Source organism: Allorhizobium pseudoryzae (assembly GCF_011046245.1).
GTDB lineage: Bacteria > Pseudomonadota > Alphaproteobacteria > Rhizobiales > Rhizobiaceae > Neorhizobium > Neorhizobium pseudoryzae.
The window spans coordinates 1804191-1917046 of the sequence record NZ_CP049241.1; the positions used below are offsets into that span (position 1 = coordinate 1804191).

The 112856-nt window shown below is 62.2% G+C and carries 109 protein-coding genes (2 of these 109 cut by a window edge); 68 read left to right on the plus strand and 41 right to left on the minus strand.

The genetic code is table 11. From position 1 onward, the window contains the following. Both G6N78_RS08705 and G6N78_RS08710 read left to right on the plus strand, forming a co-directional pair. Positions 1 to 236, plus strand: partial view of a cytochrome c oxidase assembly protein gene (locus G6N78_RS08705; protein ID WP_165217487.1) — the final stretch only. It extends 400 nt beyond the left edge of the window; only the last 236 of its 636 coding nucleotides appear in the window; its start codon lies off the left edge, out of view; it ends in the stop codon at positions 234 to 236. After that, positions 236 to 1297 carry a c-type cytochrome gene (locus G6N78_RS08710; RefSeq protein ID WP_165217488.1) on the plus strand — a complete coding sequence of 354 codons (1062 nt, stop codon included), beginning with the start codon at positions 236 to 238 and terminating at the stop codon, positions 1295 to 1297. Before G6N78_RS08705 ends, G6N78_RS08710 begins: the two co-directional genes overlap by 1 nt. A gap of 219 nt (positions 1298 to 1516) precedes the next feature. Here the strand turns inward: G6N78_RS08710 and G6N78_RS08715 are convergent, their stop codons facing one another. Then, entirely contained in the window at positions 1517 to 1789 is a 273-nt protein-coding gene (locus tag G6N78_RS08715) for a hypothetical protein (protein WP_165217490.1), read from the minus strand. 119 nt (positions 1790 to 1908) lie between these two features. Here G6N78_RS08715 and G6N78_RS08720 point away from each other — a divergent pair, with 119 nt between their 5' ends. The 3 genes from G6N78_RS08720 to glgX all read left to right on the plus strand — a co-directional run bounded on the left by G6N78_RS08720 (position 1909) and on the right by glgX (position 4568). Then, positions 1909 to 2196: a hypothetical protein gene (locus tag G6N78_RS08720; RefSeq protein ID WP_165217492.1), complete on the plus strand. Its 288-nt coding sequence runs from the start codon at positions 1909 to 1911 to the stop codon at positions 2194 to 2196. Further along, positions 2193 to 2402, plus strand: coding sequence for a hypothetical protein (locus G6N78_RS08725; protein WP_165217493.1), 210 nt, complete (start codon positions 2193 to 2195; stop codon positions 2400 to 2402). The genes G6N78_RS08720 and G6N78_RS08725 overlap by 4 nt, the downstream gene beginning before the upstream one ends. Positions 2403 to 2486: 84 nt before the next feature. After that, positions 2487 to 4568: a glycogen debranching protein GlgX gene (gene glgX, locus G6N78_RS08730; protein ID WP_165217495.1), complete on the plus strand. Its 2082-nt coding sequence runs from the start codon at positions 2487 to 2489 to the stop codon at positions 4566 to 4568. A 162-nt stretch (positions 4569 to 4730) separates the two neighbouring features. On the opposite strand, the gene glgA is transcribed toward glgX, so the two are convergent. Beyond that, a complete protein-coding gene (glgA, locus tag G6N78_RS08735; RefSeq protein ID WP_165217497.1) occupies positions 4731 to 6200 on the minus strand; it encodes a glycogen synthase GlgA in 1470 nt (489 codons plus the stop codon). A gap of 285 nt (positions 6201 to 6485) precedes the next feature. Further along, positions 6486 to 6809 (minus strand): DUF2934 domain-containing protein, encoded by a 324-nt coding sequence (locus G6N78_RS08740; RefSeq protein WP_165217498.1) that lies wholly within the window; start codon positions 6807 to 6809, stop codon positions 6486 to 6488. Between the two features lie 181 nt (positions 6810 to 6990). Here G6N78_RS08740 and G6N78_RS08745 point away from each other — a divergent pair, with 181 nt between their 5' ends. After that, entirely contained in the window at positions 6991 to 7212 is a 222-nt protein-coding gene (locus tag G6N78_RS08745; RefSeq protein ID WP_165217500.1) for a hypothetical protein, read from the plus strand. Positions 7213 to 7349: 137 nt separating this feature from the next. Here G6N78_RS08745 and G6N78_RS08750 read toward each other — a convergent pair whose 3' ends face one another. From G6N78_RS08750 to G6N78_RS08760, 3 genes are all read right to left on the minus strand, one after another. Further along, a complete protein-coding gene (locus tag G6N78_RS08750) occupies positions 7350 to 7850 on the minus strand; it encodes a YciE/YciF ferroxidase family protein (RefSeq protein ID WP_165217502.1) in 501 nt (166 codons plus the stop codon). 81 nt (positions 7851 to 7931) lie between these two features. Continuing rightward, positions 7932 to 8096 carry a hypothetical protein gene (locus tag G6N78_RS08755; RefSeq protein WP_165217504.1) on the minus strand — a complete coding sequence of 55 codons (165 nt, stop codon included), beginning with the start codon at positions 8094 to 8096 and terminating at the stop codon, positions 7932 to 7934. Next, positions 8089 to 8307 carry a hypothetical protein gene (locus G6N78_RS08760; RefSeq protein WP_165217506.1) on the minus strand — a complete coding sequence of 73 codons (219 nt, stop codon included), beginning with the start codon at positions 8305 to 8307 and terminating at the stop codon, positions 8089 to 8091. The genes G6N78_RS08755 and G6N78_RS08760 overlap by 8 nt, the downstream gene beginning before the upstream one ends. A 171-nt stretch (positions 8308 to 8478) precedes the next feature. Between G6N78_RS08760 and G6N78_RS08765 the strand changes: the two genes are divergently transcribed. Continuing rightward, a complete protein-coding gene (locus G6N78_RS08765; RefSeq protein WP_165217507.1) occupies positions 8479 to 8811 on the plus strand; it encodes a hypothetical protein in 333 nt (110 codons plus the stop codon). On the opposite strand, the gene G6N78_RS08770 is transcribed toward G6N78_RS08765, so the two are convergent. Both G6N78_RS08770 and G6N78_RS08775 read right to left on the minus strand, forming a co-directional pair. Next, positions 8812 to 8994 carry a hypothetical protein gene (locus tag G6N78_RS08770; RefSeq protein WP_165214238.1) on the minus strand — a complete coding sequence of 61 codons (183 nt, stop codon included), beginning with the start codon at positions 8992 to 8994 and terminating at the stop codon, positions 8812 to 8814. Between the two features lie 179 nt (positions 8995 to 9173). Continuing rightward, entirely contained in the window at positions 9174 to 9542 is a 369-nt protein-coding gene (locus G6N78_RS08775; protein WP_165217509.1) for a hypothetical protein, read from the minus strand. 129 nt (positions 9543 to 9671) lie between these two features. Between G6N78_RS08775 and ku (G6N78_RS08780) the strand changes: the two genes are divergently transcribed. After that, a complete protein-coding gene (gene ku, locus G6N78_RS08780; protein WP_165217511.1) occupies positions 9672 to 10475 on the plus strand; it encodes a non-homologous end joining protein Ku in 804 nt (267 codons plus the stop codon). Here the strand turns inward: ku (G6N78_RS08780) and ligD are convergent. Next, a complete protein-coding gene (ligD, locus tag G6N78_RS08785) occupies positions 10472 to 13009 on the minus strand; it encodes a DNA ligase D (protein WP_165217513.1) in 2538 nt (845 codons plus the stop codon). The two genes, ku (G6N78_RS08780) and ligD, sit on opposite strands and share 4 nt — an antisense overlap. Before the next feature lie 3 nt (positions 13010 to 13012). Then, positions 13013 to 13894 carry a non-homologous end joining protein Ku gene (gene ku, locus G6N78_RS08790; protein ID WP_165217514.1) on the minus strand — a complete coding sequence of 294 codons (882 nt, stop codon included), beginning with the start codon at positions 13892 to 13894 and terminating at the stop codon, positions 13013 to 13015. Positions 13895 to 14073: 179 nt separating this feature from the next. Here ku (G6N78_RS08790) and G6N78_RS08795 point away from each other — a divergent pair, with 179 nt between their 5' ends. Then, positions 14074 to 14574, plus strand: a complete 501-nt coding sequence (locus G6N78_RS08795) for a sigma-70 family RNA polymerase sigma factor (protein ID WP_234905919.1) — start codon at positions 14074 to 14076, stop codon at positions 14572 to 14574. Positions 14575 to 14784: 210 nt separating this feature from the next. Beyond that, complete coding sequence (locus G6N78_RS08800) at positions 14785 to 17130, plus strand: glucose/quinate/shikimate family membrane-bound PQQ-dependent dehydrogenase (RefSeq protein ID WP_165217518.1); 2346 nt, start codon at positions 14785 to 14787, stop codon at positions 17128 to 17130. An 83-nt stretch (positions 17131 to 17213) separates the two neighbouring features. Here the strand turns inward: G6N78_RS08800 and G6N78_RS08805 are convergent, their stop codons facing one another. Further along, positions 17214 to 17486 carry a BON domain-containing protein gene (locus tag G6N78_RS08805; RefSeq protein ID WP_165217519.1) on the minus strand — a complete coding sequence of 91 codons (273 nt, stop codon included), beginning with the start codon at positions 17484 to 17486 and terminating at the stop codon, positions 17214 to 17216. Positions 17487 to 17656: 170 nt separating this feature from the next. Here G6N78_RS08805 and G6N78_RS08810 point away from each other — a divergent pair, with 170 nt between their 5' ends. The 7 genes from G6N78_RS08810 to G6N78_RS08840 all read left to right on the plus strand — a co-directional run bounded on the left by G6N78_RS08810 (position 17657) and on the right by G6N78_RS08840 (position 26641). Further along, complete coding sequence (locus G6N78_RS08810; protein WP_165217521.1) at positions 17657 to 18262, plus strand: TetR/AcrR family transcriptional regulator; 606 nt, start codon at positions 17657 to 17659, stop codon at positions 18260 to 18262. A 45-nt stretch (positions 18263 to 18307) separates the two neighbouring features. Next, on the plus strand, positions 18308 to 19444 hold the full coding sequence (locus G6N78_RS08815) for an efflux RND transporter periplasmic adaptor subunit (protein WP_165217523.1): 1137 nt from the start codon (positions 18308 to 18310) through the stop codon (positions 19442 to 19444). 31 nt (positions 19445 to 19475) lie between these two features. After that, on the plus strand, positions 19476 to 22646 hold the full coding sequence (locus G6N78_RS08820) for an efflux RND transporter permease subunit (protein ID WP_165217525.1): 3171 nt from the start codon (positions 19476 to 19478) through the stop codon (positions 22644 to 22646). Between the two features lie 200 nt (positions 22647 to 22846). Next, positions 22847 to 23833, plus strand: coding sequence for a thiosulfate ABC transporter substrate-binding protein CysP (gene cysP, locus G6N78_RS08825; protein WP_165217527.1), 987 nt, complete (start codon positions 22847 to 22849; stop codon positions 23831 to 23833). A 75-nt stretch (positions 23834 to 23908) separates the two neighbouring features. After that, complete coding sequence (cysT, locus tag G6N78_RS08830) at positions 23909 to 24730, plus strand: sulfate ABC transporter permease subunit CysT (protein WP_165217529.1); 822 nt, start codon at positions 23909 to 23911, stop codon at positions 24728 to 24730. Positions 24731 to 24734: 4 nt separating this feature from the next. Next, entirely contained in the window at positions 24735 to 25622 is an 888-nt protein-coding gene (gene cysW / locus G6N78_RS08835; protein WP_165217530.1) for a sulfate ABC transporter permease subunit CysW, read from the plus strand. Further along, positions 25619 to 26641, plus strand: coding sequence for a sulfate/molybdate ABC transporter ATP-binding protein (locus tag G6N78_RS08840; RefSeq protein ID WP_165217532.1), 1023 nt, complete (start codon positions 25619 to 25621; stop codon positions 26639 to 26641). The genes cysW and G6N78_RS08840 overlap by 4 nt, the downstream gene beginning before the upstream one ends. A gap of 299 nt (positions 26642 to 26940) precedes the next feature. Here the strand turns inward: G6N78_RS08840 and G6N78_RS08845 are convergent, their stop codons facing one another. Together G6N78_RS08845 and G6N78_RS08850 are read right to left on the minus strand one after the other, a co-directional pair. Further along, positions 26941 to 28377, minus strand: coding sequence for an NAD-dependent succinate-semialdehyde dehydrogenase (locus G6N78_RS08845; protein WP_165217534.1), 1437 nt, complete (start codon positions 28375 to 28377; stop codon positions 26941 to 26943). Positions 28378 to 28567: 190 nt separating this feature from the next. After that, positions 28568 to 29755, minus strand: a complete 1188-nt coding sequence (locus tag G6N78_RS08850; RefSeq protein ID WP_165217535.1) for an acyl-CoA dehydrogenase — start codon at positions 29753 to 29755, stop codon at positions 28568 to 28570. 102 nt (positions 29756 to 29857) lie between these two features. Here G6N78_RS08850 and G6N78_RS08855 point away from each other — a divergent pair, with 102 nt between their 5' ends. The 16 genes from G6N78_RS08855 to G6N78_RS08930 all read left to right on the plus strand — a co-directional run bounded on the left by G6N78_RS08855 (position 29858) and on the right by G6N78_RS08930 (position 45585). Further along, the gene (locus tag G6N78_RS08855) at positions 29858 to 30775 is read left to right on the plus strand and encodes a LysR family transcriptional regulator (RefSeq protein ID WP_165217536.1); all 918 of its coding nucleotides are present in this window, start codon (positions 29858 to 29860) and stop codon (positions 30773 to 30775) included. A 14-nt stretch (positions 30776 to 30789) separates the two neighbouring features. Further along, on the plus strand, positions 30790 to 31479 hold the full coding sequence (locus G6N78_RS08860) for a phosphoribosyltransferase (RefSeq protein ID WP_165217538.1): 690 nt from the start codon (positions 30790 to 30792) through the stop codon (positions 31477 to 31479). A gap of 91 nt (positions 31480 to 31570) precedes the next feature. Further along, positions 31571 to 32626, plus strand: a complete 1056-nt coding sequence (locus tag G6N78_RS08865; RefSeq protein WP_165217540.1) for a dipeptidase — start codon at positions 31571 to 31573, stop codon at positions 32624 to 32626. Between the two features lie 53 nt (positions 32627 to 32679). Further along, positions 32680 to 34320, plus strand: a complete 1641-nt coding sequence (locus tag G6N78_RS08870) for an ABC transporter substrate-binding protein (protein WP_165221532.1) — start codon at positions 32680 to 32682, stop codon at positions 34318 to 34320. Positions 34321 to 34359: 39 nt separating this feature from the next. Next, positions 34360 to 35406 carry an ABC transporter permease gene (locus G6N78_RS08875; protein ID WP_206531642.1) on the plus strand — a complete coding sequence of 349 codons (1047 nt, stop codon included), beginning with the start codon at positions 34360 to 34362 and terminating at the stop codon, positions 35404 to 35406. Continuing rightward, a complete protein-coding gene (locus G6N78_RS08880) occupies positions 35403 to 36332 on the plus strand; it encodes an ABC transporter permease (protein ID WP_165217543.1) in 930 nt (309 codons plus the stop codon). Before G6N78_RS08875 ends, G6N78_RS08880 begins: the two co-directional genes overlap by 4 nt. Continuing rightward, on the plus strand, positions 36329 to 37162 hold the full coding sequence (locus G6N78_RS08885; RefSeq protein ID WP_165217545.1) for an ABC transporter ATP-binding protein: 834 nt from the start codon (positions 36329 to 36331) through the stop codon (positions 37160 to 37162). The genes G6N78_RS08880 and G6N78_RS08885 overlap by 4 nt, the downstream gene beginning before the upstream one ends. Next, the gene (locus G6N78_RS08890; RefSeq protein WP_165217547.1) at positions 37159 to 37911 is read left to right on the plus strand and encodes an ABC transporter ATP-binding protein; all 753 of its coding nucleotides are present in this window, start codon (positions 37159 to 37161) and stop codon (positions 37909 to 37911) included. The genes G6N78_RS08885 and G6N78_RS08890 overlap by 4 nt, the downstream gene beginning before the upstream one ends. A 53-nt stretch (positions 37912 to 37964) precedes the next feature. After that, on the plus strand, positions 37965 to 38894 hold the full coding sequence (locus tag G6N78_RS08895) for a LysR substrate-binding domain-containing protein (RefSeq protein ID WP_165217549.1): 930 nt from the start codon (positions 37965 to 37967) through the stop codon (positions 38892 to 38894). Positions 38895 to 39105: 211 nt separating this feature from the next. Further along, the gene (locus G6N78_RS08900; protein ID WP_234905947.1) at positions 39106 to 40575 is read left to right on the plus strand and encodes an ABC transporter substrate-binding protein; all 1470 of its coding nucleotides are present in this window, start codon (positions 39106 to 39108) and stop codon (positions 40573 to 40575) included. Positions 40576 to 40933: 358 nt separating this feature from the next. Beyond that, positions 40934 to 41884: an ABC transporter permease gene (locus tag G6N78_RS08905; protein ID WP_165217552.1), complete on the plus strand. Its 951-nt coding sequence runs from the start codon at positions 40934 to 40936 to the stop codon at positions 41882 to 41884. Continuing rightward, complete coding sequence (locus G6N78_RS08910) at positions 41884 to 42702, plus strand: ABC transporter permease (RefSeq protein ID WP_165217554.1); 819 nt, start codon at positions 41884 to 41886, stop codon at positions 42700 to 42702. Before G6N78_RS08905 ends, G6N78_RS08910 begins: the two co-directional genes overlap by 1 nt. A 27-nt stretch (positions 42703 to 42729) precedes the next feature. Beyond that, the gene (locus G6N78_RS08915; RefSeq protein WP_165217556.1) at positions 42730 to 44124 is read left to right on the plus strand and encodes an amidase; all 1395 of its coding nucleotides are present in this window, start codon (positions 42730 to 42732) and stop codon (positions 44122 to 44124) included. A 141-nt stretch (positions 44125 to 44265) separates the two neighbouring features. Next, the gene (locus G6N78_RS08920) at positions 44266 to 44592 is read left to right on the plus strand and encodes an ElaB/YgaM/YqjD family protein (RefSeq protein ID WP_165217558.1); all 327 of its coding nucleotides are present in this window, start codon (positions 44266 to 44268) and stop codon (positions 44590 to 44592) included. Position 44593: 1 nt separating this feature from the next. Further along, positions 44594 to 45040 (plus strand): hypothetical protein, encoded by a 447-nt coding sequence (locus tag G6N78_RS08925; protein WP_165217561.1) that lies wholly within the window; start codon positions 44594 to 44596, stop codon positions 45038 to 45040. Positions 45041 to 45072: 32 nt separating this feature from the next. Further along, complete coding sequence (locus G6N78_RS08930) at positions 45073 to 45585, plus strand: Dps family protein (RefSeq protein ID WP_165217563.1); 513 nt, start codon at positions 45073 to 45075, stop codon at positions 45583 to 45585. 39 nt (positions 45586 to 45624) lie between these two features. Here G6N78_RS08930 and G6N78_RS08935 read toward each other — a convergent pair whose 3' ends face one another. From G6N78_RS08935 to G6N78_RS08950, 4 genes are all read right to left on the minus strand, one after another. Further along, a complete protein-coding gene (locus tag G6N78_RS08935; RefSeq protein WP_165217566.1) occupies positions 45625 to 46383 on the minus strand; it encodes a Crp/Fnr family transcriptional regulator in 759 nt (252 codons plus the stop codon). 102 nt (positions 46384 to 46485) lie between these two features. Continuing rightward, positions 46486 to 46749, minus strand: coding sequence for a hypothetical protein (locus tag G6N78_RS08940; RefSeq protein ID WP_165217568.1), 264 nt, complete (start codon positions 46747 to 46749; stop codon positions 46486 to 46488). A 104-nt stretch (positions 46750 to 46853) separates the two neighbouring features. Continuing rightward, complete coding sequence (locus G6N78_RS08945; protein WP_165217570.1) at positions 46854 to 47420, minus strand: RNA polymerase sigma factor; 567 nt, start codon at positions 47418 to 47420, stop codon at positions 46854 to 46856. Continuing rightward, positions 47417 to 47680, minus strand: coding sequence for a NepR family anti-sigma factor (locus tag G6N78_RS08950; protein ID WP_370691388.1), 264 nt, complete (start codon positions 47678 to 47680; stop codon positions 47417 to 47419). Before G6N78_RS08950 ends, G6N78_RS08945 begins: the two co-directional genes overlap by 4 nt. A gap of 86 nt (positions 47681 to 47766) precedes the next feature. On the opposite strand from G6N78_RS08950, the gene G6N78_RS08955 reads away from it, so the two are divergent. Together G6N78_RS08955 and G6N78_RS08960 are read left to right on the plus strand one after the other, a co-directional pair. Then, positions 47767 to 48561: a response regulator gene (locus G6N78_RS08955; protein WP_165217572.1), complete on the plus strand. Its 795-nt coding sequence runs from the start codon at positions 47767 to 47769 to the stop codon at positions 48559 to 48561. Between the two features lie 352 nt (positions 48562 to 48913). Beyond that, positions 48914 to 49864 carry a sensor histidine kinase gene (locus G6N78_RS08960; RefSeq protein ID WP_165217574.1) on the plus strand — a complete coding sequence of 317 codons (951 nt, stop codon included), beginning with the start codon at positions 48914 to 48916 and terminating at the stop codon, positions 49862 to 49864. A 366-nt stretch (positions 49865 to 50230) separates the two neighbouring features. On the opposite strand, the gene G6N78_RS08965 is transcribed toward G6N78_RS08960, so the two are convergent. The 4 genes from G6N78_RS08965 to G6N78_RS08980 all read right to left on the minus strand — a co-directional run bounded on the left by G6N78_RS08965 (position 50231) and on the right by G6N78_RS08980 (position 55961). After that, a complete protein-coding gene (locus tag G6N78_RS08965; RefSeq protein WP_165217576.1) occupies positions 50231 to 51151 on the minus strand; it encodes an ABC transporter permease in 921 nt (306 codons plus the stop codon). Beyond that, positions 51144 to 52154: an ABC transporter permease gene (locus tag G6N78_RS08970; protein ID WP_165217578.1), complete on the minus strand. Its 1011-nt coding sequence runs from the start codon at positions 52152 to 52154 to the stop codon at positions 51144 to 51146. The genes G6N78_RS08965 and G6N78_RS08970 overlap by 8 nt, the downstream gene beginning before the upstream one ends. A gap of 75 nt (positions 52155 to 52229) precedes the next feature. Further along, positions 52230 to 53933, minus strand: a complete 1704-nt coding sequence (locus G6N78_RS08975; RefSeq protein WP_165217580.1) for a peptide ABC transporter substrate-binding protein — start codon at positions 53931 to 53933, stop codon at positions 52230 to 52232. A 321-nt stretch (positions 53934 to 54254) separates the two neighbouring features. Then, on the minus strand, positions 54255 to 55961 hold the full coding sequence (locus G6N78_RS08980) for a peptide ABC transporter substrate-binding protein (protein WP_370691389.1): 1707 nt from the start codon (positions 55959 to 55961) through the stop codon (positions 54255 to 54257). 277 nt (positions 55962 to 56238) lie between these two features. Between G6N78_RS08980 and G6N78_RS08985 the strand changes: the two genes are divergently transcribed. The 3 genes from G6N78_RS08985 (at position 56239) to G6N78_RS08995 (ending at position 60171) form a co-directional block, all read left to right on the plus strand. Next, complete coding sequence (locus tag G6N78_RS08985; RefSeq protein ID WP_165217584.1) at positions 56239 to 57402, plus strand: M20 aminoacylase family protein; 1164 nt, start codon at positions 56239 to 56241, stop codon at positions 57400 to 57402. 29 nt (positions 57403 to 57431) lie between these two features. Beyond that, positions 57432 to 59279, plus strand: a complete 1848-nt coding sequence (locus tag G6N78_RS08990) for an ABC transporter ATP-binding protein (protein WP_165217586.1) — start codon at positions 57432 to 57434, stop codon at positions 59277 to 59279. A gap of 145 nt (positions 59280 to 59424) precedes the next feature. Then, positions 59425 to 60171 carry a sulfate transporter family protein gene (locus G6N78_RS08995; RefSeq protein WP_165217588.1) on the plus strand — a complete coding sequence of 249 codons (747 nt, stop codon included), beginning with the start codon at positions 59425 to 59427 and terminating at the stop codon, positions 60169 to 60171. Here the strand turns inward: G6N78_RS08995 and nth are convergent. Further along, entirely contained in the window at positions 60124 to 60885 is a 762-nt protein-coding gene (gene nth / locus G6N78_RS09000; RefSeq protein ID WP_502710547.1) for an endonuclease III, read from the minus strand. The genes G6N78_RS08995 and nth overlap by 48 nt on opposite strands. 52 nt (positions 60886 to 60937) lie before the next feature. Between nth and G6N78_RS09005 the strand changes: the two genes are divergently transcribed. The 4 genes from G6N78_RS09005 to G6N78_RS09020 all read left to right on the plus strand — a co-directional run bounded on the left by G6N78_RS09005 (position 60938) and on the right by G6N78_RS09020 (position 63190). After that, positions 60938 to 61432: a DUF2244 domain-containing protein gene (locus tag G6N78_RS09005; RefSeq protein ID WP_165217593.1), complete on the plus strand. Its 495-nt coding sequence runs from the start codon at positions 60938 to 60940 to the stop codon at positions 61430 to 61432. Between the two features lie 166 nt (positions 61433 to 61598). After that, a complete protein-coding gene (locus G6N78_RS09010; protein WP_165217595.1) occupies positions 61599 to 62483 on the plus strand; it encodes a methylated-DNA--[protein]-cysteine S-methyltransferase in 885 nt (294 codons plus the stop codon). A gap of 46 nt (positions 62484 to 62529) precedes the next feature. Continuing rightward, on the plus strand, positions 62530 to 62829 hold the full coding sequence (locus tag G6N78_RS09015; protein WP_165217597.1) for a ribbon-helix-helix domain-containing protein: 300 nt from the start codon (positions 62530 to 62532) through the stop codon (positions 62827 to 62829). Beyond that, entirely contained in the window at positions 62822 to 63190 is a 369-nt protein-coding gene (locus G6N78_RS09020) for a type II toxin-antitoxin system RelE/ParE family toxin (RefSeq protein ID WP_165217599.1), read from the plus strand. The genes G6N78_RS09015 and G6N78_RS09020 overlap by 8 nt, the downstream gene beginning before the upstream one ends. Before the next feature lie 5 nt (positions 63191 to 63195). Here the strand turns inward: G6N78_RS09020 and G6N78_RS09025 are convergent, their stop codons facing one another. After that, positions 63196 to 64176 (minus strand): sugar-binding transcriptional regulator, encoded by a 981-nt coding sequence (locus G6N78_RS09025; RefSeq protein WP_165217601.1) that lies wholly within the window; start codon positions 64174 to 64176, stop codon positions 63196 to 63198. Between the two features lie 167 nt (positions 64177 to 64343). Here G6N78_RS09025 and tal point away from each other — a divergent pair, with 167 nt between their 5' ends. Continuing rightward, a complete protein-coding gene (gene tal / locus G6N78_RS09030) occupies positions 64344 to 65303 on the plus strand; it encodes a transaldolase (RefSeq protein WP_165217610.1) in 960 nt (319 codons plus the stop codon). A 56-nt stretch (positions 65304 to 65359) separates the two neighbouring features. Here tal and G6N78_RS09035 read toward each other — a convergent pair whose 3' ends face one another. The 4 genes from G6N78_RS09035 to G6N78_RS09050 are packed head-to-tail and all read right to left on the minus strand — an operon-like array spanning position 65360 to position 68829. Next, complete coding sequence (locus tag G6N78_RS09035; RefSeq protein WP_165217612.1) at positions 65360 to 66202, minus strand: metal ABC transporter permease; 843 nt, start codon at positions 66200 to 66202, stop codon at positions 65360 to 65362. Then, a complete protein-coding gene (locus tag G6N78_RS09040; RefSeq protein WP_165217614.1) occupies positions 66199 to 67059 on the minus strand; it encodes a metal ABC transporter permease in 861 nt (286 codons plus the stop codon). Before G6N78_RS09040 ends, G6N78_RS09035 begins: the two co-directional genes overlap by 4 nt. Continuing rightward, positions 67040 to 67948, minus strand: coding sequence for a manganese/iron ABC transporter ATP-binding protein (locus G6N78_RS09045; protein WP_370691390.1), 909 nt, complete (start codon positions 67946 to 67948; stop codon positions 67040 to 67042). Before G6N78_RS09045 ends, G6N78_RS09040 begins: the two co-directional genes overlap by 20 nt. Next, positions 67945 to 68829: a metal ABC transporter substrate-binding protein gene (locus tag G6N78_RS09050; protein ID WP_165221541.1), complete on the minus strand. Its 885-nt coding sequence runs from the start codon at positions 68827 to 68829 to the stop codon at positions 67945 to 67947. Before G6N78_RS09050 ends, G6N78_RS09045 begins: the two co-directional genes overlap by 4 nt. A gap of 254 nt (positions 68830 to 69083) precedes the next feature. On the opposite strand from G6N78_RS09050, the gene G6N78_RS09055 reads away from it, so the two are divergent. Next, the gene (locus tag G6N78_RS09055; protein ID WP_206531557.1) at positions 69084 to 70244 is read left to right on the plus strand and encodes a hypothetical protein; all 1161 of its coding nucleotides are present in this window, start codon (positions 69084 to 69086) and stop codon (positions 70242 to 70244) included. Positions 70245 to 70326: 82 nt separating this feature from the next. Here G6N78_RS09055 and lysS read toward each other — a convergent pair whose 3' ends face one another. The 5 genes from lysS to G6N78_RS09080 all read right to left on the minus strand — a co-directional run bounded on the left by lysS (position 70327) and on the right by G6N78_RS09080 (position 76995). Continuing rightward, the gene (lysS, locus tag G6N78_RS09060) at positions 70327 to 71823 is read right to left on the minus strand and encodes a lysine--tRNA ligase (RefSeq protein ID WP_165217616.1); all 1497 of its coding nucleotides are present in this window, start codon (positions 71821 to 71823) and stop codon (positions 70327 to 70329) included. Positions 71824 to 71984: 161 nt separating this feature from the next. Further along, positions 71985 to 73442, minus strand: a complete 1458-nt coding sequence (gltX, locus tag G6N78_RS09065) for a glutamate--tRNA ligase (protein ID WP_165217618.1) — start codon at positions 73440 to 73442, stop codon at positions 71985 to 71987. A 114-nt stretch (positions 73443 to 73556) separates the two neighbouring features. Next, positions 73557 to 75329, minus strand: a complete 1773-nt coding sequence (locus tag G6N78_RS09070; RefSeq protein WP_234905763.1) for an SLC13 family permease — start codon at positions 75327 to 75329, stop codon at positions 73557 to 73559. 123 nt (positions 75330 to 75452) lie between these two features. Next, complete coding sequence (locus G6N78_RS09075; protein WP_165217621.1) at positions 75453 to 76220, minus strand: TerC family protein; 768 nt, start codon at positions 76218 to 76220, stop codon at positions 75453 to 75455. 103 nt (positions 76221 to 76323) lie between these two features. Continuing rightward, positions 76324 to 76995, minus strand: a complete 672-nt coding sequence (locus G6N78_RS09080; RefSeq protein WP_165217623.1) for a TetR/AcrR family transcriptional regulator — start codon at positions 76993 to 76995, stop codon at positions 76324 to 76326. A gap of 133 nt (positions 76996 to 77128) precedes the next feature. On the opposite strand from G6N78_RS09080, the gene G6N78_RS09085 reads away from it, so the two are divergent. From G6N78_RS09085 to xylA, 5 genes are all read left to right on the plus strand, one after another. Further along, positions 77129 to 78346, plus strand: coding sequence for an HlyD family secretion protein (locus G6N78_RS09085; protein WP_165217625.1), 1218 nt, complete (start codon positions 77129 to 77131; stop codon positions 78344 to 78346). Between the two features lie 29 nt (positions 78347 to 78375). After that, positions 78376 to 79950: a DHA2 family efflux MFS transporter permease subunit gene (locus G6N78_RS09090; RefSeq protein WP_165217627.1), complete on the plus strand. Its 1575-nt coding sequence runs from the start codon at positions 78376 to 78378 to the stop codon at positions 79948 to 79950. 154 nt (positions 79951 to 80104) lie between these two features. Continuing rightward, entirely contained in the window at positions 80105 to 81130 is a 1026-nt protein-coding gene (locus G6N78_RS09095; RefSeq protein ID WP_165217629.1) for a LacI family DNA-binding transcriptional regulator, read from the plus strand. Positions 81131 to 81156: 26 nt separating this feature from the next. Next, positions 81157 to 82605: a xylulokinase gene (gene xylB, locus G6N78_RS09100; protein ID WP_165217631.1), complete on the plus strand. Its 1449-nt coding sequence runs from the start codon at positions 81157 to 81159 to the stop codon at positions 82603 to 82605. A gap of 173 nt (positions 82606 to 82778) precedes the next feature. Further along, positions 82779 to 84089, plus strand: a complete 1311-nt coding sequence (gene xylA, locus G6N78_RS09105) for a xylose isomerase (protein ID WP_165217633.1) — start codon at positions 82779 to 82781, stop codon at positions 84087 to 84089. Between the two features lie 28 nt (positions 84090 to 84117). Here the strand turns inward: xylA and G6N78_RS09110 are convergent, their stop codons facing one another. Continuing rightward, positions 84118 to 85140 carry a LacI family DNA-binding transcriptional regulator gene (locus G6N78_RS09110; RefSeq protein WP_165217635.1) on the minus strand — a complete coding sequence of 341 codons (1023 nt, stop codon included), beginning with the start codon at positions 85138 to 85140 and terminating at the stop codon, positions 84118 to 84120. A gap of 197 nt (positions 85141 to 85337) precedes the next feature. On the opposite strand from G6N78_RS09110, the gene G6N78_RS09115 reads away from it, so the two are divergent. The 13 genes from G6N78_RS09115 to G6N78_RS09175 all read left to right on the plus strand — a co-directional run bounded on the left by G6N78_RS09115 (position 85338) and on the right by G6N78_RS09175 (position 100525). Then, positions 85338 to 86876, plus strand: a complete 1539-nt coding sequence (locus G6N78_RS09115; RefSeq protein WP_165217637.1) for a sugar ABC transporter ATP-binding protein — start codon at positions 85338 to 85340, stop codon at positions 86874 to 86876. A 225-nt stretch (positions 86877 to 87101) separates the two neighbouring features. Next, positions 87102 to 88112, plus strand: a complete 1011-nt coding sequence (locus G6N78_RS09120; RefSeq protein WP_165221543.1) for an ABC transporter permease — start codon at positions 87102 to 87104, stop codon at positions 88110 to 88112. A gap of 63 nt (positions 88113 to 88175) precedes the next feature. Beyond that, positions 88176 to 89117, plus strand: coding sequence for a substrate-binding domain-containing protein (locus G6N78_RS09125; protein ID WP_165217639.1), 942 nt, complete (start codon positions 88176 to 88178; stop codon positions 89115 to 89117). A gap of 203 nt (positions 89118 to 89320) precedes the next feature. Next, positions 89321 to 90373 carry a sugar phosphate isomerase/epimerase family protein gene (locus tag G6N78_RS09130; RefSeq protein ID WP_165217641.1) on the plus strand — a complete coding sequence of 351 codons (1053 nt, stop codon included), beginning with the start codon at positions 89321 to 89323 and terminating at the stop codon, positions 90371 to 90373. Positions 90374 to 90562: 189 nt separating this feature from the next. Continuing rightward, positions 90563 to 91750, plus strand: a complete 1188-nt coding sequence (locus tag G6N78_RS09135; protein ID WP_165217643.1) for a Gfo/Idh/MocA family protein — start codon at positions 90563 to 90565, stop codon at positions 91748 to 91750. A 96-nt stretch (positions 91751 to 91846) separates the two neighbouring features. After that, a complete protein-coding gene (locus G6N78_RS09140; protein WP_165217644.1) occupies positions 91847 to 92266 on the plus strand; it encodes a hypothetical protein in 420 nt (139 codons plus the stop codon). Between the two features lie 19 nt (positions 92267 to 92285). Continuing rightward, positions 92286 to 93659, plus strand: coding sequence for a GH1 family beta-glucosidase (locus G6N78_RS09145; RefSeq protein WP_165217646.1), 1374 nt, complete (start codon positions 92286 to 92288; stop codon positions 93657 to 93659). A 95-nt stretch (positions 93660 to 93754) separates the two neighbouring features. Next, positions 93755 to 94504 carry an EAL domain-containing protein gene (locus G6N78_RS09150; protein WP_165217647.1) on the plus strand — a complete coding sequence of 250 codons (750 nt, stop codon included), beginning with the start codon at positions 93755 to 93757 and terminating at the stop codon, positions 94502 to 94504. 157 nt (positions 94505 to 94661) lie between these two features. Then, positions 94662 to 95294 carry an NAD(P)H-dependent oxidoreductase gene (locus tag G6N78_RS09155; RefSeq protein ID WP_165217649.1) on the plus strand — a complete coding sequence of 211 codons (633 nt, stop codon included), beginning with the start codon at positions 94662 to 94664 and terminating at the stop codon, positions 95292 to 95294. A 350-nt stretch (positions 95295 to 95644) separates the two neighbouring features. Beyond that, positions 95645 to 96685 carry a methionine ABC transporter ATP-binding protein gene (locus G6N78_RS09160; protein WP_165221546.1) on the plus strand — a complete coding sequence of 347 codons (1041 nt, stop codon included), beginning with the start codon at positions 95645 to 95647 and terminating at the stop codon, positions 96683 to 96685. Then, on the plus strand, positions 96675 to 97343 hold the full coding sequence (locus tag G6N78_RS09165; RefSeq protein ID WP_165217651.1) for a methionine ABC transporter permease: 669 nt from the start codon (positions 96675 to 96677) through the stop codon (positions 97341 to 97343). The genes G6N78_RS09160 and G6N78_RS09165 overlap by 11 nt, the downstream gene beginning before the upstream one ends. Before the next feature lie 52 nt (positions 97344 to 97395). Continuing rightward, a complete protein-coding gene (locus G6N78_RS09170; RefSeq protein ID WP_165217652.1) occupies positions 97396 to 98175 on the plus strand; it encodes a MetQ/NlpA family ABC transporter substrate-binding protein in 780 nt (259 codons plus the stop codon). A gap of 148 nt (positions 98176 to 98323) precedes the next feature. After that, positions 98324 to 100525, plus strand: a complete 2202-nt coding sequence (locus G6N78_RS09175) for a putative bifunctional diguanylate cyclase/phosphodiesterase (RefSeq protein ID WP_165217654.1) — start codon at positions 98324 to 98326, stop codon at positions 100523 to 100525. A 16-nt stretch (positions 100526 to 100541) separates the two neighbouring features. Here the strand turns inward: G6N78_RS09175 and trhO are convergent, their stop codons facing one another. The 5 genes from trhO to G6N78_RS09200 all read right to left on the minus strand — a co-directional run bounded on the left by trhO (position 100542) and on the right by G6N78_RS09200 (position 105817). Continuing rightward, positions 100542 to 101489, minus strand: coding sequence for an oxygen-dependent tRNA uridine(34) hydroxylase TrhO (gene trhO / locus G6N78_RS09180; RefSeq protein WP_165217655.1), 948 nt, complete (start codon positions 101487 to 101489; stop codon positions 100542 to 100544). 159 nt (positions 101490 to 101648) lie between these two features. After that, positions 101649 to 103388, minus strand: a complete 1740-nt coding sequence (locus G6N78_RS09185; RefSeq protein ID WP_165217657.1) for a methyl-accepting chemotaxis protein — start codon at positions 103386 to 103388, stop codon at positions 101649 to 101651. Between the two features lie 51 nt (positions 103389 to 103439). Then, on the minus strand, positions 103440 to 104303 hold the full coding sequence (locus tag G6N78_RS09190; protein WP_165217659.1) for a hypothetical protein: 864 nt from the start codon (positions 104301 to 104303) through the stop codon (positions 103440 to 103442). Between the two features lie 136 nt (positions 104304 to 104439). Then, on the minus strand, positions 104440 to 105345 hold the full coding sequence (locus G6N78_RS09195) for a CHAD domain-containing protein (RefSeq protein ID WP_165217660.1): 906 nt from the start codon (positions 105343 to 105345) through the stop codon (positions 104440 to 104442). Further along, positions 105320 to 105817, minus strand: coding sequence for a CYTH domain-containing protein (locus tag G6N78_RS09200; protein WP_165217662.1), 498 nt, complete (start codon positions 105815 to 105817; stop codon positions 105320 to 105322). Before G6N78_RS09200 ends, G6N78_RS09195 begins: the two co-directional genes overlap by 26 nt. Positions 105818 to 105991: 174 nt before the next feature. Between G6N78_RS09200 and G6N78_RS09205 the strand changes: the two genes are divergently transcribed. The 4 genes from G6N78_RS09205 (at position 105992) to G6N78_RS09220 (ending at position 108418) form a co-directional block, all read left to right on the plus strand. Beyond that, entirely contained in the window at positions 105992 to 106630 is a 639-nt protein-coding gene (locus G6N78_RS09205; RefSeq protein WP_165217664.1) for a 2-dehydro-3-deoxy-phosphogluconate aldolase, read from the plus strand. Positions 106631 to 106693: 63 nt separating this feature from the next. Continuing rightward, a complete protein-coding gene (locus tag G6N78_RS09210) occupies positions 106694 to 107392 on the plus strand; it encodes a tellurite resistance TerB family protein (protein WP_165217665.1) in 699 nt (232 codons plus the stop codon). Between the two features lie 127 nt (positions 107393 to 107519). Then, a complete protein-coding gene (locus G6N78_RS09215; protein ID WP_165217667.1) occupies positions 107520 to 108215 on the plus strand; it encodes a GNAT family N-acetyltransferase in 696 nt (231 codons plus the stop codon). Beyond that, the gene (locus G6N78_RS09220) at positions 108212 to 108418 is read left to right on the plus strand and encodes an intracellular growth attenuator family protein (RefSeq protein WP_165217669.1); all 207 of its coding nucleotides are present in this window, start codon (positions 108212 to 108214) and stop codon (positions 108416 to 108418) included. Before G6N78_RS09215 ends, G6N78_RS09220 begins: the two co-directional genes overlap by 4 nt. Before the next feature lie 2 nt (positions 108419 to 108420). Here the strand turns inward: G6N78_RS09220 and G6N78_RS09225 are convergent, their stop codons facing one another. From G6N78_RS09225 to G6N78_RS09235, 3 genes are all read right to left on the minus strand, one after another. Continuing rightward, entirely contained in the window at positions 108421 to 109470 is a 1050-nt protein-coding gene (locus G6N78_RS09225; protein WP_165217671.1) for a nickel/cobalt transporter, read from the minus strand. Next, the gene (locus tag G6N78_RS09230) at positions 109464 to 110105 is read right to left on the minus strand and encodes a DUF1007 family protein (RefSeq protein WP_165217672.1); all 642 of its coding nucleotides are present in this window, start codon (positions 110103 to 110105) and stop codon (positions 109464 to 109466) included. Before G6N78_RS09230 ends, G6N78_RS09225 begins: the two co-directional genes overlap by 7 nt. A 76-nt stretch (positions 110106 to 110181) precedes the next feature. Next, on the minus strand, positions 110182 to 111090 hold the full coding sequence (locus tag G6N78_RS09235; RefSeq protein ID WP_165217674.1) for a LysR family transcriptional regulator: 909 nt from the start codon (positions 111088 to 111090) through the stop codon (positions 110182 to 110184). Positions 111091 to 111630: 540 nt separating this feature from the next. On the opposite strand from G6N78_RS09235, the gene odc2 reads away from it, so the two are divergent. Together odc2 and G6N78_RS09245 are read left to right on the plus strand one after the other, a co-directional pair. Beyond that, positions 111631 to 112764 (plus strand): ornithine/lysine decarboxylase, encoded by a 1134-nt coding sequence (odc2, locus tag G6N78_RS09240; RefSeq protein WP_165217676.1) that lies wholly within the window; start codon positions 111631 to 111633, stop codon positions 112762 to 112764. A 90-nt stretch (positions 112765 to 112854) separates the two neighbouring features. Further along, positions 112855 to 112856, plus strand: partial view of a GNAT family N-acetyltransferase gene (locus G6N78_RS09245; protein WP_165217678.1) — a 2-nt sliver only. The gene runs 589 nt beyond the window's last position; just 2 of its 591 coding nucleotides fall inside the window; the start codon is cut by the window's right edge — 2 of its three bases fall inside, at positions 112855 to 112856; the stop codon falls past the right edge of the window.

Consider the following 112856-nt stretch of genomic DNA (forward strand, 5'->3'; position numbering starts at 1 on the left):
TGTTCACCTCCATGCACATGACGCTGCTCGGCGCGCTGCTCTCGCTGTCGCCGCGGCCTCTCTACGGCGAAGGGTTCGTGACCTGTTTCGGCGTGCCGCTTTCGGCAGGACAGGATCAGCAGATCGGCGGCGTCGTGATGCTGATGGTGGGTGCCGCCGTTTATCTGGCGGGGGGCGTGACATTGCTCGCCCGCACTCTCAACGCGCCGTTTGCGGCAAAGGCGAGGGAGGGCTGATGATCATCCGCTGGAAATACATCATCGCGGCGGCCGTGGCGGCGCCTCTTCTGGCGCTGCTGGTGGCCTGGTCGGGCCTCATCGGCATCGGCGCGTCGAGCGGCCACTGGGCGGTCACCGACTGGTTCCTGCACTGGGCGATGCGCAGTTCCACCCGCACCGCGGCGATGGGGATCGACGTGCCGCCCTTTGACAATCCCGAAATGCTGCCAATGGCCGCCGGCCATTACGAGCAGGGTTGCTCGATCTGTCACGGCTCTCCGGCGATGGATCGCTCTGCCGTCGTGTTCGGCATGCTGCCGGTTCCGCCGGATCTCAAACCGCGCATCCCGCTTTGGACCGATGCCGAGCTCTTCCAGATCGTCCAGCACGGCGTGCGGTTTACCGGCATGCCCGCCTGGCCAACGCAGGTGCGCAAGGACGAGGTTTGGGCCATGGTCGCGTTCCTGCGGCAATTGCCGGGCATGTCGGCGGAACGCTACAGCGAACTGTCGGGCATTCACGCGGATGAGGGCGGCGCGGATGACACGCTTCTCACCTGCCAATCCTGCCACGACGAGCAGCGCCTGAACGGACGAAGCCTCATTCCCTCGCTTGCCGGTCAGTCCGAGGCCTATCTCAGGGCGAGCCTGATGGCCTATATCCAGCAGGACCGCCACAGCGGCATCATGCAGACCGCCATCCAGGGGCTGGATGCCAATGAAGTTGCGGAGTTTGCCAAATATTATGCGGAGATGGACCGCCTTCCAATCGCAGCGGATGCCGTCAATCCGCGCGGCGCCGATATAGCCGCGGGCCGGCAACTGGCGATGCAGGGGCGGCCGAAGGACCGTATTCCGGCCTGCCTGACCTGCCATGAGAAACCGGATGGCAATCCGCTCTATCCCAGCATCGCCGGCCAGAGTGTTCTCTACCTATCGCGGCAGTTGCATCTCTTCCGCAGCGGAGAACGAGGCGGCACCCGGGCGCATCACCTGATGACGCAGGCCGCCGATCATCTGACGGACGCCGACATCGAAAATCTGGCCGCTTATTTTGCAGGCGGCATGCCCGACACCTGACGCCGGGCCAGTCTACGTATCGTGCCCGTTCAGACGGGAACGATCATCATGTAGCAGGCTGCGATGGTCAGAACGACGGTGGCAGCTTCAACCCATTCTCTGGTCATGTCTCTCTCTCCCGTGGTCTGCGGCAGAAACGGATGAGCCTGCACCCGGTTCCACAGTCTCGCCACACATGTGAAGAATGAGACGCGAATCTGGCGTAGAGATGACGAAGCGTTAAGAATTGCGGGCAGTGGCTCTGGCGCGGGCCCGTGCCGCCTCGAGAATCGCACGGACTTCCGTGGCCGCGGCGGTTTCGATTGCGATGCCTTCGCCCGGAACGGCGCCCGGATCTTCTTCATGGTCCTTGTAGCTGGCATCATCCGCCAGCCGTTTGGTGAAGGCTTTCACGCTTTCCTCCCCGCCCAGCAGGGCGGCGATGAAATCGATCATCAATTCGCGGTGTGCGTTCAGCTTTCCTTCCAGCTGTTCCGGGCTCAGAGCAGTCATCGGCAATCCTCCAGTCGAACAATTCAGACAATGGCGGCGTCAGATAGGGCGCGATCGGGCCGGGGGAACAATGGTGGTGTCGAGAATGTTGTCTTCAGCAAATCGGAAGGAGATGTGAGATGAACCCGATATTCTCCGGAGGACAGAACGGGCCAGGTCGCGACGCCCGTGACCGCCTGATCCTCGCGCTCTATGCGCAGCTGAAGGCCGAACGCGACACCCGCGAAGCACTGGAACATGTGATTCGCAACGGAGCGATTTCTCCGGAAGTCCTGGAAGCGATCGCGTCTGACCCGGTCCCTGTTGCGGCGGAAGCCGATATCGCCGCCGTGGAGCGCGTGGTGGCCTTCGACAGGAGCAAACGCGACCGCCGCGCGGCGATGTCGGTCGAGGAGGCGTCGTCATGAAGCGGGTTGTTCTGGCAGCATGTGTGCTGATCGGCCTCTCGTCCTGCGATTCCGGGCAGGACACCCAGAGCGATCCGATCGACGACACTCAGGAGCAGAACCAGCTGGACGGCAATACAGCGCCGACCACCAGGGACCCCACGCCGCAAACCGGCACCGGTGGGCAGAGCCCCGTCAATTCTCCGTCCGGTACCGTTCGGCAGTAACGGAAAGAGCTGCATCCGCGGCGTCTGAGGGAACGAATCCCGCGCCTGCGCTTTGTCTGCGCAGATTCAGCAACAAGGTGCGGCATGGACGGAAATCTTCAGACACTGACGGTGAGCCCTGGCTCCTGGCTCGAATTGGGTGCCAATTTCGATGGCAAGGGCACCAATTTCGCAATCTTCTCCGCCCATGCGGACCGGATAGAGCTTTGCCTCTTCGATCCGACCGGAAAGACCGAAATCGCCCGGATCGAGATGCCAGAATATACCAACGAAATCTGGCACTGCTATCTGCCGGGCATAAAGCCAGGCCAGCTTTACGGTTATCGGGTGCACGGACCCTTCGATCCCGAGAACGGGCACCGGTTCAACCCGAACAAGCTCCTCATCGATCCTTACGCGCGCGAACTGGTGGGACAGTACGACTGGAACGATGCCCACTTCGCCTACGACATCTATCACGACGACAAGGACCTGACCTTCGACGAGCGGGACAGTGCACCGTTTACGCCGAAATGCCGGGTCATCGACCCCTTCGCCTTCGACTGGAGCTCGGACAAGCGGCCCAATGTGTCCTGGCCGCAGACGATCGTCTACGAGACCCATGTCAAAGGCTTCACGAAGCTCAACCCCGCCATTCCTCAGGACATGCGCGGGACATTCGACGGCATGGGCCACAAAGCGACGGTGGATTACATCAAGAGCCTCGGCATCACCTCCGTCGAACTGATGCCCGTGCACGAATTCCCGGACGACCAGCACCTCCTGGACAAGGGCCTGCACAACTTCTGGGGCTACAACACGATCGGCTTCTTTGCGCCGGCATCGCGTTACTATGGTCCCAAGGGCATCCAGGGTTTCCGCGACATGGTGCGCGCCTTCCATGATGCCAATATCGAGGTGATCCTCGACGTGGTCTATAACCACACGGCGGAAGGCAATGAGCTTGGGCCGACGCTGTCCTTCAAGGGCATCGACAACTTTTCCTATTACCGCACACTCTCCGACAATCATCGTTACTATATCAACGATACCGGAACCGGGAACACCGTGAATACCTCGCATCCGCGCGTGCTGCAGATGGTGATGGATTCACTGCGTTACTGGGTGGAGCACATGCATGTCGATGGCTTCCGCTTCGATCTCGGCACCATTCTAGGCCGCGAGCCGGAAGGGTTCGACGAGCGTGGCGGCTTCTTCGACGCCATCACCCAGTGCCCGATCCTGTCCCGCGTCAAACTCATCGGCGAGCCGTGGGATATCGGTCCGGGCGGTTATCAGGTCGGCGGCTTTCCGCCCGGCTGGGCCGAATGGAACGACAAGTATCGTGATACCACGCGCGAATACTGGAAGGGCGACCAGAATACGGCGCCGGATTTCGCGGCGCGCCTGCTAGGCTCCGGCGACATCTACGACCTGCGCGGCCGTCGCCCGTGGGCCAGCGTCAACTTCCTCGCCGCGCATGACGGCTTCACGCTGAACGATCTCGTTTCCTACAACGAGAAGCACAACGAGGCGAACGGCGAAGACAATAACGACGGCCACAATGACAACCGCAGCTACAACTACGGCGCGGAAGGCCCGACGGAGGACGAGGGCATCAATGCGGTGCGCGAGCGGCAAAAGCGCAACTTCCTTGCTACGCTCTTCCTGTCGCACGGCACGCCGATGCTGCTGGCCGGCGACGAATTCGGTCGCAGCCAGATGGGCAACAACAACGGCTACTGCCAGGACAGCGAGATCTCGTGGATCCAGTGGGAAGATCTGCCGGAGACCAACGAAGCTCTCCGCAGCTTTACCAAGCATATCATCAAGCTGCGCCAGACCCAGCCGATCTTCCACCGCGAGAACTGGCGCGACGGTATGGAGGTGAACTGGTTCAATGCCGGTGGCGGCTATCAGCAGCCGGAGCAGTGGCTGGAAGGCACGACGCTCGGCCTGCATCTCGGCCGCCGGGACCTCGAGGGACAAAAGGGCGTCTGGTCCGATGTCCTCCTGCTGTTCAACCCGTTCGAGGGGCAGGTCCCGTTCAAGATCCCGCCGCTCAACAAGGGCAAATGGATTCTCGAACTGACCACCGCCGACCCCTCCATCCGCGGTCAGGAAATCGACCAGGACGAGGATTTCGATCTGGAAGGCAGAACGCTCGCCGTGTTCCGGCGCGGCTGAAGCTTCGATCTTCGACCTTCATCACCAACAATGGCCGGCGTTTCCGAACGCCGGCCATTGTCGTTCCGGTCTTCTGTGCCTTGCGCCGTAGGGACAAGACGGAAAAACCGCCGCAGCCTTTCCTCCGGGCGGTCGTCACTGAGCTTGATGATGGGACCGGGATCAGGCGCCGATCGAGTGGCGAAGGCCGTCTTCGGTACGGCGCTTGATCAGGCTGAAATAGATCGCGGCGTATTTTTCCGCGCTCCGTTCCCAGGAAAAACGTGTCTTCATGCCCTGGTTCTGCAGGCGTGCCCAGTTGCGCGTATCGGCATAGGTATCGAGCGCACGGCGAAGGGCAAGGCGCAGGCCCTCGGTGTTGACCGGATGGAACTGGAAGCCGGTCGCCACGCGCGCCGACATCGCGGCATCATTGGCGTCGATGATGGTCTCCGAGAGACCGCCGGTGCGGGACACGACGGGCACGCAGCCATAGCGCAGGGCGTAGAGCTGGGTCAGCCCGCAGGGCTCGAAGCGGGACGGCTGGACAATGGCATCCGAGCCGCCATGGATCAGATGCGCGGTCGGTTCGTCATAGCCGACATGTACCGCCATGCGGCCCGGATAACGGGCTGCCGTTGCTCTCAAAGCCCGTTCGATTTCGCCATCGCCCTGGCCGAACACGATCACCTTGCCGCCGTTATAAAGCACCTCGTCGGCGGCCTCGGCGAACATGTCCATGCCCTTTTGCCAGGTAAGGCGCGTGACGGCGGAAAAGACGGGACCATTGTCCTGCTCCAGGCCGAAGCGGTCGAGCAGCACGCTGCGGTTCTCCCGCTTGCGTTTGAGGCTGGTGGCATCGTAGTTGCGCGGCAGGTAGGGGTCCGTCAGCGGGTTCCAGACGTCGAGGTCGATGCCGTTGACGATGCCACGCAGCGCCATCACCCGCTCGTTCAAGACGCCGTCCAGCCCCATGCCGAACCGGCTGGTGAGGATCTCGCGCGCATAAGTCGGGCTCACCGTGGTGATGATATCCGCCGTCTGCAGGCCACCCTTCAGGTAGCTGATGTCACCGAAATATTCGAGGCAGTTGGTGGTGAAGACGTGCTCCGGCAGGCCGATGGCCGACAGCCGGTCGCGCTCGAACTGGCCCTGGAAGGCAAGATTGTGGATGGTGAGCACCACGGGCAGGTCGCATCCCATCTCGCGCATGTAGACGGAGGTGAGGGCCGACTGCCAGTCATGGGTGTGGACGAGATCCGGCTGCCAGCCGGGCAGCGCTCCGTTGGCGATCTCCGCCGCGGCGCGCGAGAGCGCGGCAAAACGCTTCCAGTTGTCGGCATGATCGCGGCCTTCGCCATCGACATAGGGACCGCCTGAGCGGTGATAGAGGCTCGGGCAATCCAGGAGGAGAAGATCCAGTCCATGCGCCTTTGCGTGGATCAGCGAGGCGCGTTCGCCGAGGATATCGTCGAAGCTCATCAGGATCGAGGTCTGCCCCACCTTTTCCAAGACAGACGGATAGGCCGGCAGCAGGGTCGTGGTTTCCACACCGCTCAGCGCCAGGGCCTTCGGCAGGGAACCGGTGACGTCGGCAAGGCCGCCCGTCTTCACCAGCGGAAACAGTTCCGACGTCACTGAGAGTACTTTCATCCGCGGCATGTCCCTCTTTCGAAGGTTGGGACCACCGAAGCGCTCACGGCTGGGGCGGCTCCGGCGATCGTCGAAGACAGAGGGCGCGTTCATCATTGCGATCTCCTCCACGCGCTCATCGCGTGATGGCCAACGTCCAGGCCGGGGTCAGCGTTCCAGTCGCACTCGGAAATCGAATCAGCAGAAGATCTAATATACATACCACATCCGGAAAAAACGGATTACGCGCCGACGCGGGCCATGCCCGCGCCGGTCAAATCGATACTCTTTGAGGAGAAACTGGTGTCAGGCGCCCGGCGTTTTCCGGGCCCGCTTTTTCGGAGCAGCCTCGCTTGCGGGTGCTTCCTTGGCTTTCGGCGCGGCCTTGGCGCGTGCGGCAGGTTTTGCCGCGGGTTTGGTCTCGGCGGTGGCTGCAGGTTTTGCATCCGCCGGCTTGGCGTCAGCCGCCTTGGATTTGCGGGCCGCCGGCGCCTTTTTGGCCCCACCGTTCACCGTCTTGTATTCCTGCGCTGCGCGCTCCCAATGTTCGGCGTCCTTGCCATGCGGACGACCTTCTTCTTCCCACAGGGCATAGGCCCGGTTTTTGATCCATTCTTCTGAGACCGCCATCTTCCTCTCCATTCGCCCGAGCATCAAAACGCACATCTACCGAGAAGGTTCCCGCAGGATGCACGGATTGTGTGCGTTGCAGCGGTTCGGCGCAATCCCTTATTTTTTCAGAATTTCGGAAGGGCGCTGGAACTTCTTCTTGATCCGTTCGTTTGGGCGGCGGGCAAGGAGGGCCCACTCCATGGAAAAGCGCTTCGACATCATCCCGCATGAGACCGGCTGGATCTACGTGATCGACGGACAGCCTTCGGCGTCGTTCCCTTGTTATGACCTGGCGCTGAAAGCAGCCAGCGCACATGCCGATCGGGAACTTGAGACGCTGAGGCGGCCGATTTTCCGGCGCCTGGAAGTCAGTGGAGAAATGATCCCGGTCACGCGCCCCACCCATCACCATCCCTGGTGATCCGACACCCACGAATGTCAAAGGGCCCGCGCGAATTACCGCTGCGGGCCCTTTTCGTGTCTCGATCCGATTTCGACCGGACATCTGTCGTGATCGGCGGCCATGCCTGCACCGTGTTGGGGCGCAGGCAAAGCGGATCAGGCAGCCTTCTTGGCTGCAGCGTTCACGGTGTCTTCTGCCAGACCGGTGAGCTTCTCGTCGGTGCGCTCTTCTTCGGCGAGCGTTTCCTCGATCAGGGACACGGCATCCTTCAGGCCAAGCTGCTTGGCCCAGGCGCGCAGCGTGCCGTAGCGGCTGATTTCGTAGTGCTCGACGGCCTGTGCGGCGGCAAGCAGACCGGCGTCAAGAGCAGGCGTGCCCTTGAACTCGTCTATGATCTCTTCACCTTCCTCGATGATGCCTTCGATGGCGGCGCAGGTCTTGCCACGCGCCCGCTTGCCGATCAGTTCAAAGATCTGCTGCAGACGTTCGATCTGACCGTCCGTTTCGTCCTTGTGCATCTGGAAGGCCTGCTTCAGCTCGTCGCTCTGCGCGGCACGTGCCATCTTCGGCAGCGCCTTGGAAATCTTGCGCTCGGCGTAATAGATGTCTTTCAGGGTCTCGTAGAAGAGGTCGTCCAGCGTCTTCGTGGCGGCCATGGTGTTTCTCTCCTTGATGTTCTTCCCGGATCGGCTGATCCGCGCTCCATAACCGTCTCTGTGTCACAAGGTTCCGCGGTTTCAGGTGCGCCGGCTTGGCTTTTCGTAAAGGTCCTGGATCGCCGCATCCTGCCCGACCTCTTCCGACCGCGTCAGCCGGCGGCGGCGCATCATGGAATAGACAAAGGCTGCTCCGAGCAGCACCGGGCCGAGTGCCACGGCGATGAACCAAAGATTGTCAATCATTCCCGCCCTCCTTCGCCTCCGCCCGCTGCCGGGCGGCATCTTCGGCGGGATAATCATTGGCGCGACGCTTCTTCTCGCCGATCGGATCGTCGGCAAAGATATCGGCTTCGCCCTGCACGTAGCCGCTCGGGCGATTTTCGGCTGGACCTTCCCAGCGTGGCCATTGCGAGGTTTCGCCGGGCTTGCCCTGGTCGTGAGGTTGGTGTGTCATGGCTGTCTCCTATCGGTGTGAGCCTCTAAGAACCGAACCCCCTGTTGAGCGGCTTTGTTCCGCCTTCAAGGCCCGGAAGGCCGATCGTTTCAGCGATGCGGAACGATGTGACGATGGCTCGCGTTCTTCGCGCAGGGCGGGCCGGGCGTGAGACACATCGGGAGAAGACCCATGGACGAACAGTTGAAGATCTATCGTCTGGTGCCGAGCGCACCGCTGGATGATCCGCAGTGGATGGACCGGCCGCCGCAGGGCGAAATCGTCGTGCGGGCACGCACCAGCGGTGACGCGCGCGTGGTGGCAAGCGAAGCGGAACTGGATTTCACGGAAATCGATGCCCTGCCGGCGGAGGGCAATTCCACGGAAATGGCCAGCGCCTTCCGCAGCGAAAAACTCTACACCGTCATCGAGGATGTCAGCGGTCGTTTCAGCGGAGAGGGGCCGCGGCAGGTGGTGGATGGGACGGTGCGCATCGATACCATCCTGCCGGTGCAGGTGGACTGATCACTCTTTCGAGGGCTGATCCAGCTTCTCGTTCAGCGCCTTCTGCAATTCAAGGGCAAGCTCCATCAGCCGATCCGGCACCGGCTCCTTTTCGATGGCCGCAAGGAGATGGGCAACCTTGCCACCGACCTTGTTGCCGAGGGCGCCTTTTACGTCCGCATTCAAACTCGTCTCTTCTGCCATTTCGACCTCGTGGAACCTGAAGCTTGCACCGCGGCATGTCGTTTCGATTGCTGCAGTACCTTCTAAACTACTGCAAAAGCAGAACGGTCCCGAAAGTCAATCAGATCTCTGGCAGCAAACAGCCCGGCCGCATGTTCTGCAACCGGGCTGTGTCTTCTCAGCCAGTATCGGCGCGCGGTTTAGCCGCGTCCATTGCGCCCCGGAATGGAGGTAATGGTGGCCGAAACCGGATCGCTTGCCGGAAAACTGTCTTCCAGGCCTTCCTGCAACTGGTCTTCCAGCGTATCCGGCGTTCCCCGGCTGCTCGCGGTCGCTGCACCGCGACCGTCCTGCGCCTCCCCGTCGATCATCTCGTCCGGCAGTTCGCCCGCTGACACGACGCGGCTCAGGAAATCCTTGGCCTTGGCCACGGCGTTGGTCCGGTTGATGTCTTCGGTCTTGGAGCGCAGGCTGACGGAGATCACGTCGCCGTTGTCCTCGATGAACTCGACGGTATAGCCGGCGTTGCCGCTTCCTTCCGCAATCACCTGCGTGCCCACAATGCTCATGATGGATGCCTTTCCGGTTTGTTCTTCGTCGCCCCAACAACGAGACGGATGGTCTCTTTGTTCCCGCCTCTGAAGGCTACGGAACCGGTCGCAGTCTGGCGGGTTTCCTGCGGGAACGGAGGAAGTGACATGGCGCCACGCGTGTTCTGGAAAGGTTATCTGAAGCTCTCGCTGGTGACCTGCCGGGTGACAATGACGCCTGCGGTCTCCGAGGGAGGCAAGGTGCGCTTCCATAACCTCAACAGCCGGACGAAGAACCGCGTTCTCAGCCGCTACGTCGATGCAGTGACGGGAAAGCCGGTCGAGGAAGAGGATCAGGTAAAGGGCTACGAGCGCGGCGAGGATGACTATGTCCTGTTCGAGGACGAGGAATTGGAGGATGTCGGGCTCGAAAGCACACGCACCATTGATATCGAGACCTTCGTTCCGGCCTCGGACATCGGCTGGATCTGGTACGATCGCCCGCATTTTCTGGCGCCCGACGACAAGGTGGGCGAGGAGGCTTTTTCGGTGATCCGCGAGGCGATGCGGGTGACCGGCACGGCGGGCATTGCCCGGCTGGTGATGTACCGCCGCGAGCGGGCGGTGATGCTGGTGCCGCATGACAAGGGGATCGTCGTCTGGACGCTGCGTTACGGCGATGAGGTGCGCGACCCGGCTCCGTATTACGAGACGGTCGATCCGGCCAAACACGATGCCAGGCATCTCACCTTGATGAAGAAGCTGATTGCCGAGCGCACCGAGGATTGGACGCCCGACATGGCGGACGATCCGGTGCAGGAGAGGCTGCTCGACATCATCGACAGCCGCAAGAAGAAGCGCAAGACGCAGAAGAAGGCAACGCCTCCACCAGAGCGCCGCGACAATGTCATTGACATCATGAGCGCGCTGAAGAAAAGCCTGGAAGGGGAGCGCAAGGGCAAGGGGCGTTAGCGGCGCCCGCGTTTCCCCTTCGCCGCGGTCGGAAGAGGCGCCTCGGCCTGGCGGAAATCGGCCCAAGGATCTCCCTCCAGCGCGTGAATCCGGGCAGGTGCATTTTCGACCGTGAAGTGGTTGGGGCCGATGCCGTCGCCAAGCTCGTCCCAGGAGAGCGGCATGGAGACGGGGGCACCGGGCCGGGCGCGGGTGGAGTAGGGAGCAACGGCGGTCGCGCCGCGGCCGTTGCGCAGGTAGTCGATCAGGATCTTGCCGCGGCGCTTCGATTTCGTGATGGTCGAGACGTAGAGGTCGGGGCTGTCGCTGGCCATCGCATCGGCAAGTGCCTTCATCGCCGCCTTCACCTCCGGCCACTCGGCCTTCGGCTTGACCGGCGCCACCACATGCAGACCCTTGCCCCCCGACGTCTTGACGAAACCGGTGAGGCCCATCTCCTGCATCCGCGCGCGCACCTCCTGTGCCGCCTCGATCACCGCCTGCCAGGAGACGCCATCGCCGGGATCGAGGTCGATATTGACCATATCCGGTTTTTCCCAGTCGTTCAGCGTCGAACCCCAGGGGTGGATCTCCAGCGTGCCGCCCTGCACCAGGCCGATCAGCCCGTCGAAATCGCGAATGGCGATGTTCTGCTCACCCGGCTTGGTCGGGTCCTCCACCAGAAGCGCGTGCTTGGTCATGCCGCGCCAGGCGTGTTTCTGGAAAAACAGCGGCTTGTCGATGCCGTCCGGTCCGCGCAGGAGGGCGAGCGGCCGGTTGACGATGAAGGGCGCCATCAGTCGCCAGACGTCGGCGTAATAATCGGCAAGTCCGGCTTTGGTCACGCCGGCATCCGGCCAGTAGACGCGGTCCGGGTGGGTCAGCGTGACCGTGCGTTTCGGGGTCGGGGCAGCCTTTGCAGCGGCGGGTGAAGGCGGGCCGCTCTCGCGGACGATGGTCTCCGCCGGCTTGTCCTCGCGCAGGCCCCGGAAGGCGGCATGGCGGAGGTGAGCGTCGCCGGTCCAGCCGCGAAATTCCACCTCCGCCACCAGCTTCGGCTCCACGAACACCACGTCACGGCGTTCCAGAGCGGTCAGCTTTTCGGCGAACGGGCTCTTGTCACTCTTCAATCCCTGCAGCGTCTTGAACAGGGACTGTGCTGTCCGGTTGGAATAACCGGTGCCGACGCGGCCGGCATGCGTCAACTCGCCGTCCTCGTAATAGCCCATGACCAGCGAGCCGATGGCGGTCTTCGAGACGGAGGAGGGGACATAGCCGGCGATGACGAATTCCTGCCTTGCCGAACATTTCGATTTCACCCAGTCCTTGCCGCGGCCGGACCGATAAGGGGCGGTCGCCACCTTGGAAATGATGCCCTCGAGGCTCAGCCGGCAGGCGTGCTTCAGCACGATCCCACCTTCGTCCGAAAAATGCTCGCTGTAGCGGAGCGGCAGGGCAGCCTCCTTCAGCAGGGCCTCCAGCGCCGCCTTGCGGTCTGTCAACGGAGCGGCGGTCAGGTCCATGCCGTCGCGGTAGAGAAGATCGAAGGCGTAGAAGGTGAAGCGGTCGGCGCGGCCTTCGCTGAGATCCTGCTGCAGCAGGGAAAAATCCGTGGCACCGGATCCCGCCTCCACCGCCACCTCGCCGTCGATGATGGCGCTTTCGGTCGGCAGGGCGGCCAGGGCCCCGACGATCTGGGTTCCGAAGCGGTCCGTCCAGTCGAGACCGGTTCGGGTCAGCAACCGTACGCTCCCCTTGTCGATCCGCGCCTGGAGGCGGTAGCCGTCGAGCTTCACCTCGTGCAGCCAGCGCTTGCCCGTCGGGGCAGACTTCACGAGCGTTGCCAGCTGCGGCTCGACGAAATCCGGTATCTCGGCCGTCTTGGCGCCCTTGATGGCCGGTGTCGCTTTTGCCCTCGGCGGCTTTGCTGCGGTTTTCGCTGGCGCTGCTGTCTTCTGCGGGCTTGCGGATTTGGACGCTGCGGCCTTCTTGCCGGTGCCCAAGTCCTCCACCCGCCGACCGGTCTTGACCGAATTCGGTTGTTCTTCGAGAATATCGGGATCGGTTTCGCTGCGGGCAAACTCATCTTCGGCCTTGATCAGCAGCCAGTTCTCCCGGGCCTCGCCCTCCTTGCCCGCCATGCGCACCAGATGCCAGCGGCCGGACAGCTTTTCGCCGTCCAGCTCGAATTCCAGATGACCCTTGCGATAGGCTTTCTTCAGGTCGCCGATCGGCGTCCACGTGCCGCGATCCCAGACGATGACGCTGCCGGCACCATAATTGCCGGCGGGGATCGTGCCCTCGAAGTCGCCGTAATCGAGCGGATGGTCCTCCACATGCACGGCGAGGCGTTTTTCCCCAGGCACGAGGCTTGGGCCGCGCGTCACGGCCCAGCTTTTCAAGACGCCGTCCATTTCCAGGCGGAAATCGTAATGCAGGCGCCGCGCGGCATGCTTCTGGATGACGAAGCTGTTGCCGGCGTTTTTGCCCTTGCGGCCCTTCGGCTCGGGAGACAGCTTGAAATCGCGTTTCTGGTTGTAGCTCTGCAGGCCCATGGATCAACTCGCCTTGCGCTCGGTGGTGCCGCTCTTGCGACTGCTTGTCTTTGCTGTCTTCTCTGTCTTGGCCTTCGGTTTTGGCGTCGCCTTCGCCTTGGCTTTCGACTTGCCTGCACCGGCGCTCAGCCGCAGAGCGTCCATCAGGCTGGTGACATTGCTTTCCTTGGGCTTCGGCCTCTTCGGCGGCTTGCGGCCTTCGATCTTTGCCTTCACCACCTCCTGCAGCGCCGTTTCATAGCGGTCATCGAATTTGGTCGGGTCGAAATGGCCGCGCTTGGTATCGATGATATGTTGCGCAAGGTCGAGCATCTCGCCCTCGATCTTCAAGTCGCGGATCGGCGCGAAGATCTCGTCCGGCGTGCGCACCTCGTATTCGTAGTTCAGCGTGCTGGCGATCAGGCCGTCGTCGTGCGGACGGATGAGTAGCGTGCGCAGGCGGCGGAAGAGAACGGTGCGGGCGAGCGCTGCCACATTGCGGGCTTTCAGCCCCTGGCGGATCAGGTCGAAAACGTCGGCTGCGGCATCGTCGGTCGGCGCCAGGTAGTAAGGCCGGTCGAGATAGAGCGTGTTGACGTCACCGCAGGTGATGAAGGTTTCGAGTTCCAGTGTCTTGTCGCTGTCCGGCACCGCCGCCTTGATTTCATCCGGCGTGAGGATCACGTATTCGCCGCCGGCGATCTCATAGCCTTTGACGATATCGTCGCGATCCACCTCCTTGTCGGTGTCGCTGTCCACCATCTGGCGATGCACCCGGTTGCCGGTGCGGCGGTTGATGATGTGGAAACTCATCCGATCGGATGTCGAGGCGGCGGTGAACAGCCCGACCGAGCAGCTCAGTTCGCCAAGTGTCAGGAACCCTCTCCAGTTTGCGCGCGGTGCCATCCGATCTTCCCTCCATCAGAGGCGATTCAACCGGAATGCCGGGTTTTTGTTCCTTATCGGACAGAGGCGTGGAATGGTTGAAGAACAACCCCCGATCGTCCTTTTTAAGCGGAACCAAACGGACAAACGCTGCGTTTGCCACCGACATCCACCCAAGGAATTTGGAGAGGTTTGCAACGGTGCCTGATACACAGTTGAGTGTCGACCCTGCACGCGCAGATATCGTCAAGCTCATCCCCGCCCTTCGCGCCTTCGCCCGAACCTTTTGCCGAAACTCGTCCGACGCGGACGATCTCGTGCAGGAGACGTTGATGAAGGCATTGGCCAATCTCGACAAGTTTGAGCCCGGAACCAAGCTGAAGTCTTGGCTCTTCACCATCATGCGCAACACCTTCTATACCCGCGCGAAGGTTCTCGGGCGGGAGGCGCCGGGGCTGGAGGAATGCGTGTCGGGCGACACGCCGATGGAGGCAACCCAGGAGGTACAGGCGCGGGCCCGGGAGGTGCAGCAGGCACTGACGCGGCTGCCACCCCATTACCGCGAGGTCCTCACGCTCGTGGCGATCCTCGGGGAAAGCTACGAATCCGCCGCCGAAATCTGTGATTGTGCCGTCGGCACCGTCAAGAGCCGGCTCAACCGCGCCCGGCACCAGATCCTTCAGGAGCTTGGCGAGGAGTAACCGGATTGTGCCGGTTCGTGTCCCGGCCAGCGCAAAAATGTTCTCGCCCACAGGGCTCCGAACCGCCCCTTCGGCAGGAGGTTCCCGATTTACGGATGAAACGGCCTGGAACAAAAGCCGGCCTGCACGGTTAACCCGCTGGGTTCAGCCGCAGGCCTTGGCAGTTCCCTTCGCTTCTTTTGCCTGAACGTCCGTTTTAGGGATTCCAATATGTCCGTTACCATCACTGCCATCCTGTTCGCTTTGATCGGGATTGCTTTGGCGGCCGGAGGTGCGCAACTGCTGATGCTCGGCGGCAGCGTATATTACCTCATCACCGGCCTCGCCTTCCTCGTTACCGCCATCCTGCTCTACATGCGCCGGTCGATGGCGCTTCTTTTGTATGCCCTCATCGTCATCGGCTCGCTGCTTTGGGCGGTCTGGGAAGTCGGGCTGGACTGGTGGCAGTTGGGGCCGCGGGGCGGCGTCATCATCGTGCTCGGCATCTGGCTGCTGATGCCCTGGATCCGCAGGCCGCTCGGGTTTCAGAGCCCGAATACCGGTTTCCGCTATGCGGCGAGTGCCGTCCCGTTGGCGGCGGCGGTTGTCATTTCCATCGCTGTCGCCCTGCTATCCATGTTCATCAACACCACCGACATGGAAGGCCGTCTGCCGGAAGAGCAGGTGGCCGCGGCGCCGAACCTCGGCGGCGACGTACCTCCCGGCGAATGGCACCAGTATGGACGCACTCCCTATGGCCAGCGTTATTCGCCGCTGGATCAGGTGAACGTGGAGAACGTGTCCAACCTACAGGAGGTCTGGCGCTATCAGACGGGAGACGTGAAGCTTCCGCAGGATGTCGGCGAGACGACCTATCAGGTCACGCCGCTCAAGGTGGGCAACTCGCTCTATCTCTGCACGCCGCATAACTGGGCGATCGCCGTGGATGCGACGACTGGCAAGCAGCAGTGGAAATATGATCCCAATGTCGGACTGAATCCCGACCGTCAGCACCAGACCTGCCGCGGCGTGACCTATTACGCCGATCCGGCCGCCCAGCCAGGCCAGGCCTGTGCGCAGCGCGTCTACCTGCCGACCTCGGATGCCCGCCTGATTGCGCTCGATGCCACCAATGGCGAAGTCTGCACCAATTTTGCCGATAACGGCGTGCTGCACCTCGAACAGGGCATGCCCTACAATCCGGCAGGCTATTACTACTCCACATCGCCCCCGGTGATTGCCGCCGGCAAGATCATCATCGGCGGTGCCGTCAACGACAACTATTCGATCCACTCGCAATCCGGCGTCATCCGCGCCTTCGACGTCAATTCCGGCCAGCTGATCTGGAACTGGGATTCCGGCAATCCGACGCAGACGGAACCGCTGCCGGAAGGCCAGACCTACACGGCCAATTCGCCGAACAGTTGGTCCGTCTTCAGCGTCGATGAAGAACTGGGTCTCGTCTATATTCCGCTCGGCAACCAGGTGCCCGACCAGCTCGGCATGAACCGCTCGGAAAGCGTCGAGAAATACTCTTCCTCGATCGTCGCGCTCGACATCAATACCGGTGCCGACCGCTGGGTGCGCCAGACGGTTCACCACGATCTGTGGGATATGGACGTGCCGGCCCAGCCGGTTCTGATCGACCTCACCCTGCCGGACGGCGCACAGGTTCCCGCGCTCGTTGGTCCGACGAAGCAGGGCGACATCTATGTGCTGGACCGCCGCAACGGCGAGCCGCTGCGGCCGATCCGCGAGATCCCGGCCCCGGGTGGTGCCATTCCGGAAGACAGGACATCGCCGACCCAGCCGATCACGGCGCTCACCTTCCGTCCGCGGACACTGGAAGGCCGGGACATGTGGGGTGTCAGCATGTTCGACCAGATGGTGTGCCGCATCCGGCTGAAGCAGCTGAAATACGAAGGCCAGTACACACCGCCCTCGCTGCAGGGAACGCTCGTCTATCCCGGCAATTTCGGCACCTTCAACTGGGGTTCCGTCGCAGTTGATCCGGAACGGATGGTAATGTTCGGCATGCCGACCTATCTCGCCTTCACCTCGCAGCTGGTGCCGCGTTCGGAAGTTCCGCCGAAGGGTGCCGACGAGAAGGCCTCCGAACAGGGGTTGAACCGGAACGAGGGTGCACCTTACGCTGTAAAGATGGGTCCCTTCCTCGGGCCGCTGCAGATCCCTTGCCAGGCTCCGCCATGGGGTTACGTGGCAGGCGCCAACCTGCGCACGGGCGAGATTGCCTACAAGCAGAAGAACGGCACGGTCTACGACATGACGCCGCTGCCGCTGCCCTTCAAGCTTGGCGTCCCCGGCATCGGCGGGCCGATGATCACCAAGGGCGGCGTCGTCTTCCTCGGTGCGGCGGTCGATGACTATCTGCGGGCCTACAACCTGACGACCGGCGAACAGCTGTGGGAAGCGCGTCTTCCGGCCGGCGGCCAGGCAACCCCGATGACCTATTCGGTGGAGGACGGTCGCCAGTTCGTGGTCATGGTGGCCGGTGGCCACGGCTCGGTCGGCACGAAGCCCGGCGACTATGTCATTGCCTACGCGCTGCCGCGGTAACGCGTCAGCCGCATCGTGAGACAAGAAAAACCCGGGGAAGGCGGCGCCTTCCCCGGGTTTTGTGTATTGGCTGTTTCGCTGGCTTACGGCTGGCGGGCGCGCAGATCGTTGACGGTGGCTGACACGCCGGGAACGGAAAGGGCCACTTCTTCGGCCCGCACCACCTCTCCGGCCCGCAAAACGGTTCCGCGCAACGTGACCACCGAGCCTTCGGCGATCACGCTCACATCGGTTGCGTCCAGTCCGCCGGCGCTGGCGAGCGCCGAGGCGACGCTGCTCTCCAATGTCGCATCCGGCGGAAATTCCTGCTCCACGACGGGCTCTTCCTCATGAAAACTCTGGGGCTTGAACACCATGGCTTGTCCTCCTGCTGTGGGTGTTTTGTCCAACGCTGAAGGGCACACAAAGGTTCTCGCGATGCCCTGCGGTGCTGGCGTCCACCCGAGGCGATCGGATTGACAGCCCTCTCCGTTGAAGTTATGACTGACGAAATTCAAAATTCGTCAGTCATAACTTGGCAGCTTTCATGAATGATGTGACCACGCAGCCGGCCGACGCCGCCAGACAGGACAATGTCGGGAAGATTCTCGATGCGGCGGAGCGTCTCTTCAAGCATTACGGTTATGCCAAGACCAACGTCGCGGACATCGCCCGTGAGCTGTCGATGTCGTCCGCGAATATCTACCGCTTCTTTTCCTCCAAGGCGGAAATCCACCAGGCGCTCGCACGGCGCATGCTGGGTGCGCAATATGCGGTGGTGAAGGACAATGCTTTCGGTCCGGGGTCTGCTGAAGAGCGGTTGAAGAGCCATCTGATCCTCGTGCACCGGATGACCGTTGAGACCATGCTCGACGAGGAAAAGGTGCATGAAATGGTGTTGGTCGCCATCGATCAGCAGTGGCCGGTGATCGAGGAGCATCTTGGCCGCATGCGGATGCTGGTCGCTCACATCATTGAAGATGGCATCCGGGCTGGCGAGTTTCGTGCGCAGGATCCGGTCCTGGCAGCGGAATGCTTTCTCTGTTGCGGCGTGACCCTGTGCCACCCGCAACTGGTGGCCAAGAAGATTTCTCACGATGAAATCGTGACGCCGGACTCGTTGGCGGACTTCGTGATCAGGGCATTGAAATAGTCATCATCGGCCCTGTAGGCCATCGTTTCGGGAAGGAAGCCGCTTATGTCGGTAAAGGGGTTTGCGAACTGGAAGAGCCTTGCGCTCAGTCTTGCCCTCTTGGGGCTTGCCGGCTGCAATCAGGAAAAGACGGAAGCACCGGAGGTGGTCCGTCCGGTCAAGGTGGTCGAGGTCACGAAGCCAGACGAAGGGCGGGTCCTGCAATATTCAGGCTCCATCCGCGCCCGCACCGAAATTGCCATGGGCTTCCGCGTCGATGGCAAGGTCACCAAGCGGCTCGTCGATGTGGGCCAGCGCGTGAAGCCGGGCGATGTTCTCGCCAGGCTCGACCCTATTGATTACGAACTTTCGGTCCAGCAGGCGCAGGCACAGCTCGCTTCGGCGGAAAAGCAGGTGGAGATTTCCAGGCTCGCGCTCAACCGCGCGCAGATCCTGCAGGAAAAAAGCATCACCTCGCAATCGACACTGGAGCAGAGCCAGCTTTCGTATGATCAGGCCGTCGCCTCCCGCGATGCGGCGAAATCCTCTCTCGAACAGGCTCAGAATCGCGTCGCGTATACGGTGCTGACCTCCGATGTCGATGGCATCGTCACGGCTACGAGCGCGGAAGCTGGTCAGGTGGTTGCGGCCGGCGCCTCCGTCGTCACCGTTGCCCAGGACGGTGCCAAGGAGGTGGCGATTGCGGTGCCGGAGACCGATATCGGCGAGTTCCGCGTCGGCAAGACCGTACAGGCCGGGTTCTGGTCTCACTCCAGCCTCGCGCTTCAGGGCAAGGTCCGGGAAATCGCCGGCAGCGCCGACAGCCAGTCACGCACCTTCGCGGTGCGGATCAGCCTGCCCGATGATCCGAGCGTGCTTCTGGGGATGACGGCCAGCATTTCCGTTAAAACAGACGACGCGAAACCGGCGTTCGTATTGCCTATCGCCGCGCTGTCCCGCCAGGGGGACCAGTCGGTGGTGTGGCTGGTGGACCGCCAGACGGAAACGGTGAAGCCACATCCTGTGACCGTTGCCGGCTTTACGGGCGAGGGTGTTCGCGTCACGACAGGAATTTCCACGGGCGACCTGGTGGTTGCCGCCGGCACGCAGTTCATGCGCGAAGACATGAAGGTGCGCCTCTACGAGGGCGACATGCGCAGTGCGCAGGAGCCTCAGGCTCCCGTCTCCTTGACGCAGTCCTGACCCTCGTCGTCCAGCACAGGAAACCGCCGCCATGAGTTCTTCTGACAAGACGGGTTCTTCCGACAAGACGGACCCAAAGAAACAGTCCTTCAACCTTTCCCGCTGGGCGATTGCGCATCCCAGCATCGGTCGTTTCCTGTTCGGGCTGATCATCATCATCGGTGGTCTCGGCATCATGAACATGGGCCAGAAGGAAGATCCTGATTTCACCTTTCGCGTGATGGTGGTGCAGGCCGTCTGGCCGGGCGCCTCCATCGAGGAAATGCAGGACCAGGTCGTCAACAAGATCGAGCGAAAGCTGCAGGAAACCCCGCATCTCGACTGGGTGAAGTCCTATACGCGCGCCGGCGCCTCGATCACGACGATCCAGATCAAGGGCGATACGAACGCTGCCGAGGTGAAGGATGCCTTCTACCAGGTGCGCAAGAAGATCGGCGACATCGAGCAGGACCTGCCGAGCGATCTGCTCGGACCCTATTTCAATGACGAATTCGGCGATACCTACATCACGCTCCACGCCATCACCGGCGACGGGTATTCCTATCCGGAGTTGAAGGATTTCGCCATCAAGGCGCGCGACATGCTGCTCGCCACCAAGGGGGTCGAGAAGGTCTCCATCCTGGGCGACCAGCCGGAACGCATCTACATCGACATCTCCTCCAAGGCACTGGCCGAGCGGAAGCTGACGCTGAACGACATTCGCGACGCGCTCACCGGTCAGAACGAGATCGATCCCGCCGGCAGCGTCCATACCGCGACGCGCTCCGTGCGCATCTCGGTCGAGGGCGGCGTGCGCACGCCGGAAGATGTGCGCGAACTGCGCATCCGCAGCGGCAACCAGGTGTTTCGTCTCGGCGATATTGCCACCGTTTCGCGCGGGCTGATCGAGCCCTACGACCGGAAATTCCGCTTCAACGGCAAGGACGCCGTCGAAGTCGGCGTCGTCATGCAGAACGGCTACAAGGTCACCGATGTTGGCACCTGGGTCGAGGAGACCTATCAGCGCTTCGAAAACGCGCTGCCGGTCGGCGTCTCGGTCGAGCAGATCGCCAACCAGCCGGAAGTGGTGCACGAAGCGATCGGCGAGTTCACGCAGGCGCTCTTGGAAGCGCTCGTCATCGTGCTGGTCGTCTCGTTGCTGTCGATCGGCTGGCGGTCCGGCATCGTGATCGCCATCACCATTCCGCTCGTGCTCGCCGCAACGCTTGCCATCATGTACGAGCTTGGCATTGAATTGCAGCGCATCTCGCTCGGCGCGCTTATCATCGCGCTCGGTCTTTTGGTCGATGACGCGATGATCGTCGTGGAGATGATGGAGCGGAAGCTGGAGGAGGGGCTGGAAAAGCTCGACGCCGCCACCTTCGCCTATTCCTCCACCGCCTTCCCGATGCTGACGGGAACGCTGATCACCACCGCGGGCTTCATTCCCGTCGGTTTTGCGGATTCCACGGCGGGCGAATATGTGCGTTCGCTCTTCTATGTCGTGGGTATCGCGCTGGTCACATCCTGGTTCGTGGCGGTCTACTTCACGCCCTGGCTTGGCTACATGATCCTGAAGCAGCGGGCGCATGCCGGCACGCATCACGATGTCTATGACACCCGCTTCTATCGTGGCCTGAGAGGGACCGTCGCCTGGTGCGTCCGTCACCGGCTCGTCGTGTTGATGGCGACCCTGCTCACCTTTGGCACCAGCCTCTGGGCCTTCCAGTTCATTCCGCAGAGCTTCTTCCCGCAGTCCTCACGCCCGGAAATCCTGGTCGACATGTGGTTGCCGGAGGGTACTGCGATCGAAGAGGTGGAACGCCAGGCGAAGGCGCTGGAAACCCGGATCATGGATGATCCCGACAAGAAGTTCGTCGCCACCTTCATTGGTGAAGGTGCGCCGCGCTTCTTCCTGCCGCTCGACCAGCAGCTGCGCAATCCGAACTTTGCCCAGCTCCTGGTGATGTCGAACGGGCTCGAAGAGCGCGAGCGGATGATCGTCAAGCTGCGGAAGATCCTGGCGGAAGACTTCCCCACGGTCCGCAGCAAGGTGGATCGCCTGTTCCTCGGCCCGCCCGTCGGCTGGGCCGTGCAGATGCGCGTGACCGGTCCGGATCGTGCCGAAGTTCAGAAGATCGCCGATCAGGTGAAGCAGCGTTTCCATGAAAACCCGCTGCTTGGCACGATCCACGACGACTGGCTGGAGCCGGTGACGGTGATGAAGCTGGTCATCGACCAGGACCGCGCCCGGGCGCTGGGTGTCTCCTCGCAGCGTGTCCGCCAGATGCTCTACGCGGCCGTCACCGGTGCCGAGCTTGGCCAGTTCCGCGACGGGGAGGAAACCGTGTCGATCGTCGCCCGTGAGCCGGATCAGACCCGCAAGCTCCTGACGGCGGTGGAAAGCGTCTATATTCCGACCGATAGCGGCGCCTTCGTGCCGGTCTCGCAGATCGCCCGCGTGGTGCCGGTGCAGGAAAACGGGATCGAATGGCGGCGCGACCGCCTGCCGACCGTCACCGTGAAGGCCACCGTGCCGGATGGCATCGAGCCGAACGATCTGGCGATGAAGATGTACCAGGGCATGGCGGATCTGCGCAGCAGCCTGCCGGTCGGCTACAAGGTCGAGATCCAGGGCGGCGCGGAAGATGCTGCCGAGAGCCAGATGTCGATTGCCGCCAAGGCACCGGTCATGCTCTTCGTCATCCTGGTCCTGCTGATGATCCAGCTGCAGCATTTCGGCAAGGCGATGCTGGTGCTCGCCACCGGTCCGCTCGGCATCATCGGGGCGGCGGCAGCGCTGCTGATCACCGGTGCGCCCTTCGGCTTCGTTGCCATCCTCGGCGTGATTGCACTGCTCGGCATCATCATCCGCAACTCGATCATCCTGGTGGACCAGATCGATCAGGATATCGCGACCGGCATGGCGCGGCGGGAGGCGATCGTCGGCGCTGCCGTGCGGCGCTTCCGGCCGATCATGCTGACGGCGCTGGTGGCGGTTCTGGCGCTGATCCCGATCTCGCGCGGGCTGTTCTGGGGGCCGCTCGCCTATGCCATGATGGGCGGCATCCTGGTGGCCACGCTGCTCACCATCCTCGTGCTGCCGGCCGGTTATGCGCTCTTCTTCGGTCGCGAACCGAAAGGTGCCAAGCAGTCCTCCGGAGACAATGACGACCGGCCGCATGAGCAGCCGCCGGTCGGGATGAACCCGGCGGCGGAATGAGCTTGAGCCGGTGGCGGCGCACCCCTGCCGCCTCCCGCTCGGTGCGATGCCCATTCCAGTTACTTGGAATGGGCATCGCCGTTCTCTTGCGGAATGAGTGGAAATTTCCCATTCGGCCATTTGTGGCAGGTTTGTGGTTCCTCGCCTCACGCCGGCGCGGGCACTAGACTCCGGTCAAATGAACTCGACCGGAGAATTCCATGAACCGCTTCCTGATCCTCGGCACCGCGCTTGCGGCCCTCATCACCGGGCCCGCCTTTGCGCAGGAGCCGAACAAGCTGTTGAACGCCTCCTATGATATTGCGCGCGAACTCTTCGCTGCGGAAAACGAAGCCTTCATCAAGGTCCATCCGGGTGTCACCATCGATCAGTCGCATGCCGGCACGTCGAAGCAGGCCCGTGCCATCGTCGAGGGTCTGGAGGCGGACGTTGTCACCTTCAACCAGGTGACGGATATCGACTTCCTGGTGAAGCAGGGTTTCGTGTCGAAGGACTGGCAGAAGGATTTCCCCAACAGCGCGTCGCCCTTCTATTCCTTCCCGTCCTTTCTGGTGCGTGCGGGCAACCCGAAGAACATCAAGGACTGGAACGATCTCGTTCGTGACGATGTGAAGGTGGTCTTCCCGAACCCGAAGACCTCGGGCAATGCCCGCTACACCTATCTGGCGGCCACCGCCTATGCCCGCGAAGCCTTTGGCGGCGACGAGGAGAAGGTCGAGGCCTTCGTGAAGAAGATTTTTGACAACGTGCCCGTCTTCGACACCGGCGGCCGCGCGGCAACCACGACCTTCGTCGAGCGCCAGATCGGCGACGTGCTGATCACCTTCGAGGCGGAGACCCGCGGGATTGCCAAGCAGTATGGCGCCGACAAGGTGGAGAGCGTCATCCCGTCCGTTTCGCTGCTTGCCGAATTCCCGGTCGCCGTGGTCGACAAGGTTGCCAAGAAGCACGGCACGGAGACGCTCGCCAAGACCTATCTCGATTTCCTCTATTCGGAAGAGGGTCAGCGCGTTGCCGCCCAGTTCGGCCACCGCGTGCATGACGAGAAGGTCAAGGCCGAGTTTTCCAAGGAGTTCCCGGAGATCCGCCTCGTGAAGGTGGATGACGTCTTCGGTGGCTGGGACAAGGTGCAGAAGGAGCATTTTGCTTCGGGTGCCGCGCTCGACAAGCTGTATGGCAGCCGCTAATCGCCACTCCCATGAATGGATTGCAGCCCGGCGGTTGAACGCCGGGCTTCTATGTTGAAGGCGGGAACAGCATCCGTGAAACGCAATGTCCTTCCCGGGCTGCGCCTGTCGCTCGGGGTCACTCTCTTCTATGTCGGCCTGATCGTGCTTTTGCCGCTCGCGGCACTTGCCGTGAAGGCCGCCAGCCTTGGTCCCTCCGAATACTGGGCGATCGTATCGTCGCCGCGTTCCGTGGCGAGCTATAAGGTCACGGTGCTGGCCGCCCTTGGCGCCACCATTTTCAACCTTTTGTTCGGCCTGGCGCTCGCCTGGGTGCTGACGCGCTACCGGTTTCCCGGCCGCCGGCTGGTGGATGCCATGGTGGACCTGCCCTTTGCCCTGCCAACGGCGGTTGCCGGCATTTCGTTGACGGCGCTTTTCTCCGCCAATGGCTGGTTCGGCTCTGTGCTGGCGCATCTCGGCATCACGGTCGCCTACACGCCGCTCGGCATCATGATTGCCATGTGCTTCACCAGCCTGCCCTTCATCGTGCGCACGGTGCAGCCGGTGCTGGAGGATCTCGATCCGGCGCTGGAAGAGGCGGCGCAATCGCTCGGCGGTTCGGACTGGACGATCTTCCGCAAGGTCATCCTGCCCCTGCTGACCCCGGCTTTGCTGGCCGGCACGTCGCTATCCTTTGCCCGCTCGCTCGGCGAGTTCGGCGCCATCATTTTCATTGCCGGCAACCAGCCGATGTCGACGGAAATCACCGCACTCCTGATCTTCATCCGGCTGGAGGAATATGACTACCAGGCGGCGGCGGCGATTGCCTCTGTGCTGTTGATCACCGCCTTCGTGATGCTCGCCATCACCAACTGGATGCAGGCGCGGGCGCTGCGCTATACGGTGAAGGGATAAGCCCATGATTGATACCCACCACCGCCGCAAGCCGCCGCGCGTCGGCGATCAACCACTCTTCCGCCGCACGCTGATCGGCATCGTCCTGATCCTCGGCGCGCTGCTGATCCTCGCGCCGCTCGTCATCATCGGCGTCGAAGCCTTTTCCAAGGGCTGGCAGACCTATATCGCGACACTCGATCATCCCGATACGCGCCATGCGATCATGATGACGGTACTGACGGCGCTGATTGCGGTGCCGATCAACACCGCCTTCGGCATCGCCGCGGCCTGGTCGATCACCAAGTTCGATTTCATCGGCAAACGCCTGCTTCTGGTGCTGATCGAAATCCCCTTTTCGGTGTCGCCGATCGTCGCCGGCGTTGCCTATCTCTTCGTCTACGGCCTGCAGGGCCTGTTCGGCGACTTTTTCGATGCGCATGACATCAAGATCCTGTTCGCCCTGCCGGGCATCGTTCTGGCCTCGATGTTCGTGACCGCCCCCTTCGTGGCGCGCGAGCTCATCCCGCTGATGCAGGCGCAGGGGCGGGATCTGGAGGAGGCGGCCACCTCGCTTGGCGCCTCCGGCTGGCGCACCTTCCTCGCGGTCACGCTGCCGAACGTGAAGTGGGCGCTGCTTTATGGCGTCGTTCTCTGCAATGCGCGCGTGATGGGCGAGTTCGGCGCCGTCTCGATCGTGTCGGGCAATATTCGCGGCCAGACCAATACGCTGCCGCTGCATATCGAACTTCTCTACCATGATTATCAGGCCGCTGGCGCCTTTGCCTCCGCCTCCATTCTGGCGCTGCTCGCCGTCGTCACCATCATTGCCAAGGTGGCGCTGGAGCGCCGCGGCGCCGGCCGCCGTAAGGCCCTCGGCACTGACGCCGTCCCTCAAGGAAACCGTCCATGAAGATCCGCCTCGACAATGTCATCAAGACCTTCGACACCTTCCGCGCCGTGCACGGTGTGTCGCTGGAGATCGAAAGCGGCGAGCTGGTGGCGCTTCTCGGTCCGTCCGGGTCCGGCAAGACGACGATCCTGCGCATGGTCGCCGGTCTCGAATATGCCGATGGCGGGCACATCTATTTCGGCGAGCAGGATGCGACGGACATTCCGGTGCGCGACCGCGGCGTCGGCTTCGTCTTCCAGCACTATGCGCTCTTTCCGCACATGACGGTGGCGGAGAACATCGGCTTCGGCATGAGCGTGTCGAAGGTGAAGCGCAGCAAAGCGGAGATTTTCGAGCGGGTCACACAGCTTTTGAAGCTGGTGCGCCTGGAAGGGCTCGGCGACCGTTTCCCCGGCCAGATCTCCGGCGGCCAGCGGCAGCGCGTGGCGCTCGCCCGTGCGCTCGCCGTCGATCCCAAGGTGCTGCTGCTCGATGAACCCTTCGGCGCGCTCGACGCCAATGTGCGCCACGACCTGCGCCGCTGGTTGCGCGAGATCCACCAGGAACTCGGCATCACCACGATCTTCGTCACCCATGACCAGGAGGAGGCGCTCGATCTTGCCGATCGCGTCGTCATCCTGAAGGAGGGCAAGATCGTCCAGCAGGGGACGCCGCAGGCGGTCTGCCGCGACCCGAAGGATGCCTTCGTGTTGAAGTTCCTCGGCGATGCCAACCGCCTGGCGGGCGAGGTCAAGGGAGGCCGGGCGATCGCCGGCGGTGCCGAGGTCGAGGCTCCAGGCGTGGCCGATGGTCCGGCGGAAATCTTCGCCCGCCCGCGCGATCTCGATTGGTCGCTGCAGGGGCCGGGCGTGTCGGCCACCGTCACGCGGGTGCTGGATCGTCCGGGCGAGCGACGCGTGATCGCCTCTGCTGCCAGTGGCGAGGTGCTGGAATTTGATGTGGAACCCGAGCGGGAGATTGTTGCCGGCGAGGCAGGGTTCGTGACACTGCGCCGGGCCAAGGTGTTTGCGCTGGGGTGAGGGTTGCGGGAAGCCCCTCACCCTAACCCTCTCCCCGCCAAACGGGGAGAGGGGACGTGCTCTCTTGATGCGCTGCCATTTGCCGCAGCGCCACGGGTGTTAGCTTGAGGCGAAGAATCGTCCTGCCGAGGCGGCGTCCACCCTCCATGCTCCACGCTTCCTTGTCTCGCAGGCGGTGCGCCAAGCTCGTCCCCTCTCCCCGCCAAGCGGGGAGAGGGTTAGGGTGAGGGGCAAATCCGGGCACGAAAAAAAAGGCGCCGGTTTCCCGACGCCTTTCTTGATGGTCAGACAGCCTGACATCAGTTCATCTGGCTGACGAAGCGGGTTTCGAGATAGGCTTCCACAGCCTCCGAACCGCCTTCGGTGCCGTAGCCCGAATCCTTGATGCCGCCGAACGGTACTTCCGGAATGGCAAGGCCGTTGTGGTTGATCGTCAGCATGCCGGCTTCCAGGCGCTGGCCGAGTGCATGTGCGGTCTTGACCGAACCGGTGAAGGCGTAGGAGGCCAGACCGAACGGCAGGCGGTTGGATTCCTCCAGCGCCTCGTCCAGCGTCGAGAAGCGGTTGACGATGGCGATCGGGCCAAACGGCTCTTCGTTCATCATCTTGGCCGAGGTCGGAACGTCGGTCAGCACGGTCGGCTCGAAGAAATGGCCCTTGTTGCCGATGCGCTTGCCGCCGGTCTTCAAGGTCGCACCCTTCGAAACGGCGTCGTTGATCATGTCTTCCATGGCCGGGATGCGGCGCTCGTTGGCGAGCGGGCCCATGGTGACGTCAGCCTCCAGGCCGTTGCCGACCTTCAGGTTTTCCGCATACTTGACGATGCCGTCGATGAACTGGTCGGCCACGCCGTCCTGGATCAGGAAGCGGGTCGGCGCAACGCAGACCTGGCCGGCATTGCGGAATTTTGCCGCTGCCGAGACTTCGATGGCCTTGTCGAGATCGGCATCATTGAAGACGACGACCGGGGCATGACCGCCGAGTTCCATCGTGGCGCGCTTCATGTGCTTGCCGGCGAGTGCCGCCAGATGCTTGCCGACCGGCGTGGAGCCGGTGAACGAGATCTTGCGGATGACCGGGTGCGGGATCAGGTATTCCGAAATTTCCGCCGGAACGCCGTAGACCAGGTTCACGACGCCTGCCGGAATGCCGGCATCGGCGAAGGCGCGGATCAGTTCCGCCGGGGAGGCAGGCGTTTCTTCCGGTGCCTTGATGATGATCGAGCAGCCGACGGAAACGGCAGCCGAGAGCTTGCGGACGATCTGGTTGATCGGGAAGTTCCACGGGGTAAACGCGGCTACCGGGCCGACCGGGAACTTGATCGCCATGTTGGACACGCCGCCGAAACGGGCCGGGATGATCTGGCCGTAGGTGCGGCGGGCTTCTTCGGCGAACCAGTCGATCGTATCGGCGGCGTTGATGATCTCACCCTTCGACTGGGCAATCGGCTTGCCCTGTTCGCGCGTCATCAGCCAGGCGATGTAATCGATGCGTTCGCGCAGCAAGTCGGCGGCCTTGCGCATGATCTTGGACCGTTCGAAGGCGGACGTGTTGCGCCAGACCTTGAAACCCTTGTCGGCGGCGTCGAGGGCGAGATCGAGATCGGCCTTCTCCGCATGGGCGATCTTGCCGATGATCTCCTGGGTCGCGGGATCTTCAACCGGGATGGTCTTGCCGCTCTGGGCGTTGCGCCATTCGCCAGCGATGAAGAGTTGAACGTCAGGATAGTTGTACATGGGGACCTCGTTTCAGTCGGAAAGATCGCGAGGCGGGCCGTGTCAAGAAGCCCGGGTCGCGGCTTGAAGGTTCGGCCCCTGACGTAGGACACTTGGCGGCGACAATCAACGGCGGGTTTTGAAAAGTATGATTAAATAAATTTGACGGCGGGAGATCCCGCCGTCGCGTGTTTCGGTTTCGGAAATAGGCTCAGAAAAACGCCTGGATGCCGGTCTGGGCACGGCCAAGGATCAGCGCATGCACGTCATGCGTTCCCTCGTAGGTGTTGACCGTTTCCAGGTTCTGGGCGTGGCGCATCACGTGATATTCAATCTGGATGCCGTTGCCGCCGTGCATGTCGCGCGCCTGGCGGGCGATGTCGAGCGCCTTGCCGCAATTGTTGCGCTTCATGATCGAAATCATTTCCGGCGCCATCTTGTGCTCGTCCATCAGGCGGCCGACGCGAAGCGAACCCTGCAGGCCGAGCGCGATCTCGGTCTGCATGTCGGCGAGCTTCTTCTGGTAAAGCTGGGTGCCGGCGAGCGGCTTGCCGAACTGCTTGCGGTCGAGGCCATACTGGCGAGCGCGGAACCAGCAGTCTTCGGCCGCCCCCATCACACCCCAGGAGATGCCGTAGCGGGCGCGGTTGAGGCAACCGAAGGGACCTTTGAGGCCCGACACGTTCGGCAGCAGCGCATCTTCCGACACTTCGACGCCATCCATGACGATCTCGCCGGTGATCGAGGCGCGCAGCGACAGCTTGCCGCCGATCTTCGGGGCGGAGAGGCCCTTCATGCCCTTTTCCAACACGAAACCGCGGATCTCGTTGTTGTGGGCTTCCGACTTTGCCCAGACGACGAAGACATCGGCGATCGGCGCGTTGGAGATCCACATCTTGGAGCCGCGCAGGCGATAACCGCCGTCGATCTTTTCGGCGCGCGTCTTCATGCCGCCCGGATCGGAGCCGGCATCCGGTTCGGTGAGGCCGAAACAGCCGATGAGTTCACCGGACACGAGGCCCGGCAGGTATTTCTGCTTCTGGGCGTCCGAGCCGTAGGCGAAGATCGGGTAGATGACGAGCGAGGACTGCACGCTCATCATCGAGCGGTAGCCGCTATCGATGCGCTCGACCTCGCGGGCAACAAGGCCGTAGGCGACATAGGAGGCGTTGGCCGCGCCGAATTCCTCCGGCAGCGTCACGCCCAGCAGACCGGCCTGGCCCATCAGCGGAAACAGTTCCGGCGCCGTGGTTTCCGAAAGATACGCCTCGTTGACGCGCGGCAGAAGCTCGGCCTTGGCAAAGGCCGCGGCAGCGTCGCGGATCATCCGCTCGTCTTCGGTCAGCTGGTCGTCGAGCAGGAAGGGATCTTCCCAGGAAAAGGCGGCACGGTCGCTCACGTCAAAAATCCTCCATCGGAAAAGCTGGGCGAACTATCGGCGAAGTGTGGGCCAGCGTAAAGCGCCGTTTACTCACGCCGCTATGAGCGGTAGGAATGCGCCATGAGCAATCTGAGCCGCCGTCTTCTTCCCTCCACCAGTGCGCTGGCCGCCTTCGAATCCGTCGCGCGGCTCGGCAGTTTTTCGGCAGCTGCCGACGAGCTGTCGTTGACGCAAGGGGCGATCAGTCGCCAGATTTCCGGGCTGGAAGAACAGCTTGGCCTCATGCTCTTCGATCGCAGCAGCCGTGGCGTGTCGTTGACGGAGCCCGGTCGCGTCTATGCCAAATCGATCGGCGCCGCACTCTCGCAGATAAGGGCCGCCTCGCTGCAGGCCATGACGAAAAAACATGGCGACACCCTGAACCTTGCCATGCTGCCGACCTTCGGCACTCGCTGGCTGCTGCCGCGCATTCCGCGTTTCGTTGCATCACATCCCGAAATCACGCTCAACTTCGCGACCCGCATCGGCACGTTCGATTTCGAGCAGGACGGGCTGGATGTGGCGATCCATATCGGCCAGCCGAACTGGCCGGGCGCCGATTGCACCTTCCTGATGGACGAGATGGTGGCGCCCGTCTGCAGCCCGGCCTTTCTGGCCGAAAACCCGGTGGCAAAGCCACAGGATCTCCTGTCGCTGCCGCTTTTGCACATGGCCTCGCGGCCGGGCGCCTGGGCGCATTTCTTTGAAACCCAGGGTGTCTCCGGCACGCCATCGCCCGGCATGCGGTTCGAGCAGTTCGCGAGCGTCGGCCAGGCGTGCAGCGCCGGTCTCGGCGTGGCGCTGATGCCGCTTTTCCTTATCGAGGCGGAGCTGAAATCCGGCGATCTTGTCCAGGCGCTGCCGCTGCAGGTCAGAAGCCCGAGTTCCTATTATGTCGTGGCGCCCATCACACGGATGGAATTTCGCCCCGTCGCGCTGTTTCGCAGCTGGCTGATCGAAGAGGTTGGCCGGTGGCGGGACGAACCCTATTACGCCTGATGCCGGAGTTTCTGATGCCGCCTGAGATCGAGCCCCATGCGTTCTGGCAGGAGATCCACGCTGCGGGGACGTTTCCCGCAGAGGGACCATTTTCCGGCTTTTATCCGGCCGAACTGGCCGATGGCCGGCAGATCCGCCTGCCGATCCGCCCGCTGCCCGATGGTCAACACGCACTCGCTTCCCTGATCATCAACCAGGCGAGTTTTGCCGTGGTGGAAGCGCTGGCGGAGGATCTTGCCGCCCGCTTGTCTGCCTTTTCTCCGGATGTGGTGGTGGGATTGCCGACGCTCGGGCTGACGCTTGCCGCCGCGGTTGCCCGCCAGCTTGGCCATACGCGTTACGTGCCGCTCGGGACATCCCGCAAATTCTGGTACGAGGACGGCTTGTCCGTGCCGCTCTCCTCCATCACCACGCCGGATCAGGTGAAGCGGCTTTATGTCGATCCGCGCATGCTGCCGCTCCTCAAGAACCAGCGGGTGGCGCTGGTGGACGACGTGATTTCCAGCGGTACGTCCATTCTGGCGGGCCTGTCGCTCCTGCGGTCCATCGATGTCGAGCCAGTCGCCATCGGTGCGGCGATGCTGCAGTCTGATCGGTGGCAGATTGCGCTCGACGGTTGTAATTTGGAGTGGAGAGAGCGGGTTCGTGGCGCTTTTTGCACGCCTAGGCTGACGAAAGACAATGACGGCAACTGGTCTTTGTGATCAGAAAAATTGCAGCTTGCGGTCTGTTTCCGGATCGGCCTAGGATCGCGCTGCAATATGACTCCTGTCGAAAGTTCGGAAAAGCGTCGCAATGGAATTCGTGTTTGATGGCCACAATGATGTGCTGCTTCGTTTGTGGCGCAATATGCGCAATGGTGCAGACCCCGTGGCGGAGTTTGCCAAGGGAACACGAGAAGGCCATATCGATGGTCCCCGCGCCAAGGCTGGCGGTCTCGCCGGCGGCCTTTGTGCCATCTATATTCCGTCCGGGGATCTCATCCTCAAGGAACCCGATGGGAACGGCCATTATGTGACCCCGCTTGCCTCTCCGCTCGAACGGGCGCCCTCTCTCGACATTGCGATTGAAAAACTGGCGCTGGCCCATCGTCTGGACAAGGCCGGCGCCTGGCGCATCTGCCGCTCGACCGCCGAGATCCGCCGCGCGATGGAGGACGGTATCTTTGCCGCCGTCGTGCACATGGAAGGCTGCGAGGCCCTCGACGCCGACCTGGCCGCGCTCGACGTCTTTTATGCCGCCGGACTGCGGTCCCTCGGTCCCGTCTGGAGCCGCAACAATGCGTTCGGCCACGGTGTTCCCTTTGCATATCCGATGTCGCCAGATGCCGGCCCCGGCCTGACGGATCTCGGCTTCGAACTGGTGAAGGCCTGCGACCGTATGGGCATTGCCATCGACCTTGCCCACATCACCGAGCAGGGCTTCTGGGACGTTGCCAAAACCTCGGAAGCGCCGCTGATCGCCAGCCATTCCAACGTGCATGCACTGACGGCCGTTGCCCGCAACCTGACGGACCGGCAGCTCGACGCGATCCGCGAACGCCGCGGCATCGTCGGGTTGAACTACGCGGTGACCATGCTTCGGCCGGATGCGCGCGACGATGCGAATACGAACCTGAACCTGATGGTGCGACACATCGATTACATGGTCGAGCGTATGGGAATCGATTGCGTCGCGCTCGGTTCGGACTTCGATGGCGCCACCGTGCCGCAGGAAATCGCAGACGCAGCCGGCAATCAGAAACTTGTTGCGGCGCTAAAACACGCGGGCTACGCTTCGGATGATCTCGCCAAGCTGTGCCGGGAAAACTGGCTGAGGGTTCTTTCGAAAACCTGGCACGAGCCGCGCTGACCTGCCCACTTTCTACCTGCTCTGAACACAACAAAAACAGGGAACTCATGACCATGATCACCGCGTTCAATCGCAACCTCCGGATTCTGACGACCAGTGCTGCGCTGTCATTGGTCATGCTTTCGGCACCGCACGCCTTTGCCGCGACGCCCGCCGATACGCTGGTGGAAGGTTTTGCCATCGACGACATCATCTCGCTCGATCCGGGCGAGGCTTTCGAACTGTCGACGGCGGAAGTGACCGGAAACACCTACAGCAAGCTGGTCTCCATCGACATCAACGACACGTCGAAGGTCGTCGGCGATCTCGCCGAGAGCTGGACGACGTCGGAGGATGGCCTCACCTATACGTTCAAGCTGAAGAAGGGCCTGAAGTTCGCCTCCGGCAATCCGGTGACGGCAGACGATGTGGCCTTCTCCTTCGAGCGTGCCGTCAAGCTCGACAAGTCGCCGGCCTTCCTGCTGACCCAGTTTGGCCTCAAGGGCGACAACGTGACGGAAAAGGCCAAGGCGACGGCTCCGGACACTTTCGTGCTGACCATCGACAAGCCTTACGCGCCGAGCTTCGTGCTGAACGTTTTGACCGCAACGGTTGCTTCCGTCGTCGACAAGAAGGCGACGATGGAGAAGGCGAAGGCCGTGACGCCGACCGCCGAATACAAGTGGGATACCGATTTCGGCAACGAGTTCCTGAAGACTGGTTATGCCGGGTCCGGCCCGTACAAGATCCTCGGCTGGAAGGCGAATGAAGCGGTAATTCTTGAAGCCAATCCCAACTATTATGGCGAAAAGCCGAAGCTGAAGCGCGTCGTCTACCGCCACATGAAGGAAAGCTCCGGCCAGCGACTGGCTCTGGAAAACGGTGACATCGACGTTGCCCGCAACCTCGAGCCCGGCGATATGGATGCCGTGGCGAAGAAGGACGGTCTGGCAATCACCTCGGCCCCGAAAGGCACGGTCTATTACTTCAGCCTCAACCAGAAGAACCCCAATCTGGCGAAGCCGGAAGTGGTGGAGGCCATCAAGTATCTGGTCGATTACGATGCGATCGGCGCAACCCTGATCAAGGGCATCGGAGAGATCCACCAGACCTTCCTGCCGAAGGGCCAACTCGGTGCGCTCGATGAAAACCCCTACAAGCTGGACGTGGCCAAGGCCAAGGAGCTTCTCGCCAAGGCCGGGCTGAAGGACGGCTTCACCGTCTCGATGGACGTGCGCAACACGCAGCCGGTGACCGGCATTGCCGAAAGCGTGCAGCAGACGCTGGCGCAGGCCGGCATCAAGCTCGAGATCATTCCGGGTGACGGCAAGCAGACGCTGACCAAGTATCGCGCCCGCCAGCACGATATCTATATCGGCCAGTGGGGTTCGGACTATTTCGACCCGAACTCGAACGCGGAAACCTTCACGATCAACTACGACAACTCGGATGCCGGCAAGAACAAGACGCTTGCCTGGCGCAATGCCTGGGATGTGCCGGAGTTGACGAAGGAAACGCAGTCGGCGCTTCTTGAGAAGGACAGCGCCAAGCGCGCCGAGATCTACAAGAGCCTGCAGAAGAAGGTTCTGGAAAGCGGTCCCTTCGTGCTGATCTTCCAGCAGACAGAAGTGGCCGGTTATTCCAAGAAGCTGAAGGGTCTGAAGCTCGGCCCGAGCTTCGACACCAACTTCGTCTACACGATCTCCAAGGATTGATCCGGTCAGGTCATCCCGGTGAGCACGCTTGACACACAAATGAGGGCAGGGCGCGGCAAACGTCGCGCCCGTCAGCGCCTGCGCGCGACCCTCGGCTTCATCGTGACCGTCATCACCACCTTTTTAGGGTTGATGGCGGTCACCTTCTTCATTGGCCGCGTCATTCCCATCGATCCGGCGCTGGCGATTGTCGGTGACCGCGCACCGGCGCATGTGGTGGAGCGGGTGCGCGAGGAACTCGGGCTGAACCTGCCGCTCTGGCAACAGTTCTTCCTCTATCTTCGCGATGCGCTGACCGGCAATTTCGGCACCTCGGTGCTGACCACCAATCCGGTTATGACGGATATCGCCCGCGTCTTTCCGGCGACGATCGAACTTGCGACACTTGGTACCGTGATTGGCGCCTTTTTCGGCATTCCGCTCGGCGTGCTGGCCGCCGTCCGGCGCGGCAGTTGGGCCGACCAGATCGTGCGCATCATCGGCCTCATCGGCTATTCGGTGCCGATCTTCTGGCTTGGCCTTCTGGCGCTGCTCGTTTTCTATGCGCGGCTGAACTGGGTCGCCTATCCGGGGCGCATGGATATCGTCTACGAATTCACCTTCACGCCGCAGACCGGATTTTTCCTCATCGATGCGATCTGGCAGCGGCAATGGGATGTGCTGTGGGATCTCTTCCGCCACATCATTCTGCCCGCCTCGCTGCTCGGTTATTTCTCACTCGCCTATATCAGCCGCATGACGCGTTCCTTCATGCTGAACGAGCTGTCCCAGGAATACATCGTCGCGGCCCGCGCCAAGGGCCTGTCGGAAACCCGGATCATCTGGTTCCATGCGCTGCGCAATGCCGCGGTGCCGCTGGTGACGGTGATCGCACTCTCTTATGCCGGTCTGCTGGAGGGTTCGGTCCTGACGGAAACAATCTTCGCCTGGCCGGGGCTGGGGCTTTACATCACCAATTCGCTGCAGAATGCCGACATGAATGCCGTCCTTGGTGGCACCATCGTCATCGGTGTCGTGTTCATTGGCATCAACCTGTTTTCCGATGCGCTCTATCGCACGCTTGATCCGAGGACCCGCAGCCGATGAGCACGCTTGCTGATCCGAAGCCCTACAGCCGGGACTGGCTGCTCTCCGACCGTCCGACGTCGCGCCGCCAGGCGCGGCTGGGCCGTGCCTATGTCATCTGGCGGCGGTTTTCCGAAAACCGGCTGGCACTGCTCGGCCTCTGCATCATCCTGGGGCTGCTGTTCGTCGCCCTGTTTGCCGATGTGCTGGCGCCGCACAATCCGGTGCAGGGGGATCTGCGCAATGCCCGTCTCCTGCCGCCCGGCACGGCCGGTTACTGGCTCGGCACCGACGATCAGGGCCGCGATATCCTCTCGCGCCTGATCCACGGTTCGCGGCTGACGCTGATGGTGGTGGTGCTGGTGGCGATCATCGCGGCGCCCATCGGTCTCATCGTCGGCACTGTCTCCGGTTATGCCGGCGGCTGGGTGGATGCGATCCTGATGCGCATCACAGATATCTTTCTCGCCTTTCCGAAGCTCGTTCTGGCGCTGGCGCTGGTGGCAGCCCTTGGCCCCGGCATCGAAAACGCGATCCTTGCCATCGCCGTGACCTCCTGGCCGCCCTATGCGCGCATCGCACGCGCCGAGACGCTCACCTTCCGCAACTCGGAATTCATCGCGGCCGTGAAGCTGATGGGCGCGTCGCCCTTCCGCATCGTGCTGCGCCATGTGATGCCGCTCTGCACCTCCTCGCTGATCGTGCGTGTCACGCTGGATATGGCCGGCATCATCCTGACGGCTGCCGGCCTTGGTTTCCTCGGGCTCGGTGCCCAGCCGCCGCTTCCCGAATGGGGTGCGATGATCGCCTCCGGGCGTCGTTTCATTCTCGATCAATGGTGGGTGGCCGCCATGCCGGGTTTTGCCATCCTCATCGTCAGCCTTGGCTTCAACCTGCTGGGCGACGGTCTGCGTGATGCGCTTGATCCGAAGGAGGCCGGCCAATGAACCCGCTTCTGACAGTCGATGACCTGCGCGTTTCGTTTCCCACCCGCACCGGCACGGTGGAGGCGGTGCGCGGGGTCTCCTTCACGCTTGGCAAGGAACGGCTCGGCATCGTTGGCGAATCCGGATCCGGCAAGTCGCAGACGGGTCGCGCCATCATGGGGCTGACGCCCGGCCACGCGAAGATCACCGCGAAGACGCTGAACTTCGATGGCATCGATCTTCTCTCGGCCTCCGCCGCCAAGCGTCGAAGTCTGCGCGGCAAGCGGGTGGCGATGATCCTGCAGGACCCGAAATATTCGCTGAACCCGGTGATGCCGATCGGCCGGCAGATCATCGAAACCTTGAGGACGCATGAAAGCGTATCCTGGGGCGAAGGGCGGCAGCGGGCGCTTTCCATGCTGGAAGCGGTGCAGATCCGCGACCCGGAACGTGTCTTCGATCTTTATCCGCATGAAGTGTCCGGCGGCATGGGCCAGCGCATCATGATCGCCATGATGCTGGTCTGCGGGCCGGAACTGCTGATCGCCGATGAACCGACCTCGGCGCTCGATGTCACCGTGCAGCTCGAAGTGCTCGCCATTCTCGACCGCCTCGTGGCCGAGCGCGGCATGGGCCTGATCTTCATCAGCCACGACCTGCGCCTCGTCTCCTCCTTCTGCGACCGCGTTCTCGTGATGTATGCGGGCCGTGTGGTGGAGGAACTGCCGTCAGCCAATCTTTCTGCGGCCCAACATCCCTATACGCAAGGACTGCTGAATTGCCTGCCGACGATCGGTTCCCATCGCCATCCGCTGCCCGTGCTGGAGCGCAAGCCGGAGTGGGCGAGATGACGCGCGAGGTGCTTTCCATCCGCGACATGGTCGTGGTGTTTGATGAATTCGTGGCGTTGAATGGCGTCAGTCTCAGCGTTGCCGAGGGCGAATCGTTCGGTCTCGTCGGCGAATCCGGTTCCGGCAAATCTACCCTGCTGCGGGCGGTTGCCGGCCTCAACGTCTTCGAAAGCGGCACGCTGACCGTCTCCGGCAAACGGTATGAAGGCCACCGGCGCGACCGGGATTTTTATCGCACGGTCCAAATGGTGTTCCAGGATCCGTATGGTTCGCTGCATCCGCGCCAGACGGTGGACCGGCTGCTGCTGGAGCCGCTGGCGATCCATGGCTTTACCGATGTCGATGCCCGCATTGCCCGCGCGCTTGATGAAGTGGGGTTGGGCTCCGGCTTCCGGTTCCGCTATTCGCACCAGCTCTCCGGTGGCCAGCGCCAACGCATCGCCATTGCCCGCGCGCTGATCCTCGAGCCAAAAATCCTGCTGCTGGACGAGCCCACCTCGGCGCTCGATGCGTCGATCCAGGCGGAAATCCTCAACCTGCTCGAACAGGCGCGCAAGGATCGCGGGCTGACCTTCGTGATGGTGAGCCACGATCTCGGTGTCGTCTCCCACATGTGCGACCGGCTGGCCGTGATGCGCAAGGGCGAGATGGTGGAGACCGTGTCCGTCGAGGCTCTGGAAAAGCGCGAATTTTCGCAGGATTATACGCGCCAGCTGCTGGTGGCGAGCGAAGGTTTTCGCCGGGCCTGACGATCTGGCCTCTTCGCCTCGGGCAGCCATCGTTTCACCGTGCAGGACCCTTCATGCAGCTTCGCGCCCTCATGTATTTCGACGAACTCGTGCGCACCAATTCGATGCGCGCGGCCGCCGAAAACCTCAACGTGGCTCCGACCGCGGTCAGCCGGCAGATCGAGAATCTCGAGCATTATTTCGGCACGGCGCTGGTCGAACGCTCGAACCGCGGCATCAAGCTGACGGCGGCAGGTGAGCTTCTGGCGGCGCGCGCTGGGCGCACCCTTCGCGAGCTGGAACATGTGCACCAGCTGATCGATGACCTCCAGGGCCTGCAGCGGGGCCGGGTGGTGATCTATGCCAATGGCGCAACGGTCGCCAATCTGCTCGCGCCCGTCCTTGCGCAGTTTTCGCTGCGCTATCCGAAGCTGCGTTTCGAGGTGATGATTACCAGCGCCCGCCAGGCGATCGAAGCGCTGGCGGCGGCGGAGGCCGATCTGGTGGTCACCCTGTTTGCTCCGAAAATGCCAGGCGTGAAGGTGCGGCTACGCTCGGAAATCACCTATGACGTGATCACCTGGGCCAGCCATCCGGCAGCCGAGCGACCGGAGATCACGTTGAAGGAGATCGCGGCGCTGCCGCTGGCGCTGCCGGACAAGAGTTTTGGCGCACGCCAGGCCTTTGAGGAGCAGTTCGCCAAGATCGGCGTCGAGCTCGATCCGGTCTTCATCACCGGCTCGCTGGAAATGCTGAAGGAACTGGTGCTGCAGCAGGCGGCGGTGACGCTTCTGCCGGCGCTGGCCGTGCAGCGCGAGATCCAGTCCGGCCTGATGGCGGCAATCCCGGTGGCCGCTGGCAAGGGCGTCAGAACGGCGATCGACCTCTGTGTGGCGCCGGACCGGCAACTCTCCTTTGCCGCCGGCAAGCTTGTCGATTTCATCGAGGGCTTCATGCGCGGCGCTGACCGGCCGAAGCCGCGCAAGCCAAAGACTTCCGTGTAGCGATTTCGGCTACACAGGGAACACAAAAATGGTAATTGTGTGTGCGCCTGCGAAGTGCCACTCTCTTCGCATAACCACGTGTCGCTCGGGAGTTTCGCCGCCCGGTGACGCGAAAACAAGGGGAATGCCACGTATGGGAAAACCACACATCGGAAGCCAATTCCTTTCCGCAACCACCGCGCTGACGCGCCGAGCCGTGTTTGGCCTTGCCATGGCCGCCGGCCTGGTGCTTGCCACCCAGATGCCGGCAGAGGCCGCGCCGAAGACGGGCCTCACGCTCGGCATGGCGGTGGAGCCGGCCGGACTTGATCCGACGATTGCCGCACCGGTCGCCATCGGCCAGGTGACCTGGCAGAACATTTTCGAAGGTCTCACGACCATCGACCGCAATGGCAAGGTGCAGCCGCAGCTGGCCGAAAGCTGGACGATCTCGCCGGACGGACTGACCTATACCTTCAAGCTGCGCCAGGGCGTGACCTTCCACAATGGCGAAGTTTTCGACTCCTCCGTCGCCAAGTTTTCCATCGACCGGGCGCGCGGTGCCGATTCCGTCAATCCGCAGAAGCGCTATTTCGCCTCGATCGACACGATTGAGACGCCGGATGCCGCGACGCTGGTGCTGAAGCTGAAGCAGCCGGCGGGCAGCCTGCTCTACTGGCTCGGCTGGCCGTCCTCCTCCATCGTCGCGCCGAAATCGGCTGCCGACAACAAGACGACGCCGATCGGCACCGGCCCATTCAAGTTCGTCAACTGGACCAAGGGTGCCTCCGTCGAACTGGCCCGCAACCCGGACTACTGGAACAAGGCGGGCGCCGCCAAGCTCGAAAAGGCCACCTTCCGCTTCATCGCCGATGCGCAGGCGCAGGCCGCGGCGCTGAAGGCCGGTGATGTCGATGCCTTCCCGGAATTCGGTGCGCCGGAACTGATCGACAGCCTGAAGACGGATGCGCGGCTTGCCACCGTCATCGGCAATACCGAGCTCAAGGTCGTGGCCGGCATGAACAATGCCAAGAAGCCGTTCGACGACAAGCGCGTGCGCCAGGCGCTGATGATGGCCATTGACCGCCAAGCCGTCATCGACGGCGCGTGGTCCGGTTTCGGCACGCCGATCGGCAGCCACTACACGCCGAACGATCGTGGTTACGTCGACCTCACGGGCACCTATCCCTATGATCCGCAAAAGGCGAAGGCGCTGCTCGCCGAAGCCGGTTACCCCAACGGCTTTTCCTTCACCATGAAGTCGCCGCAGATGGCCTATGCCCAGCGTTCCTCGCAGATCCTGCAGGCCATGCTGGCGGAAATCGGCGTGACGATGACGATCGAGACCACCGAATTCCCGGCGAAATGGGTGGCGGACGTCTTCAAGGGCGGCAATTTCGACATGACCATCGTCGCCCATGCCGAGCCGATGGACATCGATATCTATGCCCGCGACCCCTACTACTTCGCCTACAAGAACCCGGCCTTCAACGAGATCCTGAAGAAGGTGGAAGCAACGTCTGACGCAGCTGAGCAGGAAAAGCTCTACGGCGAGGCGCAGACGATCCTCGCGACGGATGTGCCGGCGCTCTACCTCTTCGTCATGCCGAAGCTCGGCGTGTGGGACAAGAAGGTGATGGGGCTCTGGGAAAACGAGCCGATCCCGTCGAACGTGCTTTCTGAGGTGCACTGGACGGAGTGAAGTTCTGGTTCGCCGGATCGAGTTAAAGTTGGCTGAAGGGTCGATACCCCCTCTGTCCTGCCGGACATCTCCCCCACAAGGGGGGAGATCGGCAAGAGGCCAGCACGCCGGTTTCCTTTTGCGTCGCGCCTGCCGCAACCGCATCGGGTTGATGGAGGATGGAGAGCGCGCCACGAGTCAATCTCCCCCCTTGTGGGGGAGATGCCCGGCAGGGCAGAGGGGGGTCACCGCTCTGCCGTGACCATTCGGGGAAAGTAGCTGGTCCCGACCCATCGGTGATCGGTCGCCCTCACATTCACATTGCATGCCGGTTTCCGGCACTTCATCCTTCGCTCTTGCGAGCCAGAAGGCACAGGACATGATTGCGCTTATTTTCCGCCGGTTTGCCGGTCTCATCGTTACCCTGCTGCTGGTCTCCGCCATCATCTTTGCGGTCATGGACCTTCTGCCGGGTGATCCTGCCTCGGTCATTCTTGGAACGTCCGCGAGCCCCGATACGCTGGCGGCGCTCCAGAAGGAGATGGGCCTCGATCAGCCACTCGTCGTGCGATACGTCGCCTGGCTCGGCGGCGTGCTGCAGGGCGATTTCGGCAACTCCTATACCTATGGCGTGCCGGTGGCAGGGCTGATCGCCGAGCGGCTGTCGGTGACGGTGCCGCTGGCGCTGATGGCGGTTTTTCTGTCCATCGCGCTCGCCATTCCGCTGGGCGTTCAGGCGGCGCGGCACCAGAACGGCGCGTGGGATGTGTTTTCCGGCCTGTTCTCGCATGTCAGTATCGCGGTTCCTGCCTTCTGGGTCGGGCTGCTGTTGATCATCCTCTTCTCCACCACGCTCGGCTGGCTCCCGGCCGGCGGTTTTCCCGGCTGGGATGCGGGCGTGGTCGAGAGCCTCAAGGCACTGTTCCTGCCGGCGGTGGCGCTGGCCTTGCCGCAGGCGGGTGTGCTGATGCGCGTCACGCGGTCTGCCGTTCTGGAGGTGATGAACGAGGATTTCGTCCGCACCGCCCGCGCCAAGGGCTTGTCCGAGCAGACCGCTCTCTGGCGGCATGCTGTGCCCAATGCGCTGATCCCGGTCGTCACCATGCTCGGCCTGCAGTTCACCTTCCTGATTGCCGGTGCCGTTCTGGTGGAAAACGTCTTCAACCTGCCGGGCGTCGGTCGGCTTGCCTATCAGGCGCTCTCCCAGCGCGATGTCGTCGTCATGCAGGATGTCGTGCTGTTCTTCTCCGGTCTTGTGATCCTCATGAATTTCCTCGTCGATCTTGCCTATCTCGTCATTGATCCCCGGCTTCGGGCGGGAGTGCGCTGATGACTTTCCTCATGCGTCGCCCCACCTTTTCGATCGGCCTTGTGATTACGCTGACGCTGATTGCCATTGCGCTCGTTTCGCTCGTCTGGACGCCCATGTCGCCGACGAAGATGCAGATCGTCCACAAGCTGAAACCGCCCTTGGCGCAGGGCTTTCTTGGAACCGACCAGTTCGGCCGCGATGTCGCCTCCATGCTGATGGTCGGCGCTTGGAATTCGCTCTCCACCTCGCTTCTCGCGGTTGCGATCGGCGCAACGCTCGGTACCGGCGTCGGTGTCATCGTCGCGGCGATCCGGGGCGTGACGGAAACCATCGTCATGCGCGTCTGCGATATCATCTTCGCCGTGCCGCCCATCCTGTCGGCCATGCTGCTCGGGGCCTTCATCGGCTCCGGTCGCTTCACGGCCATCATTGCGATCGCCGTTTTCATGGTGCCGGTCTTTGCCAGGCTGACGCTCGGGGCCGCCCGGCAGATCTGGACGCGCGATTACGTGACGGCTGCCATCGGCATGGGACGCAACCGGGCGAAGATCACCGTCGTGCATGTGCTGCCGAATATCGCCAACCAGATCATCGTGCAGGTGACGATCCAGCTGGGTCTCGCGATCCTGACTGAGGCGGGGCTCAGCTTCCTCGGGCTCGGCATGCCGCTGGGGGCGCCGACCTGGGGCCGCATGCTGTCCGACGCGCAGACCTTCCTCGGCCAGGCGCCGTGGCTGGCGCTCTTGCCGGGCCTTGCCATCGCGCTCGCCGTTATGGGCCTCAACATGCTGGGCGATGGCCTGCGCGACCTGCTCGATCCCCGCGACCAAACCTGAATTTTTCACCAGAACGAAGACATCGCCATGAATGAATTGCTGACGCTGACCATCCGGCAGGTCCGGGACCTCTATGCCCGCAAGAGCCTGTCACCGCTCGAATACTGGCAGGCGGTGGAGGAGCGCATCGCCGCTTTCGAACCGCATGTGCAGGCGCTCTATCTTTATGATCCGGAGAAGGCCCGCGACCAGGCGAAAGCCTCGACCGAGCGCTGGCAGAGCGGCGAGATGCTCGGCATTCTCGACGGCATTCCGTTGACGCTGAAGGAGTTGATCGCCACCAAGGGCGATCCGGTGCCGCTGGGGACAAAGGCGGTCGAACTGGTGCCGGCGGCAGACGATGCGCCGATCGCCGCCCGCTGCCGGGAAGACGGTGCGGTGATCTTTGCCAAGACCACCTGCCCGGATTACGGCATGCTCTCCTCCGGCCTCTCCAGCTTTCACAAGCTGAGCCGCAACCCGTGGGACCTCAGCCAGAACCCTGGCGGATCGAGCGCCGGCGCTTCCGCTGCCGCCGCTGCGGGTTTCGGTCCCTTGCACATCGGCACCGATATCGGCGGGTCGGTGCGGCTTCCCGCCGGTTGGACCGGCATCTTCGGCTTCAAACCCAGCCAGGGCCGCATCCCGGTCGATCCCTATTATGTCGGCCGCTGCGCCGGGCCGATGACCCGCTTCGTCGAGGATGCGGCACTCTCCATGGAACCGCTGTCGCGGCCCGACTGGCGCGACGGCACCTCATTGCCGCCAAACAGTTTTGACTGGCTGGATCTCGATCTCGACCTCACCGGCCTCAAGATCGGCCTGATGCTGGATGCGGGAACCGGGCTTGCCGCGGAAGACGAGGTGAAGGACGCGGTGGTGGCCGCGGCGCGGCTGTTCGAGCAGGCCGGTGCGGAGATCGTGCCCGTCGGGCCGGTGATTACGCGGGCAATGCTGGATGGTCTCGACAACTTCTGGCGCGCGCGCTTCTGGGGCGATATCGCCGGCATGGACCAGGCGCGCCAGAGCCAGATCCTGCCGTACATTTTCGACTGGGCAAAGGGCGGCGAACATGTCTCCGGCGTCGATGCGGTGCGGGGTTTCAACCAGACGATCGAGATGCGCAAGACCTGCGGAAAACTGTTCACCAGCGTTGATGCGGTGATTTCGCCCACCAATCCGGTCGTCTCCTATCCAGCGGAATGGGCCTCTCCGACCAACGATCCGGCGGCTCCGTTCGAACATATCGCCTTCACCGTGCCGTGGAACATGTCGGAACAGCCGGCATCGTCCATCAATTGCGGCTTCTCGAAAAGCGGCATGCCGATCGGCCTGCAGATCGTCGGCCCGCGCTATGCCGATCTGTTCGTGCTGAAACTGTCGAAGGCGTTTGAAACCATGTCGGGCGGTGTGACGCACTGGCCGGAGCCACCGCTGGCTTGATTTCCCTCAACGTCCGACCGCGTTGCTCAGGCTATGGAACAAAATCGTCCGATCCTCGTTGACCGGGCGAATAAGCGACGGGTGGACGGCCCGCGCTTCCCGGCCGGCTCTCGACCGGCCCTGTTCCTCAAGGAGAACGTGATGTCGATGAATTCGCCGAATGATTTTTCGCGGTCCGGTTCGCAGGCAGATGTCGAGCGCCAGTTGCAGCAGTTGCGGGAAGACATCGCGGCGCTCGCCAAGGCTGTTGCCGCAGCGGGCTCGAACAAGGCGGATGACCTGAAGTCGAAGGCACGCCGTGCCTCGAACGATGCGATGGATGCCTCTGCCCAGATGATGGATGCCGCCCGCGCGCAGGCCATGTCGATGGAGAAGGACCTGGAGCGGCAGATCCGCACCAAGCCGCTGCAGTCGGTGGCGATCGCCGCCGGTCTCGGCTTCCTCTTCGCGCTCCTGTCGCGCCGCTAACATGGCGCGCCTGTTGCCAATGCTGGCATCGCTGCTCTCGGTCGATATCAGCCTGATGGTCCAGCGGACGCGTCGCAATGCCATTCTTTATGCGATTGCAGCGCTGTTTCTCCTCACGGCCTACGGTGCGGGTGTTGGAGCGCTGATCGTCTGGCTGAGCACGCGGATGGATGCGGCGGCCGCGTTCGGGGTTGTGGCGGGGATCTCCCTGCTGATCGTCCTCATCGTGCTGCTCATCGTTACGGTGAAGAACCGGGCGGACGAACGCCGTCGGCGCGAGGCTGCGGCCAACAACCGTGCGCTTTTGATGACCACGGCCGTATCGCTGCTGCCGGTGATGATGAAATCGCGCCCACTGATGGCCGCCGCCGTGACCGGCGGGATCGCGCTCTTTGCCCTGCGCATGATGGGTGGGTCCGGCGATGGGGCTGGAACACCCGACGCCTGACCTGAATGAAGATCTCAAAAGGAGAACCGACCATGGCACAAGCTTCTGCTGTCCTGAAGCCGAAATCCCACGATGAGAACATCAATATCGGCCTTGCCAAGGCCTATCGCGAGACCATGGCCGAGAGCCTGTCCGAGATCCTGGCTGCCACCTATCGGCTGACGATCAAGAGCCATGTCTACCATTGGAACGTGGTTGGCCCGCTGTTCAAGCCGCTGCACGAGCTGACCGAAGAGCATTACAACGCGCTGTTCGAAGCCGCCGATATCATTGCGGAGCGTATCCGTGCGCTGGGTCATCTGGCGCCGGCCTCGCTTGGCGAAGCGGCAGGCTTTGCGCCGAAGGCCGCTGATGTGGGCAAGTTTACCGCCGTCTCGATGGTCAATGATCTGGTCGCCGATCATGAAGCGGCCGTGAAGACCATGCGCAAGGCGGCAGGGCAGGCCGATGAGGCAGGCGACGTCGTGACCGCCGACATGCTCACCGACCGCCTGACCTTCCACGAAAAGGCCTTGTGGATGCTGCGCGCCATCATCGCCGAATAAGCTCAGCCGGATTTGCTTGTTATTTTTCGCAGCGCTCTTTCAGATGAAGGGGCGCTGTTCTTCGTTGAGCGGTCGCCAGCCGGCGATGGATTGCAGGCGCTCGCGATTGAGCACTTCGGATCCACGATCCAGCCAGCGCACAGCCCCCATGTCGGCAAGCTTGCGCAATGTCTTGTTGGTGTGCACCAGCGACAGGCCGAGCGTGTCGGCCACGTGCTGCTGGGTCAGCGGCAGGATCGCCGGTCCCTCCTCGCTAAAGACCCCGGTCGAATAGGCGCGGTAATCCAGGAAGGAGAGGAGGTAGGCCGCCCGCTCCAGCGCCGTACGGCGCCCGATGCTGAGGAGGTGTTCGTCCAGCATGGATTCCTCGCGGGAGGCGATCCAGGTCAGATCGTAGGCAAGCGACGGGTGGTTCTGAAACAGCGTCACCAGTTTTTCCCGTTCGAAGATACAGAGCGTCACGCGCGTGAGCGCTTCGACCGAATGCTGCATCTCCCGCATCAGGTTTCCCTGTAGGCCGACGAGATCGCCGGGCAGGATATAATTGAGGATCTGACGGCGTCCGTCTTCCAGAATCTTGTATCGGAAGCTCCAGCCAGCGAGCGCGGTATAGAGCTGAGGATGCTCTTCGCCTTCGGAGATGATCGTGGCGCCTGGATCGACGGCCAATTCGCCGAATTTGAAGCTGCTGACAAAGGCGAGTTGATGATCCGTGAAATCGCGGAATTTCTCTCGCCGCCGCAGCGGGCAGAATTCGCAGGGAACTCTGGGCGGGATCAGTGGTTTGGAAGCTACCATTGTCAATGCGACCCTCGACTGTCCTTCTTACGTTTAGGCCGATGTTATGTCTTTTTTAAATGACCGGTCTTCGTCAAGCTGGTCTACGCCTTGTCAGACCTTTCAACGCGGGACGAACTGTTGCAGATCCTCATCGTCGATGTCGAATATCTTGTCGCGCTGGAGGCTGAACAGGTTCTGGCGGAAGCGACGGGCAGCGCGGTCGAAATTGCGACGCCGCGGGATGCCTCCGACGTCCTCAGCCAAAGATCGTTTGACCTCATTCTTGCGGATGCATCGCTGGCTGCCGGTGCCGCCGGGCCTTCGCTCCGGCGGCATCATGAATCGGGTGGGGCCATCATCTTTTCTTCCGTCAATCGCGGCCATCTGGCTGGCGTCCCGGGATTTGAGGGCGCAGCCGTGATCTCCAAGCCGTTCGATGACGAACTGCTTGTGACCTTGGTTCGCAATGTCAGGATTAGGGAAAAGGACTAGCTACCGAAGGCGCGGGCCGTGATGGCGGCATCACCCGGATCAGGGCCGTAATCGCTTTCACCGGCAACGCCCAGCATTTCCTGCAGACGGGTGCGGGCGCGCGAGACGCGGCTTTTGATCGTTCCGACAGCACATCCGCAGATCGTTGCGGCTTCTTCATAAGCAAATCCGGCAGCACCGACCAGAATGATGGCTTCGCGCTGGTCGTCCGGAAGCGAGTCGAGCGCCTTGCGGAAATCCTGCAGGTCGAGACGGCCGTATTGCTCCGGATGAACGGAGAAACGTTCGCTGAATAGGCCGTCGCTGTCCTGAACTTCCCGGCCACGCTTGCGCATCTGGCTGTAGAATTCGTTGCGCAAAATGGTGAAGAGCCAGGCACGCATGTTGGTGCCGTGCGTGAAGCTTTTCTGGTTCGCCCAGGCCTTCATGATCGTGTCCTGCACCAGATCATCCGCCTTGTCGTGGCGACCGGTGAGCGAAACGGCGAAGGCGCGCAGGTTCGGCAAGGATGCCAAAAGGTCACGCTTGAAAGCGCGATTGACGTCGTCTTCGGATGTTGTCATTTCGCATTCACCGACTTGGCCTGCTTCTCGGCTTCCTCGAGACGCTCCAGAAGCTCAAGAAAGCGATCCGGGATCGCCTCCTCCTGAACCGCGTCATAGAATTCGCGCAGCTTGCGCGAGATCGACGCGTTCGGGAGCGAGTTGCCCGGCCGGACTGTGTTCGATTGTGTTGTGTTCATCTTGTCTTTTTTTCTGGTTTCGTCGTCACTCATCACGCGGGCTGCCCATACGCTCTTGATCGGAGAAATGCTCGGGATCAAAAAAAGTTCCCGGTGGGCGGAACTTTTTTTCTTCGTTATTGTTGATACCACGTTCATTGCCCTCAGGGCATCAGGGGAGATTCTGAATGTCACTTACCACACGCGTTGCGTCCCACCTTCCGTATCTGCGTCGATACGCTCGCGCGGTTACCGGCTCGCAGACCTCGGGAGACGCATATGTTGCTGCGGTCTTGGAAGCGTTGATTGCCGATGTCTCCATCTTTCCGGAAACGTCCAAGGACCGCGTTTCGCTCTACAAACTGTTTGTTGCGATCTTCGGTTCCACCGATATCGAAATCCGTCCGATCGAATCCCCGTTTGCCTGGGAACAGCGCGCGGTGGCCAACCTGGCCAACCTGCCGTCTCAGGCCCGGCATGCCTTCCTCCTGATTTCCGTCGAAGGATTTACGCTGGAAGAAACGGCGGAGATCCTCGACGTCGATATGGGCGAGGTCACCCGCCTACTGGACGAAGCCTCGCGTGAAATTTCCCGCCAGGTCGCGACCGACATCATGATCATCGAGGACGAGCCGCTGATTGCGCTCGACATCGAGCAGATGGTGCAGGATCTCGGCCATCGAGTGACCGGCATTGCCCGCACCCACAAGGAGGCCGTGAGCCTGTTCAACAGCTCGGGCCCGAAGATGGTCCTGGCCGATATCCAGCTCGCCGACGGCAGCTCGGGCATTGATGCCGTCAACGAAATCTTGAAGACCTCCAGCGTGCCGGTGATCTTCATCACGGCCTTCCCGGAGCGCCTGCTCACCGGCGAACGTCCGGAGCCGGCCTTCCTGGTCACCAAGCCGTTCAATCCGGACATGGTCAAGGCCCTGATCAGCCAGGCCCTGTTCTTCAACGAGGCGGTGAAGGCTGCGGCGTAACAATCGCCGCATCCTCGCCTCCCTTCTTTGGGAACATCCTCGACGGCTCATCGTTGGAGGCCTTGAGAAGCGTGAGGCGACCGGCTGATGGTCAGGCATGTGGGTGTGGTCAGCGGAGGCTTTGTGCCGCCGTCCCTCCCCATGGAGCCGCAGTCTGCGCAAGGCGTTAGCATCAAAATGTGTGTTGCCGGGTTGTTAACACGGCTCGCTGCCCTATAACGGTGACAGCGGGGCCGTCTGCGCGTCGGCAGCGTACACAAATCGGTCATCGGAAGGCGGAGTGTATTTCTTGTCGCATCAGCTGACATGGCAACAGGCTGGTGAGGGTGACGACAAGTTGCGTGATTTTTTCATGCCAGCTCTCGTTGATCTCGGTGCAAGCGTCATCATCCAGGATTTTGACCGGAACTATCTGTTTGTCACCAATCTCCCCGTGATCTGGGCCGGTGGTCTGTCCGACCAGCCGGATGATCTTACGCTTTTCGGCGGGGAGATCGCCGAACGACTGGCTGTCCTGAAAAATAGCCTGACCCAGACGGGCCAGAAGGGCCATGTGGAATTCAGCGTCGGTTCGGAAGAGGTCTATGAGTTCCGCATCCAGACGCTCGAGATCGAAGGGCAGGGGCTTTACCTCGTCACCACCATCGTCGATCGTTCGGAAGAGCGCCACCGGGAGCGTCTTCTGCGCGCTCTTCTGCGGGAAGTCAGCCATCGCTCCAAGAACCTGCTCGCCATCATCCAGAGCATTGCGCTGCAGACGGCGCGTTATTCCGTAACCTTGGACATGTTCCTCAACAAGTTTCGCGGCCGCTTGTATTCGCTGTCGCAATCGCAGGATCTGATCACGGACTCCAGTTGGCGCGGCGCCTATTTCTACGATCTCGTGCGACAACAGACGGAAAAATATCTTCCGGAAAATCCGCATCTGGTGCGGGTCAGCGGCGATAACGTGCTGTTGACGCCGAATGCGTCCCTGCATCTCGGGCTTGCCATGCATGAGTTGATCGTCAATGCGGTCAGTCACGGCTCTCTCGTCAAGAACGGCCGCGCGATCAGCGTGAGCTGTCACAGACTGCAGGTGAACGGGCAGGATTCGCTCGAGGTGCGCTGGGAGGAGGGGTTGCCGAGAACCAATGGCCGGCACGAGACCGGGCAGACGGAAGAAACCTTGAAGGCCAATTTTGGCAGCACGGTTCTGGAAAGGGTCGTGCCGGCTTCGGTCAATGGCAAGGGGCGCTACCAGATCTCGTCCGAACGCATCAGCTATAGCCTGGTATTCCCCATCGATCACATCTCCGAATAAGATCCTTCGGCAGGACGAGGATACGACGTCGCCTTCTGGCGCGGAGCGAGGCGCTGGCGTCCTTCGTGCTGGATCCGTGCGAGATGTCTGAGAGCGGTTTCGTCGGGTGGCATGCAACGAGGCACGAAAAAACGGTCTCGATTTCCGAAGAAATCGAGACCGTTGGTCTCTTCGAGGGGGATGAAGAGTTATCTGGAAGCTTTGAAGGGCGGGGGACGGGGGCGCTTCCAGATATGCTAAGAACGAGCGGCAGAGACTTTGGTTCCGCAGGTTCGGAAAAAAGTTCGATTTTTCTGAGAGAGATTTTTGACGCCACCCATGGTGGGGCGTTCCCGCAGGCTTGCCGCGGGAACAGGAGGCGGTCGTTCAGCGCGTCATGCTTCTCGGGTCGAGCGCATCGCGAACCGCATCGCCGACATAGTTGACGCTGAGAACGGTGAGCGAGATGGCAAGGCCCGGCCAAAGCACGCGCGACGGCGTGATCTGCAGGAAGTTCGCCCCGTCGAAGAGCAGGCGTCCCCAGGTCGGGAAGTCCGAAGGGAAGCCCAGTCCGAGAAAGCTGAGCGCCGATTCCGTGATGATGGCCGAGGCAATGCCGAGCGTCGCCGAGACCATGATCGAAGACAGCACGTTCGGCAGGATGTGCCTTAGCACGATGCGGTATTCCCGCATGCCGCTGCTCTGCGCCGCCGTGATGAACTCCTGGCTTTTGACGGCCAGCACGTCACCCCGCACGATGCGGGCGGTGTGCATCCAGCTCGTCACGCCGATGACGAAAACGATCAGGATGAAGATCCCGGTTTCCGGACCGAAGGCCGCCCGCAACGTATCGCGGAACAGCATGATGATCACCAGCAGGAGCGGCAGCAGCGGCAGTGCCAGGAAAAGGTCCGTCAGACGCATCAGCGGGCCGTCGAGCCGGCGGAAATACCCCGAAAGGACACCCACCAGGGTGCCGAGGAACAAGGAGAGCAGCATGGCCGTCATGCCGACGGCAAGCGAGATCTGCCCGCCGGCCATGACCTGCGCCAGCATGTCGTGACCGAGATTGTCGGTGCCGAAGGGATGCACCCAGGACGGTCCCTGGTTCTTGGCGCGGATATCGATCTTGTTCGGGTCGATCGTATGGATGAACGGCCCGACGAAGACGATGAGCAGGATGGCGATGAAGATGGCTAGGCCAGCCACGCCGCCCTTGTGCCGGCGGAATTTTCGCCAGAACAGCATCATCGGCGTTTCCGCATCCGCCTTCTTGATCGCTTGAGCGGTCATGGTTGCATCAGTCATAACGGATCCTCGGGTCCAGGATGCCGTAGAGAACGTCGGCAATCAGGTTGAAAAGCACGATCAGCACCGCGAAGATGAAGGTGAGCGTCTGGACGAGCGGAATGTCTGCGCCCTGGACGGCGGTGATCAGCAACTGGCCGAGACCGTTCACCCGGAAGATCTGCTCGGTGATGATGGCGCCGGAGAAGATCGTCGGCACGCCGAGTGCAATCACGGTGACGACCGGGATCAGGCTGTTGCGCAGCACATGCACGAGCAGGACGACCTTTTCCTTCACGCCCTTGGCGCGCGCGGTGCGGACATAGTCCTGGCTCAAGTTATCCAGCATCGACGCGCGCACGAAGCGGGCGATCTGCGAGGCGTTGTAGAGTGCCAGAACAGTGACCGGCAGCACCATCTGCTTGACCTGCGCCACGAAACTCGACCAGTCGTTCACCACGAGGTTGGTATCGTAGATCGAGGGAAACCACTGCAGGTAGGAGGAGAAGATGACAATCAGCACCACGCCGGTGAAGAAGGTCGGAACCGAATAGCCCACCATGGTCACGAAGGTGCCGATCTGGTCGAAGATCGAGTACTGGCGATAGGCCGAGATCACGCCCACGGGAATGGCAATCAGGATGCCGAAGACATAGGCCATGCCGACGACCCACAGCGTCTGTGGCAGGCGCTGCACGATCAGATCAACGACAGGGCTGCGGGTGGCCCAGGACAGGACGCGCATACGTTCGCCATCGCCGATGGTGATGCCGAAAAGCTGCTCGATAATGTTGAGCGGTTCGTTGACGAAGAATTGCTTCAGCCACAGCAGGTAGCGGATCATGAAGGGCTGGTCGAGGCCCATGGCGGCGCGAATCTGCTCACGCACTTCCGGCGGGATGGTCAGCGGCAGGTCGCCAAGCGGATCGTTCGGTGCCAGGTCGAGCAGCGCGAAAATGACGAAACTTATCACAAGCAGCGTCGGTACGGCGAACATCAGTCGCCGGATCGTATAGGTAAACATCAAGGGGTCTCCGGACGGTCGCCGAGAAGCAAATGCCGGTCCCGCACGGCAAGGTGCGGGACCGGCGTTCAGGACTTACTTCTTGCGAGACCAGTCCGCGACATTCCACAGTTCGGAATCCCAGGCATTCATCTTCACGCCGTTCAGCGTGACGGAATGCGAGGAGATCTGGCCGCGGTGGATGAGCGGAATGTGTGCGCCCTCGGCGGTCAGCATGTCGTTGGCCTTGATGGCAAGCTCAGCGCGCTTCTTGAGATCGGCTGTCTTCGACAGTTCGGCGACGATCTTGTCGTATTCCGGGTTGCAGTAACGCGGAATGTTCTGGCCCTGCCAACCGTTTGCCGGAGACGGGATCTTGTCGCACAGCCACTCTGCCAGGTACTTTTCCGGGTCCGTGCCGTCGAAGTTGTTGGTGTACATTTCGAGGTCGGCATAGAACTTCTGGAAGGTATCCGGGCTTGCCGGGTCACCGCCGAAGAAGACCGATGCCGAGACGTTGCGCAGTTCGGATGCAACGCCGATCTGCTGCCACCAATCCTTGACGAGGGCCTGCGTGCCCTGGCGGACGGAGTTGGTCGAGGTCTGGTAGAGGAAGGAGAGCTTCACGCCATCCTTGGCGCGGATGCCGTCACTGCCCTTCTTCCAGCCGGCTTCGTCGAGCAGCTTGTTGGCGCCTTCGATATCCTGCTTCAGGCACCAGTCGTTGGTGGTGGAGATGTAGACATCGGGAGCCGGTACGATGTTGCAGGTCGGCTTGCCTGCTTCCCCGTAGCCGGCCTCGTCGATGATGTCGCGATCGATGGCCATGGACAGCGCCTTGCGCACCGCCGGATCAGAGAGAGCCGGATGCTTGCCGCCTTCAACCGTTGAGCGCTTGTCGCCAAGCTTCGTATCTGGGTTGGTCCAGTTGACGTTGATACGCTCGACCTGGGTGCCGAACGAGTTGACGAGCACACCCTTGCCGGCCTTCAGCATGGTTTCGAGCACTTCCGGCTCGACCTGCATGTTCCAGCCATAGTCATATTCGCCGGTTTCCAGGACGGCGCGAGCGGCAGAGGCTGCGTCGCCGCCGCCCTTCAGGGTGGCGCTGGCGAAGGCCGGCTTGTCGGCCTCACGGAAGTTCGGGTTTGCGGTGAAGGTGATGACGTCGTTCGGCTTGAATTCCTTCACAACGAACGGGCCGGTGCCGATCGGGCCGAAGTTGGCCGAGGTGCAGCCCGGTGCCTTGGCGCCGACGCAGTCCTTGAACTGTGCTTTCTGAAGGATCGGCTGCTGTGCGCCGACGAAAGCACCGTACGGATAATATTTCGGCTCGCTGAAGGACACCTTCACCGTCTGCTTGTCGACAGCTTCGACATTGGTGATGCCTTCGAACTGGGCCTTCTGGGCGCAGCCGCCATCGGGAGCGGTGCAATACTGCCAGGTGAAGACGACGTCGTCCGCGGTGAAGTCGGAGCCGTCGGACCACTTGACGCCCGGCTTCAGCTTCCAGGTGATGCTCTTCATGTCCTTGGCGACGCCGCCATTGTCGACGGTCGGGATCTCGGTCACGAGCCACGGCACGAGTGCACCCGTTTCATCGTAACGCGCCAGCGGTTCGATGACCATGGAGGAGCTGTAGACCTCCTTGGTGCCGCCGGACAGATACGGATTGAGGGTGGAAACGGCCTGCCAGAACAGGATCTTCAGATCGCCGTCAGTACCACGCTGAGCGTGCGCTGCACCCGACATCGCCAAAGCGGCAACGGTGCCCGCCAGCAGGATTTTGAACTTTCTCATGCTTTTCCCCTTAAGAGACGTTTTTTGCGTTTCGGCCAGCACGGCCATGGTCGCCACACCATATCGCCACCCTCACTGTTTCCTCCCAGTTCGGCAGCGAATCTCTGAAATTAGCTCCTCGGCATACACCCGGCGGACCACTCTTTTTGGCGGTTCCTGCAGAGTATGAACAAATTTTAAGCCATCTAAGCACAAGCCTATTTTGCGTTCAAGATGGAAGTTCCCGCTTTCGGCATCGTGCAGACGATATTCCAGCCGGTGGCCGAAATGAACCTGTAAGGATTTGATTTTACTTACAGGTTCATGGGAGGCAAGTGCCGCTTACTTACCGCGCTTCCAGCTCTCTATGTTCCATAACTGAGTGTCCCACGGATTGATCTTGGCGTCCATCAGGCTGTTGGCGATGGCCGAGGGTTCGCCGCGAACGACCACCGGAATGATGTAGCCGCCGTTGACGAGCATGTCGTTCAGTTGCTTGATGATCGCGCCGCGGCGTTCGCGTCCTGAAACTCCGCTGAGCTCGGTGACCAATGCATCATAGGCCGGATCGCAGAACCGGGCGACGTTGCCGCCCTGCCAGCCGTCTGCCGGCGAAGGGATCTTGTCGCAACGGAAATCCGCCAGGAATTTTGCCGGGTCCGTCGTTTCGTAACCCGAGGCATACATCTCCACATCGGCATAGAACTTCTTGTAGGTGTCCGGGCTTGCCGGATCGCTCCCGAAATAGACGGAAGCCGGGATGTTCCGAAGCTCCGTTTCGACACCGATCTCCTTCCACCATTCCTTGACCAGTTGCTGCGTTCCCTGGCGGACCGAATTGGTCGATGTCTGGTAGAGGAAGGACAGTTTCACGCCGTTCTTGGCGCGGATGCCGTCAGGCCCCTTCTTCCAGCCGGCGTCGTCCAGCAGCTTGTTGGCAGCCTCGATATCCTGCTTCAAGCACCAGTCGACTCCGGTCGAAGCAAAGGCTTCGGGCGTCGGGATCACGTTGCAGGTGGCCTTTCCGCCCGCGCCGTAACCGGCTTCGACGAGGATGTCGCGGTCGATCGCAATCGAGAGTGCACGGCGGACGGCGGGATCGGACAGGGCGGGGTGGGGCCCCGCGTCCTTCGTCGATCGGGTGGCTCCAAGTGCTGAATCAACGGCAAACGGATTGAGATGGATACGCTCCACCGTGGTGCTGAAGGCACTGGCGATGCGCCCCTTTCCCGCCTTCAGCATGGCATCCATCACTTCAGGTTCAATGACGGTGTTCCACGCGAAATCGTATTCGCCGGTCTCGAGAACCGCGCGTGCGGCCGCTGCGGCATCGCCGCCGCCCTTCAACGTGACGGATGCGAAGGCAGGCTTTGCCGGATCGCGGTAGTTGGGATTGGCGGCGAAGGTGACGACGTCGTTCGCCTTGAAATCCTTCACCACGAAAGGACCGGTGCCGATCGGGCCAAAGTTGGCGGCCGTGCACTGTGGTGCCTTTTCGCCCAGGCAATCGCTGAACTGCGTCTTCTGGATGATCGGCGACAGCGCGCCGACAAAGGGACCGTAAGGATAGGAGACCGGCTTCTCGAACGTAATCTTGACGGTCAAGCGGTCCGTGGCTTCAACCTTTGCCACGCCGTCGAACTTAGCCTTCTGCGCACAGCCGCCGCCGGGTGCGGTGCAGTAGCGCCATGTGAACGCGACATCCTCGGCTGTCACGTCGCTGCCGTCGGACCACTTCAAGCCGTCCTTGACTTTCCAGGTGATGGAGAGCCTGTCGGCCGCGACGCCGCCGTTTTCCACTGTCGGAATGTCGGCCGCAAGGCGCGGGAACATGTTGCCGCTTTCATCGAAACCTGCCAGCGGTTCGATGACGATGGACGCGGCATAGACTTCCTTGCTGCCACCCGAAAGATACGGGTTCATGCTGGAGACCGCCTGCCAGAAGAGGATCTTGACGTCGCCGTCGGCAGCGCGCTGCGCCAGCGACGGGGAGCTGGCAAGGCTGAAAGCGGCAACGGTTGCCGTCAGAAGAAACTTCATGTGGGTCACTCACGTAAGCTTGAAATTGAGGGTCGCCGTTCCCGGTTTGCCAGATTTACGACATCGGAGCTTTGCCTCGAAAGGCGTCTGCCAGGAATGTCCGATCACTGCCCTCTCCCATTCCACCGTATCCGTTCGACCGCGCGGCGAGCGGTCGTCTCAGAGGTTAGTCGAATTATTTGTCACGGTTCAAGAACGAAAATTGAAGCTTGCAAAATCCGTTGGGGGCGGCGCAATATCCCATCCAACAACAAGGGAAACAGCTGAAATATAAGAGGTTGCATCAATGCCAGTACTCAATCGCGCCGCTGAAATGCAGGACGAGGTGGCCGCATGGAGGCGCTATCTGCATGAAAATCCGGAGCTTCTCTACGATGTCCACAACACGGCCGCCTTCGTTGCGGAGAAGTTGAAGGCCTTCGGTTGCGATGTCGTGGAAACCGGCATTGGCAAGACCGGCGTCGTCGGCCTGATCAAGGGGACGCTGGGCGAGGGCCCGGTGATCGGCATGCGTGCGGACATGGATGCCCTGCCGATCCTGGAAGATACTGGCAAGCCCTGGTCGTCGAAGGCGCCCGGCAAGGCGCATTCCTGCGGTCATGACGGGCACACCGCCATGCTGCTCGGTGCGGCGCAGTATCTGTGCGAAACACGCCGTTTCGCCGGCGCCGTTGCGGTGATCTTCCAGCCGGCCGAAGAGGGCGGCGGTGGCGGCCTTGCCATGGTGCAGGACGGCATGATGGAAAAGTTCGGCATCAAGGAAGTCTACGGCATGCACAATGCGCCGGGTCTGGCGCTGGGCGATTTTTCGCTGCGCAAGGGCGGGCTGATGGCAGCGGCCGACAGTTTCGACATCGTCATCAAGGGCAAGGGCAGCCATGCGGCCCAGCCGCATCTGTCCGTCGATCCGGTGCTGACGTCTGCGCATGTGATCATCGCGCTGCAGTCCATCGCCTCGCGCGAAACGGACCCGCTGAAATCCGTCGTCGTGTCGGTCACCACCACGCATGGCGGCGATGCCTATAACGTCATCCCGATGGAGGTGAAGCTGACCGGCACGGTGCGCACGCTTGATCCGGAAATCCGCGAGATGGCGGCCAAGCGGCTCGTCGAAGTGGCGCAGGGCACGGCGCTTGCGCATGGTGCGGTGGCCGAAGTGCACTATCACCGCGGTTATCCGGTCACCGTCAATCATCCGGACCAGACGGATTTTGCCGCCTCCGTTGCCGCCAAGGTGGTGGGCGATACGCGGGTGGAAACCAATGCGCCGCCGAAGATGGGCGCGGAAGATTTCTCCTACATGCTGGAAGCCCGCCCCGGCGCCTTCATCTTCCTCGGTGTCGGTGCGACCGCCAACCTGCATCACCCGGCCTATGACTTCAACGACGAAGCCATTCCCTATGGCATCAGTTATTGGGTCAACCTCGCGGAAACCGCGCTTGCGGCCTGACCCGGCAGCGATAGACAAAGGAGAATACCATGCTTCTTTCCGCTACGCTTTCGGAACAGACGGGGGGCGCGGTCACGCCGGTGCTCTCCGTCGAGAACCTGACCACCTCCTTCCGCGTCAATGACGAGTGGAAGTCGGTCGTCCGCAACATGAGCTTTTCGATCGCGCCGCGCGAAACGGTGGCGATCGTCGGTGAATCCGGTTCCGGCAAGAGCGTCACCTCGCTTTCCATCATGCGGCTCTTGCCAAAGACCACCAGCCGCATTGAAGGCAAGGTCATGCTCGGCGGCCGTGACCTTGTCTCGCTGCCGGAAGAGCAGATGCGTCAGGTGCGCGGCAACGACATCTCGATGATCTTCCAGGAGCCGATGACGAGCCTCAACCCGATCTTCCCGATCGGCAAGCAGATCGCCGAGGCGCTCACCGTGCACCAGAACATTTCCGCCGGCGAGGCCAAGGCCGAGGTGCTGCGGCTTCTGGAAAAGGTGCGCATTCCGAACGCCAAGGGCCGCTTCGACGAATATCCGCACCAGTTCTCCGGCGGCATGCGCCAGCGCGTGATGATCGCCATGGCGCTGGCGTCACGGCCGAAGCTTCTGATCGCCGACGAGCCGACCACCGCACTCGACGTGACGATCCAGGGCCAGATCCTCGATCTGATCAAGGAGTTGCAGGAAGAGGAGGGCATGTCCGTTCTCTTCATCACGCACGACATGGGTGTGGTGGCGGAGATTGCCGACCGTACCATCGTGATGTTCCGTGGCGAGCAGGTGGAAACCGGCGAAACCAGTGACATCTTCCACCGTGGCCAGCACCCTTACACCCGCGCGCTTCTGGCGGCCGTGCCGCGCCTGGGCTCGATGCAGGACAGCAAGCTGCCGCTGCGCTTCCCGATCATCGACGTCCAGTCGGGCGAGGCGCAGGCGCTGGAGGAGGTGACCGATACGGTGGCCAAGGGCAAGACGCCTATCCTCGACGTCAAGGACCTGACCACCCGTTTTGCCATCCGCTCCGGCATTTTCGGCCGGCAGACGGGCGCCGTGCATGCGGTAGAAAACGTCTCCTTCCAACTGTTCGAGGGCGAGACGCTGTCGCTGGTCGGCGAATCCGGTTGCGGCAAGTCCACCACCGGTCGTTCGGTAACGCGCCTGGTGCAGCCCAACAGCGGCAAGGTGACGCTCGACGGCTATGACGTGATGAACCTCGACCGATCAACGTTGCGCACCATGCGCCGTTCGATCCAGATGGTCTTCCAGGATCCCTTCGCCAGCCTCAACCCACGCATGAGCGTCGGTTCGGCGGTGATGGAACCCTTCATCGAACACAGTCTCGGCTCGAAGAAACAGGCCAAGGAGAAGGCAGCCGATCTTCTGGCCAAAGTTGGGCTCTCGCCGGACATGATGCGGCGTTATCCGCATGAGTTCTCCGGCGGTCAGCGCCAGCGCATCGCGATTGCGCGGGCCCTGATGCTCGATCCGAAGGTGATCGTTGCCGATGAGGCGGTCTCGGCGCTCGACGTGTCGATCAAGGCGCAGGTCTGCAATCTGATGCTCGATCTGCAGCAGAGCCTGAACCTCGCCTATCTCTTCATCAGCCATGACATGGCGGTGGTGGAGCGGGTGAGCCACCGGGTGGCGGTCATGTATCTCGGCGAGATCGTCGAGATCGGTCCGCGATCCGCGGTCTTCGACAATCCGCAGCATTCCTACACGAGGAAGCTGATGGCGGCCGTTCCCGTGCCCGACCCGTCGCGCCGGCGGATCAAGCGCAACCTCGCGACCGACGAGATCAAGAGCCCGGTGCGCCCCGCAGGTTACGTGCCGCCGGTGCGCCAGTATCGCGAAGTCTCGCCAGGCCATCTGGTGCAGGCGGAATAGGCGCAGGCCTTTCGGATGTTTTCGGAAGCCGCCAGCCGCAAGGCTTGGCGGCTTTTCTCGTTCAGTCGATATTCCTGCCGCCTTGTGAGCGGTGCCGTCCTCACCTACATCGGGGATCGAACCACCAAGGGAGGCCGGAGCTTTCATGATCCTTGATGCTGCGCGTCAGTCGCTGACCAACCTGTTTGCGCCGGAAACCCGCTCGGTCTTCTGGAAGGTGCTGGGGTTGACGATCCTGGTGCTGATCGGCCTGTGGTTTGCCCTGCGCGGCGTCTTCATCGGCTATGTCTGGCCGTATGTGGCTGATCTTTTGCCGAGCGTGCCGGACTGGGCAGGCTGGCTGGGCTTTGTCTTTGCCATCATCGCCGGCATCGGGCTGGCCCTCGGACTGGCACTACTGATTGCGCCGGTGACGGCGCTGATCGCCGGCCTGTTTCTCGATGATGTCGCCGAGGTGGTCGAAAAGCGTGACTATCCGCGCGACCCGCCCGGTGCTGCGCTACCGCTGGGGCGCGCCATGCTGGAATCGGTGCAGTTTCTTGGCGTGGTGATCGTCGGCAACGTGATTGCGCTTCTGCTGCTGTTCGTGCCGGGCGTCAACATCGTCGCCTTCTTCCTGGTGAACGGCTATCTGCTGGGGCGGGAATTCTTCGAGTTCGCCGCCATGCGATTTCGCCCGCCGCCGGAGGCCAAGGCCTTCCGGCAGAAACATCGAGGCACGGTGTTCCTCGCCGGCCTCCTGATCGCCGGTTTCCTCGCCATTCCCTTCGTCAACCTGTTGACGCCGCTGTTTGCCGCCGGTCTGATGGTGCATCTGCACAAGGCGATCAGCGCGCGGGATGCCTCATTCGTGCTCGGCGAGCGCGGCCGCCCCAATCATCTGCGCGGGTAATTCCGCAAGCGGCGCCGGCACGTCGCAGGTTTTGGCCGGATAGCGACAGAGATCGGCGATGATGCAGTGTTCGCATTCCGGCTTGCGCGCCTTGCAGGTATAGCGCCCATGCAGGATCAGCCAATGATGCGCGTGGAAGAGATACTCCTTCGGGATCACCCGGAGCAGGTTGTCCTCCACCGCATCCGGGGTAGTGCCCGGCGCCATCTTCAGGCGGTTGGCAATGCGGAAGACATGGGTATCCACGGCCAGCGTCGGGATGCCGAAGGCCATGGACATCACCACATTGGCGGTCTTGCGCCCGACGCCTGGCAACCGGATGAGCTCTTCGCGCGTCTTCGGAACTTCGCCGCCGAATTCATCGATCAGCATCTTCGACAGCGCAATGACGTTCTTTGCCTTGTTGCGGTAAAGCCCGATCGTCTTGATGTGTTCGATCACGCCCTCTTCGCCGAGCGCCAGCATCTTTTCTGGTGTGTCGGCGATCTGGAAGAGCTTGCGGGTTGCGCGGTTGACGCCGACATCGGTCGCCTGGGCCGACAGCGCCACCGCCACCACCAGCGTGAATGGGTTCACGTGCTCCAATTCGCCCTTCGGCTCGGGGCGCTGGATGGAGAAGCGGCGGAAGATTTCCACCATCTCGGCCTTGCTATAGGCGCTGCGCGCATGCCTGCGGCCTCTCGCCGCGCCATTTGACTTTTGGGACGTTTGCATGTGGGATTGCGTTTTATCAGTTGCCATATGCACTTCTATGACAAGCCACAGGATGGAAGGCAACGTGGAGAAAGATCTCGAGCCACCGGTTTTCGCCGCCGAACTGACGCCCTATCGGTCGTTGGGGCGGAAGGGATTTCATGTGCTCCTGGCACTCACCGGCTTTTTCTGCCTGTTGCACGCCGTCTTCTTTCTCACCACCGGCGCCTGGCCGATCGTCTTTTTCTTCGGCCTCGATTTCCTTCTCCTCTGGGGCGCCTTCTGGCTGAACTACCGCTCGGGACGCGCTAGGGAGGAAGTCACCGTTTCCCGCACCGATGTGTCGATCCGCAAGTTCTCTCCCGCCGGACGGATGGTGGAACATCACTTCAATCCCTTCTGGGCGCGCTTTCGTGTGCGTCGGCACCAGGAATTCGGCATCACCTCGATGATCGTCACCGGCGAGGGGCGCCTGACCGATGTCGGCTCCTTCCTCAATCCAGATGACCGGGAGAGCTTTGCCAAGGCCTTTCGCGGTGCGCTGGCAACGGTGAAACAGCGGATTTGACGCCATTCGGCGCGTTCGCTTAGCCCCTCACCCTAACCCTCTCCCCGCGGGCGGGGAGAGGGGACGCTGGCAGCGGTAGCCGGATGAGGGGCACAGGAACTCGCAAGAATCGGGTGGCATCTCTTGCCGCATCATGGGAGATTTTCCGCACCACGAGGATCTGCCCATGAATGCCTTCACACCCGCGCCCGATTGCGCGACCGACATTACGCCGGATGGCGAGGATTATGCCATCGTCAGCCGAGTGATCGAACGGATCACGCTCGATTACCGTGACCAGCCCTCGCTGGAGTGGCTTGCTGCCGAACTCGGCCAGTCGCCGACGCAGTTGCAGAAGGTGTTCACCCGCTGGGCGGGGCTTTCCCCCAAGGCCTTCCTGCAGGCGGTGACGCTCGACCATGCCAAGCGGCTTTTAGGCGACGAACAACTGCCGCTGCTCGAAACCTCCTATGAGGTAGGACTGTCGGGGCCTGGCCGCCTGCATGATCTTTTTGTGACCCATGAGGCCATGAGCCCCGGTGAATGGAAGGCCAAGGGCGGCGGACTGACGATCCGCACCGGCTTCCATCCCTCACCCTTCGGGCTGGCGCTGGTGATGGCGACCGACCGTGGTCTCGCCGGCCTTGCCTTTGCCGATGACGAGGGTGGGCGCGAGGCCTGTTTCGAGGACATGGCGAAACGTTGGCCGAATGCGGAATACGTGGCCGACCAGCAGGCCACCGCGCCTTACATAGCAAGAATTTTCGATCCCCACCGTTGGTCTGCGCAAGAGCCGTTGCGCGTGGTGCTGATCGGCTCGGATTTCCAGGTGCGCGTCTGGCAGAGCCTGCTGAAAATCCCCTTCGGCAAGGCGGTGACCTATTCCGACGTGGCGCGCGACATCGGCCAGCCGACGGCGAGCCGGGCGGTGGGGGCCGCGATCGGCCGCAACCCCATCTCCTTCGTCGTGCCCTGCCACCGGGCGCTCGGCAAAAGCGGCGCGCTCACCGGCTATCATTGGGGGCTGACCCGCAAGCGCGCCATTCTCGGATGGGAGGCGGGGAGGGTGTGAGGCGGTGAGAGCTTTGCAAAATGCCGCTTCCATGAGAGGATAAGTCATGCGCAACACAGTTCAACTTCCCGACGACATCAGCCGCCGTATCGACAGCCTGGTCGAATCCGGTCGCTATGGCGGTACCGAGGACGTGCTGCGCGAAGGGCTGCGGCTTGTTGAGGAGAAGGCGACGATTGAAGCCGCCAAGCTCGACGCGCTGCGAGACGCTGCCGGTGCAGGCTTTGCCGATCTCGATCAGGGACGGTTTACGGACGTGCCCTTGGATAAACTATCGGACCACGTTGCCCGCATCGGACGTGACGCTATCCAACACGCTCGCGCGCGGACCAGGGGCGATGGTTGAGATCAGGTTTTCGGCGCAGGGCGATGCCGATATCCTCGATATCTTGACCAAGACTTATATGGACTTTGGTCCGGACGCGTCGCATCGCTACGAACTCCTGATCGTCACCGCACTCTCTGAAATCGCAGTGTCGCTCCGCCGAAACGGTGTTGTTGTGCGGCCTGAACTTGGCCCAGGAATCCACAGTTACCATCTGCGCCATAGCCGTGAGCGCGCTCGCCATGCAAGCGGAATTGTTCGCCGACCCCGGCATTTCATTCTCTACCGGCAGGTCGTGCCTGATGTGATCGGCGTGGGCCGCATTCTGCATGATGCGATGGAAATCGAGCGGCACTTGCCCTCCGCCTATGGGGATGAGTAGTCAGTTTACTCTGACATCCCCCTCAACAACTCCCGGGCCGCGCTCTCATCGGTGATCAGCGTGTTGCAGCCGATGCGGCGGATGGTGGCGCGGATGGCGTTTGCCCGATGCGCGCCGCCGGAGGAGAGCACGATGTGACGCGCCTTCTTCAGCGTGTCGAGATCGATCGACATGACCCGCTCGTTGATCGGATGGTTGATCGTGCGGCCCTCGGCATCGAGAAAGTTGAACATGGTGTCGCAGACACAGCCCCGCTCCACCAGTTCCGACAGCGTCTCATGGCTGATGAAGCCTTCCGACAGCGAGGTCGAGTGCGGGCCGATATCGCCGCAGGAGACGATGGCAAGGTCGAGGTTTTCCGCCAGATCGTAGAGCGTCTTCAAGCCGCATTCCTCGATCAGCGCCCGCTTGGTGGCGACGGAATCGACCAGCAAGGGCGCGAGAAACATGTAGCATTCGGCGCCGAGTTGGCTGGCCAGCCGCCACGTATAGTCGATCGGGTTCGTCTGATGCACGGCGACAATGCCGCCGAGCAGCGAGACCACCTTGCAGTTCTGGCGGCGCGGCGGGCGAAATCCGGAGAGCGAGGCCGTCATGGTGCGGCCCCAGCCGACGCCGATCGTCATATCATCGGTGACAACCTCAGTCAGGAACTGGCCGAGTGCCAGACCGACCGCCTTGGCAATGGCGCCGGCATCCTGGCTCGCCGGCGATGGCACGACGACCGCCTCATCCAGCCCGAACGTCTTTTCGAGCTGGACGGCGAGTGCCACGCAATCCTCGATCCCTTCGCTGATCGAGATCTGCACCTCGGCGCGCTTGACCGCCTCGTCCAGCATGCGGATGACCGTCGAGCGGCTGATGCCGAGTTTTTCCGCAACGTCCTTTTGCGTCAGGCCCTGATTGTAGTAAAGCCAGGCAGCCCTCAGACGCAGCGAGGCGGCTTCGGAATAGGCGATGTGGGTTTCGCGTCTGAGCTTCGCCAAGGCGCATGAATCCTCGTTCTTGATCGGGGATACTATCGGGAGCCGTGCGACAAATGTCAAACGTGATCGGCAAATGTCCTTGACATTCGCGCCGGCGCGCGCAGATATGATGGATAACGGGAGATGAAACCGTCTTCCTGCTGCCCGAACCCTCAAGGAAATTCCGCATGGCCTCCAAGCTTGAACAATTGCGTTCCATGACCACGGTCGTGGCCGATACCGGTGATATCGAGGCGGTTGCGCGCCTGAAGCCGGTGGATTGCACCACCAACCCGACCATCGTCCTGAAGGCGCTCGGTACGCCGGTCTTTGCCGACCGCGTCAAGGAAGCCGTTGCCTGGGGCAAGAGCCAGAGCGGCTCGTCTGAAGCCGTGGTGGCTGCCGTGGCTGACCGTTTGGCAATTTCTGTCGGTGCAGCACTTGCTGAACTGGTTCCGGGCCGTGTGTCCACGGAAGTGGATGCCGATCTCTCCTTTGATACCGAAGCCTCGATTACCAAGGCGCGTGGCATCATTGCCGCCTACAACGAGCGCGGCATCGAGCGCGACCGCATCCTGATCAAGCTTGCCTCCACCTGGGAAGGCATCAAGGCGGCGGAAGTGCTGCAGACCGAAGGCATCGATTGCAACCTGACGCTGCTCTTCTCCAAGGCCCAGGCGATTGCCTGCGCCGATGCCAAGGCTTTCCTCATCTCGCCATTCGTTGGCCGTATCCTCGACTGGTACAAGAAGTCCACCGGTGAGGATTACACCTCCGAGACCGATCCGGGCGTCATCTCGGTGCGGCAGATCTACAACTATTACAAGGCGAACGGCATCAACACGATCGTCATGGGCGCTTCCTTCCGCAATGCCGGCGAGATCGAAGCCCTGGCCGGCTGCGACCGCCTGACGATCAGCCCGGCGCTGCTCGATGAACTGGACAAGGCGGACGGCACGCTGGAGCGCAAGCTTTCGCCCGACAATATCACCGAAGATCCGTTCCAGCCGATCGACGAGAAGACCTTCCGCTGGATGCTGAACGAAGACGCGATGGCGACGGAAAAGCTCTCCGAGGGTATCCGCGCGTTTGCGAAGGATCTGGTCGCTCTGCGCACCATGGTGACCAAGGAACTGGCTGCCGCCTGACCTTCGCGACAGTCACGCATGAGAGAACGGCTCGCTCGACAAGAGCGGGCCGTTTTTTATGGCGATGGTGCGGGTGTTCGTGCTTGCAGCGTCGTGCGGAGAAACGCCACCACGAACACGAGCGTCATCAGAAGTACGATGGTGGGCGCCGGGGCGCTGTCGAGGAAGAAGCTGAGATAGATGCCGAAAAGGCTGCAGCCGGTGGCGATCGCAATTGCGGTCAGCAGCATGGCGTGAAACCGGCGGGTGAGCAGGAAGGCGATGGCGCCGGGGGCGACCAGGAAGGCGACGGAGAGGATGATGCCGATCGCCGTCAGGGCGCCAACCACAGTCAGCGAGAGGACCGTCAGCAGGCCGTAATGCAGGAGGCGCACCGGCAGGCCGATGGCTTGCGCGTGCTGGGCATCGAAGGCGTGCAGCAGCAGGTCCTTGCGCAGGATGCCGAGGAAGAGGGTGCTGGCGAGCGCGATCAGCCCCGTCTCGATCAGATCCTGCGGCGCAATGCCCAGCATGTCGCCGAACAGAATATGGTCGAGATGCACGTCGCTTTGCACGGCGACGAACATCACCAGCCCAAGGCCAAACATGCCGGAAAAGACGATGCCGAGCACCGTGTCTTCCTTGATGCGGCTGTTTTCCTTGAGGTACCCCGTAGCAAGCGCGCAGGTCAGGCCGGCGACGAAGGCGCCGAGGCTGAGCGGCAGGGAGAGCATATAGGCCAGCACGACGCCCGGCAGCACGGCATGCGAGACGGCGTCCCCCATCAGCGACCAGCCCTTCAGTACCAGAAGACAGGAGAGCATCGCCATCGGCACGGCGATCATCAGCGTCACCAGGAAAGCGTTCTGCATGAAGGGAAGCTGGAAGGGCAGGGCCAGAAGTTCTAGGGTCTCGCTCATGCCGGCTCCTCCAGCGCTTGCGCGCGTTTCCGGCGGGCGGCCAGCAGCCCGTGTTTCGGCGCGAAGACGAAGGCTATCAGGAAGATCAGCGTCTGCAGCACGACGATGATGCCGCCGGTTGCGCCGTTGAGGAAATAGCTCGCATAGGCGCCGAAGAAACTGGTGCCGGCCCCGATGGCGGCCGCCATCACGATCAGGCGTTCGAAACGGTCGGTGAGCAAGTAGGCCGTCGCGCCGGGGGTGACGACCATCGCAACCACCAGGAAGGCGCCGACGGTCTGCAGTGCGGCCACCGTGGAGGCGGCGAGCAGCGTGAAGAAGATCGCCTTCAGCACGTCGGGTCTGAGGCCGATGGTGCGAGCATGGTTCTCGTCGAAGAAGGCCACCATCAGGTCCTTCCATTTCAGCGCCAGAACGGCAAGGCTAATGCCGCCGATCAGCACCAGCTGCAGCGTATCCTCCGGGGTAATCGCGAGGATATTGCCAAGAACGATGGTCTGGATGTTCACAGAGGTCGGCGAGAGCGAGACCATGAACAGACCGAGCCCAAAGAAGGAGGTGAAGATCAGCCCGATGATCGCATCTTCCTTCAGCCGCGTGCGCTGGTTGAGGAAAAGCATGGCGCCGGCGGCCAGTCCGCCGGAGAGAAAGGCGCCGAGCGCAAAGGGCAGCCCCAACATGTAGGCACCGGCGACGCCGGGCACGATGGCATGCGAGAGGGCATCGCCGATCAGCGACCAGCCTTTCAGCATCAGATAGGCGGAGAGAAAACCGCAGACGCAGCCGACGAGCGTGCTGACCCAGATGGCGTTCAGCATATAACCATAGGTGAAGGGCTCAAGAAGCATCGGGAGCATCGACCTTTTCCCGCGGCTTTTGCGTCAGAGTGCCTGCGGTGCCGTCGCCATAGGTGACGAAGGGGCGTTCGTCATCGGAAATGACGCGCACGCGGCGGGTATCGTCGTCATCGTGCAGATCGGCGCCGCCGAGGATGAAGTGACGCAACACGCCGCCAAAGGCCTTTTCGAGGTTCTGTTCGTTGAAGGTGTCTTCCGTGCGCCCGTGGGCGATCACTGTGCCCTTAACGAAAACCGTGCGATCGCAGAAATCCGGCACGCTTCCAAGGTTGTGGGTAGAGACCAGCATGACCCGGCCCTCATCGCGCAGCGATTTCAACAGGGTAATGATCTGTTCTTCCGTGGTCACATCGACGCCCGTGAAGGGTTCGTCCAGCAGGATCACCTGCCCCTCCTGGGCGAGCGCCCGAGCGAGGAAGACCCGCTTGCGCTGGCCGCCGGACAGTTCGCCGATCTGGCGTTTGCGGAAGGCCTCCATATTCACGCGGCTGAGGGCTTCCGTGACCATCTGATGGTCGTGGCGAGACGGGATGCGCAGGAAATTCATGTGGCCGTAGCGGCCCATCATCACCACGTCTTCCACCAGAACGGGAAAGTTCCAGTCCACCTCCTCGGCCTGCGGCACATAGGCGACGAGGTTTCTCCTGAGCGCCTCTTTGGCCGGTAATCCAAGAACCTGGACGGAGCCGCCGGAGAGCGGGACGAAGCCCATGATCGCCTTGAAGAGCGTCGATTTTCCGGCACCGTTGACGCCGACGAGTGCGGTGATCGTTCCTTTGGGGACCGTGAAACTTGCGTGTCTGAGCGCGGTGTGCCCGTTGCGGTAGGACACGGTGACGTCCTCGACCTTCAGGCCCAGCGGCTGCGGTTTCACCTTGCCCATCATCATTGTGCCAAGCCCTTTGCGATCGTCTCCGTCGTCACCTTCAACAGATCGAGATACGTGGGCACGGGGCCATCCGGATCGCTGAGACTGTCGACATAAAGAATGCCACCGTATTTTGCGCCGGTTTCACGGGCCACCTGCTTGGCGGGATCGGGCGAAACCGTGCTTTCGGAAAAGATCACGTTCACCTGGTTGGCGCGCATCGCGTCGATCACCGCCTTCACCTGCTGCGGCGTTCCCTGGCTGTCGGCATTCACCGGCCAGAGATAGAGCTCCTTCAGGCCGAAATCGCGTGCAAGGTAGGAGAAGGCGCCTTCGCTCGTCACCAGCCAGCGATGATTGTCCGGCAGCGTCGCGAGCAGGTCACGGATCGGCTGGACCGTGGCGCGGATCTTGTCTGAATAGGCCTTGGCATTCTCGGCGTAGAGATCGGCATGGGCAGGGTCGATTGCGGTCAGCGCCTTGCGGATATTCTCCACGTAGATCAACCCGTTGGTGGGCGACATCCAGGCGTGCGGATTGGGTCTGCCCTGATAGGCACCCCCGGCAATCGCCATGGGCTCCACACCCTCGGACACCGTGACGCTCGGCACCTTGCCCAGGTTGACCAGAAACTTCTCGAACCACTGCTCCAGGTTGAGGCCGTTGCGAAGCACGAGATCGGCATCGCGGGCGCGCAGGATGTCGCGGGGGGTGGGCTGATAGTTGTGGATCTCCGCACCCGGTTTGGTGATGCTTTCCACCTCGGCCGCATCGCCGGCCACGTTCTTGGCCATGTCGGCAATGATGGTGAACGTGGTGACGACCTTGGGCTTCTCCGCGGCAAGGGCCGGCGGAACGGCAAGGCTCGCTAGGGCAAGAGCAAGGATGGCAAGCAGGCGCATTCGCAAGGAATTGATCCTCTATTGCAACTCATTCGCAATCTAAGCTAACGCGCAAAACGTGGTTGTCAATGCTATTGCAAATCATTCGCAATGCAGGGTGCGGGTGCACGCGCTGCGGGCGTCCCATTCTGGAACATAAATAAAGGGTAGCGCAGGGGGGCAAATTAAAGCTTCCTCAAGAGTAATCGCGCAGGATAGCGGCTGTCTCGAGATGTTTTGCGTGGAGTGGGGTTACGTATGCCGGAGTTCCGGGCGTGAAGGGCGTAAAAATACGGCTATCACGGACTCTCGTCATCGTGCTGGGCGGCTTTCTCCTTGTCGGAGCAAGCGGTGCTGTGGCCCTCTACCTCGGTGCAGACAAGCTCCTGGGCCCCTCCTACCAAGAGGTGAATGGCCTGGAATGCACGACACTCCAGCTCGTCAAGATCAAGCGCGACAACGTTTTTTGGGTCCGCAAGTATGTCTTTACCGAGGGCGGTGATGGTTCCGCGCGATTGAAGACAGCGTTGCGGGTCGCAAAAGCGGTCCAGGCTGCAGAACATGCCGACCTGGTACAGATCACCGTTCTCGACAAGGCCGGTCCTACCCAGCGCGCGGCCATGCGTGGGCGGGCGATCGGCGCTCAAGTGGTTTATATTCCCGATCCGAGCAAGGCGCCGGACCCGTCCGATCCGATGTATGCCGCCTTCTATGTGGAGGGGGCTGCCAGTTCAAACGGTGATTTCTACGGATTGCGCATCGACCCGCCTCTCGAAGACGTCAAGGCCATGGCGGCCTCTCTCACCGATTCAGCCGATTGCGTTTCGCCCGTGCTGGATGCGCCGGCCGGCCATGACAATGGCCATGGCGCCAAGACCGACAAGAAGGATGCGCATGGCAGCGGCGACAGCCACGGTAAGAGCGATAGCCATGGCAAGAGCGACGCCCATGGCGAGGAAAAGGCACCGGCAGACGCCAAGGGACATGATGCCGCACCTGCCGCAGAGGGCGCCGAAACCGGTGAGCATGGTGGCGAGAGCGAAGGCCTGATCAGTTCGCTGACAGGCATGATCTTCGGCAAGTCCTCCGCGGCCGCAACGGTTGCCGAGGGACATGCGCCCGCGGACAAGGGTGCGGAGACCGCCGCAGCGGCGGATCATTCCGTTCCCAGTCCGGAGCATACGGCGGTGACCGAGGAGCCCGGTATCTTGACCAAGCTGAAGAGCATGGTCTTTGGAACGGACAAGCCGGAGGTGGCCGAGGGAGCCGGGGTGATGCCCGCGGCGGCATCGGATGGCCATGCGCCGGAACAGCATGGCGCGGCACCAGCCGCGCATGGAGACGGCATCGACCCGATGAAGGTTGCAGCGCCGACGGATGGCAAGGTCCAGACGGATGCGGGTTCGTCGTCCGCGCCGGCCAAAGTGACCCACTGACCTTCCCAGCCTTTCCATGTGTCTGAACGCGAAAACGGCCCGCCGAAGCGGGCCGTCGCAAACCGTGAATTTCCGGGTCTAATCAGTCCGCCTTGTTGCGGCGGGCCGGGAACAGGATGACGTCGCGGATCGACGGGGCATTGGTCAAGAGCATGATCAGGCGGTCGACGCCGATGCCGAGGCCACCGGCCGGCGGCATGCCCTGATCGATCGCATCAAGGAATTCGTCGTCCAGCTGCTTGTCCTTTTCGCCGCGCGAATGGGCCTGCTCAAGCTGTTCCACCATGCGGCGGCGTTGCTCCTCCGGATCGTTGAGTTCGGAGAAGGCATTGCCCACTTCCCAGGCGTTGCAATAGGTCTCGAAGCGCTCGACCAGACGCGGCTCGCCCGGCACTTCCTTGGCAAAGGGCGAAATGTCCTTCGGGAAATGCGTGACGTGGCTTGGCTGGATCAGCGTGCCTTCCAACTTCTCCTCGAAGATGAAGGCCAGGCATTCGCCCCAGGTCCAGTCCTTCTCCACCTCGAAACCGGCGGCCTTGGCGGCAGCGCGGGCTTCTTCGTCGGTCTTGATCGCCAGGAAATCGATGCCGGTCGCTTCCTTCACCGCATCTGGCATCGGTACGCGCTTGAACGGCCCCTTGAAGGAGAGCGTCTTGTCGCCGAAGGTGACGTCCGTCGTGCCGTGGATCGAAACGGCCAGCGTCTCGAACAGGCGCTCGACAAGGCCCATCATGTCCTCGTAGTCGGCATAGGCCCAGTAGCACTCCATCATGGTGAACTCTGGGTTATGCCGGGTCGACACACCTTCGTTGCGGAAGTTGCGGTTGATCTCGAACACCTTGTCGGAGAGGCCGGAGACCAGCGTGCGTTTCAGAAACAGTTCCGGCGCGATGCGCAGGTACATGTCCATCTTCAGCGTATTGTGGAAGGTCTTGAACGGATCGGCGGTCGCTCCGCCATAAACCGTCTGCAGCATCGGGGTTTCCACTTCGAGGAACCCTTCGCCTTCCAGGAAACGGCGGAAGCCGGAGACGATCTTCGAGCGCTGCTGGAAGCGCAGCTTGCTCTCGTCGTTCGACATGATGTCGAGGTGGCGCTTGCGGTAGCGCAGTTCGATATCGGAGACGCCGTGCCACTTTTCCGGCATCGGCAGCAGCGACTTCGTCAGCATGGTGATTTCATGCGCGTTGATCGTCAGTTCGCCGCGCTTGGTCCGACGCACGACACCCGTGACGCCGATGATGTCGCCGATGTCGATCATCGACAGCATGTCGCGGGCGCTCTCCGGCGTCGTGTCCTTGTGGGAAAAGATCTGGATCTTGCCCGAGGCGTCACGGATATCCATGAACATGCCGGAATTGCGCGAGGAATAGACGCGGCCGGCGACCGTCACCACGTCCTGCGTCTCGACGTCCGGCTCCAGGCCTTCGTATTTCTCCGTCAGTTCCGCATTCGTCATCGTCCGGTGGAAATGCGCCGGATAGACGTCGCCGATCTTGTTGCGCAGCAGCGCCAGTTTCTGGCGGCGCACTTCGGTGGCGTCGGAGGAGAGGGCGGTTTCGGTCTTCTGTTCGGTCATCGGTTGTTTCCTGTCGCGGCGTCTCTGCCGGAAGATTAGCCCCTCACCCTAACCCTCTCCCCGCAAGCGGGGCGAGGGGACGGCTGCGGCGCCTCTGGTGCCCTTCTCCCCGCCTGCGGGGAGAAGGTGCCGGCAGGCGGATGAGGGGCACCTTGATAGAATTACTTCTCTGCACCCACCATGGAAGCCACCACGGTTGCGGCGATCTTCAGGCGCTGGCGTACCACGGAGCGGCCGAGCAGCGCCATGCTATCAAACAGCGGCAGCGAGCGCTGGCTGCCCGACATGGCGATGAAGAGCGGCGGGGTGACGACGCGCAGCTTCTTGCCGAGCTTGTCGGCAACGGCGCGCAGTTCCTGGTCGATGCTCTCCACTGTCCATTCCGGCATCTTTTCGAAATCGGCCTGGACGGTATTGATGATCTCGAGGGTCTCGGCCGGCGAGGTCTTCAGGGCGCCGAAGGAGGCGGGCGTCAGGCCGACATCGCTCGAGAGCAGGAAACCGCCGAGGTTCGGCAGGTCGCCGAGCTTCGAAATGCGGCTCTGGGCCAGCTTCAGTCCCTCGGTCAGGCGGTCGTTTTCCATCGCCCAGGTCAGGGTGCGGGCGATGAAGTCCTCCGGCGTCAGCTTTTCGCGCAGCCAGCGACCGTTCAGCCAGTCGAGCTTCTGGATATCGAAGATCGCGCCGGCCTTCGACAGGGCTTCCGGATCGAACTTCGCCGCCAGTTCGTCCATCGACAGCAGTTCCTCGCCCTCGGCGATCTGGATGAAGAACAGGCCGAGGAAGTTCATCAACGCTTCCGGCAGGTAACCGAGCGCCGAATAGTACGAGATCGAGGTCGGGTTCTTGCGCTTCGACAGCTTCGATTTGTCGGCATTGCGCATCAGCGACAGGTGCATGAACACCGGCTGGTCCCAGCCGAAATAGCGGTAGAGCAGGATATGCTTCGGTACCGAGGCCAGCCATTCCTCGCCACGCGCCACGTGGGTAATCTTCATCAGGTGGTCGTCGATGACGTTTGCCATGTGATAGGTCGGCATGCCGTCGCCCTTGATCAGGACCTGCATGTCGACCGAATCCCACGGTATCGACACGTCGCCATAGACGCCGTCGGTGAAATCGCAGGAGCCTTCCGTCGGGATCTTCATGCGGATGACGGAGGTTTCGCCCGCATCCATCTTGGCGGTGACTTCCTCGGCCGTCAGGTTCAGGCAGTGGCCGTCATACTTCGGCGGCTTGCCGGCGGCGCGCTGCGCCTCGCGCATCTGCTCCAGCCGCTCCGGCGTGCAGAAACAGCGGAAGGCATGACCCTTGTCCAGCAGTTCCTGGGCGTAGGGCTGGTACATGTCCTTGCGGTCGGACTGGCGGTAGGGGCCGTAGGGACCGCCGACATCCGGGCCTTCCGCCCAGGTCAGGCCCGTCCAGCGCAGAGCATCAAGCACCTTCTGCTCGAATTCCCGGGTCGAGCGGGTGGCGTCGGTATCCTCAATGCGCAGAATGAACTCGCCGCCGTGTTTCTTGGCGAAGAGATAGTTGAACAGCGCGATGTAGGCCGTGCCGACATGCGGCTCGCCGGTGGGGGAAGGTGCGATACGGACGCGAACGCCGGAAGTGCTCATGAGGGCCTGCTTCAACTCGAAAAGCGCCTTGGACGGCGCTGTTTTTGAACGTCGGGATTGGCAGGCCTTAGCGCATATTCTGCGGGAAGCGTCAAGAATTATGAGGCATATGGCCTATTGCAGTGGCCAGAACCACATCAGCGTCGGCACGCTCACCAGCACGATCAGGAAGGAGAGCGGCAGGCCGAGGCGAGGGTAATCGGAAAACCGGTAGCCGCCCGGGCCCATCACCAGCGTATTGCACTGGTGACCGACAGGGGTGAGGAAATCCGATCCGGCTCCGATCGCGACCGCCATCAAAAAGGCTTCCGGTCGATAGCTGAGCGCCGTCGCAAAGCTGACTGCGATCGGACCCATCACCAGCACGGTTGCCGCGTTGTTGAGGAAGGGCGTGACGGCCATGGCGGTGATCATGATCAGCGCAATTGCGCCAAACGGCGGCAGGCTGTGGGCCACCTGGCCCAGCCAGCCGGCGATCAATTCGCTGCCGCCGGTGGTGCGCAGACTGTCGGAGACCGGGATCAGCGCACCGAGCATTACCAGGATTGGCCCGTCGACGGATTTGTAGAGATCGTTGAGCGGAATGGCGCCGAAAACGGCCATGCCGAGCGCTGCGGCAAAAAAGGCAACGGCCACCGGTGCATAACCGAGCGCCGTCAAGATCATGGCCAGCGCCAGGATGATGATCGGGATCAGTGCCTTGCGCTGGGTGCCGAGCATCACCTCCTGTTGTGCGAGCGGCAGCAGCGCCAGATCCTGCAGCACGATGGGAAGCGTCTTGCGGCCGCCCTGCAGCACGATGACATCGCCCTCCTGCAGCACGAGATCACGCAGGCGTTCCCTCAGCCGCTCGCCGCGGCGGCTGACCGCCAGAAGGTTGACGCCGCGGGTATAGGAGAGCGCCAGATCGCGCACGGAAAGGCCGGCCAGTACCGACTGGCGCGAAATCACCGCTTCGATCGACACCAAATCCTGCTGCGGCTTGCCGTCTTCGCGGATGGCCTTGCCGGAGAGCTTCAGCCTAGCGCCGGAAATCACCCGGTCCAGAACGGACGAGCGTCCCTCCAGCACGATGGAATCATCCTCGCGCAAAACAAGATCGGGAAAGGGCGACATGCGGATCGGGCCGCGAAGCACGGCGGTTGCCACCACTTCCCCATCGCCGAGCTTCAGCAACTCGCTGAGCGGCCTGCCCATCACGGTGGATTGACCGCTGACCGTGGCTTCGGACGCATAATTGGAGATTTCGACCGCTTCTTCGATGTTCAACGCCTGTTTGCGGCGCTCCGGCACCAGCCAGTAGAAGAACATCAGGAAGGTGATGCCGACGAGCGCCAGTACGCCGCCAACCGGGGTGAAGTCGAACATCGTGAAGGGCGTGCCGGTCATTTCGGCGCGAAGGCGGGACACGACGATGTTCGGAGAGGTGCCGATCTGCGTCATCAGCCCGCCGAGCAGCGCCGAAAAAGCCATCGGCATCAGGTAGCGGCTGGGCGAGACACCGGCGCGGCGGGCAAACTGGAAAGCGACCGGCATCATGATGGCGAGCGCGCCGATATTCTTGATGAAGGCCGAGAGCACGGCCACCACGATCATCAGCAGCGCCAGCTGCGCCTTCACCGAACTCAGGTTCGGAAAGAGCCTCTTGATGGCCGTTTCGACGACGCCCGACCGGGCGACGCCTGCGCTGACGACAAGAGCGCTGCCGACGATGATGACGATATCATCCGAAAAGCCGGAAAAGGCATGATCGAAGGGGACCACGCCCACAGCGACGGCGATGACCAGCGCGCAGCAGGCGACGACGTCATACCGGAAGCGGTCCCAGATGAAGACCGCCATCATGCCGGCGATGACCGAAAAAGCGAGGATCTGTTGGGTGGTCATGCCGCTCCGCAAGGGCAGGGCGGCAGGAGGTGCCGCCGGAAAGGATATTACGCCACGCATAAATACAACGCGGCAGACAAAGTTCCAAGCGTCGTTCCAAGCGTACGGCGGCGTTGACCCGCCTTAATGCACGGTTTGACCGCCTGGGCCCTCGCCACGCTTCCGACGGCGGGCGTTGCGGGCGAACATGTTCAGCACCTCGACAAGCGCCGAAAACGCCATGGCGGCGTAGACATATCCCTTCGGTACGTGGAAGCCCATGCCTTCCGCAATCAGCGTGGTGCCGATCATCAGCAGGAAGGCCAGCGCCAGCATGACGATGGTCGGGTTCTTCTCGATGAAATTCGCAAGCGGGGTTGCGGCAACCAACATTACGGTGACGGCGGCAATGACGGCGATGACCATGATTGGCAGGTGCGGCGTCATGCCCACGGCCGTGATGATGCTGTCGATCGAAAAGACGAGATCGAGCAGCAGGATCTGGCCGATGGCGGCCGAAAAGGAGGCCGTGACAGGGCTGCCGACCATGTTGTCCTTGTGGTCTTCCGGATCGACGCTGTGGTGGATCTCCTTGGTTGCCTTCCAGACCAGGAACAGGCCGCCGGCAATCAGGATCATGTCCTTCCAGGAGAAGCCGTGCCCGAAGGCTTCGAAGACGGGTTCCGTCAGCTGCACGATCCAGGCAACCGTGCCGAGCAAGCCGAGCCGCATGAGAAGTGCAAGGCCGATGCCGATCTTGCGGGCCTTTTCCCGGTTCTCCGGTGGCAACTTGTTGGTGAGGATGGAGATGAAGATCAGGTTGTCAATACCAAGGACGATCTCCATCACGACAAGCGTGATGAGTGCCACCCAGGCCGCTGGATCCTGAACGAGCTGTGCAATGCCCTGCATGAAAAAGGCCCCTCAAACCGGACGGATTCCGGCAGTGCCAAACTAGGTCATCGGGTGCAGGATTCAAGCGGCAAGCGGGTTTGAAGGATCGGCGTCACCGCCGTCAGAGACAGGTGTTCACGCCGTATCCGGCCATGAACAACTTCACAGCACTGGCGACATGCCTCTCGATTTCCTCGATCCGGGGCGGCTCTGCCATATGGCCGAACAGTCGCATCTTGATGAAAGTGCCCGTACACAGGTCAATGAAATGGCGGGCGGCCAGATTCACGTCACTCGCCTCAACAGCGCCCCGCGCGATCTGGCGAATGAGAAAACGCTCCAGGAAGAAGCTGATATTCATCGAATCGCCCTGGAAAAAGTGCTGCGACAACAGCGGCATGCGTGACGCCACGCTGATCATGGTGCGCATGGCCGAAATGGTTTCGACACTGGTCACACGCTGCGCAAAGGCGACGCCAAACCGGAAAAGTCCGTCTTCCACCTCTTCGCTGCCGTCAAGCAGATCGCGCATGGACGTCGCGAGGTTCATCCGCTCCCGCTCCATGATCGCGGCGAACAGATCATCCTTGTTCTGGAAATAGACGTAGATGGTTCCCTTGGAAACGCCGGCCTCGCGGGTGATATCGTTCATGCTGGCCGCGTCGAAGCCCAGCCGCATGAAGACGCGCTTGGCGCCATCCAGGATCTGCTCGCGCTTTGCCGGATCCTCGCCCGCGGCGAAGCGGCCCGCTGTGCAGGCAGTCTCGCAAGGGGAGGGCGTGTTCTCAAGCATCTGTGAACCTGTTTTCCAAACTTTTCGAACCGTGCGGTTCGATGGCTCTTGATATGTGGGATCGATCGGACTATGTCAAGCCGAACTGAACCGTTCGGTTCGATGATCTGCCCCCAATTCATCGGTGATCAAGATGACGACTTCACCCAATCAAGGCTCGCTGCGCGTTGTTGCTGCCGACAGCGCCGCGGAAGAGCCTTCACGCGCTCGCACGGATGCGCCTGTCTCGGAAAAACCGGCGGCAGCGCCCCAAGGTGCTGCGGATGTGAAGTCGTCCGAGCCGCCGAAAAAGAAAAAGCGCAGTCCGGTTCTGCCGGTTCTCATCCTCGCTCTTCTCGCGGGTGGCGGCTGGTATGGCTATCACTGGTGGACCGATGGGCGCTTCCTGATCTCAACCGACGACGCTTACGTCGAGGGCGATATTGCCGTCATCTCCCCGAAGGTGTCCGGTTACGTCGATAAGGTGAATGTTGTCGAGAACCAGACGGTCAAGGCGGGCGATCCGCTGGTGACGCTGGACAACGGCGACTATGTGCTGGCGCTCGATCGGGCAAAGGCCAATGTGGAGAGCGCCAAGCTGGCGGTATCCCGCATTGATGCGCAGATCAGCGGTGGCGAAGCGAGCCTGAAGCAGGCGCAGGCGCAGCTTGGCGCCCTGCAGGCTGCTTCGCGTGGTGCCGAAATCACCCAGAAGCGCGCTGCCGAACTGGCGGCCAAATCCGTCGGCACGACGGCCGAGCTGGACAATGCCCAGGTGGCGCTCGAACAGGCGAAGGCGAATGTGGCGGCCGGCGAAGCCTCCGTCACGTCCGCGCAGGCCAATATCGATCTCCTGAAGGCGCAGCGTGCGGAAGCGGTCAGTACCGTTCGGCTGCAGGAGCTGGCTGTCGATCAGGCCGAGCGTGACCTGAGCTTCACGGTCCTGAAGGCCCCTTATGACGGGACCATCGGTAACCTCTCCGTACAGACGGGGGATCTGGTCTCGAGCGGCAAGCGTCTCGCCTCGCTCGTTCCGATGAGCGAGCTTTATGTCGAGGCGAACTTCAAGGAAACGCAGATCGGTCACATCGTGCCCGGCTCGAAGGTGCGCATCCATGTGGATGCCTTCGACGACCAGTCGGTGGAAGGCACCGTCCAGTCGATCGCGCCCGCTTCCGGCTCCGTCTTCTCCCTGCTGCCGCCCGAAAACGCCACCGGCAACTTCACGAAGGTCGTGCAGCGCGTTCCCGTTCGCATTGCGATCCCGAAGGAGGAACTGGAGCGCGGTCATCTGCGCGCCGGCCTCAGCGTCGTGGCGGACGTCGATACACGCACGGCCCCCAATGGACGTGACACCGCTGCCGCCCGTTAAGGCGGCAGGGTCTCGCGAAGGAGCATATCATGGCTGCCACTGCCACGGCCGGCGCCATTCCTGCCGATCCTCCGATGGACAGACGCAAGCTCATCGCGTTCTTCGCGATGGTCGTCGGCATGTTTATGTCGATCCTCGACATCCAGATCGTGTCTGCCTCGCTGTCGGAAATCCAGGCCGGTCTCTCGGCCGGTTCGGATGAGATCGCCTGGGTTCAGACCTCCTACCTGATCGCGGAGGTCATCATGATCCCGCTGTCGGGAACGCTCGCCCGCATCCTGTCGACCCGCGTGCTCTTCACGCTGTGCGCCGGCGGGTTCACGATCGCGTCCGCGCTTTGCGCGACGGCGACCAATATCGAACAGATGATCGTCTACCGCGCCATCCAGGGCTTTATCGGCGGTGGGATGATCCCGTCGGTCTTCGCGGCAGCCTTCACCATCTTTCCGCCCTCCAAGCGTTCGGTCGTCTCGCCGATCATCGGCCTCATCGCCACGCTCGCACCGACCATCGGTCCGACGGTGGGCGGTTATCTCAGCAATGCCTTTTCCTGGCATTGGCTGTTCCTCGTCAACATCGTGCCGGGCATCTTCGTCACCGTGCTCGCCTGGACGTTCATTAATTTCGACAAGCCGCAGCACGAGTTGATGAAGCGCTTCGACTGGTGGGGGCTTGCCTCCATGGCGGTGTTCCTCGGTTCGCTCGAATACGTGCTAGAGGAAGGCAACAACAAGGACTGGTTCAGCGACGAGCATATCGTGCTGGGCACGGTGGCGATGGTCGTGGGCGCCGTGGTGTTTTTCTGGCGCGCCTTCAAGGTGGATTTCCCGGTCGTGGACCTCAAGGCCTTCACCAACCGCAACTTCGCCTTCGGCTCGCTGTTTTCCTTCATCATGGGGGTCGGCCTCTACGGCCTCACCTATATCTACCCGCTCTATCTGGCCCGCATTCGTGGTTATGATGCGCTGATGATCGGCGAGACCATGTTCGTCTCCGGTCTTGCCATGTTCTTCACGGCGCCGGTTGCCGGCATGCTGTCGAGCAGGCTCGATCCGCGGGTGATGATGGGCATCGGTTTCTTCGGTTTCGCGCTCGGAACCTACATGGTGACGGGCCTGACGGCGGACTGGGATTTCTACGAATTGCTCGTGCCGCAAATCCTGCGCGGCTGCTCGCTGATGCTGTGCATGGTGCCGATCAACAATGTGGCGCTCGGCACGCTGCCGCCGCAGCGTATTCAGAACGCGTCCGGGCTCTATAACCTGACCCGTAACCTGGGCGGCGCGGTGGGCCTTGCGATCATCAACACCATGCTGACGCAGCGGGCGGACGAACATTATGCCCGGCTGTCGGAGCATGTGAACTTCGGCAATCCTGCGGCCCTCGACTGGCTGAACAATGTCGGCGCGAACTACAGCGCCTATGGCATCGACGGAACCAGCGCCGCTCTGAGCAAGCTCTCGGGCATGGTGAGCCAGCAGGCCACCATCCTGTCCTTCATCGATGTCTTCATGGCGCTGACGGTGCTGTTCGGTTCGCTGATCCTGCTGGTCAGTCTCATTTCGAAACCGAAGGCGGCCCCGCCCGCCGGAGCCGGTCACTAGTCCTTCTCGTTTCTCCCGAAATCCACCGCCGAGAAGGGCAGTAAGGGGGTCGTCGCAGCCGCGGCGGCCCCTTTTTCCTGTTCTCTTTTCCGATGGCGCACCTTTCTGATTTACGTACCTCAAGATCTGCGCTAAGACTGTCGGCGGAGGAGACATGAAGCCAACCGTTCACGATATCGCCGCCCATGCGGGTGTCAGCCTTGCCACCGTCGACCGCGTGTTGAACGGCCGCGCGGGCGTGCGCCCGGCGATGAAGGCGAAGGTGGAGGCGGCCGTCGAGGCGCTGGGTTTCGTGCGGGATGTGGCGGCAGCAAACCTCGCCAAGGGGCGGGTCTATACGTTTGCCTTCATCCTGCCGGCCAACAACAACTCCTTCATGCAGGCCCTGCGCTCCGAGGTCGAGGCGGCGGCCGAGCGCGGCCAGCGCGAGCGCATGTCGGTGACCCTTCGGGATGTGCCGGCCTTCGACCCTGCAGCGCTGGTGGCGGCGCTGGACAAGGTTCTCGAAGAAGGGCTGGATGGCGTCGCCTTCGTGGCTGTCGATGCGCCGGAGGTTCAGGCGGCGGCCGATCGGTTGGTGGAGGCGGGCATCGCGGTCGTGACGCTGGTCTCCGATCTCAGTGGCTCGCAGCGCACGCATTTCGCCGGGATCGACAATTCCGCAGCAGGCCGGACCGCCGGCACCCTGATGGGCCGGTTTCTGGGGCAACGCCCCGGTCTGGTGCTCCCGATCGCAGGCTCCTTGATGGTGCGCGACCACCGCGAGCGCCTCGAAGCCTTTACGGCGGTGATGGGTGAGCGTTTCGGCAGCCGTGCCATCCTGCCCGTCATCGAAGGACGCGATGACCCTGCCGAGACCGAACGGCTGGTGACGCAGGCGATTGCCGAGCATCGCGGTATTGCCGGAATCTACAGCGCGGGCGCCGGCAATCGCGGTCTTATCCGCGCGCTCTCCCTGCTGTCCCGCGACGCCCGCCCGGTGGTGATCCTGCACGAGTTGACGCCTGCCACGCGCGCGGCGCTGTCGCAGGATCTGATCGATGCGGTGCTGAACCAGGATGCCGGCCACGAGGTGCGCAGTGCCTTGCGCGTGCTCAAAGCCAAAGCGGATGGCGATGCGGTGATCGCCGCGCAGGAGCGCATCCGCATCGACATATTCTTGAAAGACAATCTGCCCTGAGAAACGGGGCGGCAAAGGAGGACACCATGTATCTCGGTCTCGATCTCGGCACGTCCGGCGTCAAAGCGATGCTGATCGATGGCGACCAGCGCGTCATCGGGTCCGCCACCGGCGGTCTCGACGTGTCGCGCCCGCATCCCGGCTGGTCGGAACAGGACCCGGCGCACTGGATCCGCGCCACTGAGGAGGCGGTTGGCGCGCTGAAGGGGGCGCATCCGGCGGAACTCGCAGCGGTTCGCGGCATCGGCCTTTCCGGCCATATGCATGGCGCGACGCTGGTTGATGCGAGCGACCGGGTTCTCCGCCCCTGCATTCTGTGGAACGACACCCGCTCCTTTGCCGAGGCCGCGGCGCTCGATGCCGATCCCCGCTTTCGCGCACTGACCGGCAACATCGTTTTTCCGGGCTTCACGGCGCCCAAACTCGCCTGGGTGAAGAACAACGAGCCGGATGTGTTTGCCAAGGTGGCCAAGGTGCTGCTGCCGAAGGATTATCTCCGCCTCTGGCTATCCGGCGAGCATATTTCGGAAATGTCCGATTCCGCCGGCACGAGCTGGCTGGATACCGGCAAGCGCGCCTGGTCCACCGAGCTTCTCGCGGCAACCGATCTCTCGGAAGATCAGATGCCGCGGCTGGTGGAGGGCACGGAGCAGGGCGGCACGCTGCGCGCCGAACTTGCCGCCGCATGGGGCATGGGCTCCGGCGTGGTGATTGCCGGCGGCGCCGGTGACAATGCGGCGTCTGCCTGTGGCATGGGCACGGTGGCGGAAGGCCAGGCCTTCGTCTCGCTCGGCACCTCCGGCGTTCTGTTTGCGGCGAACGGCTCCTACCTGCCGAAGCCGGAAAGCGCGGTGCACGCCTTCTGCCACGCGCTGCCGAACACCTGGCACCAGATGGGCGTGATCCTGTCCGCCACCGATGCGCTGAACTGGCATGCCAAGGTCACCGGCCGCACGGCGGGCGAACTCTCCGCCGAAGTGGGCGCTATACTCCACGCGCCGACGGGCGTGACCTTCCTGCCCTATCTTTCCGGCGAGCGCACGCCGCACAATGACGCAAAAATCCGCGGTGCCTTCATCGGGCTTGGCCATGAGAGCGGTCGCGCAGAACTGACGCAGGCGGTGATGGAGGGCGTGACCTTTGCCATCCGCGACAGCCTGGAAGCGCTGAAATCCGCCGGCACCAGCATCAGCCGGGTGACGGCGATCGGCGGCGGTTCGCGCTCGCGCTACTGGCTGACCTCGATTGCCACCGCGCTCGACATGCCGGTCGATCTCCCGGCGGACGGCGATTTCGGTGCCGCCTTCGGCGCCGCCCGCCTCGGCCTCGTGGCGGCAACCGGTGCCGATCCGCTGTCGGTCTTCACGGCGCCGCAGACGGCGGAGACGGTGGAGCCGGTTGCGGATCTGACGGCTGCCTATGAGACCGCCTACCACCGCTACCGGGCCCTTTATCCGGCGATCCGGGGGATTTGAGAGAGACGCGGTCCCCTCATCCGCCTGCCGGCACCTTCTCCCCGAGGGGAGAAGGGACAAGCGGCCCGCGCCGGTCTCCCCCTCTCCCCTGGGGGAGAGGGCAGGGTGAGGGGCTTTCCCATTTCCAGGACGTTTTTGAGAAACACGAAACAGCAACCCAAGGAGAAACACCCATGTCGACAGGCTTTTTCGGCGATATCCAGAAGATCAAATATGAAGGCGAAGGCAGCCGCAATCCGCTGGCCTTCCGCCACTACAATCCGGACGAAATGGTCATGGGCAAGCGCATGGAAGACCATCTGCGCTTTGCGATTGCCTACTGGCACACCTTCACCTGGCCGGGCACCGACCCGTTCGGCGGCAACACGTTCGAGCGCCCGTGGTTCAAGGACACGATGGACGCTGCCAAGCTGAAGGCGGACGTGGCGTTCGAATTCTTCCAGCTGCTCGGCACGCCCTATTACTGCTTCCATGATGCCGACGTGCGTCCGGAAGGCGCGAATTTCGCGGAAAACACAAAGAACCTCAACGAGATCGTCGATTACTTTGCAGAAAAGCAGGCCGCCACCGGCGTCAAGCTGCTGTGGGGCACGGCGAACCTCTTCTCGCACCGCCGTTACATGTCGGGTGCGGCGACCAATCCGGATCCGGATGTCTTTGCCTTTGCCGCGGCAACCGTAAAGACCTGCATTGACGCGACCCATAAGCTCGGCGGTGAAAACTACGTGCTCTGGGGCGGACGCGAAGGCTACGAGACCCTGCTCAACACCGACCTCAAGAAGGAACTGGACCAGATGGGCCGCTTCCTGAACCTCGTCGTCGAATACAAGCACAAGATCGGTTTCAAGGGCACGATCCTGATCGAACCGAAGCCGCAGGAGCCCTCCAAGCACCAGTATGATTACGACGTTGCGACCGTCTACGGCTTCCTCAAGAACTACGGTCTCGAGAAGGAAGTGAAGGTCAATATCGAGCAGGGCCACGCGATCCTCGCCGGCCATTCCTTCGAGCACGAACTGGCGCTTGCCAATGCGCTCGGCATCTTTGGTTCGATCGACATGAACCGCAATGACTACCAGTCCGGTTGGGATACCGACCAGTTCCCGAACAACGTGCCGGAAATGGCGCTCGCCTATTACCAGGTGCTTTCCGGCGGCGGCTTCACCACCGGCGGCACGAACTTTGATGCCAAGCTGCGCCGCCAGTCGCTCGATCCGGAAGATCTGCTGATCGGCCATATCGGCGGTATCGATTGCTGCGCCCGTGGCCTGAAGGCGGCGGCGGCCATGCTGGAAGAGAAGGCGCTGTCGGGTCCCCTCAACAGCCGGTATGCCGGCTGGGACAAGCCCGAAAACCAGACGATGCTGCGTGGCGAGGAAGGTCTCGATGCGATTGCGGCCCGCGTGGAAAGCCAGAACGTCAACCCGCAGCCGAAATCCGGCAAGCAGGAGCTTCTGGAAAACGTGGTCAACCGCTACGTCTGATCAATGGTCGGTCGGGATGGGGGAAACCTCATCTCGACCGCATGGCCGAGGTGACGGAGCCGCGGACGATCAGGTCCGGCAGGAGGAGGATTTCTTCCGTGCCGCCGCCGGGCTCTGCCAGTTGCTTCAGCAGCAGCGCCATGGCCTGGCGGCCAATCGCCGAGCGGGGCTGGCGCACTGTGGTGAGCGGCGGGTTGAGATAGGTCGCCTGCGGCACGTCATCGAAGCCGATGACGGAGAAATCGCGCGGCAGGTCATAACCGCGCGCCGCAAGCCCGTTGATGACGCCGACGGCGGTTGCATCATTGACGCACATGAAGGCGCTCGGCAGCGTGTCGCGCATGAACAATTGCTCGACGGCGAGACGGCCCGCTTCGACCGATCCCTCGCCGTCGATGACCATGCGGCGGTTCGTCGGGATGCGGGCGGCATCGAGCGCGATGTCATAGCCCTTGCGCCGCCGGACGTGGCCGAGCTTCGTCTTCGAATCGCCGATGAAGGCGATGTCGCGGTGCCCGGAGGCGAGCAGATATTCCGCGGCCTTGCGGGCGCCTGCGGTGTCATCGACCCCGACATAGGAGACCTTGGTGCCGAACACCGGCTCGAAAACGGCAACCGTCGGCGGCAGGCGTTGCGCCAGTTCCTGGTGGCCGAAAGGTTCGTGGCCGGTAAACAGAACGAGGCCTGCCGCCTGGTTGGAGTTCAAGAACTTGAGATATTCGAGGCCGCGTTCCGGATCGTTCTGGGTGTGGCCGATGAGGACGCCGTATCCGTGGGCGCGGGCCTCGTTCTCGATGCCGATCAGGATGGAGGAGAAGTTCGGGTCGCCGATGTCGGGTGCCAGCACCAGGATCATGTTGGAGCGGCCCATGCGCAGCGACCGCGCCATGGCGTTCGTCGTGTAGCCGGTGATGGCGATCGCCTGATTTACCCGCTGGCGTGTCGATTTCGCCACCTTCTCCGGCGTGTGGATCGCACGGCTCACTGTCGCGATCGAGACTTCCGCCAGGCGGGCAACATCTTCGATCGTGGCAGGCGCTGCATTCGACAATGGCGCAATCCGAGTTTGTGGCCGGGGTGTTCTGGAACAGGCTTCGAATGGCTTGGAATGATCCGGGACCGGCTGCAACAGTCAAATGGTTGTGTACCGCCATAATCCCCAATGATGCAGTGATGTAAACCTTTACATACGCCATGTAAAGGTTTACACAATCCTCATATGCGGTTGAGGAGCCGCGGGAGGATCACATGACCGGGGATGGGGAAGAGGCGCACGAGCCCGTGCTGGCGCCCGTATTGGCGGCTGAGCGTGTCTCGAAAAGCTTTGGCGAAGTGCAGGTTCTGTTCAGCGTCGATTTCGACGTCCTGCCGGGCGAGGTGCATGCGCTGGTCGGCGAAAACGGCGCGGGAAAATCGACGCTGGTGAAGATCCTGTCGGGCTTCGAAAGCCCGAGCTCGGGACGCCTGCTTCTGGACGGCCAGCCGGTCAGCCTGCCGGCGAATGGTGATGCGGAAGCGCTCGGCATCATCCTCATCCACCAGGAATTCAATCTTGCCGAACATCTGACGGTGGCCGAGAGCCTGTTTCTTGGCCGTGAGCTTACCCGGTTCGGCATTCTCGACCGGCGGTCCATGCGCTCCGAGACCCGCCGCATCCTCGACATGCTGGGCTCTGCGGTGGACGAGGACGCGCTGATCAGTTCGCTCGCCGTCGCCGACAAGCAGATGGTGGAAATCGCCAAGGCAATCAGCCGCGATGCCCGGGTGATCTTCATGGACGAACCGACGGCGGTGCTGTCGCGGGAAGAGACCGACATTCTCTTCGATCAGGTGCGCAAGCTGCGTCAGACGGGTACGAGCTTTGTCTTCGTCACGCACAAGCTGAACGAGGTGATGGAACTCAGCGACCGGGTGACCGTGCTGCGCGACGGGCAGTGGATCAAGACCGCGCCGACTTCGCTTCTCGACAGCGATTCCATCGCCCAGTTGATGGTGGGTCGCGAGCTTTCCAGTCTCTACCCCGCCAAACACGAGCCGGATGTCGATGAAGAGGTCGTTCTCTCCGTGCGCGGCCTTTCGACGGGCTACGTCAAGGATGTGAGCTTTGACCTGCGCAAGGGCGAAGTGCTGGGCTTCTCCGGCCTGATCGGCTCCGGTCGGACCGAGATCATGGAGGCGATCATCGGGCTTCGGTCGCGTATCTCGGGCGAGGTGCGGGTGAAGGGCGAACCGCTGGCCGCGCATGACCTGATGGAGGCGACGCGCCGCGGGCTTGCTTACATGACCAAGGACCGCAAGGGCCGCGGCCTGCTGCTAGACGAGGGCATGACGGCGAACCTCACCCTGCAATCGCTGTTCCGTCATGTCCGTTACGGTTATCTCGATCCGGTGAGCGAGGCGGAAGCCATGGCGCGCGCCAAGCGCCGTTTCGACATCCGCGTGCGGGACGACCGGGTCCGCGTCGGGCGCATGTCGGGCGGCAACCAGCAGAAGCTGATGCTGGCGAAGATCATGGAGACCGCGCCCGAAATCGTCATCATCGACGAGCCGACCCGCGGCATCGATGTCGGCACCAAACAGCAGATCTACCATTTCATCGCGGCACTCGCGCGCGACGGCTGCTCCGTCATCGTCGTCTCTTCGGAGATGCCGGAGGTGATCGGGCTGTGCACCCGCGTGATGGTGATGCGCGAAGGGCATCTGGTGGGGCAGTTGGAAGGCGACGACATCAACGAGCAGACGATCATGCGCTACGCCGCTGGCCTGAAACGGCAGATGGCCGGGTAGGCAACTGGGTTTATTGTTGGGGTGTGAACCCCTCATCCGGCCCTTTGGGCCACCTTCTCCCCAAGGGGAGAAGGGGAGAGCCGCACCGCTGGCGATTCTCCTCTCCCCTTGGGGAGAGGTCCGCCGAGCGCAGCGGAGGCGGGGTGAGGGAACGGCTCCACAGGGTGAGAACAAGTTGAAACGGGCCGCCAGAGCCTTGGGGTCGAACGGGAGGAAGTGTTGGATATGGGTGTGGACGGCGGGGGACAGGCAGCGAGAAAGCCTCGCTCATTCCTGAAGGATATCGACTTGCGGGCGGTGGCACCCTTTGCCGCGTTGATCCTGCTCTTGATCATCGGTGCGCTGGTCAATCCGAACTTCATCGGGCTCACCAACCTCGCCAATGTCGCGACGCGCTCGGCATTCATTGCCATCATCGCGGTCGGAGCGACCTTCGTCATTTCCTCCGGCGATCTCGATCTGTCGGTCGGCTCGATGGTGGCCTTCGTCGCCAGCCTGATGATCCTGTTCATGAATTCCGGCGCGATTGCCGATCCGGCGCTGATGCTGGCGGCGGCCGTCGCGCTCGCCGTCGTCATCGGATCGCTCTGCGGCCTCGCCAACGGTCTCATCACCACCGTTGGCCGCATAGAACCCTTCATCGCGACGCTCGGCACCATGGGCATCTATCGCGGGCTCACCACCTGGCTGTCACAGGGCGGCGCCATCACGCTGCGTTCTGCCGAGCAGCAGGCGCTCTACCGCCCGGTCTATTTCGGCTCGATCGCCGGCATTCCGGTGCCGATCCTCGTCATCCTGCTGGTCACGGCGATTGCCGCCTTCGTTCTCTATCGCACCCGGTATGGTCGGCATGTGACCGCCGTCGGTTCCAGCCGCGAAGTGGCGCGCTATTCCGGCATTGCGGTCAACCGCGTGCGCACCATCGCCTTCATCATCCAGGGGCTTTGCGTGGCAATTGCCGTGCTTCTCTACGTGCCGCGCCTTGGCTCCACTTCCGCCACCACCGGCATCCTCTGGGAATTGCAGGCGATCACCGCGGTCGTCGTCGGCGGCACGGCGCTCAAAGGCGGGGCGGGCCGCGTGTGGGGCACGATCTGCGGCGCCTTCATCCTGGAGCTTGTTGGCAACATCATGCTGCTCTCCAACTTCATCAGTGAATATCTGATCGGCGCCATTCAGGGCTCGATCATCATCATCGCCATGCTCGTGCAGCGCTCGCTGACGCGCAAGTCGTAACCTGCGGGGGCCGGGTCGCCCCGCAGGCCAACAGAGACCCACCATTCTTTTGGGAGGAAGAACATGAAGAAGATCCTGAGCCTTGCGCTTGCGATGTCGGCCGTCTTCGGTGCCGCTCATGCGCAGGACACGAAGACGATCGGCGTTTCCATTCCGGCCGCCGACCATGGCTGGACCGCCGGCGTCGTCTACCACGCCAATCGCGTGGCGGACCTTTTGATGAAAGAACATCCGGGCCTCAAGGTGGTCGTCAAGACCTCGCCGGATCCGGCCAGCCAGGCAAACGCGATTCAGGACCTGGAAGTGCAGGGCATCGATGCGCTCGTCATCCTGCCGACCGATCCCGATCCGCTCGTCAATGCCATGAAGGAAGTGAAGGGCAAGGGCACCTTCGTTTCGATCGTCGACCGTGCGCCATCCGTCAATGACAATTCCGTGCGCGATCTCTATGTGGCCGGCAACAACCCGGCGCTTGGCGAAGTGGCCGGCGAATACATCAAGAAGAACACGCCGGATGCGCAGGTGGTGGTCATCCGCGGCCTGCCGATCCCGATCGACCAGCAGCGCCAGGACGGCTTCGACAAGGGTATCGCCGGCTCCAACATCAAGGTGCTCGACCGCCAGTTCGGCAACTGGAACCGCGACGATGCCTTCCGCGTGATGCAGGACTACCTGACGAAATATCCGAAGATCGATGTGGTCTGGTGCCAGGACGATGACATGGCGGTCGGCGTGCTGCAGGCGATCGAACAGGCCAAGCGCACCGACATCAAGTACATCATCGGCGGTGCCGGCTCGAAGGACATGATCAAGAAGGTCATGGACGGCGACAAGATGGTGCCGGTCAACGTTCTCTATCCGCCGTCGATGGTGGGGACCGCCATGGAACTGACGGCTGCCGCGATCTACGACCAGGTTCCGGTCCACGGCACCTATACGCTGGATGCGACGCTGATCACCAAGGACAATGCCAAGAACTACTACTTCCCGAACTCGCCCTTCTGAGGCCGGGTTTCGGTTCTCTCGGAGCATCGATAGGATGTTTCAAATGCTCCGCCCGACCCTTGTGCCGGGCGGGGGTTTTTCCCCGATGCGACCGCTTTTTTGGTCTGTGAGCGAACCTGTCGCAGGCTCTGCGGTTGTATCCTTTCGCAAAGTCCGTTAGCCCTACCTGCAACGTTGCAGAAATTCTCAGGGAGGAGAGATTCATGAAAACGATCAAGGGTCCCGCCATCTTTCTCGGCCAGTTCGCCGGTGATGCCGCGCCATTCAATTCCTGGGACGGAATCACGAAATGGGCGGCAGACAAGGGCTATGTGGGCGTGCAGGTTCCGACCTGGGCCGGTCAGTTGATCGACCTCAAGAAAGCCGCCGAATCCAAGGATTATTGCGACGAGTTCGCCGGCGTGGCGCGCGAGAACGGCATCGAGATCACCGAACTTTCGACCCACCTGCAGGGTCAGCTGGTGGCGGTTCATCCGGCCTATGACGAGGCTTTCGACGGTTTTGCAGCGCCGGAAGTGCGCGGCAACCCGAAGGCCCGCCAGGAATGGGCGGTGGAGCAGGTGAAGATGGCGCTGAAAGCATCGCGGCATCTTGGCATCAAGGCGCATGCCACCTTCTCCGGTGCGCTTGCCTGGCCCTTCATCTATCCCTGGCCGCAGCGCCCCGCCGGTCTTGTCGAGACGGCCTTCGACGAACTTGCCCGCCGCTGGACGCCGATCCTCGACTATGCCGACGAGCAGGGCGTCGATGTCTGCTACGAGATCCATCCGGGCGAGGACCTGCATGACGGCGTGACCTTCGAGATGTTCCTGGAGCGGGTGAAGAACCACCGCCGCGCCAACATGCTCTACGATCCGTCGCATTACGTGCTGCAGTGCCTGGATTATCTCGACAACATCGACATCTATAAGGACCGGATCAAGATGTTCCACGTCAAGGATGCCGAGTTCAACCCGACCGGCCGCCAGGGCGTTTACGGCGGATACCAGGGCTGGGTGGGCCGCGCCGGCCGCTTCCGGTCGCTCGGCGATGGCCAGGTGGATTTCGGCGCGGTCTTCTCCAAGCTGACGGCCAATGATTTCGATGGCTGGGCCGTGGTCGAATGGGAATGCGCGCTGAAGAATTCCGAGGATGGTGCCGCCGAAGGCGCCGAATTCGTCAAAGCCCATATCATCCGGGTGACCGAGAAGGCGTTCGACGACTTCGCCTCCGGCGGCACGGACGAGGCGGCCAACCGGCGCATGCTCGGATTGTAACGCAACCGCAGCCCCTCACCCTAACCCTCTCCCCGCCTGCGGGGAGAGGGGACGAGCACTTCGGCAACGCTGCTGGAGGTGGAGACGGTGCGGCATATCCCTTCTCCCCGTTTCAACGGGGAGAAGGTGGCGGTAGCCGGATGAGGGGCAACGGCATTCACCAAACCTTGTCGAGGAGGAGATTTTTTCATGACCATTGAAGCGAGCAAATCCGAACAGAAATCCGCGCGAATCCGGCTGGGCATGGTCGGCGGTGGGCAGGGGGCTTTCATCGGCGCCGTGCACCGCATGGCCGCAAGGCTCGACGATCATTATGACCTCGTGGCGGGTGCCCTGTCGTCCACGCCGGAAAAATCCATGGCATCCGGCCGCGATCTCGGCCTCGATCCGGCGCGCTGCTACGGTTCCTTCGAGGAAATGGCCGAGAAGGAGGCGCTGAGGCAGGATGGCATCGAGGCCGTCTCGATCGTGACGCCCAACCACGTGCATTTTGCCGCGGCCAAGGCATTTCTCGAGCGCGGCATCCATGTGATCTGCGACAAGCCGCTGACCTCCAACCTCGAAGACGCCAAAAAGCTGAAGGCGGTGGCGGACAAGGCGAAGGCGCTGTTCATCCTCACCCACAATTACACCGGCTACCCCATGGTGCGCCATGCGCGCGAACTGGTGCAGACGGGCGAGCTGGGCGAGATCCGGCTGGTGCAGATGGAATATCCGCAGGACTGGCTGAGCGAACCGGTGGAGCAGACGGGCGCCAAGCAGGCGGTCTGGCGCACCGACCCGGCCCAATCCGGCGCCGGCGGTTCGACGGGCGACATCGGCACGCATGCCTATAATCTCGGTTGCTTCATCTCGGGTCTCGAACTCGACGAACTCGCGGCCGATGTCGATAGCTTCGTGCCGGGTCGGCGCCTCGATGACAATGCGCATGTGATGATGCGCTTCAAGGCGCAGGATGGCGGTCGTCCGGCCAAGGGCCTGCTCTGGTGCAGCCAGGTCGCCGTCGGCCACGAGAACGGCCTGAAGGTCCGCGTCTATGGTACAAAGGCGGGCCTTGAGTGGACGCAGGCCGACCCCAACTACCTGTGGTTCACGCGGCTTGGCGAACCGAAGCAGCTGATCACCCGCGGCGGCGCCGGTGCAGGGGCTGCCGCGGCGCGCGTGACCCGCATCCCGAGTGGCCACCCGGAGGGCTATCTGGAGGCTTTTGCGACGATCTATTCGGAGGCGGCAGCCGCGATCAACGCGGCGCGGGCCGGTACGCCCGTCGATCCCTCCGTCGTCTATCCGACAGTGGATGACGGGGTGAAGGGGGTCACCTTCGTGACCGCCTGCATCGAAAGCGGCAAGCAGAACGGCGCCTGGGTGAAGGTCTGACGCCCAACAGTGCGGAATAGAGGCAGTTTGAGCAAATGGCGTAACATCCTTTCCAAGGTGCTGTGCGAAAGGATGGCAGTCTCACGGAGGTTCTGAATGCCGTTTTACGTCAAGCTGCTGTTCTCCTGCCTGCTGTTTGGCATCGCTCTGGTGAACGCGGGCCATGCGCAGGATGTGGGGGCCGATTATCTCGGCCCCTGGAAGCAGGTGGCTTCCAATGCGGGCCGCTGCGACCGATGTGAAATCCGCTTCGATAGCGCATCGGGCCAGATGATCGTGACCGCCAATAATGGTTGGACGGCCCGTGTCGGAATGGTAAGAAACGGACGAATGACGGAGCTGCAGGGCCAGGGGGCCTGGAGCTCTACCCTCCGGGGCAATCTTCGCGGCCACCGTTTCGACGTGACCTTCAGACTGGTGGGCGATGAGCTCTATCTGTCGATGCGAATGATAGACCCGACGGCGAAACCACGCTTTGTCAAAGGCGTTTTCCAACGGCACTGGCTTGGCTCCTGATGCATGACAGAAGAGAACGATGACCGATCCTAAAATTCTCGCAGACCGCTTTCCCGGTGACTTCCTGTTTGGGGTCGCAACCGCCGCCTACCAGATCGAAGGTGCGGTGAAGGCGGACGGCCGAAAGGCCTCCATCTGGGACTCCTTCTCGCATATGCCGGGCCGGGTCTTCGAGGGCCATACGGGCGATGTGGCCTGTGATCACTACAATCGGCTTGAGGCGGATCTGGACCTGATCAAGGACATGGGCGTCGATGGCTATCGTTTCTCCATTGCCTGGCCGCGCATCATTCCGGACGGCGTCGGCCGCATCAATGAGCCCGGGCTCGATTTCTACGATCGCCTGCTCGATGGCTGCAGGGCGCGCGGCATCAAGACCTACGCGACGCTCTACCACTGGGACCTGCCCCTGGCCTTGATGGGAGACGGCGGCTGGGCCGCGCGCTCCACGGCCTATGCCTTCCAGCGTTATGCCAAGGTGGTGATGGCGCGTCTCGGCGACCGGCTGGATGCGGTGGCCACCTTCAACGAACCCTGGTGCTCGGTCTGGCTCAGCCACCTCTACGGCATCCATGCGCCCGGCGAGCGCAACATGCAGGCGGCGTTGCATGCGCTCCATCACACCAACCTGGCCCATGGTCTGGCGGTGGAAGCCGTTCGCCATGTCACGCCGACGGTGCCGGTCGGGCTGGTGCTGAATGCCCATTCGGTGGTGGCCGGGTCGAGCAGCGAAGCGGACAAGAAGGCAGCCGAGCGTGCCGTCGATTTCCATAACGGTGCCTTCTTCGATCCGGTCTTCAAGGGGCATTATCCGGAAAGCCTGATGTCGGCGCTCGGAGACCGGATGCCGCTGATCGAAGACGGCGACCTTGCCATCATCAGCCAGAAGCTCGACTGGTGGGGCCTCAATTATTACACGCCGATGCGCGTCGCCGACGATGCCACCGCAGGAGCCGAGTTCCCGGCCACGAAGGCGGCGCCCTTCGTCAATCCGGAAAAGACCGATATCGGCTGGGAGATCTTCCCCTCCGCCATGGCTGATCTCGTCGCAGACCTCTACAAGCGTTACGACCTGCCGGAATTCTACATCACCGAAAACGGTGCCGCCTACAATATGGAGGTGGTCAACGGCGAGGTGGATGACCAGCCGCGCCTCGACTATTACGCGGAGCATCTTTCGGTCTGCGCCGACCTGATCCGCGACGGTTTTCCGCTGAAAGGCTATTTTGCCTGGAGCCTGATGGACAATTTCGAATGGGCGGAAGGTTACCGCATGCGCTTCGGCCTCGTGCATGTCGATTACGAGACGCAGGAGCGGACATTCAAGAAAAGCGGCAAATGGTATCGGGAACTCGCAAGCCAGTTTCCAAAGGGTAACCATAAGCTGCGTTAATCTTCCCGTTCTATCCTTTGTGTACGGTAGCGGGGATGGGCGCCGTGGCGTTGCGCCTTAGTTCACTCCGCAACTTGCAACATGGAGAGACTGCAATGGCGGTGGGATGCGCGGGTTGCCGCGACGGTCAGGCGTTCGCGCTGCCGTTTTCGATGGCCTTTCAGCCGATTGTCGATCTCGACAGCGGCAAGACCTTTGCGCATGAGGCTCTGGTGCGCGGCGTGACGGGAGAAGGCGCTTACCACGTCCTCTCTGCCGTGACCGACGAGAACCGCTATGCCTTTGATCAGCAGTGTCGTGTCCGGGCCCTGGAACTGGCCGCTCGGCAGCTGTCGGCCACATCGGATGAGAAGCTCTCGATCAATTTCATGCCGAATGCGGTTTATGAGCCTCGTGCCTGTATTCGGCTGACGCTGGCGACGGCGGAGCGTTTGAACTTCGCGCCGGAGCGGATCATCTTCGAATTCACCGAAAGCGAGCGGGTGGATACCGACCATCTGCTGTCCATCCTGAAGACCTACCGGCAGATCGGCTTCCGGACGGCGATCGATGATTTTGGCGCCGGTCATGCGGGCCTCAACCTGCTCGCTCGCTTCCAGCCTGACATCGTCAAACTCGACATGGACCTGATCCGCGACATCGACCGCGAGCCCGCCAAACAGATTGTCGTGAAACACACGCTCGCCATGCTGCGGGATTTCGACATCATGCCGGTCTGCGAAGGTGTGGAAACGGCGGAGGAACTGAAAGTTCTCCAGGATTTCGGCGTCACCCTGTTCCAGGGCTATCTCTTTGCCAAGCCTGCTTTCGAGGCCTTCGCGCAGCCCGTTCTGCGGTCCGCCTGAGCCAGCGTGCCGCCGGTCGAAATCGGTGGTTACTGAAAAGTGCCTCCTTGTATGGGCTCGTACCATCGCTATCTACGCGCGGTCACACCGGCCGCGCTTTCTTTTTGACCTCCCACTGGAAGCCGGCCATTATCCACCGTCTGAAAGTGAAGAGCTCATGCTTCTCGAAAAACTGAATTGGCGTTACGCCACCAAGAAGATGGACCCGTCGAAGACCGTGTCCGAAGACAAGGTCGAACGCATCATCGAAGCCGCCCGCCTGGCACCGACCTCCAGTGGTCTGCAGCCTTTCGAGGTGATCGTCGTGACGAACAAGGATGTGCTGGCGAAGATCCGCGAGGTTGCCTGGAACCAGGCGCAGATCACCGACGGCTCGCACCTGCTGGTGTTTGCAGCCTGGGACAACTACACGGTCGAGCGCATCAACACGATGTTCGATCTCGTCAATGCCGAGCGCGGTTTCACCAACGAGGGTTGGGAAAACTACCGCCAGATGCTGCTTAACACCTATCCCGGCCGCGATGCCGAAACGAACTTCCAGCACGCCGCGCGCCAGGCCTATATCGGCTTCGGCATGGCCATTGCCCAGGCTGCCTTCGAAGGTGTGGATGCCACGCCGATGGAGGGTTTCGAGCCGGCCAAGGTGGATGAAATCCTCGGCCTGCGCGAACGCGGCCTGCGCTCCGTTACCCTGCTGCCGCTCGGATACCGCCAGACCGAGGGTGACTGGCTGGCCAACCTCAAGAAGGTCCGCCGTGCCCGCGAAGATTTCGTCTCCGTGGTGAAATAAGTGCATCGGCGCTGCCCGACACACCGGGCGGCGCCGCATGTCGCACGATTTTTTCGCATTTTTGCCATATGAAGAATTTCATTTCTATCCATTTGTCTGCTGCGGTGCGATAAGACGGACAGTCATCAGCGGCGAGCACGATTGCCCGCCACGAAAGGGGAACGTCAGGGATGTTGAAACGGCGTACCATGCGTCGAATGTGTCGCTCGATCTGAACCGAGCCACGCCCTGATTGCGCCTCAGAAGGCGCCACCAAAAACGAGTTTTCCATGCTGTCCATTCCCGATACCACGTCACCCGCACGCGCTGGTGCGTCCGGTTTTTCCCCCGCCACTGCCGTCGCCCCGGCCATGGTCTCCTTTGAAGGGGTCACCAAGCGTTTCCCGGATCGCGGTGGTCAGGGGGAATTCACCGCGCTTGCCGGCGTCGATTACACGGTGCCGAAGGGTGCCATCACCGGCATCATCGGTCGCTCCGGTGCCGGCAAGTCAACGCTCATCCGGCTCGTCAACGGCCTGGAACTGCCGACATCCGGCACCGTGCTGGTGGACGGCGTCGATGTGACGGCGCTGTCGGAGCGGGGCCTCCGCGATCTGCGCCGTCAAGTCGGCATGATCTTCCAGCACTTCAATCTGTTGTCGTCCCGCACAGTGTTCGACAATGTGGCGCTGCCGCTCGAAATCGCGGGCCTGACGGCCAAGGCCATCCGGGAACGGGTCGAGCCGCTTCTGGATCTGGTCGGCCTTTCGGACAAGGCCAAACGGTATCCGGCCGAACTCTCCGGCGGCCAGAAACAGCGCGTCGGCATTGCCCGCGCGCTTGCCACCGAACCGAAGCTGCTCCTGTCCGACGAAGCGACGTCTGCACTCGATCCGGAAACAACACAGTCGATCCTCGATCTCATCAAGCGCATCAACCGAGAGCTTGACCTGACCGTGCTTCTGATCACCCACGAGATGGAGGTGGTGAAGTCGATTGCCTCCGAGGTGGCGGTGATCGACAAGGGGCTGATCGTGGAAGCAGGCCGCACCTTCGACGTCTTTACCCGGCCGAAACACGAAACGACGCGGGCGCTGCTTTCCGGTCTCGCCGGAACCAAGCTGCCCGAAGCCATTGCCCGGCGTCTGATGGAAGAGCCGGCCTCCGCCGCGCGCGTCTACACGCGGATCACCTTCTTTGGCGCGACCGCCGAGCAGCCGCTGATCTCCCGGCTGATGAGCGAGCTTGGCGCCGAGGTCAACATCATCACCGGGACGATCGATGAGATTGCCGGCGAACCCTACGGCTCGCTGGTGATCTCCTATCCCGCCGACGCGGCGATCGTTGCCCGCGCCGATGCCTTTTATGCCGAAACCGGCCTTTTGACGGAGGTGCTCGGTTATGGCGCCTGATATGCTCCTCGCCCTTCTCTGGAAGGCGCTCGTCCAGACTGTGCAGATGGTGGCGATTGCCGGCGCGATCGGTACGCTGATCGGCTTGCCGATCGGCGTCTTCCTCGCCACCAGCGGCAAGGGCGAACTGTTCGCCGCCCCCCTCGTCAATCGGGTCGTCGGCCTCATCGTCAATGCGGCGCGCTCAACGCCCTTCATCATTCTCGTCGTGGCGATCATTCCCTTCACGCGGCTCATCGCCGGCACCTCGATCGGCACCAATGCGGCGATCGTGCCGCTGACGATCGCGACCATTCCCTTCGTCGCGCGGCTGATCGAGGCGGCGATCCGCGAGGTGGATCGTGGCCTGATCGAAGCGGCCCGTGCGATGGGCGCCAGCCGCTGGCAGATCGTCACCAAGGTTTTGATTGCCGAGGCGAAACCCGGCATCACGCTGGCACTGACGCTGACCCTCGTCAGCCTGATCGGCTATTCCGCCATGGTGGGCGCCGTCGGTGGCGGCGGGCTCGGTGATCTCGGTATCCGCTACGGCTACCAGCGCTTCATGCCGGAGGTGATGCTTGCCGTCGTCATCGTGCTGATCCTGCTGGTGCAGGCCGTCCAGAGCGCCGGCGATGGGCTCGCCCGCCGTTTCGACAAACGCAGCCGGAAGACCTGAGTCCCGCTGATCTTTTAAACAAGCAGACCCATACCATCCAAGGAGAGACCCCATGAAGACGCTCATCCTCGCGGCCTCGTTTGCCGCCCTTCTGTCCGCCGGCGCGGCCTTCGCCGAAACCATCAAGATCGGCGTCACCCCCGGTCCACATGCGCAGATCATGGAAGAGGTGAAGAAGGTCGCGGCCGAGAAGGGCCTTGATCTCGATGTCCTGGAATTTTCCGATTACGTCGTGCCGAACCAGGCGCTTGCCGATGGCGACCTGCAGGCCAATTCCTTCCAGCACCAGCCTTATCTGGACAACCAGGTGAAGGATCGCGGTTTCGACCTCGTCAGCGTCGTACAGACGGTCAACTTCCCGATGGGCATCTATTCCAAGAAGGTGAAGAGCCTGGATGAGCTGAAGGACGGTGCCTCCATCGCGATCCCGAACGATCCGACGAATGGTGGCCGGGCCCTGCTGATCCTCGCCGACAAGGGCCTGATCAAGCTGCGCGACGGTGCAGGTCTCAAGGTTTCGCCGGCCGATGTCGTCGAAAACCCGAAGAACTTCACCTTTGCCGAACTCGATGCCGCCCAGCTGCCGCGTGCGCTGGATGATGTGGATGCCTCCGTCATCAACACGAACTACGCACTGGAAGCCGGTCTCGACCCGGCCAAGGACCCGATCGCCCGCGAAGGCGAGAAGGCCCCGTACATCAACGTGATCGCGGTGCGTTCGGCAGACAAGGATGCCGCCTGGGTCAAGACGCTGGTCGAATCCTATCACAGTGCGAAGGTGAAGGATTTCGTCGCCAAGCAGTTCAAGGGCGCCGTCATCGCCGCCTGGTAAGCTCTCAATCACCGATCTGAAGGAAAGCCCTTTCTCGCGGAAGGGCTTTTCCTCTTTCGTGCCAAGGCCAATTGTCCTGAAATGTGCCGGCGTTAATCGGATCTGAACATTTTTTCATCATGGTCGGACCGGTAGTCAGGGCTATTGGATGCGGTTTGTCCCCTCTCATTTGCAGCGGTCCGCCGCGACCTTGGACGGTCGCTCGGCTGTCCGATCCATGCTGCTGATCTTTGCCGCCGTGATGATCTGCGTGTCCGCCATGGTCTTCACCGCGCTGGACCGCGTCGGTCATTACGCAAACCAGCTGGATGAGAACCGCTCACGCGAGGCCGTGTCCGGCGCGTTGCAGACGTTTCGCGAACAGCTGGCTGCGACCCTCCATGACTACGCCGCCTGGGACGATGCTGCCGAGAACGCCTATGTGCAGAAGGATACCTCCTGGCTGGACCGCAACTTCGGCGAGATGAGCTTCGACAACCTGCTCTTCGACGTGTCTCTGATCCTCGATCACACCGGCCGACCTATCTCCGCCTATTCCGATGGCGAGCGGATCCAGCCCGCTTTGGTCGATTTCGTGACGCCGGATGTTTGGACCCTCTTCGATCGGGTCCGCAACATGAAGGCGGATGATCGGCTGGAGGACACCGGCTTTGTCTCCACGACAAAGGGTATTGCGGCCGTGGCGATCGGCGTCATCCGCGCAAAGTCCGGCGTGCGCTCGGTTGCGCGGGAAGAGACGCGTTACGCGATCTTCTTTCGCCATCTGAGCCCGGCTACGGTCGAGCGGCTGTCGAAGGCGTATGTGCTGCCGGGCCTCACCCTGATGCCGCCCGCCGACCAGATTTCGCATATGGTGCCGATCATTAGCCCGACGGAGAGTGTGATCGGCGGGCTCTCCTGGGTGCCGCGTTCTCCCGGGGATACCAGCCTTGCCCAGGTGAGACCGCTCGTGTGGTGTGCGGTGGCTATGATCGCGATCTACATGCTGCTTCTGTTCGTCAGCGGCAATCAGGCGCTGGCGCGGCTGAGTGCCGACGAGGCGACAGCCTTCCGTCTGGCGATGACGGACCGTCTCAGCGGGCTTGCCAATCGCTCCGGCCTGTTTGCGGGTCTCAGTGACCTGGTGGTGAAGGCCCAGAGCGAAGGGAAGGACGTGGCGCTTCTCTATCTCGATCTCGACGGCTTCAAGGAAGTCAACGATGCCTATGGCCATGCAACCGGTGATGTGCTGATCCGCAGCGTTTCGGCGGGGCTGCGTGTGCTGGCGGGCGAGGAGAGGGTGCTTGCGCGGCTCGGGGGCGATGAGTTCGCCATCGCCTTTGTCGGCTTCGACGTCCACAAGACGGCGGCCGAACTCTCCGAGCGCGTGCTGGATTTTCTGGGCGAGCCGCTGACGATGGGCGAACGCGTTGCCGTCATTGGCTGCAGCATCGGGCTTTCGGTGTCGCGCCGCGGACTGGTGCCGAGCGAGGAGCTGATCCGGCGCGCCGACATGGCCATGTACCGCTCCAAGGATGATGGCCGCGGCCGCTGGACATTGTACGATCCCTCGATGGATGAGGAGCGTGAGGAACGCAATCTCCTGGAGCTTGATCTGCGGGCGGCGATCGATGCCGAGGAGATCACCGTCGTCTACCAGCCGATTGCCGATTCCCGCAGCTTCCAGATCTACGGTGTCGAGGCGCTGGCACGGTGGACCCGCAAGGGTCACGGTCCCGTTTCACCGGATATCTTCATTCCGATTGCGGAAAGTACCGGGCTGATCGATCTTCTGGGCCTGTGCGTGCTCAAGACGGCGTGCACGACGCTCAAGGACTGGCCCGGTCTTGCGCTGTCGGTCAACGTCTCTCCGGGCCAGTTCCGCGATCCGGCCTTCGTCAGCCGCGTCGGCAAGGTGCTGGAGGAGACGAAGATCGATCCGTCCCGGCTCACCCTCGAGCTCACGGAAACCTATTTCATCCAGAACCCCCAGCGTGCCCGCAAGACGCTCGATCTGCTGCGACAAACGGGGGTCAAGATCGCGCTGGACGATTTCGGCTCGGGCTTCTCAAGCGTCGGGTACCTGCGGCAGTTCGGGTTCGACAGGATCAAGCTCGACAAGTCGCTGGTGGACAGTGTTGGCGAAAACGCCCGTGCGGTCGAGATGCTGCGTGCCACCGTGGCGCTGGCCCGTTCGCTCGACATGCCGGTGACGGCGGAGGGCGTCGAGAGCGAGGCGCAAGCGATTGCCCTGCGCCAGGCTGGGTGCGACCTTCTTCAGGGATTCCTGTTCGGAAAGCCGATGGGCGCCGAAGACATCGCTCATTTGCGACGCACCGGACCGCTGCTGCAACTGTCGAACATCGCCTGAACCGGTTGGCGGGGTCTCAACTGCCGAGATGTTTTTGTCCGCGCTTGCGGGCGAGTTCGATCTGGCGTTGACGCTGGCGGTAACGCTCGCGATCGTCTTCCGTGCGCGTCTCGAAGCAGTGCGGGCAGGACACCCCTTCCTCGAACTTCGGCGAAGCCCGATCCTCTTCGGTCAGCGGTTCGCGGCAGGCATGGCAGAGCTTGTGTTCGCCTTCCTGCAGGCCGTGGGTCACCGACACGCGCTCATCGAAGACGAAGCAGGCCCCTTCCCAGAGGCTTTCCTCTTCCGGCACCTCTTCCAGATATTTCAGGATGCCGCCCTTGAGGTGATAGACCTCGTCGAAACCCTGCTCCTTCATGAAGGCGGTCGCCTTCTCGCAGCGGATGCCGCCGGTGCAGTACATGGCGATCTTCGGCTTGTTGTGCAGGCCGGTATTGTTTTTCACCCAGTCGGGAAACTCGCGGAAGGTCTTCGTCTTCGGGTCAACCGCGCCCTTGAAGATGCCGATGGCCGTTTCGTAATCGTTGCGGGTGTCGATCACGATGGTTTCCGGATCGGTGATCAGCGCGTTCCAGTCCTTCGGATCGACATAGGTGCCGACGATGCGGTTGGGATCGATGTCCTCGACCCCCATCGTGACGATTTCCTTCTTCAGGCGCACCTTCATGCGCAGGAAGGGCATCTTGGAGGCGCGGCTTTCCTTGTGCTCCAAAGCGCCAAATTCCGGCTGTGCCCGAAGATAGGCCAGCACCTTGGCAATGCCCTCGTCGGGGCCGGCGATCGTGCCGTTGATGCCTTCGCGGGCGAGAAGCAGGGTCCCCTTCACGCCGTTCTCCTCGCAAAGCGCCTGCAGCGGCTCGCGCACGGATTGATAGCGATCGAAACGCGCAAAGTGATAGAGCGCGGCAACGAGGAAGGAGCCGGTTTTGGTGCCGGATGCGGAAGCGGTCAGAGTGTCGGTCATGGGCGGGGCAATACTGCCAAACGGCCTGCAACGCAACGGATTTCCGCGCCTCCCGTCACCTTTGACTTTCGTCAAGAGAGACGGCTCGGAGCGACGAAAAACACCCTTCCGCCGGTCTGGCGAAAGGGTGCTTGCGCCTCAAGGAAGAGGAAAGCTTGATCAGGCGGCGCTGGCAAAGCGCGGCGAACGCGTCTGGCCGTCCAGCGTGAACTGCACCATCAGCTCCCGCAGGCGGGCGGCTTCGGCGGCAAGTGCGGAGGAGGATGCGCTGGTTTCCTCCACCATGGCTGCGTTCTTCTGCGTGCTCTGGTCCATGTGGTTGACCGCCGTGTTGATCTCGCCAAGTCCGGTCGATTGCTCGCGGGCCGAGGTGGCAATCGCGCCGACATGCTCGTTGATCGCGATGATCAACTTGCCGATGGTGCTGAGTGCTGCGCCCGTATCGGAGACCAGTTTCACGCCGGCTTCCACCTCGTTGGTCGAGTTCTGGATGAGTGCCTTGATTTCCTTCGCCGCATTCGCCGAGCGCTGGGCCAGTTCGCGGACTTCCTGAGCGACGACGGCAAAACCCTTGCCGGCGTCACCGGCGCGGGCGGCTTCGACACCCGCGTTCAGCGCGAGCAGGTTGGTCTGGAAGGCGATGTCGTCGATGACGCCGATGATCGAGGAGATCTGCGCCGCGGAGTTTTCGATGCGGCTCATGGCTTCGACCGCTTGCGAGACAACGGTGCCGGAGCGCGAGGCGCTGTCATTGGCCTCGGTTGCGACACGGCGAGCCTCTTCCGTCCGCTGCAGCGAGGAGGAGACGTTGGCGGTGATCTCGTCGAGAGCGGCTGCGGTTTCCTCCAGCGAGGCTGCCTGCTGCTCGGTGCGGCGGGACAGGTCGTTGGTATTGCCGGCGATGTTCTGCGTGCCGGCGTCGATGTTCATCGCGGCCGTGACGACCACCGACAGCGTCTGGCGCAACTGGCGCACAGCGTTGTTGAAGTTGGTGCGCAGCTCTTCGTATTCCGGAGCAAAACGATCGTTGAGCTCAATCGTCATGTCGCCGAGCGACAGCGCACGCAGGCCATCGGCAAGCGCATTGTCGGCCTGGGTCATGGCGGACAGGCGCGCGTGGTCTGCCTTTTCCTTCGTCCGGCGCTCGATTTCCAGTTCCTCACGGGACGAATTGGCGTCCTGCTGCAGCTTGGCGGTCTGGGCGACGCTATCCTTGAAATACTGGACCGCGCGGGACATCTCGCCGATTTCGTCAATCCGCTCCTGGTTCGGAACGGGTGTGTCGAGTGCGCCGGACGAGAGCTTGTTCATCACGCCAGACAAGGACGTCAGCGGCTGGGTGATCGAGCGCAGGAGCACGGTGAGTGCGAGCGCCGAGGCCAGCAAAGTGAGGCCGGCGATCGCCGCAAGACCGGTCAGCGAGTTCCAGGTGTTGGCCATGATGGAGCCGGTATCGAAGGCGAGCACCATCGTGCCGATGGTCATCTCCTTGTTCTCTTCCGTATGCTTCAGAGGCACGACGGAGAAGCGCAACTGGGCATTGTCGTCTTCGGGCTGCGCCTTGCCGGCCGCGTTCACGCTGGCGGTGACGGCGGTCGCATCGCCGGAAGAGAAAAAGGCCTTGCCGGTGTTGTCGAGTACGACAGCGCCCTTGAAATCCGGATCCGTCGCAACCGGTTCAAACGTTGCCTGCGCCAGGCCCTTGTCGAACTGCCACATGGCGGTCGCAGCACCTGAGGTCGTCATGGAGGCGGTGAGCCTCACCTTGTTGTCGAACATCTCCTTGGCGGACCCGGCCTGCGACCAGCCTGAATAGACCGACAGCGCGGCGGAGCCGATCAGGATCAGGGCCAGCGATGGCAGCATGACCTGCATGCGGATGGATTTGCTTTTGAACATGGGGATCTTCCCGGATCTTGAATACGGCTGCGTGTTGAAAAGGAGTGGGGGTTATTTCTGCGGATCGAACCAGTATTTCGCATCCATCGCGAGGATATCGTCCGGCAGGTTCGGATTGGGGATCTTGATGATGGTGCGGGTCTTCAGGTCGCCCTTGTCGAAGGCGAGCTTGATGTCGGGGTTGGACAGAAACACCTCCTCGAAGGAACCGTCTCTCCATGCGATCTCGAGGCCCCGCAGAAGATCGTCGCGCAGTTCCGGCTTCGACTTGGAGACGTAAAAGATCGACGCCGAGGGGTGTTGCAGCACAAGCGTCTTTTCCACCGCAAGGCCCGGCACGTCGGTCACCTGCTTGGCTTGTTCATTGAGCGCTTCGTTGACGCCGCGGGCAAAATAATCGCCGCGCTGGCCAAGCGTCATCCGGTAGAGGTTCTTCTGCGGACCGGTGCGGACGGTGAGGCCTGACTTGCGCAGCACATCGACGTCCGCCCATCCGGTGCCCTGCAAGGCAATGAAGTTTTTGAGGTCGGAGAGCGTCTTGACCTTGCTGAGCTCGTTCTGACGGGCGCCGTCGATCAGAAACAGGCGATAGCCGCCCAGTCCGCGGTCGATCGGAAAGGGAACCGACAGGAGCTTACCCGAGACGGCCTTGGCGGCGTTCACCCAGGCAATGTCGATCTCGGCGCCATTGGCAATGGCATCCACCATGCCGGCATTCGAGCTGTAGCCCGTCGGCGACGGCTTCAGCACATAGGGTTTGCCGGATTTTTCGATCGCCAGCTGAAGCACCTGGAAACCAAGGGTCTTTTCCTTGTTGCCGGCGGAATTGTAATAAAGGTCGTATTTCTGATCGGCGGAGGCGGGGCCGGAAAGGCAGAAGGCCGCAACGGCCATGACGCAAAGGCTGAAACGCATCAACACAGGCAATATCCTCGTCAAACACGCAGGAGCTTGGCCGTCGCCGGTTAACAGTACTTGAATCAGATTTGCGAAAAGTAGCACTTTATGGGCGGTGCAACAGGAAGTGGCCTGTGAGGGCGCCGGGCAGGCGTCAGGATGCCTCCGACCAGAGCATTTCGATGATCTTGCCTTCGGTGACCGGATCGTCTCGGAAGACGAACTGCGCGCGCTCCAGGGCCTCCTCCCGCAAGGCCTGCTGGCGCGTGATGATTGCGGCAATCAGGAGCGCCAGCGTGTCGCTGGTGCCGAAACCCTCCGGATCCTCGTTCACCGTCTGCGTCAGAACGCTGAGATCGTGTTCGTGGCCAAGCAGATCGACCAAGAGTTTCGCCTCGTTCCGTTTGGCCGTCATGGCGGAGGGCCACAGGTCGCGCATGAGGGACAGGTGCATCCAGTAAACCTGACCGCGCTTGCGCAATGCGTGAAACGCCTCCGCCTCATGGTTGCTGCGGCAGTGCATCAGCGCAAGCTGGGCCTTCCGCTGCTGTTTCGTCCAGACCTTGCCGAGCCGGCGGGCGGTATGATTGCGGCTGTCTTGGATGTCGAGCCGTTCGAGGGCGGCAATCGCCTCGCCGCAGCTCTCGATCGCACGGGCAATCTTCTGCGGCAGATCCACTTCGCTATCGGCGATGCGGTCGCGCCGCTCCATCAGCGTGCGGGAAGCCTGCGAAAGCGCGGTGAATTCCTCGGCGGAGGCGGCCAGCGTGGCGAGGTAATCGACGGTTTCCACCAGGGCCGTCGCATCCCGCACGGCCGATAGCGAACGGGCGATGTCGCGGATGCGGGCGTTTTCGCACGCCCGAAACTCTTTCGCATCCGGTGAGACCACCCGATAGAGCGCCCGCAGCCGCTTGAAACGCTTGCGGGCGGCATGGATTGCAGCATGCGGGCCATCGGGCTGATCGGAGAGGGCAGCCACCGCTTTTTCGAGCTGCGAGCGACCGACCGAGATGAATTCGTGGGTGAAGCGTTTAGACGGTCGGATGCGAAAGGCCATGCAGCAGCTCCCTCGGCAGGCCTTCCATCGCCATCACCATGTTGGAATAACGACGGTCGCCGGTGACCTCCCGTCCGATCCAGACCGGGATCGGCGGGGTCTCGTCTTCGCTCCCGAGTTCCAGTTCGGCGACCACCAGCCCCTCATAGGCACCGCGGAAGACATCGATCTCCCAGACCAGCCCATCGCGGGGCACATTGTAGCGCACCTTTTCGATGGCGGTTCCGACACCGGCCCTGATCAGCTCCTCGGCATCGCCAACCGGGATCTCGTATTCGTATTCGTCACGCGCCAGAAGGTTCCGGCCGATCTTGACCGTCAACCTGGCCGTCTTGTGATCCAGCAGGCGGACCCGCACACTGCGGTCCTCGCCAACCGCCACGTAAGCCTGGATCAGGTCGGCCGAGGATGTCGCTTCTGTCCGCCACGCATCCGAGCGGACGAGGAATTTCCGTTCGATCTCCTTGGCCATGGCCTCTCCTTACGTCAGCTTTCATGACAGCGACATATACGCATGAGTGCGTTCTTCGTTGCAAGCGGCAGCGTCAGGGCCTTCGTCAAACGCCCCTCGACAGACGGAGTGCGGCACGCTATCTCAGGCGCAGTTTTTCAATCGTTTCAATTCACCACGTGCGGGAGATCGATCATGAACGCGAAGACCCAGAACCTGCTCTCCATCCTGAAGCTGCAGCCGGTCGTGCCGGTTCTGATCGTCGAGGATGCCGCCTCCGCCGTGCCGCTGGCGCGCGCGCTCGTGGCGGGCGGGCTGAAGGCGATCGAGATCACCCTGCGCACGCCGGCAGCACTCGATGCCGTCAAGGCGGTTGCCGCCGAGGTGGAAGGCGCTCATGTCGGTGCCGGCACGATCCTCAACGCCCGGGACTATGAGGCTGCCGTGAAGGCCGGCTCCACCTTCATCGTCAGCCCGGGCGTCGCGCCCGGCGTTCTCTCGGCAGCCAAGGATTCGTCGGTTCCGCTTTTGCCGGGTGCGGCGACCGCAAGCGAAGTCATGACGCTGCGCGAGGCCGGCTACGAGGTGCTGAAATTCTTCCCCGCCGAGCAGGCCGGTGGCGCCGCTTATTTGAAGGCGCTGTCGTCGCCGCTCGCCGGAACCGTGTTCTGCCCGACCGGCGGCATTTCGCTCAAGAACGCGCATGACTATCTGTCGCTGCCGAACGTCGTCTGCGTTGGCGGTTCGTGGGTTGCGCCGAAGGATCTGGTGGCGGCCGGCGATTGGGCGGGCATCACGAAACTGGCATCGGAAGCCGCAGCGCTGAAAGCCTGATTGCCTTTGTAAAACGGCAGAACCTTCCTATCTGTCTCCCTGAGATCAACAGGGAGACAGTTCATGTTCGACGCCAAGAAGCTTCTTGACCAGTTCCTCGGATCGCAGATCCCCGGCCTGTCCGGATCGGTCAAGGACCGCGCCGGGCAGATGAGCGGATATGCTCGCAACAACCCGATGAAGACGAGCGCGCTCGCTGCAGCGATCCTCGGCACCAAGACCGGTCGCAAGCTCGCCGGCAATGTCGCAACGCTGGGGGGCGTTGCTGCGATCGCCGGCCTCGGTTATCTTGCCTACAAGAATTACCAGTCCGGTTCCAAGCCGCAGGGTGTGCCGCAGGATACGGCGGCGCTGGAGCCGCCGACGGATTCGCCGTTCCATCCGCAATCCGCCGCGCTTACCAATGATTTTGCCCTGACGCTGCTGCGCGCAATGATCGCCGCTGCCAAGGCCGATGGTCATATCGATGCCTTCGAGCGGCAGAACATCATGCAGAAGGTGCATGAGGTGGACCTGGGCGCCGAGGCGGAAGCCTTTCTCGCCCGGGAGCTGGCCGATCCGATCGATCTCGACGCGCTGGTGGCCGCGGGCCGCACCGAGGAGCAGCGGGTGGAAATCTACACCGCCTCCCGCCTCGCCATCGATCCCGATACACGGGCCGAGCGGGGGTATCTCGATCTGCTCGCCGGCCGGCTGAAGCTGCCAGATGCGCTGGTCGATCATATCGAGGCGACCGTGTCCTCGGCCAAGGTCTCCCTCTGAGCCCTTTGTGCTTCTCATATCGAGCGCTGACGACATCGATCCTTGCATTATCAATCCTGCGACAAGGCGGCGGTTGCCTTTGCCGGCCGCCTCTCGTAATCCTCGGGATAGAACGAGGGGGAACTCGATGCGTGATTTAGCGACTTTCAAGGGCTGCCCGCCGCCGGCACCCGTGCGGCTGGAAGGCCAGTATGTGATCCTGGAGCCCTATGAGCGCGCCGTGCATATCCAGACGCTCTGGGAGGCACTTGGCGGCGAGGAGGGCATCAACGATCTCATCCACTTCTTTCCGAACCCCATCTACAAGGCGAAGGAAGAATTTGCCGACTGGCTGGAGGGGATGAACCGGGATGGCCGCCTCATCACGCTCGTCTTCCGAGACAAGGAGGACGGCGAGGTCGTCGGCATGGCAAGCTACATGCGACCGGACCCTGCCAACGGTGTCATTGAGGTGGGTTCCGTCGCGCATGGGCCGGCGATGAAGCGCTCGCCGCTTTCCACCGAAGTGCATTACCTGATGGCGCGCCACGTCTTCAAGGATCTCGGCTACCGTCGTTACGAGTGGAAGTGCCACAACGAGAACGAGCCGAGCAAGGCGAGTGCCGCGCGCTACGGCTTCACCTTCGAAGGCGTGTTCCGCCAGCATATGGTCTCCAAGGGCGCGAACCGGGATACCGCCTGGTTCTCGATGATCGACGGCGAGTGGCCGCTGTTGTCGAAGGCCTTTGAAGCCTGGCTTGCGCCGGAGAACTTTGACGATCACGGCCACCAGAAGCGCCGGCTGGAAGAGATCCGTGCCGAACTCAGGGAAGGTTGCGCATGACCAACGGCTCAAGCCGCTCGGCCGCCATCGCTGCGGCCGTCATCATGGGCGGCTTCATGCTGCTGTTCTTCGTGATGCCCAGCATCATGATCTGGCTCGGCAATATCTCGCCCTGGATTGCCGGTCTGTTCGGGCTGGCCGCGGTCTTGTCCTTCTTCCTGGTCTTCTGGCTGAGAGCCCGCCACCAGCGGCGCAAGGGCTGAGCCTACCAGAGCGTCTGCAGGTTGCCGCTCTGCAGGGAGGCGCCCAGCAGGGCAAGTCCGACCAGCAGGATGAAGAGGGCGCCTAAGAGTTCGATCGCCGTCGTCAGCCGCGAGGCGAACTTTGACCTCGGACCGGCAAGCCTGACTGCGACATCCTTGGCGGTGACGGCCAGGATGGCGAGGATCGACACGGTGATGGCGGTGCCGAGCGACATGGCAAGCACCGAGAGCCCGCCGGCCAGATAAAGTCCGTTCAGGATCGAAAAGCTCATCACCAGGATGGCGCCGGAGCAGGGGCGCAGGCCGACCGCGATGATCGCCGACCAGGCCTCCCGGACGCTGAAATCCTTCGACTTGAGCGTCGACGGGTCCGGAATGTGCAATTCGCCGCAATCGGCGCAGTAGCTGCCGGGTGCGAGATCGTTGTGATTGTGGTCCACCTCGATCGCCTGGAAACGCAGGCCCGTCGGCCCGGCGCCGGGTGCTGCATTGGCGAACACAGGAAGCGAGGAGAAACGCGGGCGGATCTCATAGAGCTTGCGGCCAAGCAGCCAGGCGCCGAAGAGCGCGACGAGACCGAAGCTCGCGATTTCCATCGCCCAGGTGGCACGGGTCATGGTGATGCCCGAGCCGCGCAGGATGTAGAAGGCGGCGGCGACCAGCAGGATCGCCATCGCACCCTGCACCAGCGCGGAGAGAAGAGAGATCACGATGCCGCGCTTCAGCGCCGTCTCGTTGGCAATCATGTAGGATGAGATGACCGCCTTGCCGTGGCCGGGACCTGCAGCGTGGAAGACGCCATAGGCAAAAGACAGCCAGACCAGAGTATTGAGCGCGGAGGGGTCCTGCCGCATGGCGCGCAGCGCCGCCGTCAGGGAGCGGTAGAAGGACTGCTGGTAGGCGTTGATCCAACTGAGGAAGGGCCCGAGGAAACCGGACGTATCGAAGGAGGGCTCGGCAGCACCCACGCCAAGCGGCGACTGGGCATGGGCCGCGGCGGCCACAGCAAGCGTTGCCAGAAGGCCGAGGGTGAGGGTGCGGCGGTTCAGCATGTCACCTCAAGGCGCGTCGCGAACAGCTTGGTCATGTCCGTTCCCGTCGGATCATTGAAAAAGGCATCGGTGAGCGTGTTCTTGTTCTGCGAAATCACCTCATCGGGATCCGGCCGCACCACCTTGTGCTTGCAGGCGGCAATTGCCTTGCCCTCCGGCACCAGATCAGTGTCGGTCGGGAAATCGATCGCGGTATAGAGCGACGGATCGTAGATGCCGAAGGTGAGCCTGCCCTTCAGATGCAGCGGCTTTTCCGGTTTGACGGCGAAGAAGGCGAGGATCTGCTGGTCCTGGTAGCTCACGTGGATCACGTCCGGCTTGGCAATCGGGATCGTCTTGCCGTCCTGGGTGATCGTCGTGAAATAGTGAAAATCGGCAAGCGAGGTGCGCATGGTCTCGCCGAGTTCCGCCAGTTCGTGTTCGTCGAGCTTCAGATCGGTGTTCTTGTCGAAATCCAGAAGCACACTGGAGGAAAACATCTCGTCGAAGCGCCAGACATTGCGCAGTTCGGTCACGTTTCCATGGTCGTCGGAGAGCACTTCCAGCCGTGCATCGACGAAAATATGCGGATGGGCCAGCGCCGGCAGAGGCGCGAGGCCGAGAAGGGCTGCAAGCAGCCATGGTTTCATGCGCATCGGCGAATCCTGACCCCGTTCTTGCCCCGGTCTGTCCTGAAAATGGGACGGAAATTCGACCTCGGTCAATCTCTCCTCACTCCGATGGCGGCGGTGTGCGGCGAAACCAGCTGGACAGGAAGTCGACAAACACGCGGACCTTGGCCGGAAGATAGCGCCGATGCGGGTAGACCGCATAGATGCCGCGATCCTTGATGATGTAGTCGTCGAAGAGGGTCACCAGTTCGCCCGAGCGGATGAAGGGCAGGGCGAGAAAATCCGGTACCATAGCAACGCCCAGCCCGGCGCGCGAGGCTCTGAGCGTCGCCTGCGGCGTATTGACTTCGATCGGTCCGGTGACCGGCACGCTGATCAGTCCTCCGCCGTCGCCGTCCTGGAAGCGCAGGTTGTTGTGGGACCGCAGGTTGGTGTCGATGATGACGGGTTTGCCGGCGAGATCCTGCGGGTGGGAGAGGGGCGCGTACTGCGCCACATAATCCGGTGTCGCGCAGGCATAGACGCGAAAGTCGCAGAGCTTGCGGGCGATCATGCCCGAATCTTCAAGCTTGGTGATTCGGATCGCGAGGTCGAAACCCTCCTCGATCAGGTCGACAAACCGGTCTTCGGCGACGATGTCGAGCGAAACATCCGGATGGGCCTTGGCAAAATCGATCAGCGACTGGCCGACCTCGGCATCGATGAAGGTGCGTGGCACGGAAACCCGGAGGCGGCCTTTCAGTTCGGCGTTGTTCTCGCGCACCAGATCGGCGAGGTTGTCGATCTCCTTCAGGATGTCAGACGCGGTCCGAAAATAGGTATGTCCCGCTTCCGTCAGGGAAAATTGCCGCGTGGTGCGGTTCAAAAGCAGGGCGCCGAGATCATCTTCCAGCTCCCGGACATATTTCGACAGAAGCGCCTTGGAGCGTCCCGTGCGCCTTGCCGCGGCCGAAAACCCCTCGGCTTCCACCACGTCGATAAAGGCACGCATGCGCGTCAAAGTATCCACCGGAAAGTCCCTTTTCTGGTTGCCGTTCCTAGGTGGAGGCTTGCCGGCGGATGCGCAATCCAAAATTTGCGGTTCATCCAAAAAAACGCTTGATTATGACGGGCGGAAACCCTATCTCCCGCTTGCCCAAAGTCGCACGTGCCTGTGGGTGTCCGCCGACCCTCGAATTGGGATCTTATCCCTAAGGTGAGGTTATCGGTAAGGTACCTGGAATTAACCCCTCCAGTCGCTATTCCGGCCAACCGGGAAATGCGAGGACATCTTGAAGCAACGACGGTGCGGGCCTTTCTGGTCTCTGCAGGCTTTCCATCAGCTTGCAATACTGAAGAGGCACACCATCATTGCCGGAAGTGCGGTTGGGTAAATCCCTCCAATCCATGGCAGACAAAGCCGGATCAATGCTCTTGGCAGGGCGTTGACCCATACTATGCGCTCTCAGGCGTGATCGTCGCTCCGGGATTTCCACCGGCCGGGCAACGACCACCTGTCGACGCGCCTTTGTCCTCCGGTCCGCCGGAATACGCTAGAGGGATTGAACCAATGACCACTGCTCGTATCCTTGACTTCCTCCGCACCGAGCGCCCCGAAGGCCCTTGCCTGGTCGTGGACCTCGACGTCGTGCGCGGCAACTACAACGCCTTCCGTCACGCCCTGCCGGACAGCGCGATCTACTATGCCGTGAAGGCAAATCCGGAGCCGGAAATCCTCAAGCTGCTCGCCTCGCTGGGCTCGAGCTTCGATTGCGCTTCCGTCGCCGAAATCCAGATGGCGCTTGCCGCCGGTGCGACCGCTGACCGTATCTCCTTCGGCAACACGATCAAGAAGGAGCGCGATGTTGCGCGTGCCTTCGAACTCGGTGTTCGCCTGTTTGCCGTCGATAGTCACGAGGAAGTCGAAAAGGTTGCCCGTGCAGCTCCCGGCGCCCGCGTGTTCTGCCGCGTGCTGACCGATGGCGAAGGCGCCGAATGGCCGCTGTCGCGCAAGTTCGGCTGCGTGCCGCAGATGGCCGTCGATGTTCTGGTCTACGCCCATCAGCTGGGTCTCGAATCCTACGGCGTCTCGTTCCATGTCGGCTCGCAGATGACCAAGGTCGATGCCTGGGATTCGGCTCTTGCCGATGCCAAGCGCGTCTTCGCACAGCTCGCCAAGCAGGGCATCGTCCTGCAGATGGTGAACATGGGCGGCGGCTTCCCGACCAAGTACCTGCGCGACATTCCGTCTGCCGAAGAATATGGCCAGGCCATCTTTGCGGCGCTTCGCAAGCATTTCGGCAACAACCTGCCGAAGACGATCATCGAGCCGGGTCGCGGCATGGTCGGCAATGCGGGTGTCATCAAGGCGGAAGTCGTTCTGGTGTCGAAGAAGTCTGACAATGACGAACACCGCTGGGTCTTCCTCGACATCGGCAAGTTCGGCGGTCTGGCCGAAACCATGGACGAGGCCATTCGCTACCCGATCCGCACCCCGCGCGACGGCGATGCGATGCAGCCCTGCGTGATCGCCGGTCCGACCTGCGATTCGGCAGACGTTCTGTATGAGAAGAACATGTACCCGCTGCCGATCACGCTGACGGTGGGCGACGAGGTTCTGATCGAAGGCACCGGCGCCTACACGACGACCTACTCGGCCGTCGCCTTCAACGGCTTCGACCCGCTGAAGGCCTACGTAATCTGACGAACGGACGGTTCCGGTTGTAAGGCCGGAGCCGCACTTCACCCTTTTTTTCTCGTGCCGCTTGAACGGTTTTGAGCTTCGGAGGCCAAGAT

Bases quoted from the DNA above. Each gene is read 5' to 3' on its own strand.
- G6N78_RS08710 (WP_165217488.1), top strand. From the start codon at position 236: ATGATCATCCGCTGGAAATACATCATCGCGGCGGCCGTGGCGGCGCCT.
- G6N78_RS08715 (WP_165217490.1), bottom strand. From the start codon at position 1,789: ATGACTGCTCTGAGCCCGGAACAGCTGGAAGGAAAGCTGAACGCACAC.
- G6N78_RS08720 (WP_165217492.1), top strand. From the start codon at position 1,909: ATGAACCCGATATTCTCCGGAGGACAGAACGGGCCAGGTCGCGACGCC.
- G6N78_RS08725 (WP_165217493.1), top strand. From the start codon at position 2,193: ATGAAGCGGGTTGTTCTGGCAGCATGTGTGCTGATCGGCCTCTCGTCC.
- glgX (WP_165217495.1), top strand. From the start codon at position 2,487: ATGGACGGAAATCTTCAGACACTGACGGTGAGCCCTGGCTCCTGGCTC.
- glgA (WP_165217497.1), bottom strand. From the start codon at position 6,200: ATGAAAGTACTCTCAGTGACGTCGGAACTGTTTCCGCTGGTGAAGACG.
- G6N78_RS08740 (WP_165217498.1), bottom strand. From the start codon at position 6,809: ATGGCGGTCTCAGAAGAATGGATCAAAAACCGGGCCTATGCCCTGTGG.
- G6N78_RS08745 (WP_165217500.1), top strand. From the start codon at position 6,991: ATGGAAAAGCGCTTCGACATCATCCCGCATGAGACCGGCTGGATCTAC.
- G6N78_RS08750 (WP_165217502.1), bottom strand. From the start codon at position 7,850: ATGGCCGCCACGAAGACGCTGGACGACCTCTTCTACGAGACCCTGAAA.
- G6N78_RS08755 (WP_165217504.1), bottom strand. From the start codon at position 8,096: ATGATTGACAATCTTTGGTTCATCGCCGTGGCACTCGGCCCGGTGCTG.
- G6N78_RS08760 (WP_165217506.1), bottom strand. From the start codon at position 8,307: ATGACACACCAACCTCACGACCAGGGCAAGCCCGGCGAAACCTCGCAA.
- G6N78_RS08765 (WP_165217507.1), top strand. From the start codon at position 8,479: ATGGACGAACAGTTGAAGATCTATCGTCTGGTGCCGAGCGCACCGCTG.
- G6N78_RS08770 (WP_165214238.1), bottom strand. From the start codon at position 8,994: ATGGCAGAAGAGACGAGTTTGAATGCGGACGTAAAAGGCGCCCTCGGC.
- G6N78_RS08775 (WP_165217509.1), bottom strand. From the start codon at position 9,542: ATGAGCATTGTGGGCACGCAGGTGATTGCGGAAGGAAGCGGCAACGCC.
- ku (WP_165217511.1), top strand. From the start codon at position 9,672: ATGGCGCCACGCGTGTTCTGGAAAGGTTATCTGAAGCTCTCGCTGGTG.
- ligD (WP_165217513.1), bottom strand. From the start codon at position 13,009: ATGGGCCTGCAGAGCTACAACCAGAAACGCGATTTCAAGCTGTCTCCC.
- ku (WP_165217514.1), bottom strand. From the start codon at position 13,894: ATGGCACCGCGCGCAAACTGGAGAGGGTTCCTGACACTTGGCGAACTG.
- G6N78_RS08800 (WP_165217518.1), top strand. From the start codon at position 14,785: ATGTCCGTTACCATCACTGCCATCCTGTTCGCTTTGATCGGGATTGCT.
- G6N78_RS08805 (WP_165217519.1), bottom strand. From the start codon at position 17,486: ATGGTGTTCAAGCCCCAGAGTTTTCATGAGGAAGAGCCCGTCGTGGAG.
- G6N78_RS08810 (WP_165217521.1), top strand. From the start codon at position 17,657: ATGAATGATGTGACCACGCAGCCGGCCGACGCCGCCAGACAGGACAAT.
- G6N78_RS08815 (WP_165217523.1), top strand. From the start codon at position 18,308: ATGTCGGTAAAGGGGTTTGCGAACTGGAAGAGCCTTGCGCTCAGTCTT.
- G6N78_RS08820 (WP_165217525.1), top strand. From the start codon at position 19,476: ATGAGTTCTTCTGACAAGACGGGTTCTTCCGACAAGACGGACCCAAAG.
- cysP (WP_165217527.1), top strand. From the start codon at position 22,847: ATGAACCGCTTCCTGATCCTCGGCACCGCGCTTGCGGCCCTCATCACC.
- cysW (WP_165217530.1), top strand. From the start codon at position 24,735: ATGATTGATACCCACCACCGCCGCAAGCCGCCGCGCGTCGGCGATCAA.
- G6N78_RS08840 (WP_165217532.1), top strand. From the start codon at position 25,619: ATGAAGATCCGCCTCGACAATGTCATCAAGACCTTCGACACCTTCCGC.
- G6N78_RS08845 (WP_165217534.1), bottom strand. From the start codon at position 28,377: ATGTACAACTATCCTGACGTTCAACTCTTCATCGCTGGCGAATGGCGC.
- G6N78_RS08855 (WP_165217536.1), top strand. From the start codon at position 29,858: ATGAGCAATCTGAGCCGCCGTCTTCTTCCCTCCACCAGTGCGCTGGCC.
- G6N78_RS08860 (WP_165217538.1), top strand. From the start codon at position 30,790: ATGCCGCCTGAGATCGAGCCCCATGCGTTCTGGCAGGAGATCCACGCT.
- G6N78_RS08865 (WP_165217540.1), top strand. From the start codon at position 31,571: ATGGAATTCGTGTTTGATGGCCACAATGATGTGCTGCTTCGTTTGTGG.
- G6N78_RS08870 (WP_165221532.1), top strand. From the start codon at position 32,680: ATGATCACCGCGTTCAATCGCAACCTCCGGATTCTGACGACCAGTGCT.
- G6N78_RS08875 (WP_206531642.1), top strand. From the start codon at position 34,360: ATGAGGGCAGGGCGCGGCAAACGTCGCGCCCGTCAGCGCCTGCGCGCG.
- G6N78_RS08880 (WP_165217543.1), top strand. From the start codon at position 35,403: ATGAGCACGCTTGCTGATCCGAAGCCCTACAGCCGGGACTGGCTGCTC.
- G6N78_RS08885 (WP_165217545.1), top strand. From the start codon at position 36,329: ATGAACCCGCTTCTGACAGTCGATGACCTGCGCGTTTCGTTTCCCACC.
- G6N78_RS08890 (WP_165217547.1), top strand. From the start codon at position 37,159: ATGACGCGCGAGGTGCTTTCCATCCGCGACATGGTCGTGGTGTTTGAT.
- G6N78_RS08895 (WP_165217549.1), top strand. From the start codon at position 37,965: ATGCAGCTTCGCGCCCTCATGTATTTCGACGAACTCGTGCGCACCAAT.
- G6N78_RS08900 (WP_234905947.1), top strand. From the start codon at position 39,106: ATGGCCGCCGGCCTGGTGCTTGCCACCCAGATGCCGGCAGAGGCCGCG.
- G6N78_RS08905 (WP_165217552.1), top strand. From the start codon at position 40,934: ATGATTGCGCTTATTTTCCGCCGGTTTGCCGGTCTCATCGTTACCCTG.
- G6N78_RS08910 (WP_165217554.1), top strand. From the start codon at position 41,884: ATGACTTTCCTCATGCGTCGCCCCACCTTTTCGATCGGCCTTGTGATT.
- G6N78_RS08915 (WP_165217556.1), top strand. From the start codon at position 42,730: ATGAATGAATTGCTGACGCTGACCATCCGGCAGGTCCGGGACCTCTAT.
- G6N78_RS08920 (WP_165217558.1), top strand. From the start codon at position 44,266: ATGTCGATGAATTCGCCGAATGATTTTTCGCGGTCCGGTTCGCAGGCA.
- G6N78_RS08925 (WP_165217561.1), top strand. From the start codon at position 44,594: ATGGCGCGCCTGTTGCCAATGCTGGCATCGCTGCTCTCGGTCGATATC.
- G6N78_RS08930 (WP_165217563.1), top strand. From the start codon at position 45,073: ATGGCACAAGCTTCTGCTGTCCTGAAGCCGAAATCCCACGATGAGAAC.
- G6N78_RS08935 (WP_165217566.1), bottom strand. From the start codon at position 46,383: ATGGTAGCTTCCAAACCACTGATCCCGCCCAGAGTTCCCTGCGAATTC.
- G6N78_RS08940 (WP_165217568.1), bottom strand. From the start codon at position 46,749: ATGGCCGCGATTGACGGAAGAAAAGATGATGGCCCCACCCGATTCATG.
- G6N78_RS08945 (WP_165217570.1), bottom strand. From the start codon at position 47,420: ATGACAACATCCGAAGACGACGTCAATCGCGCTTTCAAGCGTGACCTT.
- G6N78_RS08955 (WP_165217572.1), top strand. From the start codon at position 47,767: ATGTCACTTACCACACGCGTTGCGTCCCACCTTCCGTATCTGCGTCGA.
- G6N78_RS08960 (WP_165217574.1), top strand. From the start codon at position 48,914: ATGCCAGCTCTCGTTGATCTCGGTGCAAGCGTCATCATCCAGGATTTT.
- G6N78_RS08965 (WP_165217576.1), bottom strand. From the start codon at position 51,151: ATGACTGATGCAACCATGACCGCTCAAGCGATCAAGAAGGCGGATGCG.
- G6N78_RS08970 (WP_165217578.1), bottom strand. From the start codon at position 52,154: ATGTTTACCTATACGATCCGGCGACTGATGTTCGCCGTACCGACGCTG.
- G6N78_RS08975 (WP_165217580.1), bottom strand. From the start codon at position 53,933: ATGAGAAAGTTCAAAATCCTGCTGGCGGGCACCGTTGCCGCTTTGGCG.
- G6N78_RS08985 (WP_165217584.1), top strand. From the start codon at position 56,239: ATGCCAGTACTCAATCGCGCCGCTGAAATGCAGGACGAGGTGGCCGCA.
- G6N78_RS08990 (WP_165217586.1), top strand. From the start codon at position 57,432: ATGCTTCTTTCCGCTACGCTTTCGGAACAGACGGGGGGCGCGGTCACG.
- G6N78_RS08995 (WP_165217588.1), top strand. From the start codon at position 59,425: ATGATCCTTGATGCTGCGCGTCAGTCGCTGACCAACCTGTTTGCGCCG.
- nth (WP_502710547.1), bottom strand. From the start codon at position 60,885: ATGCAAACGTCCCAAAAGTCAAATGGCGCGGCGAGAGGCCGCAGGCAT.
- G6N78_RS09005 (WP_165217593.1), top strand. From the start codon at position 60,938: ATGGAAGGCAACGTGGAGAAAGATCTCGAGCCACCGGTTTTCGCCGCC.
- G6N78_RS09010 (WP_165217595.1), top strand. From the start codon at position 61,599: ATGAATGCCTTCACACCCGCGCCCGATTGCGCGACCGACATTACGCCG.
- G6N78_RS09015 (WP_165217597.1), top strand. From the start codon at position 62,530: ATGCGCAACACAGTTCAACTTCCCGACGACATCAGCCGCCGTATCGAC.
- G6N78_RS09020 (WP_165217599.1), top strand. From the start codon at position 62,822: ATGGTTGAGATCAGGTTTTCGGCGCAGGGCGATGCCGATATCCTCGAT.
- tal (WP_165217610.1), top strand. From the start codon at position 64,344: ATGGCCTCCAAGCTTGAACAATTGCGTTCCATGACCACGGTCGTGGCC.
- G6N78_RS09035 (WP_165217612.1), bottom strand. From the start codon at position 66,202: ATGAGCGAGACCCTAGAACTTCTGGCCCTGCCCTTCCAGCTTCCCTTC.
- G6N78_RS09040 (WP_165217614.1), bottom strand. From the start codon at position 67,059: ATGCTCCCGATGCTTCTTGAGCCCTTCACCTATGGTTATATGCTGAAC.
- G6N78_RS09045 (WP_370691390.1), bottom strand. From the start codon at position 67,948: ATGATGATGGGCAAGGTGAAACCGCAGCCGCTGGGCCTGAAGGTCGAG.
- G6N78_RS09050 (WP_165221541.1), bottom strand. From the start codon at position 68,829: ATGCGCCTGCTTGCCATCCTTGCTCTTGCCCTAGCGAGCCTTGCCGTT.
- lysS (WP_165217616.1), bottom strand. From the start codon at position 71,823: ATGACCGAACAGAAGACCGAAACCGCCCTCTCCTCCGACGCCACCGAA.
- gltX (WP_165217618.1), bottom strand. From the start codon at position 73,442: ATGAGCACTTCCGGCGTTCGCGTCCGTATCGCACCTTCCCCCACCGGC.
- G6N78_RS09070 (WP_234905763.1), bottom strand. From the start codon at position 75,329: ATGACCACCCAACAGATCCTCGCTTTTTCGGTCATCGCCGGCATGATG.
- G6N78_RS09075 (WP_165217621.1), bottom strand. From the start codon at position 76,220: ATGCAGGGCATTGCACAGCTCGTTCAGGATCCAGCGGCCTGGGTGGCA.
- G6N78_RS09080 (WP_165217623.1), bottom strand. From the start codon at position 76,995: ATGCTTGAGAACACGCCCTCCCCTTGCGAGACTGCCTGCACAGCGGGC.
- G6N78_RS09085 (WP_165217625.1), top strand. From the start codon at position 77,129: ATGACGACTTCACCCAATCAAGGCTCGCTGCGCGTTGTTGCTGCCGAC.
- G6N78_RS09090 (WP_165217627.1), top strand. From the start codon at position 78,376: ATGGCTGCCACTGCCACGGCCGGCGCCATTCCTGCCGATCCTCCGATG.
- G6N78_RS09095 (WP_165217629.1), top strand. From the start codon at position 80,105: ATGAAGCCAACCGTTCACGATATCGCCGCCCATGCGGGTGTCAGCCTT.
- xylB (WP_165217631.1), top strand. From the start codon at position 81,157: ATGTATCTCGGTCTCGATCTCGGCACGTCCGGCGTCAAAGCGATGCTG.
- xylA (WP_165217633.1), top strand. From the start codon at position 82,779: ATGTCGACAGGCTTTTTCGGCGATATCCAGAAGATCAAATATGAAGGC.
- G6N78_RS09115 (WP_165217637.1), top strand. From the start codon at position 85,338: ATGACCGGGGATGGGGAAGAGGCGCACGAGCCCGTGCTGGCGCCCGTA.
- G6N78_RS09120 (WP_165221543.1), top strand. From the start codon at position 87,102: ATGGGTGTGGACGGCGGGGGACAGGCAGCGAGAAAGCCTCGCTCATTC.
- G6N78_RS09125 (WP_165217639.1), top strand. From the start codon at position 88,176: ATGAAGAAGATCCTGAGCCTTGCGCTTGCGATGTCGGCCGTCTTCGGT.
- G6N78_RS09130 (WP_165217641.1), top strand. From the start codon at position 89,321: ATGAAAACGATCAAGGGTCCCGCCATCTTTCTCGGCCAGTTCGCCGGT.
- G6N78_RS09135 (WP_165217643.1), top strand. From the start codon at position 90,563: ATGACCATTGAAGCGAGCAAATCCGAACAGAAATCCGCGCGAATCCGG.
- G6N78_RS09140 (WP_165217644.1), top strand. From the start codon at position 91,847: ATGCCGTTTTACGTCAAGCTGCTGTTCTCCTGCCTGCTGTTTGGCATC.
- G6N78_RS09145 (WP_165217646.1), top strand. From the start codon at position 92,286: ATGACCGATCCTAAAATTCTCGCAGACCGCTTTCCCGGTGACTTCCTG.
- G6N78_RS09150 (WP_165217647.1), top strand. From the start codon at position 93,755: ATGGCGGTGGGATGCGCGGGTTGCCGCGACGGTCAGGCGTTCGCGCTG.
- G6N78_RS09155 (WP_165217649.1), top strand. From the start codon at position 94,662: ATGCTTCTCGAAAAACTGAATTGGCGTTACGCCACCAAGAAGATGGAC.
- G6N78_RS09160 (WP_165221546.1), top strand. From the start codon at position 95,645: ATGGTCTCCTTTGAAGGGGTCACCAAGCGTTTCCCGGATCGCGGTGGT.
- G6N78_RS09165 (WP_165217651.1), top strand. From the start codon at position 96,675: ATGGCGCCTGATATGCTCCTCGCCCTTCTCTGGAAGGCGCTCGTCCAG.
- G6N78_RS09170 (WP_165217652.1), top strand. From the start codon at position 97,396: ATGAAGACGCTCATCCTCGCGGCCTCGTTTGCCGCCCTTCTGTCCGCC.
- G6N78_RS09175 (WP_165217654.1), top strand. From the start codon at position 98,324: ATGCGGTTTGTCCCCTCTCATTTGCAGCGGTCCGCCGCGACCTTGGAC.
- trhO (WP_165217655.1), bottom strand. From the start codon at position 101,489: ATGACCGACACTCTGACCGCTTCCGCATCCGGCACCAAAACCGGCTCC.
- G6N78_RS09185 (WP_165217657.1), bottom strand. From the start codon at position 103,388: ATGTTCAAAAGCAAATCCATCCGCATGCAGGTCATGCTGCCATCGCTG.
- G6N78_RS09190 (WP_165217659.1), bottom strand. From the start codon at position 104,303: ATGCGTTTCAGCCTTTGCGTCATGGCCGTTGCGGCCTTCTGCCTTTCC.
- G6N78_RS09195 (WP_165217660.1), bottom strand. From the start codon at position 105,345: ATGGCCTTTCGCATCCGACCGTCTAAACGCTTCACCCACGAATTCATC.
- G6N78_RS09200 (WP_165217662.1), bottom strand. From the start codon at position 105,817: ATGGCCAAGGAGATCGAACGGAAATTCCTCGTCCGCTCGGATGCGTGG.
- G6N78_RS09205 (WP_165217664.1), top strand. From the start codon at position 105,992: ATGAACGCGAAGACCCAGAACCTGCTCTCCATCCTGAAGCTGCAGCCG.
- G6N78_RS09210 (WP_165217665.1), top strand. From the start codon at position 106,694: ATGTTCGACGCCAAGAAGCTTCTTGACCAGTTCCTCGGATCGCAGATC.
- G6N78_RS09215 (WP_165217667.1), top strand. From the start codon at position 107,520: ATGCGTGATTTAGCGACTTTCAAGGGCTGCCCGCCGCCGGCACCCGTG.
- G6N78_RS09220 (WP_165217669.1), top strand. From the start codon at position 108,212: ATGACCAACGGCTCAAGCCGCTCGGCCGCCATCGCTGCGGCCGTCATC.
- G6N78_RS09225 (WP_165217671.1), bottom strand. From the start codon at position 109,470: ATGCTGAACCGCCGCACCCTCACCCTCGGCCTTCTGGCAACGCTTGCT.
- G6N78_RS09230 (WP_165217672.1), bottom strand. From the start codon at position 110,105: ATGCGCATGAAACCATGGCTGCTTGCAGCCCTTCTCGGCCTCGCGCCT.
- odc2 (WP_165217676.1), top strand. From the start codon at position 111,631: ATGACCACTGCTCGTATCCTTGACTTCCTCCGCACCGAGCGCCCCGAA.